The organism is Rhodococcus sp. NPDC056516 (assembly GCF_042794655.1).
GTDB lineage: Bacteria > Actinomycetota > Actinomycetes > Mycobacteriales > Mycobacteriaceae > Rhodococcus_F.
Window position 1 is genome coordinate 285,496 of sequence record NZ_JBHTTG010000001.1, and the last position, 112,564, is coordinate 398,059.

Consider the following 112,564-nt stretch of genomic DNA (forward strand, 5'->3'; position numbering starts at 1 on the left):
GTGACGTATCTGTTGGGCGGCACTCTCGATGACGGAACGGTCATTTCGCCGAAGTATGTCGGTCCCCGGCGGTTGATGGAAGTGGCCGTCGCAACTCTTGCGACCGATCGGGCTTTACTGCTGTTGGGTGTTCCGGGAACAGCCAAGACCTGGGTCTCCGAACATCTTTCGGCGGCAATCTCGGGCGCGTCGACGCTTCTGGTTCAAGGTACGTCCGGTACTCCCGAGGAAGCTATTCGCTACGGCTGGAATTACGCCCGCCTCCTAGCGGAAGGACCGACGGCAGGGGCGTTGGTGCATTCTCCGGTGATGACCGCGATGGAAACCGGGAAGATCGCTCGCGTCGAAGAGTTGACGCGTATTCCGGCTGACGTGCAGGACGCGCTCATCACCATTCTCTCCGAGAAGACGTTGCCGGTGCCGGAACTGGGCATCGAGGTGCAGGCAGCCAAGGGCTTCAACCTGATTGCAACCGCCAACGATCGTGATCGCGGTGTCAACGATCTGTCGTCGGCATTGCGTCGACGGTTCAATACCGTCGTCCTGCCGTTGCCGGCCAGTGAGGAGGACGAGGTGGCTATCGTGGCGCGCCGAGTCGAACAGCTGGGCGCAGCATTGGAATTGCCGACGACCCCCGCAGCGGCCGAGGAAATCCGCCGGGTCGTCACAGTGTTCCGGGAACTACGATCGGGAACGACCGCCGACGGCCGAACCAAGCTGAAGTCCCCGTCGGGAACCCTCTCGACGGCGGAGGCTATCTCGGTGGTCACCAATGGTTTGGCGCTGTCCGCGCATTTCGGGGACGGCGTATTGCGGGCGTCCGACGTCGCTGCCGGAATCCTGGGTTCGGTGATCAAGGATCCAGTCGCAGACAAGGTGGTATGGAACGAGTACCTCGAGGCCGTAGTGCGTGAGCGCGGAGAGTGGTCCGACTTCTACCGGGCATGCCGCGAGGTAACCGGGTGACCATCGCCATTCCGGATCTGCGTGTCCGGGTCTTCGGTATCCGTCACCACGGCCCCGGATCGGCCCGTTCGGTTCGGCAAGGCCTGGAAGAGTTTTCACCCGACGTCGTCCTGATCGAAGGGCCTTCGGATGCAGATCCGTTGGTGATGCTGGCGGCATCGGAGTCGATGGAACCGCCGATTGCGTTGCTCGCGTATGCCACTGGTGAACCGTCGAAGGCGGCTTTCTGGCCATTTGCGGTGTTCTCACCCGAATGGCAAGCGCTGCAGTGGGCTGCGAAGAACGGTGTGCAGGCACGGTTCTGCGACCTGCCCGCGTTCAACGTGTTGGCGGATCAGGGGATTCGTACTACACGCGAGGGTGATCCTCTGGCGGAGCTGGCCGCGGCCGCTGGTTTCGACGATACTGAACGCTGGTGGGATTCGGTGATCGAATCGAGTTCGGGCGCAGACTCTTTCGATGCGATCGCCGAGGCGATGGAGGCACTGCGTGAGACAGTGCCGATCGACGAGGAGACCGCGCATCGCGAAGCGTACATGCGCCAGGTGGTGCGAAAGACGTTGAAAGAAGGAGCCGAGAGGGTTGCCGTCGTCTGCGGCGCCTGGCATGCGCCGGCGTTGGTCGGAGCCTTGGGTCCTGCGGCCCCCGATGCTCGCATTCTCAAAGGAATGTCCAAGATCAAGACCTCGCTGACTTGGGTTCCCTGGACACATTCACGCCTTGCGTCGGCATCTGGTTACGGCGCCGGAATCACTTCGCCGGGTTGGTATCACCATCTGTTCACCGCGAACGACAAGACGATCACCCGGTGGCTCACCAAAGTTGCCCGGGTGCTCAGAGACGAGGACCTCCCGATCTCGAGTGCCCACGTCATCGAGGCTGTCCGGTTGGCAGACACGTTGGCGGCACTGCGTTCTCGCCCCTTGGCGGGGTTGTCGGAAGTTACCGAGGCCACGAGGTCGGTGATGTGCGACGGCAACGATGTTCTCCTGGATCTGATCACACGAAGACTTGTTGTGGGCGAAGCACTGGGCGCGGTACCCGAGGAGACGCCGACAGTCCCACTCGAAGCAGACCTGCGCGCACGTTCGAAGACGTTGCGGCTCAAACAACAAGCAGGGGCAAAGAATCTGGATCTGGACCTGCGACGCGACATCGACGTCGAACGTTCCCAGTTCCTGCACCGACTGGGAATTCTCGAGATCGATTGGGGGACTCCGGCCGACAGTGAGATCCGTTCCACCGGAACTTTCCGGGAAACCTGGGCGCTGCAATGGAAACCCGAATTCTCGGTGTCGGTGATCGAGGCGTCGCTGTGGGGTACGACGGTGGCCCAAGCGGCAGCCTCGCGGGTCGTCTCGAAGATTCACGAACCGGAAATCACGCTTGCTTCACTCGTCGAACTGCTGGAGAACTCGCTGCTGGCAAATCTTCCAACAGCGCTGTCCGCCGTGCTGGAAAGCGTGAAAACAGTTGCAGCGCTGGACCATGATGTGTCACATCTGATGGCCGCGCTGCCCACGCTGACCCGAACACTGCGGTACGGCGACGTGCGCCGAACCGACGTGTCGGCGTTGATCGACGTCGCCGACAGCTTGCTGATCCGCATCTGTACCGGCCTCGCAGTCGCCGTCACCGGGTTGGACGATCCCAGCGCCGAGGAGTTTCGCGATCACCTCGACAAGGTGCACTCGGCAGTCATGGTCCGTGACGACAGCGATGCGAGCGCACGGTGGTTGCAGGCGATGGCCGGAGTGATCGACCGTGACGACGTCAACGGACTTCTCGTCGGCCGGATGGTGCGGCTCCTTCGCGACAGCGGTTCCATCACGGAAACCGCTGCAGCTCAGCGCTTGTCTCGGGCCCTGTCTGTGGGAAGCGCGCCCACCGCCAAGGCAGGGTGGGTCGACGGGTTTCTCGGCGGAGGAGGGCTTGTGCTCATTCACGATCGAGCGTTGCTCACGCTGATCGACACGTGGGTCCGTCACCTTCGTGAGCAGGATTTCATCGACACGCTTCCGTTGCTTCGACGCACGTTCGGATCCTTCGAGGCCGGGGAACGTCGGGCGATCGGTCAGGCGGTCAGGGGTGGTCGACGCGTCGAAACGACAGTGGAGACCGATGCTCGACGCGGCAGAGCGGCAATGGCGGTCGTTGCGGACATCTTGGGGGTGGGCGCATGAGCGACGATGATCAGCGCCTTCGACGCTGGAGATTGATGCTCGGGGAATCCGCCGAAGAGTCGACGGGTGGACTGGGCCAACCGGGCGAGCGTCGAATGGATGCGGCTCTTGCAGCGCTCTACGATTCGTCCGGCCCCAGCAAGGGCCGACGTCGCTCAGCCGGATTGGGGGCGTCGGCGCCGTCCGTCGCCAGATGGCTCGGTGACATCCGGACGTACTTTCCCAGCACGGTGGTGCAGGTGATGCAGAAGGACGCGATAGATCGGCTGGGTTTGGCGCAACTGCTGCTCGAACCGGAACTGCTCGACGCGGTCGAACCGGATGTGCATCTGGTCGGGACGCTTCTGAGCCTCAATCAGGTCATGCCGGAGGCCAGCAAGGCAACTGCTCGGATGGTCGTCGGCAAGGTGGTTCGCGAAGTCGAGGAGCGAATCGCGCAGAAAACGAAGGCCGCGGTGACCGGCGCACTCAATCGCGCGGCCAGAACTTCGAATCCGAAGTTGCGTGACATCGACTGGGATCGAACCATCCGAGCAAATCTGTCGCACTATCTGCCGGAGTATCGAACCGTCGTTCCGGAGCGGCTCGTCGGATACGGCCGAAAGTCGAAATCAGTTCAGCGCGACGTGGTGCTCGCGATCGACCAATCGGGTTCGATGGCGTCCAGTGTCGTCTACGCATCAGTGTTCGGTGCGGTGTTGGCATCGATGCAGGCGCTGAAGACTTCGCTCGTCGTTTTCGACACCGCCGTCGTTGATCTGACAGAGAAACTGTCCGATCCGGTCGACGTCTTGTTCGGGACGCAACTCGGTGGGGGCACGGACATCAACCGCGCGATCGCCTACAGCCAGTCGTTGATTTCGCGTCCCGCCGAGTCGATGTTCGTTCTCATCTCCGACCTCTACGAGGGCGGTATCCGCAACGAGATGTTGCGACGCATGGCCGCCATGAAGACCTCCGGCGTTCAAGTCGTGGTTCTACTGGCGCTCTCGGACGACGGGGCACCGTCGTTCGATCACGACAATGCGGCGGCGCTGGGTGCTCTCGGCATTCCCGCGTTTGCGTGCACGCCGGACAAATTTCCGGAGCTGTTGGCGGTGGCTCTGGAACGAGGGGACGTATCGGCCTGGGCAGATCAGCTCACTCTCGAACAGCACTGACCGGTCTGCTTCGGAGACCTGAGCGCCAGGTACGACAACCTCACGACATCTGCGATTGCCGGCATCGAAGACAACCCATCGGTTCCGACCTCGGTGCAGCAGCAAGTGAGCACTGACCTGGCCTCGGGTTTGCCCTTCTTGACGACAATGCAACTCCGATCAGCTCTCGGTGATGCCGGTGTCGCCGAATCCGCGGCGGACGCGATCGTGGATGTGAAGGAAGGCGCCAAGCCTTACGTGTCGCGGTCGGCGGCAAACGCGCGTCGAGCTAAGAATCAGCAATCGTTTGCCGACCTGGAAGATCGAATGACCGACCTCTGGATATAGTGATCTGCGCACAATCGATTCGTCAGATGGCTACCGTTGTAGAGAAACAAGCAGCGAGTCTGAAACACTGACGTTTCGCCGGAAAAGGGTTCGGTGGGGAGCCAGGGGAGGTTCGGATGGGCAGGCGAGCGGTTTTGACGCCCGCTGCTGGCGCCTGCGCACATGTCAGGATGCCCCGTCGATGAACCGTCTGAGTAGACCTGGTCGGCAGGATCCCGCTTCGGAGGCCGACTGTAACAACCTGTTTCGCCGTCAGATCGACGAAGCTGCTGCCGTCGCACCGTTCGCCAATCTTGCGTACATGGCGAGCTTGGTCGTGATTCTGGCGTACACCGTTCCGCCCGGACGTCAGACGCTCAGATGGCTGGGTGGCGCGCTCATCTTTCTTGTCCTCGCGAATTCGATTCGAGTATGGATACCGCTTCGCTGGCGACCGTCGAAGCACACACCGCGCTACGACTACGCGGGTCTGCTCCTCGAAGTGATCGTCATCGCGAGCCTCGACGTCACACTTTTCGCCTTGCTTTTCCACGACATGGACGTCTTCCGTGACTTGGTGCTGATCGCGACGATGGCCGGAATCATGGGCGCCGGAACCGTCACGTTTTCGAGTCTGAGGTCGGTGAGCCTGACTTGGATCTACATTCACGGCCTCGGCGTATTCACCGTTCTCGTCGTCCACGCCGAACCCCACTTTCGCGTACTTGCGATTCAGTTGTGCATCTACATGTTTGCGCTCACGGTGGGTGCGGTGTATCTCTCGGCCTCGTTCCAGCGACGTTGTCTTGCAGAGTTTCAGGCGGAATCCGAGCGTCAAACTGTGGCACTGTTGCTCGACGGTTTCGAGGGCGGTTCCCGCGACTGGCTCTGGGAGTGTGACACCAACGGCCGGTTCTCCCACACCTCGGCCCGGCTCGCCGAGGTCGCCGGTATGACGGTGGACGAGTTGCAACAACTCACCTTCGGGCAACTCCTCACCAGACTCCAGATCGCATCGAGTCCGGAGGGGCGTGCGGCCGCGGCCGAAATGATCGACAAACTCGAATCGAGTACCTCGTTCCGGGACACCGTCGTTCCAGTGCATGTCGACGGCAAACGACGCTGGTGGTCACTTTCCGGTAATCCCCGGGTCCTCGAGTCCGGGGTGATTCTGGGCTGGCGCGGTGTCGGATCCGACATCACGGAGAGGTATGTCCACGAGCAGGAGATTCTTCGTCTTGCTGCCACCGACTCGCTGACGGGGTTGCCCAACCGTCGTGCCTTTGGTGTGGCGCTCGAGGCGGCCATCAAATCTCGGGTGCCGGAGAAGCAGGTCCTCGTCGGGATTCTCGACCTCGACAACTTCAAATCGGTGAACGACACCCTCGGCCATCCGATCGGGGACCACTTACTTCTCGAAGTCACCAAACGCCTGCGCGACGTCATCGGTTCGGACATGTGCTCGAGGATGGGCGGCGACGAATTCGGGCTCATCGTCTGTACCTCGGCCGGCAACGATCCCGGTGAGATTTTCGATCGGTACCTGGCAGTGCTCCATGAGCCCTTCTTCGTAGAAGGCAATCGAATCGAGGTGCGGGCCACGATTGGTTACTCCAGCGCACCCGAGGATTCCACCGACGCCGACGGACTGGTGATGCTGGCGGATCTGGCTCTGTACGAAGCAAAGTCGACGGGACGGAATCGAGTCGGCAAGTTCTCGCCGTTACTGCGAGCGCGGGCATCGGCACGCGCAACAGCGCTGCACGAGCTGGACAGGGGGATCGAGGAAGGTCAGTTCGATCTCCACTACCAACCTCAGGTCGACACTCAGACCGGTGAAGTGGTCGCGTTCGAGGCTCTTCTTCGGTGGAACCATCCCAGTCGCGGCCTCATCGGGCCCAGCCAGTTCATCTCGGTGGCGGAGGAAACCGGAATGATCATCCCCCTCGGCGCACAGGCAATGGCGATGGCGACCGCGGCCGCTGCGGGGTGGCCGAGCGGAATCGGCGTCTCGGTCAACGTTTCACCAGTGCAGTTGGTGTCGCGAGAGTTCGGCGCGATGGTGAAGAAGGCTCTGACGGATTCGGGTTTGCCTCCGCATCTGCTGCAACTCGAAATCACCGAGACGGGTGTTGTGGACGATCGGGCAATCCGGGATCTCTACAAGCTGCGTGAACTCGGTGTCACCGTCGCACTCGACGATTTCGGCACCGGCTATTCGTCTTTCGCCACGCTTCAGAGACTTCCGATCGACGTTCTCAAGATCGATCGCATGCTGGTCACGGACTCGGACGATCCGAAGATGTCCGTGGTGAAATCCATTGTCGAATTGGCCGCGGCTCTCGGCATGCGGTCGTTGGCCGAGGGCGTCGAGACGATTGAGCAGTTCCGCCGCGTTCAGTGGGTCGGCTGCGACCTGGTCCAGGGCTACCACATCAGCAAGGCTCTGACGGCCGAGCGCGTCGACGTGTATCTGGCGGCAACCGACACCGAATCCGGTCGGAGCGTTCACCCGTTGACGTGGCTGTGAATCAGATCTGAGCCGAGCGGATGGTATTGCCGCCTGCCGCTTTCGCTTGGTACATCATCGAATCCGCGACATTTGTCGCGGCCAGGATCGCGGAAGCACCGCCGCTCCACGCCTTCGATTCGGCGGTCATGATCACCGCTCCGACGCTTACCGTAGTGGCGATCGCATCGGAGCAGTCCGACAGCGCGGCGTTTATCCCCTCGATCGACAGAGTCGTTGATTCGGGATCCCCGGCGATGACGGCCAGATACTCTTCCCCACCGGTCCGAGCAATGACCCCGCGTTCTCCGAGATGCGTACTCAGGCGGTTCGCTGTTCTTCTGATGACATGGTCTCCCTCGGCGTGACCGTGAAGATCATTCACCGTCTTGAATTTGTCGATATCGACGACGATGAAAGCGAGACAAGAAGAATCGTCGCGAGCCCTCTCGAAGAGATCGCTGGCCGCCCCCTCGAGGCCGCGACGGTTGAACAGTCCGGTAAGCGGATCACGATCCGAATATTGGGCATCGCGGTACAGAGTGCGCCAGGTCAGGTGTGCAAAAATTGGAACAAGTGTGACAGCTCCGAAAAGAACGGTGCCGCGGGCGAGAAGCGTCGTGATATCGACTTCGCCTTGTAGGTATGCAAGAACGAATACTGTAGTCGTGACAGTCGTCGACCAGAGGACATGAGCGACAAGCCATCTTGCGCTGACAAAAAGCGTCGCAAAGGTTCCGGTGACCGCAAAGACGATGCAACCGAACGTCCCGGACGAGCGTTCCGGCACCAGAAGTACCGCGGCCGCGATCCCGAGATCTGCGAATATCCCGAATGCGAGTAGGCCGCGGCGACCTGGAAACGGTTGAGTGAACCAGCACGCCGCGATCGCCACACATGTGCAGATCATGAAAACCGACAGTGCTTTGCCGGGTGTGGTCGGCGGTGTATCCGGTCCGATCAATTTGTAGAAAGCGGAAAGCCCGAAGATGATCGTCATCATTCCGAGCAAGGTTCGGAAGATCGGAATGATTGCTCGGCCGGATCTCTGGTGTTTTATCCACTCGTAGTCGTGTGGTTCGTTGAACCATTCGTGAAGTGTTTGCCAAGAACTGTGCCCTTCGGAGGCGATGACAGGGCTCGGCATGCTGTCCATTTTGCCTTGAATTTGGACAAAGAAAAAATCTTGTGTTCGAGCGGTTTTGCCGGTCCGATTTTTTCGGGGAAGTGGTTTAATTATCGAGTCGAGCGCTTACTCGATGCTTGTTTCAAGCCTTCTTCGAACTGCTGTGTGCGTTGTTCGAGTCGGTCGCGAACGATACGACTTTTCGCGTACGAGACTTTCTCACGACGTAAGCGACGAGGATAACTCCCAGAGCGACCAGGCTTTGGACGAATTCCGCGCGCGTGGGTTCGTTGAGACCCATTCCCACCAGGATCACGAGAATCAGACCAGTGACCACTATCGGCAAGCCGGGATACAGCCAGACGCGGAATTTCAGAATCTCGGGGCTTTCGCGTTCCCATCGGCGTCGGAGGCGTAGTTCGGATACACAGATCAGGATGTAAACGAACAAGCAGATTGCGCCGGACGAATTCACGAGGAACAAGAAAATCGTGTCCGGCCAGATGTAGCCGGCCGCGATACAGAAGTACCCGGCCACGGTGCATGCGAGTACGCCCTTCACCGGCACGCCGCGGCTGTTGGTCCGTGTCATCCATGCCGGCGCGTCGTTGTAGACGGATAGGGCGAAGAGCATCCGTGACGCCGTGTACAGGCCGGAGTTGAGGCAGGACAGCACCGCGACCAGAACCACGAGATTGAGAATGTCGGCGGCGCCGGGAATTCCGAGCAGATCGAGTGCGGAGATGAACGGAGAATCGCCGACGACGAACGAATCCCACGGCAGCATCGTCACGAGGAGGAAGGTGGCGACAACGAAGAAGGCGAGAATGCGGAAGACGACGGTGTTCGTGGCTCGCCTGATCGCTCCGGCCGGTTCGGCGGATTCCGCTGCGGCGATCGTGACCAGCTCGGCTCCGGTCATGGAGAAGATCACGGCGACAACGCCCACCAGTACGGGGGTGAAGCCGTTCGGCAGAAATCCTCCGTGGCCGGTCAGATTGCTGAAATCGACTTCACTGCCGGGCCATATGCCGAAGACGAACAGACTGCCGAGCACGATGAAGCCGATGATGACGGCGACCTTGATGCCCGCAAACCAGTATTCAGCCTCGCCGAAGTTGCTGACGGAGAGAAGATTGACCCCGGTCATCACCAACAGGAGTACCGCTGACATGAGCCAGAGCGGGACACCATGGATCCACCGGGAGAGCAAGGTTGCTCCGACGACGGATTCGATGCCGACGACGATCACCCAGAAATACCAGTAGAGCCAGCCTGTGGTGAAACCCGCCCAGTCGCCCAACGCCATGCGTGCGTACTCGGTGAACGATCCCGTACACGGCTTGGCCACGGCCATTTCACCGAGCATGCGCATCACCAGGAACACGATGATGCCGCAGATCGCGCACGTGATGACTGCGCCGGGGCCGGCCTGGTTGATGATTCCGCTCAGCCCGACGAAGAAACCGGCGCCGATGACGCCGCCCATGGAAAGCATGGTCAGGTGGCGCTTCTTCAAGCCTGTTTTGAGTGTCGAATGAACGGTGGCGGCTTCGGCTGTTTCGGTGCTGCTGTCGGGCATCTGGGCTCAGCTCCTATTGCATGACGCGATCAGTTCTTTCGGAGAGACGCTAAGCTCATCGTGTGATCCAGAACATGGACTTGATGTATAAATCTGAACTGGAAACTGTCAGTTCTGTCCACTGCCTTTCGGTCCACTGTCTTCGGAGGTTGCGGTAATGCCGATGACGGTCCGGCGGCTGGCAGCCACCCCCTCGCTCGGCCTCACGATCGTTGCAGGTCACGACGACGTAGATCTGTCGATCAGTTGGGCGCACGCAATCGAATTGCAGGATCCGACCCAGTGGCTCGCTGGTGGAGAGCTTGTCATGACGACGGGGCTGCACCTTCCGCGTTCGGCGACAAAGCAATACGAGTACGTCGAACGCATTGCGCAGACCGGTGCGGTGGCACTGGCGTTCGACACCGGCACCGTGCACGAGAGGGTGCCGGACGCGATCATCAGGGCCGGCGACGAACTGGGTTTTGCCGTGCTTTCCGTCGCCAAGGAGACGCCGTTCATCGCCATCTCGCGGGCCGTGATCGACGAACTGACCGCCGACCAGATACGAACGGTGCAGGCGGTGGTCGACGCGCAGGAGAAGTTGGCGCGTGCCCTGCTCGACGGGGTGCCGGCTCTGATCACTGCCCTGGGTCGAGCGGTACATGCAGCAGTGTGTGTTCTCGATCGGGACGGAGCGGTGCTGGCTCTGACGGAAGGTGCGAGTTCGTCTCTGCCCGAACGTATCAGGGAGCGATCAGGTAAGGAGCGCAGCCGGGTCGTGGTGGACGACGACGGTCACCTGGCCATTCACCGCCTTGCCGTGAGCGGCACCCTGGCCGTGGCGTCCGACGCCGCCTTGGATCAGTCCGAGCGATTGTTGGTCGGCCACACGGTGTCGCTGCTGACCATCGAGCTTGCCAAGCCGTTGCGGGTTGTCGATGCCGAACAGCGGCTGAGGTTGGCAGTTACGACGATGGTGCGCCAGGCCGGCGGTGACGTCGACGAAAGTCTGTTGCGGTACTTCGGATTCGAATCCGAAACCACGGTGGTGGCAACTGCCTTGACCGATGTCGGACCGTTGCTGGCGGCAACCGACATCACTTCAGCGGCCTTGAAAGAAGAGTCGGTGCCGTACCTTTTGGCTCCGCTGAGTGACGGAGCCGGTGTGTGGTTCGTCGTGAAAAGTGAAGTTGCGGAAAAGGTCACGCGTAGTGTCTATGCGAGAGTGCGGGAGAGTTCGCGCCGGGGTATCAACGGTGGAATCGGTGGCGTCCGGAAGATGAGCGGTGTAGCAGCCAGTCTGCGCGAGGCCGTCTCTGCTGCCAAAGTGGGGCAGGTCGAAGGACACACGCTCGTTCCGTTCTCGGAACTCGGGACTTTCAGTCTCTTGTTGAGTGTGCAGTCGAACGATGTTCTGCAGTCGATCGCGGCCGGCGGCCTCGGTGTGCTGGAAGGCTACGACACCGAGAACGGTTCTCGTTTGGTGGACTCGATCGAAGCGTTCCTGCACCACAATGGTCAATGGGAGTCCGCTGCAGCGCAGTTGGGTGTTCACCGGCACACGCTGCGTAACCGCATGGACAAGGTTGCCGAGTTGATCGGCCGAGATCTCGATTCCGCCCACACGCGGTCCGAGTTGTGGATTGCACTCAAAGCTCGTGAACTGCTGCAGGCGGAATCGAATTCAGATCACGCTCGGCCGCCCCTGAGATAGACGGTGGTGGTGTGAGTGAAGAACTCTCGCGCTGCGTCGCCTTGTTCCTTGGGCCCGTATCCACTCCTCTTCGCGCCGCCGAAGGGCACGTGCGGATCAGCGCCCGCCGATTCCGAATTGACGTGCAGGATCCCCACGTCCAGGTCGTCGATACCGGCAAGCGCACTGGTCAGGTCTTGCGTGAACAACGCTGCGGACAAACCGAATTCGCCCTCGTTCGCCAGGCGGAATGCGTCCGCAGTTGTTGCTGCCTGCTGCACCGCCAGAACCGGGCCGAAGAGTTCCTCGAACCACAGTTCGGTGCTCGCCGGTAGTTCCAGCACTGTCGGCTGGACGTAGTAGCCCGACTGCGGCGCTTCGGCGGTGGCCACAACTCTGGCGCCGCCGCCGATGGCTCGATTGATCCCCTCGCTGATCGACTGCTGCGCGTATGCGCTGATCACGGGACCTGTCGTGACGTCGGGATCGAGTGGATCTCCGACTCTCAATTCCTTGACTTCGACGGTCAGCCTCGCCAGGAATTCCTCGGCGATGGATTCATGGAGCACCAGACGTGAAGTGGCCGTGCATTTCTGGCCGGTTGACCGGAATGCGCCCAGCATGACCTGCTCGACCGCAAGCTCCAGATCTGCGTCGGCAAGTACGACTGCTGCGTTCTTTCCACCCATTTCCGCCTGTACCGGAACTCCGCGCGCCGCAGCAGATCCCGCGATCTTTCGGCCGACGCCGGTGGAACCGGTGAAGGTGACGGCGTCGAGGTCCGGGTGATCGACCAGCGCTTCACCGGCTGCGCTGTCGCCGAGGATCATGTTCAGGACTCCGTCGGGTAGGCCAGCTTCGGTCATTGCCTGCGCGAGACGGAAGGCCAGAAGGGGCACCGCGGCAGCGGGTTTCCAGACGACGGTGTTTCCGTACACCAAGGCAGGCGCAATCTTCCATGCCGGGATCGCGATCGGGAAGTTGAACGGCGTGACGACGCCCACCACGCCGAGAGGTTTGCGAGTGACGAGAATCTGCTCGCTGCTACGTGGGGAGGAGTACACCGTTCCGCTCTCGCGGTCGGCGGCGTTGCCGTAGTAACGCAGAATCTGCGCTGCCCGGCGCACTTCTCCGATACCCTCGGCCAGCGTTTTCCCTTCTTCGCGGGTGAGTTCTTCGCCCCAGGCCTCGGCGTTGGATTCGATGATTTCCGCTGCGCGAGTGAGGTATGCGCCGCGTGCGGACATCGGCAGGCGAGCCCAGTCGTTCGCGGCGATGCGGGCGACGCGAACGCCGGTCGCCATTTCGGAGGCACCGGCGCGGCCGCCGGTGGCGACAACCTCGTCGGGACGCGCCGGGTTGGTGTCCGTCAGTGTGCCTTCGCTGCCCGTGACCCAAGCTCCGCCGATCAAGCTGCGCACGGTGACGCTCATCGGACTGCGGCCACAGCGTCGCGAAGGATACCGAGTCCTTCGGTCAGCAACTCGTCGGAGATGCTCAGCGGCGGGAGGAATCGGACGACGTTTCCGTAGGTGCCGGCGGTGAGGAGAAGGAGACCGTGCGCGTGGGCGTAGTTGACGATCTGGACGACGGCCTCGCGATTCGGAGTCTTGTCCTCGTCGTGGACGAGTTCAATTGCAACCATGGCGCCGCGTCCACGAATGTCGCCGATTATGTTTGTGTCCGAGGCGATTTCGGACAGCCCTGTGGTCAGAATGTCACCGATGTTCTTGGCGCGGTCGAGGAGCCCTTCCGTCTCGATCGTCTCGAAAACTGCCAGGGCGGCCTCGCAGGCAACAGGATTGCCGCTGTAGGTACCGCCGATACCACCGGGATGCGCGGCGTCCATGACGTCGGCTCGGCCGGTCACGGCGGCGAGTGGCATTCCGCCGGCGAGACCTTTTGCGGTTGTGATGATGTCGGGGACGAAGTCCTCACTCTCGCTGGCGAACCAGGCTCCGGTTCGTGCGATACCGGTCTGGACCTCGTCCGCGACGACGAGAATGCCGCGCTCACGGCAGAATTCCGAGATGCGCTTCAGGAATCCCGGAGCGGGAACGATGAAACCGCCCTCACCCTGAATCGGTTCCACGACCACAGCGGCTACCGCTTCGGCACCGATCTGAGTGTCGATCGCAAGACGGAACTGGGCGAATGCTTCGTCGGCCGCATTTTCGGGGCCGCTCGGCCAACGGTAGGGGTAGGCCATCGGAACCCGGTAGACCTCTGGCGCGAACGGGCCGAATGTGGCCTTGTACGGCTGGTTCTTGGCTGTCATCGTCATCGTCATCAACGTGCGACCGTGGAATGCATGGTCGAAGACGACAACTGCCGGGCGACCGGTGGCGGCACGTGCGTATTTCACGGCGTTCTCGAGCGCCTCGCTGCCGGTGTTGAACAGCGCTGTTCGCTTCTCGTGATCTCCCGGGGTCAGGCGGTTGAGCGCTTCGCAGACCTCGACATACCCCTCGTAGGGGTTTGCGAGGAAACACGTGTGGGTGAACTGACCGAGCTGGCGCGTGGTGCGTTCGACCACGCGCGGCGCGCTGTTTCCGACGGTGGTCACGGCGATGCCGCTGCCGAAGTCGATGAACGAGTTGTCGTCGACGTCGACGACAACTCCTCCGCCCGCTGCAGCAACGTAAATGCTGGATCCGCTGGTCAGTCCGGCCGGCAGTGCGGCGCTCCGGCGCTCGGCCAAAGCGCGCGAGTTGGGGCCAGGCACTTCGGTGACGAGGCGTCGTATCTGGGGAAGGGTCGGTCCACCGATGCACGTTTCCGTGCCGTGCTCGAGAATGGTCATCGCAGTGCCTCCAGTCGTTTTCCGAACTGTAGGGCGGCGATAAACAATCCGGACATGGCCGGATTGTCGAGCGGCTTCTATCTCATAGGACGCCGCGTCCAGCAGGTTACTGGGCGAAACTGCCGAGGAATCGTTGCAACAGTGGGTTGTACACCTCAGGGGCTTCCCAGAACGCTGCATGACCAACACCGGGAATCACGTGATACGTGCCCTCCCAGAGATTCGCGAAGGTCAACGACGCGACATACGACGTGTTCACGAACGGGTCCCTGGCGCCGTCGATCACCGCAAGTGGCACAGACGCCGTTGCAACCAGAGCCTTCTGATCCGATTCGCGGCCAGCTCCGAACGCGTCGAACATGATCTTGCGAGCGCGACCGTCCGTGCGTATCGCGGCGTCGAGGGCCGCCTGTTCGAAGGGAACTGCGGTCATCCGAGCGTAGAGTTCGGCTTCCCGTTCGGTGATGACCTCGGTACCGCCGATGGACAATCCGTCGCCGGCATTGAACGCGTCGCCAAGCGTCTCGGGATTGGCCGGCGGCGTACCGGTGATGACGATTCCAGCGAGCCCGGGGAACTTCGCGATCAACTCGAGGGCGATGTGTCCGCCCAGCGACCAACCGACAACCACAGCCCGTTCGACGGCGAGTTCGGTCAGAACATCGACGATGGCGTCGGCGTAGCCGTTCTGCGTGTACGCGGCTTCGGGGTCGCTCGCGTCCTCGGAATCACCGTGACCGAGTAGGTCCAGCGTGATCATGCGGTAACCGGCGGCCCAGTCGGCGTTGACCTGGTTGCGGAAGATGGAGCGGCTGGCCGAGTTTCCGTGGATGAAGACAACCGGGAAACCGTCGGTGGCACTGTCGTCGACGGCCATGACGCCATGCCGGGTTTCGATCTTGGTGGTAGTCATCGGAATCCTCGTCGTTCGAAGTGCACGGTCAGCGGGTATCCACGCTACCGGGCATATGCGGCATAGAGTTCACCCGTGGACTTCGCATTGCGCTCGTGCAGTTGGCACGGTCACGAGACCTACGCTCCGGACGAACCGGAACTGCGGGATCGACTACATGTGGATACTGCGGTGGGTCAGGCGTGGCGGTGCCTACGTTGCGGCAACTTCGTCCTGGGAGCGCCCCGAGCATCGGGACCGGCGGACGCCGCCCCCGAGGTTCCGCGGGGGAGGCTGCTTCGCGACAGGTTGATCATGCGACTTCTCGCCACCGAGAGAATGTTCCGCGCTCTGGGTTTGGTTCTTCTGGCGATCGGTGTGTTCAAACTCAGATCGTCGAAGGGACGCGTCGAGGACGCCTTCGAGAACGAGTTACCGTTGGTCAGACCATTGGCCCGTCAGCTGGGCTGGAACATCGACGATTCGAAACTGGTCCATCACATCGAGCAGGCATTTTCGTTGTCGTCGACGACGCTCACCTGGATCGCGATCGGTCTGTTGGTGTACGCGGGCCTTCAAGTCGTCGAGGCAGTCGGTCTGTGGATGGTCAAACGCTGGGGCGAGTACTTCGCGGTGGTGGCGACCAGCTTGTTCCTGCCCCTCGAAATCTACGAATTGACCGAGAAGATCACGTGGTTGAGGGCCGGGTTGCTATTGGTGAACATCGCTGCCGTCGTGTGGCTGATCTGGAGCAAGCGACTCTTCGGTGTCCGCGGCGGCGGCGCGGCGTATCACGCCGAACATTCGGAGGAGAGTTTGCTGACGGTGGAGCGGGCCGCGGTCAAGCAGGCTTCGTGAGACCAGCTTTCGACGCGGCGGCACCCGCCAGTGTTGCAGCACCGATCGTGATCATGGCGGCGAGGAGGATGGCAGCGGGTTCACCCTCGCCCATCACTCCCAGTTGGGTGCCCACCGTTACGGCGGCAACGGGTACCCCCAGTTGTGCGGCGGACAGCACTCCCAAGGGGAGAGGTAGGCCGAGGATTCGTATCGCTGCGTGAACTACGAGAGTTGCGCCGCCCAAGGCCAATCCGAGCCAGACGGCGGACGGATGGGTCACGAGGTCGCGCAGATTGATCGCCGCTCCCAGCCAGACGAAGAAGAGGGGAGCGAAGAAGCCGTCGGTGATCGCGAAGAGTTGTTTGGCGAGGCGGCGGGGTTCACCGATCGCGGCAAGAACGAGCCCGAAGGCGAAGCCCGCGAGCATGATCGACACGTGGGTACTCGACGCCAGCGCTGCAAGAGAGAAGAGGATCACGAGATTGATCCGGAGTTCGAGTGCAAACTTTCGTTTCTCTGAGAACTTGTGGAGCTTTCGCCAATGGCCGGAACGATGAAAAGCTCGCAGTACGAAGAACAAGGCAATTGCACACGCCGCCACCGCCAATGCGCCGAGGCCGGCGCGAGGGGCATTGTCGGGATCGATCACCAACGGCAGCGCGACAATGCAGACAGTATCCGCGATCGCGACCTGGGCCGTCATCTGCAGAACCGAGGTTCCTCCGAGCGCCAGCGAATCGACGATGGGGAGAATCAACGCCGCGGACGACGACGCGATCAGGACCGCGTACAGCGCGGCGTGACCGGTGCCGAATGCCGTCGCCGCACCGTAGCCGGCAACAACCGACAGGAGTCCGACGACGACCGAGCGAGCGGCACCCTTGCCTATTGCCGCCCGAACTGCAGGATCGCGGACCGGGACGTGCGAGCCGGCCACCATCATCGTGAGCGCGAACCCGATATCGGCCAGGAATGTGAACGTCCGGTCGGAGGAGTCGAGCAGCCCGAAACCGGTGACACCGAAGATGACACCGGCGGCGAGTTCGCCGACCACCACGGGGACATGCCAGCTGACGCGGGCGCCGAGCAGTGGGCCGAGAATGCCGGCCAGGGCGACGAGGGCAAGGATGCCGAAGGTCATCGACGACCTACGAGTTAACTGTCGAGGGTGCGATCTTCGCGGGGATGGCGGTGTTCTCGTCCACGTGGTAACTCGCACAGACACGGTGGTAGCCGTCGGCGATCTGCGCCGGTACTCCGGCGCGGAAGTCTCCCTGCACCAGCAGGATCGGTGACAGCGCGATCCCCTTGCGGATCTTCAACAGGTCGGCAGCCACGTGCGGGTTGTCGACCGGAAGCAGAGGGAGCCCAGCAGCCCGCAGGATGTCTTTGGCCTTCTTCGAGACCAGCGTCGCCGTCTTGAGGGCGTACACGAGAGCTTGGACCTGGACCGGTGTGGCGCCCAACTGGAGGTAATCGCGGGCCGCGGGGTAGTCGTGCTCGTCCGGTAGGTCCTTCCAGAGGACTGCGGGCGCCTTCGCCACGGGCGCTTTTGAAGCTACCGCCGCCTTCGTCTTGGCTGCCTTCGACGTTTTGATCTTGGCCATCTGTGCTGTGTCCTTCAGTTTCGGTCCGCGAGTGGAGGTGGTGCAGAAATCGTGCACTATCAGCGTCGCAGGCACCACATCGGAGCTGTTTGGCCCTCTAGGCGGCGGGTAATCAGCAGACTGCGGGGGAACGAGCAGGAGGCGAAGCAATGAAGCGGATTCTCGCGGTGCTCGCAGCGCTGATCCTGGCGGTGTTCGCACTGACCGCGTGCAGTGACAACGGTGATTCGTCGGGCAACGATTCGGCAGATCACAATGGCATGGCGATGACCAGCATGACGATGACGAGCAAGCCGACCAGCATGTCGATGCCGAGCATGCCCCTGGGTATGTCGACGCCGGGAGCGTCGTCGATGGGAATCGTGATCAGCGGCTTCGAGTATTCGACGCCGGAGTCGGTGATGCCTGGACAGGTACTGACCATTCAGAACAACGACACCGTCGAGCACTCGGTTACTTCCGATACCGCGGGGCTGTTCAACGAGGACATCGAAGCTGGCGAGACAGAAACCATCACGGTGCCGAACGAGCCCGGGACGTACACGTTCCACTGCACCTATCATCCGAGCATGCATGGCACCTTGACGGTCAAGTAGACGTCGACCCGGCATGGCGTGACTATTGCCGCGGACACTTCGGCGGCACGTACCCGATCAGGCTGGCGGAGAACAGGTCCGGGTGTACGGTTTTCAGGTGCGCCGGAGAATAGCGATCAGTGTCGTCACGCTCGTGGTTTGCGCCCTCGGCTTTTCGCCGCCGGCGCTCGCGGATTCACCGAACGGCTCGTATTCGTCACAGCTACTGTACTTCTCGGTCGATGTCGGGCCTGAACTCTCGACGCCGTGCACCGTCGTCGGTGAACTTTTTGTTCCCGACGGCGTCGACGCGGACAATCCGGCTCCCGCGATCCTGACCACCAACGGGTTCGGCGGTTCGTACAAGGATCAGATTCCCGCTCTGCAGAACTTCGCCGAGAACGGGTATGTCGGACTGACGTATTCGGGGTTGGGCTTCGGCGGCGCGAGTTGCAAGATCACACTCGACTCTCCCGCATACGACGGCGTCGCCGCTTCGCAGTTGGTCAGTTTCCTCGGCGGCAAAGAGGGGATTGCGTACACGGACCAGGCTCTGACACAGCCCTATCCGGCGCTCAATGCGGTGGTGCAGGACTCCGTCGACCACAACGGTGCACCGTCGACGAACGACCCGCGGGTCGGCATGACGGGTGGCTCTTACGGCGGTGGCATTCAATTCGCCGCCGCGAGTGTGGATCCCCGTATCGACACGATCATCCCCATGATCACCTGGAACGACCTCTCCTATTCCTTGGCGCCCAACAGCACCGGCATCATCTCCGGTGTGTCGACTGCTGAACCGGGAGCCGCGAAAGTGCTCTTTGCGTCACTGCTCTTCGGTGCCGGCATTGCAAACCCCGGTGTGGACGGTTACATCGCCGACCCCGCACGACTTCCCGGCTGCCCGAACTACGTGCCGTACATGTGCAACGCGATCGCCGAGGCAGTGGTGACTGGTGACATCGGACCCCAAGTAGTAAGTGAGCTCCGAGCGTCGTCGGTATCGTCGTTTGTCGACCGGATCAATATCCCGGTACTGCTTGCACAGGGACAACAAGACACCCTGTTCGATCTGAACGAGGCAACCGCGACCTACGACGCATTGAAAGCCCGTGGCGTGGACGCCAAGATGATCTGGCATTCGTGGGGACACAGTCACTTGGCTGCTGCGCCGGGCGAATTCAGCTTCTCCGCACCCGACGAAGACGCCCAGTACGAAACCGGTCGCTTCATGGACTGGTTCGATCACTACCTCAAGGACGAGAACACGGAGACCGGACCGGAATTCGCATACTTCCGTAACTGGATCGACTACGAGGGGAACGCGGCGCCGGCCTACGCGACGTCCGACACCATAGACGTCGGGACCGCCCGCTCCTTCCATCTGTCCGCTGACGGGGGGCTGCTGCCGGACGGCGCGCCGGCGGTACCTGGTTCGAAGACGATTGTCACTGCACCGGGTGGGCTCCCGACAGGCGTCGAGCCGCTCAATATCAATCCGGCCGGAAACATTCCGAGTGCACAGATTCCGGGGACCGAGGCGCTGTGGACCACTGCGCCGATGTCCGAGGCGATGGACGTGGTGGGCGCTCCCACCGTGACGTTGCGTGTCGCGGCACCTGGGCAGCCGGTGGTGTTCGCGAAGCTCTACGACGTGGCGCCGGACGGAACGTCGTCCCTGATCAACGGGCTCATCGCACCTGTTCGCATCAGTGACCCGTCGCAGCCCGTACCGGTGACGATGCCGGCGATAGTGCACAGATTCGAGCCGGGGCATTCCGTTCGCCTGGCAATCACCGGTGGCGACATCAGTTTCCGTGGGGGACTGCAAGGTATGCCGGTGACGATCTTTGCCGACGGGTCCGGCCCCCTCCAACTTCCCGTCGTGGGCCGATACACCGTGGGCTGATACACCGTGGGCTGAATTTCAGCGGGTGATGGTGCGACTGTCGCCGCGGAACTCGGCCACGACGGTGTCGCCGTTGCGAACGGTCACGTCGTAGATCCCACTTCGGCCGCCTCGAGCCTTCTCGGTGGCGATCGCGGTCAAGGTGTCGCCCAGACGGGTCGGACGCAGAAATCTGATGTCCGCGCGCGCTGCAACGGCTGAATCCTCGTAGCCGTTGCAGGCGAGCGCGAACGCGGTGTCCGCGAGCAGGAAAACGTAGCCGCCGTGTGTGATTCCGTGACCGTTCACCATGGTCTCACCCACAGTTACGGTCACGGTTGCGCTACCTGGCGCCAGTTCGGCAATCTCGATACCGAGCGCCCGAGACGCCTGGTCCGCGTCGAACATCTCTCGGGCGGTGATGCTTCCTGTGCTCACGAGACAACTCCTGTGGGATCGGAGAACTGCAGGGGTCTAGAGGACCGAGACAACTTCCTGGACGTACATGTCGACCGTGCCGGTGGCAAAGTTCGCAACGTCCTTACCGGCAGCGCCCATTTCCGGGGACTTCAGACCGCTCTGCATCGTCTCGAGATCGGGAAACACGAGGTTGGCGACGGCGTAGAAAACGGGGTCGGAGCCATCGAGTGTCGAGCACTTGCTGAAGGTGAAGTCCGACAACCCTGGAACCGCGCGGGCGAGCGGAATGTGGATGTCGTTGTAGTACTTGTCGAAAGCCTCCGGATCGGTGGGGCGTCCGTAACACACTGCTACGCGATAGGTCATGTGCTTTCAATTCCCTTCGGGGAGAGTCTTGGCTACCAGCGTCAGGACGTCGTACGTTGCGACTGGATCGCTGTCCTGGTTCGTCACGACGGCATCCCAACGAACTTCACCGTAGTCGGCGCTGCTGCGGGGTGTGATGGTCTTGGCTGTGAGGGTGACGGTCAGGCTGTCTTCGGCTTTGACCGGGGTCAGGAACCTGAGGTTGTCCACGCCGAAGTTCGCGAGAACCGGGCCGGGAGCGGGGTCGACGAACAGGCCGGCAGCGAGCGAGACAACCAGGTATCCGTGCGCGACGATGCCACCGAAAAGTGGATTCGCGGCGGCGGCAACCGGATCGGTGTGCGCGTAGAAGGTGTCACCGGTGAACTCTGCAAAATGATCGATGTCCGCGAGGGTGACCTGGCGCGGACCTCCGACAATCGTGTCGCCGATCTTCAACTCGGCAAGACTCTTTCGGAAAGGATGCTCGGATCCGACGGTGCGCTGTGAACCGGTGAACCAGCGCTCGCCGACCGCGGTGAGTACGTCGGGCGTGCCTTGAACTGCGGTGCGCTGCATGTGGTGTAGAACTCCGCGGATGCCACCCAACTCCTCACCTCCACCGGCGCGGCCGGGCCCGCCGTGTACGAGCACCGGGAGGGGAGAGCCGTGACCGGTTGATTCCTTGGCGTCGTCGCGGTTCAGGACGAGAACTCGGCCGTGAAAAGCTGCCAGGCCCAGTACCAGTCGACGTGCGACGTCCGTGTCGGCAGTTACCACCGAGGCGACGAGGCTGCCCTCACCGCGGGCTGCGAGCTCGATCGCATGATCGATGCCGCTGTAACCGATGACGGTGCTGACAGGCCCGAATGCCTCCACTTCGTGCACCTCGAGTGCATTGTCCTCGGCACGCAGGAGGATCGGTGAAAGGAAGGCTCCGGATCGGGCGTCGGCACCGACCACGTCGAGGTTCTCCGGGTCTCCGAACACGATGGTCGCCGACTTCGTCAGGCCGCGAATCGATTTCAGGACTTCGTCGCGCTGTTCGATGCTGGCGAGCGCACCCATCGTGACACCGTCGGTATCGGGGTGCCCGACGACCACCTTGCTCAGTCGCTCGGATGCGGCATCGACGACGGCGTCGACCAGGGAGTCCGGGACCAGTGCGCGCCTGATCGCTGTGCACTTCTGGCCCGCCTTGACCGTCATCTCGGTGACGAGTTGCTTGACGTACAAATCGAATTCGGGAGTTCCGGGTACGGCGTCCTCGCCGAGGATGGACGCGTTGAGTGAATCGGCCTCGGCATTGAAGTGGACACCCTTGCCGACGACGTTCGGGTGAGCGCGCAGTGTTGCTGCGGTATCGGCGGATCCGGTGAAGGCAACCGAATCCTGCCCGCCGAGGTGATCGAGGAGTCCGCGTGCGCTACCGGAGAGCAGTTGGACGGAACCCTCGGGGAGCAAGCCTGATTCGATGATGCGCCGGAAGACGAGTTCGGTGAGATACGCCGTGGAACTGGCAGGCTTGACGATGGACGGCACACCCGCGATGAATGCCGGCGCCAGCTTCTCCAGGAATCCCCACACGGGGAAATTGAAGGCGTTGATCTGCACGGCGACACCGCGACGTGATGTGTAGATGTGTTGCCCGAGGAAAGTTCCGCCCTTGCCCAGAGTTTCGACGTTGCCGTCCAGAAACACTGTGCTGTCGGGCAATTCGCGCCTAGCCTTGCTCGCGTAGCTCAGCAATGTTCCGAACCCGCCGTCGATGTCCACCCCGGAGTCTCGCGTCGTCGCCCCGGTGGCGGTGGAGAGTGTGTAGAACTCGGCCTTCCCTGCCATCAACGTGAGAGCCAGAGCCTTGAGTGCGCCGGCTCGTTCGTGGAAGGTCATCGCTGACAGTGCAGGCCCGCCGACGTCGCGTGCGTACGCAACCATCTCGGCGAGGTCGACGCCGGTGGCGGAGATCCGGGCCACCTCGGATCCGTCCACTGCACTCGGCAACGCGGTACCTGCGTCCGGTGCGGCGTACCAGCGACCGGCTACATAGCTTTCCAACAGTCTGCTCACGACAACTCCATCTCACCGTACGTTCGGTCGGTAATTACGATCGCCCGGCAACGCCGCGTTGTCAAGGATTCGGCAGAACTGCCTGGAGTCAGGCCTTGCGAAGTCCGTCGAAAGTGACAGCGACGACCGCGTCGGCGATGTCGGAGACGGACTCACCTGCTCGGGGTTTGTACCACTCGATCAGTGAGTTGACGGTGCCGAACATCAGCTTGCTGGCGAGGGCGGGTTCGATGTCCGGACGCAGGTCGCCCTCCGCTGCGGCGGACGCGACGAGGCCTCCGACGAAGTTGTCGAATTCGCGTCGACGAGCGAGTGCGGCGCGCTCGACCGTCGTGTTGCCACGGACGCGTAGGAGCAGGGTGACGTACGGAAGCTCTGCGACCAGCACCTCTACGCTGCGCCGGACCAGGTACTCGAGCCGGTCGATGTACGGACCGGTGGTGGCGCCCTCTTCGGTCGTGACCGCAAACAGGGCGTTGAGTGCACGCGAAAGGGCGAGTTCGAGAAGTTCTGACTTTCCAGACACGTGGTGGTAGATCGAGGACTTCGTGATGCCGAGTTTCTTGGCGAGCACCTCCATGCTGGCGCCGTCGTAGCCCTTGTCGTTGAACACCTTCACGGCCACGGCGAGGAGTGAATCGAGGTCGTAGCCGGGACGTCCAGGGAGGCCGGTGCGTCGAGTGGGGCGTGCCGTAGTCATGTCCCCATCTTCTCAGTTCGGGCAAAGCTGTGCACCATCCTCGTTCCCACCCTTGCCAAACGACCGAATGTTCGGTTACTAATGTAGAAGAGCGAGAAGGAGTGAATGTGAACACCCTGCACGTGGACGAGCGCGAGGATCGCGTCGTGGTCACCCTCGACAGACCCGCGCAACGCAATGCGATCAACGCGGAAATGATCGACGAACTGCATCAGGTTTGTGGACGCCTCGAACGGGATCCGAAGCTGCTCCTGCTTGCTGGGCGCGGGGACCACTTCGCGGGCGGCGCTGACATCGCGGAGCTCCGCGAGCGCGGACGAGAGGAAGCGTTCGCGGGTATCAACCGCACGCTGTTCGACCGCATCGGAAAGCTCCCGCTTCCCACCGTGGCCGCCGTGAGCGGCTTCGCGCTCGGCGGTGGGGCAGAGTTGACCTACGCCTGCGACATTCGCATCGCTACGACGACGGCGGTCTTCGGTAATCCCGAGCCCAATCTCGGGATAATGGCGGCCGCCGGCGCCAGCTATCGGCTGCCGAAGCTCGTCGGCGTCTCGATCGCGAAGCAGGTGCTCCTCGGTGCCAGGAACCTCGACGCCGAGCAGGCGCTGCGAGCGGGGCTTGTTGTCGAGGTGACCGAACCGAAGTGTCATGTCGACGCTGCACATAAGCTGCTCGACCGCATTTCCCGACTGTCCCCGCTGGCGCTGCGATTGACCAAGATCATCGTCGATGCGCCGGGATCGCATCCGTTTGCCGACGACATCGCCCAAGCCGTTCTGTTCGAGAGTTCGGACAAGCGCGATCGCATGAAGGCCTTTCTGGAGAAGAAATCATGACTGAAGCAGTTGCACCGAAGGCCGTCGGCGTCATCGGCGGTGGACGCATGGGTGCAGGTATCGCCCAGGTGTTCGCCGCGCTCGGCGGGGTGGTCACCATCGCGGAGAGTGGAGACGCCGAGGCCGCGTTGCAGCGTGTGTCCACCGGCCTCGATCGAGCCCAGGAGCGAGGGAAGCTCGGCGGCCAGGACACCGCGACGGTGCTGGCGCGCGTGAGCGTCGTGAACGCAGTGACCTCCTTGCCGGCGTCGCTCGACCTGATCGTCGAGGCGGTCCCGGAAATCGCGGCGCTCAAGGTCGAGGTTCTCGCCGCTGCCGAAACCGTTGCCGGAGAACACACCGTGATCGCCAGCAACACCAGTTCCATGTCGATCGCCGAACTCGGCGCAGCACTGACGGACTCGGGACGGTTCATCGGTATGCACTTCTTCAATCCAGTCCCGGCGTCGCAGTTGGTCGAGATCGTTCGGGCACCGCACACCCGCCCCGAGGTGGTCGACTCGGTAAGAGCATGGGTGTCGATGCTCGGCAAAGCCGAGGTGCTCGTCAACGACTCACCTGGCTTTGCGACCAGCCGGCTTGGTGTCGGCCTTGGGCTCGAAGCCATTCGGATGCTCGAAGAGGGTGTAGCGGACGCGGAATCCATCGACCGCGCAATGGAACTGGGGTACCGGCATCCGATGGGGCCGCTGCGTTCGACGGATCTTGTCGGGCTGGATGTTCGCCTGGCGATCGCCGAGCACCTCGCGAGCACGCTCGGTGATCGATTTGCTCCACCGGCACTGCTGCGGGAGAAAGTCGCTCGCGGCGAGTTGGGGCGCAAGAGCGGACAGGGTTTTCACACGTGGAACTGAACCGAACCGCCTGCGAAGGGAACATCTATGACTGACGTGATCCGCACGGAGATCGAGCAAGGTCTGGCGACAATCACTCTCGACCGGCCGAAGGCCGCCAATGCCGTCAACGGCGAGATGAAGGCTCAGCTACTCGAAGCGCTGCTGAAGGTCCACGCGGACGCGGACGTGCGAGCCTTGTTGATTCTCGCCGAAGGTAAGAACTTCTGCGTCGGCCAGGATCTCGGCGAGCACGCGGCAGCTCTGAACGCTGATCCCGCGCACGCGATGGACACCGTCGAGGCGCACTACAACCCGATGGTCACGGCGCTGTCGACGCTCTCTGTCCCGGTGGTGGTGGGCGTCGGCGGCGCTTGCGTCGGGGCCGGGTTGGGAATTGCTTTGGCCGGAGACATCCGGGTGGTCGGGGCTCATGCGAGCTTTGCGACGGCATTCACCGGCATCGGTTTGGCGAGTGACTCCGGGCTCAGTCATGCGCTCGTGCACGCGCTCGGACCGAGCCGTGCCAGTGGCCTGATGTTGCTCGGCGACAAGTTCGACGCGCAGAGTGCGTTGGAGTGGGGATTGGTCCATCGGGTGGTGGCCGACGAGGACGTTGCCGCCGAGGCTCGCTCGGTTGCCCGTCGACTTGCCGACGGACCCACCGCCGCCTTCGCGCACGTGAAATCACTGATCAGGGCTGGCGCTCCCGGGCTTCCCCAGGCGCTGGAGGCCGAGGCGAGTGCGCAGGTGGAGTTGGGTGCCACGGCAGATCATCAAGGCGCTGTCGCGGCGTTCCTGTCGAAGCAGAAGCCGGTTTTCGCGGGCCGCTGATTCGATTGCGCTGAAAGATTCTCTTGTGTGCTGGGACACCTCGGTGCATACTAGTTACCAACCGATCATTCGGTAATAAAAGGTAGGTACGATGACCAACGTGGAAGCTCCACAAGACCTGCAGAACTTGTTCGACGAGACGATCGCGGCAGACCAGCGCATCGAGCCTCGCGACTGGATGCCGGACGGCTACCGCAAGACTCTGATCCGTCAGGTTGCCCAGCACGCGCACTCCGAGATCATCGGGATGCAGCCCGAAGGAAACTGGCTCACCCGGGCGCCGTCGCTGCGACGCAAGGCGATCCTGATGGCGAAGGTGCAGGACGAAGCCGGGCACGGTCTGTATCTCTACTCCGCGGCCGAGACGCTCGGTGCCGATCGCGGCGATCTGACCACCAAACTGATCGAGGGAAAGCAGAAGTACTCCTCGATCTTCAACTACCCGACACTGACCTACGCCGACGTGGGAGTGATCGGCTGGCTGGTCGACGGAGCCGCCATCTGCAATCAGGTTCCGCTGTGCCGCAGCTCCTTCGGGCCGTATGCACGCGCGATGATCCGTGTGTGCAAGGAGGAATCGTTCCATCAGCGGCAAGGCTTCGAGTTGTTGGCGACGATGATGCGAGGCACGGACGCTCAACGCGCGATGGTGCAGGAAGCCGTCGACCGCTGGTGGTGGCCCGCCCTGATGATGTTCGGACCCCCGGACGACGAGTCGCCGAACACCGAACAGTCGATGAAGTGGCGCATCAAGCGACACACGAACGACGAACTGCGACAGCGATTTGTCGACATGTCGATACCGCAGGCCGAAGTACTCGGTGTGAGCTTCCCCGATCCCGATCTGCGCTGGAACCCCGAACGTGGTGCACACGATTTCGGTGAGCCGGACTGGAATGAATTCATGGACGTGGTCCGCGGTAACGGTGCGGCCAGCGTCGAGCGGATCGCCAATCGGAAAGCTGCCCACGACAACGGGGCCTGGGTCCGTGACGCCGCCTACGCCTTTGCACAGCGCGAGAGAGTCGCGCACGATCTCACGACTGGGGAAACATCATGAGCGAAAACGATCAGGTACGGGGCGAATGGCCTTTGTACGAGGTGTTTCTGCGGGGGAAGCGCGGACTGAACCACGTGCATGTCGGGTCCCTGCGTGCGGCAGACGATCAGATGGCCATACGCCACGCGCGCGACGTCTACACCAGACGTAACGAAGGCGTGAGCATCTGGGTCGTGCCTTCCTCGAACATCGTTGCTTCGAGTCCGGCGGAGAAGGATCCGTTCTTCGCACCGAGCGGGGACAAGGTCTACCGGCACCCGACCTTCTACGACATCCCGGACTCCGTTCCCCACATGTGAGACTCCACTTCGACTTCGAGGACCAACAGATGAACGATCACGACAGTGCCTACGACGGCCTGGTCGACGGCGACGGCCACGGTCAGTGGGCGTTCGGAACCAGCTTCGACGACCCCCTCGCCGGAGTCGACACCACGGTGCCGGATGACGTCGATCTCGGTGCTCTGGCGCGCTACTGCCTCATGCTCGGCGACGACGCGCTCGTCAGTTCGCAGCGCCTCGCCGAATGGTCTACGCGGGCACCGGAACTCGAAGAAGAGGTAGCTCTCGCCAACGTCGGCCTGGATCTGATCGGACAGGCCAGGCTGCTGCTGGCTCGCGCAGCAGCAGCCGATTCCACTGTGGTTCCGTTCATCTCGGCCACGTCGCCCGTGCCGGCTGAAGATGCGCTTGCGTTCTTTCGTGATCAGTTCGGCTTCCGAAACGTGAGACTGGTGGAGCTCGCCAACGGTGACTTCGCGCACACGGTCGTTCGGCTCCTCGTGTTCTCGACCTGGCGGCTGGCGCTGTTCGATCGGCTCCGCACGTCGCGGGACCCGGTCCTCGCGGCCGTGGCGAACAAGGGCGTGAAAGAACTGACCTACCACCGCGACTACGCGGCAAGATGGGTCGTCACCTTGGGTGCCGGCACAGCAGAATCCAAGCGTCGGTCCACCGCCGCCCTGCTCGAGATCTTCCCTTTCGTGGACGAGCTCTTTGTTCCCACACCGGACGAACTCGTCTTGGCCGAAGTTGGTGTCGGAGTGGATCCGCGCACTGTTCGGCCGGAGTTCGACGCCGTACTTGCCCAGGTCCTGCACGCTGCCGGAATGGAAGAGCCCCCTGCACGTTTCTCCGGTTTCGTCGGCGGCCGCGGCGGGCGTGCCGGACTGCACACCGGGGCGCTGGGGCTGCTTCTCGCCGAAATGCAGAGCGTTGCTCGGGAGCATCCGGAAGGGGTGTGGTGACCGTGACTGCCACTACCGTCTCTTCCACTACTGTCTCTTCCGCGCAGGAGATCGTCGCCTCGGTGATGGATCCGGAGATGCCACTGTTGACCTTGGCCGATCTCGGCGTCATCCGATCGGTCGACGTCGACGCGAACTTCGTCTGTGTGACAATCACTCCCACCTATTCCGGGTGCCCCGCCATGGCAACGATGCGAGACGACATCGAGCACAAACTGACCGACGCGGGGTACGGCAGCGTCCAGATCAAGACTCAACTGTCGCCGCCCTGGAGTTCGGATTGGATCAGCGAAGAGGGACTGGCGAAACTGCGGACGGCCGGGTACTCGGTGCCGGGGGCCGCGCCGCGTCGCACCTCCGGCCCGATCGCCTTGACCTTGACGGCCAAGCCGCGCGACATCCTGTGCCCCCAGTGCGGTTCGGCAAACACCAGACTGAGTTCGGAATTCGGTGCGACCCTGTGCAAAGCGCTCTATCGCTGCCTCGACTGCCTCGAGCCGTTCGATCACGTGAAGGAGATCTGAACAGATGAGTACCGCAACGACGAACCGGAACAAACCCTTTCACCCGTTGACGGTGGCAGATGTCGAATCACTGTGCGACGACGCAGTTGCCGTCACCTTCGACGTACCCACCGACATCGCCGATCAGTTCGACTTCGGCGCCGGGCAGTCGCTGACACTGCGGCGGATGATCGACGGCGTCGAGCACCGTCGTTCGTACTCGATCTGTGCACCGGTAGGGGCGTCTCCCCGGGTGGGGGTCCGCGAAGTAGCGGACGGACTCTTCTCCACCTGGCTGGTGCACGACGTGAAGGCCGGGGATCAAATCGACGTGCAGGGCCCCTCGGGCAATTTTGTCGCCGATCCCGCATTGGGAGGACGACACGTTCTTATCGCAGCAGGTTCCGGCATCACGCCCATGCTGTCCATCGCTGCAACACTTTTGGCGAACCCCGAGGCCGATGTCACCCTGCTGTACGGAAACAGACGTACGCGCTCGGTGATGTTCGCCGAAGAGATCGCCGACCTGAAGGACCGGTACGGTGCGCGTCTGGACGTCATTCACGTTCTCTCGCGCGAGCCGCGGGAGGTCGAGTTGTTCTCGGGCCGTCTCGACGCCGACCGGTTGCGTGAGATCTTCACCTCTCTGGTTCCCTGCGACCAGGTCGACGGCTTCTGGTTGTGTGGCCCGTTCGGGATGGTCAACGACGCCCAGGAAGTGCTGGCCGGCTTGGGAATTGCAAAGGACCGCATTCATCACGAGCTGTTCTATGTCGACGATGTCGCGCCGCCGGTCGCCGTGCATCGGGAGCCCGGAATAGCCGGGCCAGGCAGTGAAGTCACCATCACGCTCGACGGTCGATCGACCACCGCGACACTGCCGCGAGATCAGTCGATTCTCGATGCAGCGGAACAGTACCGATCGGATCTGCCCTTCGCGTGCAAGGGCGGAGTCTGTGGCACCTGCCGTGCCAAGGTCACCTGCGGTGACGTCGAGATGCGAAGGAACTACGCACTCGAAGACTACGAAGTCGACGCGGGTTTCGTGCTGACCTGCCAGACCTTTCCTGTCGGTGAACAGATAACAGTCGATTTCGACGCCTGACCGCCCGCACAGCGCCCTCACTGAGCCCACCGGAGACAATCATGACCGAACTCGTCACTGCTACATCGCAAGACATCGAATTTGCCAGTCGGGACCGCATTTCGACGCTCCAACTCGAGCGGATGCAGTGGTCCCTGATGCACGCGTACACAAATGTTCCGCACTACCGCAAGGCGTTCGACGACGCCGGCGTTCACCCGAGTGACTTGAAGGACCTGAGCGATCTCGCGAAATTCCCCTTCACCACGAAAGCGGATCTGCGCGAGAACTATCCGTTCAAGATGTTTGCGGTGCCCCAGGACCAGGTTTCGCGGATTCATGCGTCGTCGGGAACCACCGGACGCCCGACGGTGGTGGGATACACGAGCAACGACCTGAACAACTGGGCTGATCTCATCGCACGGAGCCTCTCGGCCGGCGGCGTCCGATCTTCGGACAAGGTACACGTGGCTTACGGATACGGCCTGTTCACCGGCGGGCTGGGAGCCCACTACGGCGCGGAGCGATTGGGCTGCACGGTCATTCCCATGTCCGGTGGCATGACCGAGCGGCAGATCCAGCTGATCGAGGATTTCGAACCCGACGCCATCATGGTGACTCCGTCGTACATGCTGACCATCGTGGATGCGATGATCAAGAAGGGTGTCGATCCCTCCAAAACCTCGCTGCGCGTTGGAGTTTTCGGAGCGGAACCGTGGACCGAACAGATGCGGACCGAGCTGGAACAGCAACTCGACATGCATGCCGTCGACATCTACGGTCTCTCCGAGATCATGGGCCCGGGTGTGGCGATGGAATGTGTGGAAACCAAAGACGGGCTTCATATCTGGGAGGATCACTTCTACCCGGAGATCATCGATCCGATCACGGGCGAGGTGCTGCCGGACGGCGAGGAAGGTGAGCTGGTTTTCACCTCGCTCTCCAAAGAGGCGCTGCCGATCATTCGTTACCGCACCAGGGATCTGACCCGACTGTTGCCCGGCACGGCGCGCTCGATGCGAAGGATGCAGAAAGTCACCGGCAGGACCGACGACATGATCATCCTGCGCGGAGTCAATCTGTTCCCCACGCAGATCGAAGAACTGATCCTGACCGTCCCTGCCCTGGCGCCCCAATTCCAGTGTGTACTGGACCGTCCGGGCCGAATGGACACCCTGACGGTTCGCGTCGAGGCCCGCCCTGATGCAGCGGTCTCGGATCACGCGGCAGCGTCTTCCGCGTTGCAGAAGCTGGTGAAGAACAAGATAGGAGTCACGGTCGAGGTGAACGTCCTCGAACCCGGCGGACTCGAACGTTCGATCGGCAAAGCGCGTCGCCTGATCGACCAGCGTCCGAAGGGCTGAAGACTACTCGAGCGCCATGCGGGTGGCGAAGATTCCGAGAATGCCACCCGCAAGCCACTTCTGAGCGCGCATCCACACCGGACGTGCCATGAGGAAGGTCGACACGGCTGCCGCACTGCAGACGATCAACGCGTTGACGGTGACTGCCACCAGGATCTGTACTCCGCCGAGTATCAGCGCTTGCTGCCAGACGGGGCCCGCAGAGGGATCGACGAACTGGGGGATGAGCGCCGCGTACATCAGCGCGATCTTGGGATTGAGCAGGTTGGTGGTCAACCCCATCCCGAACAGACGACCGCTGCCGTGGCGATCGACTTCGCCCACCTCGAAAGCGGACTTGCCACCCGGTCGTAGCGTCGACCAGGCGAGATAGGCGAGATACAGGGCGCCGCCGATCTTCACGGCGGTGAACACCGTGGGTACGGCGAAGAGAACCGCCGTCAACCCGGCACACGTCGCGGCGAGGTAGACCAGAAACCCGGTCGCGACGCCGCCGAGTGAGATCAATCCTGCTCGTCGGCCCTGACTGATGCTGCGGGACACCAGGTAGATCATGTTGGGGCCCGGTGTCAAAACCATCGCGAGGGCGATCAGCGCGACTCCCGTCATCGACCCTGACGTGATCATGTCGGTCTCCCACTACTCGGTCTGGTTGCTTTCTCGGCAGTTGCCCAGACGAGTACACAAGGGGTTGCGGTCGCGCGCCAAGGTCCAGTTCGCAGACAGTGGTCCGGTGTAGGGGCTCTGTGCAGAACCCCTACCTTTCTCCCGAACCCGACCATCGCGAAAGAATCTCTACTGCATTCTGTTCGGGAGTGTCTTCGGGATTGACGTCAGACATCTCGACTCAGTCTCGGTCATCCATGAGATCAAGGTCGTTCCATACCTTTTGGACCAGGCCGGCAGCGTGATTACTGTCGGCGTCGCGGAGCTCGCCAAGCACGGCCTGCACCGCAGCCACCATTGCGGTGACCGAGACCGAACCGTCGATGCCCTCGATGGGAGAGACGATCAGGTGTGTGGCGTCATCGGCCAGGCGAGATGAGCGCAGGTCGGTGAGGACGCAGACGGTGGCGCCGCGTTCGCGGCCCATGCGCGTCAGTCCGCGCAAGGTCCGGGTCAGTCTCCAGACGTTGATGACGACCAGACAGTCGGTCTCACCGAGGCTGTTGACTTCGATCGCCTGGGTCGTCGGGTGGCCGAATGAGAGCTGGATGTCGTGGCCGTAGATCGTGCCGAGCGTGCCGAGAACTTGTGCGGGTGCGGCGCCGACTCCGGAAGTGATGACGAGTGTCCGGCGGGATCGTTTTATGGCCCCCGCGATGGCCCGGATAGCTGCTAGGTTCGACTCGGTGGCGAGTGCGGCGATGTTCGCGCTGTCCTGGCGGAACAGCTGTGTGGCCTCGGTCGGCTCGGTGGTGGTGGTGCCGTTTCCCGCGGCGACTTTGCCGAGGTAAACGGCGCGCAACTCCTCACGCAACTCTTGCCATCCAGCAAAGCCGAGTTGTTGTGCGGTGCGTACCACGGTGGATACGTTGACGTCGGCGCGTTCGGCGACCTCGCGGGCAGAAGAGTACGTGGCGAATTGGGGCGCTCGAACCAGGACGTTGACGACTTTCTTCCCACCGAGGCTGAGCGTATCGCGCCCGTCCCTGTCCGCCAGCCATTCCTCGATTGCCACGTCGTCTCTTCCCGTTGGAGTGGCCAACCGAGTGGAGTCATGATTCCCGGTCGGTGTGGTGCACGACGTGGAACCGGTGTGAGCGTGTGCTGTCTCCGGAGTCGAAGAACGACGCCATGCTGCGACCGAATTCCAGGCGTACCGGCGAATTCTGCCACACCGTGTAAGCCGAATCGTCGGGCCACAGTGCAGTGACAACCAAAGCGGTCGGGTTGTCCTCGGCGACCATGACTTGCGTCGACAGAGCGCCCGAGGCTTCGAGGACACCTGCCTCTCGGTAGAACGTGATCAAGTCCTCGATCCGGCCTGCGGTGGGTTGCAAGGTCAGCACTGAAAGAATCATGCATCAATTGTTGCATATCATTCGATTTGCATCTAGTGTTTGGAATCACTTCATTGGGATGGTGTCGTGGCACCTCGGGGTGTTGGTTGTCCGCGCAGTCCGACCCAACTGATTTCGGCCGCGTCGTCCGGCTGAACCTGCTCGCGCACAATGCAAATCGATGCTCGGTGGTTGCGGAGTTCACCTTGGGCTCTTGCTGTGGAGTGCGTGTGGGTCGCAACAGACTTCAACACACGCGGAGCTGCCGCCCAGCGTTCTTCTTCCGCATATCTCGAGAGAGGCAACACATGTCGAACACGTCCTCCCCGATCATCGCGTCCGGAACCGAAGGGAGTCTCGGCCGCGGGCCGTACAAGCGACTGGTGCTCCAGAACGTCACTGTCATCGACGGATCCGGAGCACCGCCCTACGGACCTGCCGACGTCGTAATCGAGAAGGACCAGATCCGCTCGATCAACTCCGCCGGCCGAAACACCGACATGACCCAGCACGGGCGAATTACCGACTCCTACGCCGAGGTGCTGGACCTCAGTGGTCACTACGTCCTTCCGGGTCTCATCGACTCACACGCCCACATAGGCTTCTCGCATCAGGGGCCGGGAGCCGACTACATCTATCAACTCTGGCTCGGGCACGGAATTACCACGGTCCGTGAGCCCGGCGCGATAGTCAATGGCGTTCCGTTCACACTCGACGAAGCTGCCCGCAGCGATGCCAACGAGATCACCGCACCTCGCATCGTCACCTACGCCGCCTTCGGGGCTGGGCGCGGCGAACCGTTTCGCACCCCGAAAGACGCCGAGGAGTGGGTCTCTGCGCAAGCCGATGCCGGCGCGGCCGGAATCAAGTTCTTCGGCGCTCCACCGGAAATCTTCAAGGCAGCCATCGAGGAGGCAACGCGTCTGGGCCTGGCCACCGCGTGTCACCACGCCGTCAGTGACGTCGCCCGCGTCAATGCTCTGACCACTGCACGCTGGGGTCTCACCAGCATCGAACACGGCTACGGGCTACCGGAATCAATGTTCGCAGACCGTCGGGTTCAGCGCTTCCCCGCCTCCTACAACTACAACAACGAGCACGATCGTTTCGAACAACTCGGACGGCTCTGGCACGAAGCAGCCGAACCGGGCAGCCGCGTCTGGGATGAAACCATCGACGAGCTTGTCGCTCTCGGAACCGCGATGGATCCCACTCTGGTCGTCTACGTCGCCTCCCGCGATGCTGCGCGGGCCCGCGGTCGTGAGTACCACCGCGACTACACCGCCCCACAAGCCTGGCAATTCTTCCAGCCGCATCCTGAGACTCACGGCTCGTACTTCACCGACTGGGGCACCGAGGAGGAAGTCGCTTGGAAAGAGAACTACCGCCTGTGGATGACTTTTGTCCGAGACTTCTACCACCGTGGTGGTCTACTCACCGCCGGTTCTGACGCAGGCTTCATCTACAACCTGTACGGGTTCGGTCTCATCGAGGAACTGGAGCTACTGCGAGAGGCGGGACTGACGGCCCTCGAAGTGCTCCAGTGCGTCAGCTCCAACGCCGCAACCCTTTTGGGACGAAATGATCTCGGGATCGTCGAGCCGGGGAAGCGCGCCGACCTGCTCGTCACCGCCGAAAATCCTCTTGCCAACCTCAAGACTCTCTACGGTCACGGTCACCTGCGCCGTCAACCCGACGGCACCATGGCTCGCGTCGGTGGGGTTCGCTACACGATCAAGGACGGCATTGTCTTCGACGCTGCGAGCTTGCGTGCCAACGTCCGCGACATGGTGGCCACTGAGCGTGAACGCCTGGGAGTCGATGCGCCCTACACTCCCTGACGCAAGTCTCGAGTGCAGGGAATCGCCGCTCAGGTGTTTGCCCAACTGTCCGGCCCGAAGACCTCGTAGTGGATATTCTGTGCCGGCACATCCCGTTCGAGCAACGATGCGCGCATTGCCAACATGAACTGCATCGGCCCGCACAGGAAGGCTTGGGTATCCGGCTCCACTGCGATGTCTTCCAGATTCGCTCGTCCTTCGTGAACCGATCCGAACGCAACGTGCGTGCCGAGATCTTCGTACCAGCGGTGCAAGGTTGCGGCGGGAATCTTCTCGACGAGCGTGCTGAGTTCTGCTCGGTGAGCATGATCGGCGATGGATCGGTCAGCATGAATGACGGAGACGGAACGCTGTGCACCGGTGTCCGCAAGATGATTGAGCATGCCGATCATCGGTGTGCAACCGATTCCGGCCGACGCGAGGAGCAGTGGTGAGTCGTCGTCGGGCATGGTGAGATCACCGAACGGTGTGGTGACGGAGAGCTCTTGTCCTTCGAATACATTGTTGTAGAGGAAGTTCGACACCTCGCCGTCGGGAGTTCCCGAGATTCGCTTCACACTGATCCGCCAGTCAGCGCTGCTCGGCACCGAGCACAAGCTGTACTGACGAATCTGGCGAGCGCCGTCTGGAAGCACCACGCCGACCGAAAGGTACTGTCCGGGAGCGAAGGTGGGCAGTGCGCTGTCGTCGAGCGAGGTGAGTGTCAGTGAGACGGTGTCGGCGGATTGCAGGACGCGCTCACTGATTCTGACAGTTCGCCACACGTCACCGGCCTCGACGCCGGCGAGCTGATAGAGGCCCCGTTCCATCGCGATGAGGGTTTCGGCCATTAGCCAGTAGACCTCGTCCCATGCTGCGGCGACCTCGGGAGTGACTGCATCGCCGAGTATTTCGACGATTGCGGCGAAGAGGTGTTCGTGGACGATCGCATACTGGTCAGGGGTGATGCCCAACGACGCGTGCTTGTGAGCGATACGAGAAAGGATGAGATCAACCTTGGCACTGTCGGGTTCGAGCTGCAGTGTTGCGAATGCCGCGATAGCGCCGGCAAGTGCTTTCTGCTGTTCACCCTGCTTCTGATTGCCTCGATTGAAGAGATCGCGTTCGAGTTCGGGATGTGCGTCGAACATCTTGCGGTAGAACAGGGTTGTGATATCGCCGATGGCAGCGCCGACCACGGGAAGGGTGGCGCGAATGACCTCGGTTGACTGTGGGGAAAGCATGAGCTGCTCCGTTCGGTCGAAATTAGGTTGATCAGCCTGCTTCGTCGCTCCGAGTGGTGAGGCGAAGCAGGACAGTTTTGGACGGCTGACGGATGACGTCTTCGATCGTGACCGCGTCGAGCGAAACGAAGAACGCTTCCTGAGCGTCGCGCAACGCACTTCGAAGGAGGCAACCGCCGCGCAGTGGGCACGGCTTGTCGCCCTCGCAGTCGACGACCTCGCCGGGCCCTTCGAGGCGTCGGGCCAGCCAGCCGATGGTGGCGGTGCGGCCGAGTTCGGTGATGGAAAGTCCACCGCCGCGGCCGCGCCTGGTTGTGACGATGCCCAACTCGCCGAGCCGTGTAACCACCTTGGTGGCATGGGAGTACGACACGTTGAGCTGCTGCGCAACATCCCGGGTACTGGGGGAGGCGTCCGCGTCGAGTACGGCCAACCGCATGACGACGCGCAATCCCAGATCGGTGAACTGCGTCAGTTGCATGACTTGAACCTACATAATTCGCATCTGAGATGACTATTTATGTGAGGGGGATCTCGAGGTGCCCCAACCGGAGCGAACGGTACGTTTGGCGCCGTCAGTGCGCTGAAGGTGCCGTTCGCTCACAACCGGGTGGCCGAACCCCCGGCGACGGCGGTGAGAAAGTGGGGCGCTCGCCAGCCTCGCACTGCAAATTCGCGGCCCACCGACGCAGTGACCTCCGCTCCCCTTCCTGCCGGAACCAATGCGATGGCCGAACCTCCGAAGCCGCCACCGGTCATCCGCGCACCGATCGCGCCGCCGCGTCGTGCCGCAGCAACGGCGACGTCGAGTTCTTCACACGAGACCTCGAAGTCGTCACGCAACGACGCGTGGGAATTGTCGAACACCGTTCCGACATCACTGAATCTGCTGTTGCGTAGGAGTTCTGCTGCTTGCCGTGTTCGGGCGATCTCGGCCACGACGTGCCGCGCCCGTGCCCGGAGAATCGGATCTGACAACGATTCGGCCTGATCTGCAGTTGCTTCTCGCAAACTGTCGACTCCGAGAGCCTTTGCGGCGTCGGCACATTGGGATCGGCGCAACCCGTACTGTCCGTCCGCGAGTGAGTGTTTGACCCGGGTGTCGATGACGATCAGTTCGAAGCCGGCATTGTGGAGATCGAATGGAATGGGTTCGGTTGATCCGTCCTGGCAGTCCAGCAGCAACGCAGTCGAGGGTCTGGCGAAGAGGGCAATCGTTTGGTCCATCCCGCCGGTCGGTGCGCCGACGCCCTCGTTCTCCGCTCGGATGCACATCTTCACCAGCTGACCTCGGCTGAACGGTGAACCGTGAAGATCGTTGACGGCCAACGCAACAGAGCAGGTGAGGGCAGCGGAACTCGACAGCCCGGCCCCGACCGGTACCGACGAGTCGACCGCCAGATCGATTCCCTCGAGGGGAAGACCCTCGTGCGCCAGCGACCACATCACGGCCGTGGGGTAGGCGGCCCATCCTGCTGCGATTTCGCCGACGGACCCGGAGTATGTCTCGTCGGATTGCCGACTGTGAACGCGCACAGTCCTGTCGCTGCGCAGCGCGGCGGCTACCAGTGTTCGCTGCTCGAGAGCGACGGGCAAGCACAAGCCGTTGTTGTAGTCGGTGTGCTCGCCGATGAGATTGACTCGACCGGGCGCCGCCCAGACCCCGGTTGCCGGATATCCGTAGGTGTCGTGGAACTGTTGGAGTACAGATTCTTTCGAGACAGGATCCACTATTTCAACTCCCGCAGGCGGGCCGCGACTGCCTCGGGAAGTGTGTCGTTCACCCAGGCACCCATCGCCGACTCGGACCCGGCGAGGTATTTGAGTTTGCCGGGAGCACGCAAGATCGAGAACAGTTGAAGATGCAGGCGACCCAGCGCGCGGTCCATGCGCACCGGGGCTTGGTGCCAGGCCGCGATGTACGGCACTCGGTCGACGCCCGGATAGAAGCGGTCGACACGACGTAGGAGATCTTGGTAGACCACCGCAAGCTCCTCGCGCTCTTCGTCGTTCAGCGACGGAAGGTCCGGGACGTCTCGGTGCGGTGCCAGGTGAACCTCGATGGGCCATCGTGCAGCAGTCGGAACGTAGGCGGTCCAGTGATCGCCGTCGTAGATCAACCGGGTCCCGTCCTCGCGCTCGAACGCCAGAACATCGGCGAGCAGTGAGCGACCGGTGCGCTCGAAGTGCTTGCCCGCCTGCGTCAGCATCGATCGGGTGCGTGACGTGACATACGGGTATGCGTAGATCTGTCCGTGCGGATGGGTGAGTGTCACCCCGATCTCTTCGCCACGGTTCTCGAAGCAGAACATCTGTTCCACATCTGGATCCGCCGACAACTCTTCGGTCCGAGAAATCCAGGCACCGACAATCGTGCGCATGCGTTCGAGCGGAAGTTCGGCGACGGACGCCGTGTGATCGCTCGAGAAACACATCACCTCGCAGTGGCCGACAGCTGGGCGATCGCTCGGGTCGTCGTCTCCGGGACTGTGGGCGGCATCGCCGGGCGCCGACGCAAAACTCGGAAACCGATTCTCGAACACCGCGACGTCGTAGTCCGATTCGGGTATCTCTGTGGGCGTGCGTGTTTCGTTGGTCGGGCACAGCGGGCAATCGGCGGCCGAGGGGAGGTGGGTCCGCGTCATACGATGTGAGGCCATGGTGATCCACTCGCCGGTGAGGACGTCGAACCTCATCCGAGAAGAGTGGTCGAGCGCCGGCAATTCGCGTGAATCTCGCGCAGTGCGGGCGCGGAAACGGCCGGCGTCGTCGAAGTAGAAGATCTGGCGACCGTCGGCGAGGATGCGGCGGGTCGGGTTGCGCTCTGACGTCATGCGTCGACTTCCCATTCCAGAACACCCTTGCTGACAACGGGTTTCCACACTCCTATCGTGGAACCTGTTTCCAGCGCAGTGGCGTGGGCGGCCAACATGACCGAGATGGATGCCCAGATCGGGCCGCCGTTGTCGGTGGCATCCGACGCATACTCGGTCACACAATGATGAAGCGCACCGCTGCGTGTGTCCACGAAGTAGTGGTACTCATCCAGTCCGGCAAAGGGAACGAACGAAGGGATGAACATGGTTGCGGCAGTGCCTGCGTCGCGTTGATCGTGTCTATCCATCTCGTCCTCGGCATAGAGGTCCGGATTCTCGTAGATCGTCTCGTCCCACGTTTCGAGGAGGGTGAGGCGAACTTCGGTGGTGACATCGATAGGGTAGAAGAACTTGTCGGGAAGCACGCTGCCGAGAAAGAGCCCCGTCCGGTCGTCGTGAGTCAGGCTGCCGTTGTGGACCCGATACAGGTCGCGAAGTTCCTCGGGCCACGTGATGCCGGTCGACGCCTCGAATGCCTCGATGACGGTGTCACCGAGTCCTGGTTGAAACGCTGCAGCCGTCACCGGCGCGTGTGTACGGCACCACGCTTCGATTCGGCTCCATTCGTTTGCAACGCTCATGGGCCTTACGATACGTCCGAGTCAGGACCCGTGAATCAGGTACTGCAGCGTGTTCACCAGCTTTCGGTCCGAAGCCTGCGACTTTCGGCCGGCAATGCCTGAGCGGAGAACGGCGGAACCCTCGAGCAGGCTCACGATGGTCTGCGCCGTTGCACCAAGGCCCGCAGCATCCAGATCCGGTTGTGCACACGCAACAGCGCGCTCGACGTGTGCGATGTACTGCGCGTAGAAGTCTCGAACCACCACCGCCACTTCCTCGTCTGCCGCAGCAATCGCCCACACTTCGACGTACAGACGCACGGTGGCCTGGTCATCCTGTTCTCCGAGCAGGACTGCGATGAAGTGCTCGGACTCTTCGCGGGAAAGGCTCTGATCCGTGTCTGTGATGGCAGCGAGGCGATCCAGTGAACGAGTCAATGCACGTGACATCACCGCGCGGATCAGGTCTGCACGGGTGGGGTAGTAGTGCTGCAGATGCCCCACCCGCACTCCGGCAGCGGCCGCGAAATCGCGCATTGCCGAGTTGGCATTGCCCTGCGTGGTGAGGACCTGTTCTGCTGCGTCGAGAAGTGCTGCCGCGCGGGCGGCACCCTTGGAAGGGGTCATGCCCGCAATACTGCCACCCCGAAGTTCTCCAACTCGGAGACGGTGCTGCACGGATTCGGAAGCGACTCGGGGAAAGCAACTCCCGGCTGAGCATCGTCGGCCAAAGCATGTCTGACGGCCATCGCGCCGCCCACCGCAGTGAGGTGGGCTTGACCTCGAGGATCGACGATCGTTGCGCTTGCCGCGGCGTCCGGGCCGGTGACATCGATGCGTACTTGCGCGCTCCCGCCCTTGCCGGGCGAGTACAGGAGTCCGCGTCGTAGCGGCGTGAAGCGGTCACCGCGACCCCAACGGAACAGGCCCACCTTCTTGGCGGCGAGCAGGGCAGTTGTGGATGCATTCGAACTGAAACCGATTCGAGTACTGGCAGTTTCGGCGCCGAGGGTCATGGGAAACGTGAATTGTTCCGGAGTGTCGATTCTTCCGACCTTGGTGCGCGATCCGGGAAAGTCGATCCAGCGTGTATCCGTCAACGGGCTGACGGTGATCGGGTTGCCTTGCTGCATCACCTCGAAATCCTGGCCGAGACGATCGATGAAGTCGACGGAGTCGAGCCCGGCAATGTCGTTGACGTCGTAGCGAATCGAGACGTCGATCGCGGTTGCGCCGCCCAGTTCCTCGGCCAACGCTGCGGCGACGACGTTGGTGACTCCGCCCATCCAGCCGGACGAGAGGTACACCGGTGCGCTCGGCGACATCTGACCCGCCAGAGTTGCGGCGCGGGCGACGCGGGTTGTCCAGCGAGTGATGTCGACGTAGGGGATCCCGGCCTCGACGGCAGCGGACAGCACACGATCGTGGGGATCGTTGACCGTCGACACGACCGCGCGTACCGACGCGTCGAAAGGCGTCGGGTCGAGGAGGTCCCAGCGGCGGACGGTGGCACCGTGACGGCGCGCCAGTTCGTTGCCGCGCTCGGGGGTACGCCCGGTGAGGAGCAGTGGGAAGTCGGGGGCGAGCAGGGCGGTCAGGGCGCTGCCCACGGTTCCGTATCCGCCGGCCACGAGGATCGGGCCGTCGGCTGAATACTGCAAGGAATCTTTCATGCTCTCAACTCTAGGTCAAATGACCTAAAACGTCGAGCGACGTCTTTCAAGTGCTCAGTCCCGGTGTTCGCTCAGTCCCGGTGTTCGTTCAGTCCCGGTGTTGCACGATGTTGACGACGTTGCCGTCCGGCGCCCTGACGAGGAATCGGCGAACACCCCACTCTTCGGTCGTAATGGGGTGCACGATTTCGTAGCCGAGTCTGCGGGCCTCTTCGTAGGCGCCGTCGACGTCGTCAGCGTGGACGGAGATGACCGAGTCCTCGGCCGCCGTCGCGTCGTGCGTGACGAGCTGTACGTGCGCACCGGTGTCGGGTGAGGTGTAGCGAGCGACCCACCCCATGTTGAACTCTTCGGTACTCAGACCGAGATAGTCGGAGTAGAAACTCCTGGCGGTTCCGACATCGGCGACCTTGAGATTGGCGGTGATGCGTCGTGCACGCATGCGGTTCTCCTACCTTCGGCAACAGATGTGCTCGATGATCGTCCGAATGCGGAGTTGTGTCGACCGTGTAGTCCGAAGATGCTTTCCTACTGGCTGATTCGGTTGGTCACTGCGGATCGAACGAACTCACAGTTCCCCACCGTGAGAAGGGAAGGACGATCAGTTGAACCTTGCCGATCACATTGTCGATCGGCACTGTTCCACTGTGTTCGTCTTCGAGATGGAATCGTGAATCCTTCGAATGGGCGCGGTTGTCGCCCATCACCCACAGGTTCCCGTCGGGAACGGTGACCGGACCGAAATACTTTCCTTGGCAGGGGATGCCGTTGCCGGGAATGCGATCGTCGATGTACGGCTCCGTCAGCGGTTTGCCGTTCACTCTGAGCCCCTCGTCCTCGGACAGGCACTGTACGGTTTGGCCTCCAACCGCGACTACCCGCTTGACGAGGTCGTTTTCGTCCGGTGGGACCAATCCGACGATGGACCCAAGTCCCTGAAGCGCGCGAATCACCGAGTTGTCGGAGCGAATGGATCGATACTCGTCGTTCCAGGATTCGGGTCCCTTGAACACGACCACGTCCCCAGGTTGTGGATCCCCGAATCGATAACTGATCCGGTCGACGAGGATCTTGTCTCCGGTGCAGGCGGTACATCCGTGAAGCGTCGGTTCCATGGACTCCGACGGGATCAGAAAAATACGTCCGACGAAGTTCTGAATGACAACACTCAGCACGAGTGCGACCACAACGAGGATCAGAATCTCACGCCACAGTGGGCGTTTTCTCGGGTGATCGGCCACAGTCGATTCAGTTGATTCAGTCGAGTTTTCGTGGGCGTCGGATTCCGTCACACTCCCGACAATAGATGGCGCAACCGGTCGTCGGCCCGATACGAATGTTCTCGATTCGTGGGTCTACCTCTCGGCGGTCTTGCTTCAGAATTGGATCACATCACCCGCGAAGATCAGGTGGGGATCGGCGATGCAGCTATTCCTGGCCCAAACATCCTGCCAACGAATCCCTTTCGCAGAAGCAAGGTTGAACAACGTATCGCCCGCGGAAACTGTCACCGTGTCGCCCGCTGAACCTGCCGACGAGGGAGCCGAGGTGGTCGAATCAGGGGTGGTGCCGCCCCAGCCGAGGTAGGCGCCGCAGACCGGCCACGCACCGATGCCCTGAGCTGAGAGGGTTGCCTCCGCAGCCGCGACTTGATCGAATTTCGACGCCAGGTCGGCCCGGTCCGGCGCGCCTGCCGGTTTGTATGCGTCCCACGTCGACTGTGTGAACTGGAGCCCTCCGTAGAAGCCGTTGCCGGTGTTGATGTTCCAGTCTCCGGAACTCTCGCACATGGCAACTTGCGACCAATCGTGCGCACTGGCAACGCCCGTGGTAACGATGGTGCAGGCAAGTGCGAGAGCGCCTGCTCCTGCGGCTGTCGTGACGGATCGTTTGGCGCGAGAACGATTGTTCTTCCGGTGAATTCCCATGATTCTTTCCTTTGATCGGTCTGAAGGGACAGCGATCTCGGCTCGGCGTGGCGCTGCAGTGGTTTGCGGCATATCGCGGCACTCGAAATCGTCAGTGCTGAAATGTGATTGAGGTGGGCCGGGCGCTCGTCGCCAGATCGTGGTTCCGAGGTATGACCAGATTGGCGGCGCGGCACGCTTGCCGACAACGGCTCAATTACCCGGCGGCATACCTGTTTGTAGGCCGAGGAAAAACGTCGGTGTACTCGGTGCTGAGCGGAAAACAGGTAGACGAACAGGCCATTCGACCCGTGTGCTGACGAGCACCGACCGGCATGCTGAAGCAACACCGAAACAGGATCTCTTCGAGATTCAAGCTTGCGGCACGCCGGCGCCTCCTGTTGATCGATCGGCGCACCCTTTTGAGGGAGATGTGTCGCACCCCAGGGCCGCAGTCTGCGCCCGGGGATGAGCCCTCCTGTGGAATCCAGAGCAGTGGATACCGCAGGAGGGCATTCTCTCGAACTTCGATTGACCGCACGAAAACCGGACGTTTGGGGGACAATCATCTGGGGCGATCACCTGGGGCGAGAAGTCGAGGAGATATACATGTCCGAGGCCAAATCCGAAAGCACCGAGTCTCTCGCTGGAACGACACCGCCGGCAAAGACACCGCCGGCAAAGACACCGCCGACGGAGCCGTCGAAACAATCGGTGCTCAGGCGGTACTATCCGGCTGCTGTGCCCGTCATCCTCGGCTTGATCATCTATTTCATGCCTGTTCCGGACGGTGTGGATCCCAAGGGCATGCACATGCTCGGAATCTTCGTCGGCACCATCGTGGCGTTGATCTTGCAGCCCCTGCCGACGGGTTCCGTGGCGCTGGTCGGTCTGTCGATCGCCATGATCACCCAGACCGAGACGCCGAGCGAAGCGCTGTCCGGGTTCAGCAACACGACGATCTGGCTGATCGTCGCGTCGTTCTTCATCGCCGAAGGCTTTCTGGTCACCGGACTCGGCAAACGTGTCGCGCTCATGTTCGTGACCAAGCTCGGCAAGTCGAGCCTCGGTTTGTCGTACGGAATGGCGTTGACGGACTTGATACTTGCTCCGGCGACGCCGTCGAACACCGCCCGTGCGGGTGGCGTCGTCTATCCGATCATCGTCTCGCTGAGCAAGTTGGAGGACTCCAATCCCGAGCCCGAGGACTCTCGCAAGAAACTCGGAGCGTATCTGCTGCTCACCTCGTTGCAAGTCAACGTTGTCACCTCGGCGATGTTCATCACCGCCATGGCGGGTAATCCCGTGGCCGTCGATGCGGCGGCCAAGATCGGCATCGACATCTCGTGGGGCAAATGGGCGCTGGCAGCCTCGGTTCCGGGGATTGCGAGTCTCATCGCGATTCCGTGGGTGATGTCGAAGATCTTCCCGCCCACGATGTTGAAGACACCGAAGGCGCCCGAGCAAGCGCGGGAGGAACTCCGCAAGGCGGGCCCGATCAGTCGCAACGAGAAGATCATGGCTGCCACCTTCGTTCTGCTGCTGGTGCTCTGGTGCCTCGGATCGCAACTCAACGTCAATGCCACTACAACAGCCTTCGTCGGGATCGGCATCCTGTTGGTGACCAAGGTGCTGACGTGGAACAACCTCGTCCACGACACCGGGGCGTGGCAGACGCTCGTGTTCTTCGCCGTTCTGGTCGGCATGGCGAGCCATCTCGAAGAACTCGGCGTGATCTCGTGGATCGGAACGCAGGTCTCTTCGAGCGTCGACGGATTGCCGTGGATCTGGGCCTTTGCGATCCTGACGCTGGTCTACTTCTACGCGCACTATCTGTTCGCATCGAATACCGCGCAGATCGTTGCGATGTACGCGGTATTCCTGGGCGCAGCAGTGGCAACCGGTGCACCGCCACTGTTCTCGGCCTTGGTGTTCGGCTTCATCGGCAGCTTGTTCGGCGGAATCTCGCACTACGCTTCCGGCCCGGCCGGAGTGATCTACGGATCCGGATACATCAAGACTTCGGAATGGTTCCGAATCGGGTTCGTGATGAGCGTCGTGATCATCCTGATCTGGACGATCATCGGCGGGGCGTGGATGAAGCTGATCGGCGCGTGGTGATTGTCAGTTGTCCTTGCGCCGCAATCCGAATCGCATCGATTCCTTGTTGACAGCGGCAATCGCGGTCAAAGGTATCTCCGCGGGACATACATCGGCACACTCACCGTAGGTCGAGCACGGCCCGAAATCGGCCTCCATCTGGTGCGACATCGCTCGGGCCCGCTTGCCACGTTCGTTGCGTCCCTGCGTGACGAGGGACAGATGGGTCAGTTTGGAACCGGTGAAGAGGTGCGCGGCACCGTTGGGGCAGGCTGCCACGCAGGCGCCGCAGCCGATGCACGCGGCGAAGTCCAGCGCCGCTTCGGCACTTTGATGCGAGAGCGGCTGACTGTCCGCGTCCGGCGCGGTTCCTGCATTGACCGAAACGTATCCACCGGCTTCGAGCACCCGGTCGAGCGCCGAACGATCGACGACGAGGTCTCGGACCACCGGAAAGGCTGTGGAGCGGAACGGCTCCAGTTTGATTCGGTCACCGTCGGAGAAGCTTCGGAGGTGCTGACGGCACGTGGGAGTGTTCGCAACCGGCCCGTGGGGAACGTCGTCGACCGTGATGCCGCAGGACCCGCAGATCCCTTCACGGCAGTCGGAATCGAAGGCGATGGGTTCGTTGCCGCTCTCCACGAGTTGGTCGTTGAGTCGGTCGAGGAGCTCGAGTAGTGACATCTCCACTGTCGCGTCGTCCACCTGGTAGGTGTCGAACGTTCCGGACGATTCGGGTCCGGACTGGCGCCATACGTCCACGGTGATTTTCATACGTAGTTCCTCGTCTGCAGTGGAACAGCGGTGAAGGACAACGGCTCGTCGTGTCGAATGTGTCCGCCGTCCTTGGCGGTTTCCCACGCCGAAACGAAGCACCAGTCCTGATCGTTGCGTTGTGCTTCGCCGTCGGGAGTCTGATGTTCGGCACGAAAATGCGCTCCACAGGACTCGTCACGATCGAGTGCGTCGACGCACATCAGTTCGGCGAGCTCGAGGAAATCGGCTACCCTGCCGGCCCTTTCCAACTCCTGGTTGAACTGGTTTCCGCTGCCGGCAACTCGCAGGTTCGACCAGAAATCGGCTCGTAGCGCTCGGATTTCGGCGATCGCCTTCGTCAAGCCCTCGGCCGTTCGGGTGACGCCGCAACCCGCGTAGAGGATCTCGCCCAGTTGACGATGGAACCTGTCGGGGCCGTGTGTTCCGCCGACCGAGAGCAGCAGGTCTACCCGACCGCTCACGTCACTGAGCGTCGACGTCACTGCGGGATCGGAAAGTTCGAGAGGTGCTGATCCGAGCAGCGGCGCAAGATAATTCGGAATCGCGTACGGAAGGGTGAACCATCCGTCGACGCAGGCCGAGAGCAGCGAATTGGCGCCGAGGCGGTTGGCACCGTGATATCCCCACCCGGCCTCGCCGCCGACGAACAGGCCAGGGATGGAGGTCATCTGGTCGTAGTCGTTCCAGAGTCCGCCCATGGTGAAGTGGGCTCCAGGGGCGATACGCATCGGCACGGTGTACGGGTCCTCGCTGGTGGCGTCGCGATACATCGAGAACAGATTTCCGTACCGCTCCTCGATGGTCTTGCGGCCGAGCCGTGCCAACGCGTCGCGAAAATCCAGGTACACACTGTTTTTCAGCGGGCCGACGCCGTGACCGGAGTCGATTTGCTCGCGGGCGGCCCGTGAAGAGACGTCGCGGGGAGAGAGGTTCCCGAATGCCGGATACTTGCGCTCGAGGTAGTAGTCGCGTTCATTTTCGGGAATGTCGCCGGGCTCACGATCGTCTCCGGGCTTGGCCGGTACCCAGATCCGACCGTCGTTGCGTAGGGATTCGCTCATCAGAATGGTTTTCGACTGCCACTCGGAGTTGACGGGAAGTGCCGTCGGATGGAATTGGATGAACGAGGGCGAAGCCATCAGGGCACCGCGTCGGTGCGCCCGCCACGCGGCCGTGGCGTTGGAGTTCTTGGCAAGAGTGGACTTGTGGAACACGGTGCCGTAGCCACCGGAGGCCAGTACGACGGCATGGCCTGTGGTGGCACCGATCTCGCCGGTCACGAGATCGCGTGTGACTATCCCTTGTGCTCGGCCGTCCGAAACGATGAGATCGAGCATCTCGGTTCGGGTGTGGAGGTTGACCGTTCCGGCTGCGATCTGACGCTGCAGTGCCTGCGACGACGCTATCTGCAACTGCTGGCCCGTTTGCCCGCGCGTGTAGTACGTGCGCGAAACCTGAACGCCGCCGAAGGATCGGGTGGCCAGAGTGCCGCCGTACTCGCGAGCAAACGGTGCCCCGATGGCATTCATGTGATCGATGACGCGTACGGATTCTTCGGCGAGACGGAAACAGTCGGCCTCGCGACCCCGGAAATCGCCGCCCTTCACCGTGTCCTTCACGAAGCGGGCAAGGCTGTCATTGTCCACCTTTCGAGCGCGAGCGGCGTTGATGCCGCCCTGCGCGGCGACGCTGTGTGCACGGCGTGGCGCATCGTGGAAGGTGAAGGACTCGACGTGATAACCCAGTTCGCCGAGGGAGGCGGCGCAGGCCGCGCCCGCGAGTCCGGTACCGACGACGATGACCGTGAACTTGCGCCGGTTGAGTGGGCTGACGAGCTTGTAGTCGAGCTTGCGAGTGGGCCAGGCGGTCTGTGGATCGCCGGCCGGGACCTTACCGTCCACCGGCGCCCCGATGGTGCGCAGATCGTCGAGTTCGAAGCTGTTCACTTATGACGCTCCTGTCTTCGAGATGACACCGGTCATCACTGCGATGGGGATCGACATGTTTCCGACCATCACGACGAGCGCAAAGATTCCGGAGAGTGCAACGGCAATCTGTCGCAGCCGTTGACCGGTCACGCCGAGATCGTTGACCGCACTCCAAAGTCCGTGCGCGAGGTGCATTGCCAGCAGGGCCATCGCGACGATGTAGAACACCGCCACCAGTGGACGCTCGAAGCTGGCGATCAGATTGTCGTATGCGTAACTCTGTGTGCGCGTGGCCGCTTCGTACTCGCTGCTGCCGATGGGTCGGGTTCCGGTCGTGAGGTCGAGTATGTGGAAGATGACGAAAAGCAGCAGCACTGCTCCGGTGACGGGCATCGTGCGCGCTGTAAAAGACTTGATTCCCATGCCTTTACGTCGAAATTTCCCTCGCGCTCGGCGTCCGCGGACGGTCAGCAGCCAGGCGCACCAGACGTGTGCGACCAATGACGCTAGCAAGACGATACGAAGAATCCACAGAAGTCCCTCGTAGGGCAGGAAGGGTTCGAACACCGTTCGAAGCCAGTGTGCGTAGTCGTCGAAGTGATCGGCACCGGTGTAGACCTTCAGGTTTCCGATCATGTGGACGAGCACGAAAGCGGAGAAGATCAGTCCCGTCACGGCCATCAGAATTTTGCACGTGATGTTGGACGGCCGCGGTCGAGCTCGGAGTGAATCGCCGGTAGCTCGCGATACACGGGTCGGTGCACTCACAGACAAACCTCCCACGCCAGACTTGCCGGACAGGTGCCGTCAGCCTAAGCCCGATCGAGGTTTTCGGCCAACGGATCGGTGCCCGACTTGTCTGTTATTGCAGGTGGATGGGAGTGTAGGGGTGCTCATTACCCGAAAGTAAGGAACTCGTGAACGATGTTTGACTCGACGTGGCGACGGTGGTCATGGCGCGCCGGAACGGCATCGGCCCTGGCAGTGGCCTTGTTTGCGGTGGGGTCGCCGGCTGGTGCGCAGGAGACCGTCGACCTGGCCGACGTGTTCAACCCGTTGGTCGTGAAGGCACTCCAAGGCGCTGATATTTCCACCGAATTGACTCCACTCGGGCTCGCGTCCGACGATCCGTGGTTCGACGAGCCCGAAATCGAGCCGGGTACCGCCCCTGGCACTCTTCTCAAAGCGCGTCCGGTCAGTGTGCAGGTCTACCAGGTCCGTCCGGACGTGGTCTCGGCTCACCAGCTCATGTACACAACCACCGATCACTTCGGTCGGCAGGTGATCAGCACCGGAATTCTGATGATTCCCGAGGACGGAACCGCGCCAGGTGATCGCAAGGTCATCGGATACGCCGAGGCGAACGACAGCCTGGGCGCGAACTGCGCGCCCAGTCATCAGTGGACCGGTGGCAACCAGAGCGACCCTGCGATGTTCTCGGCGCTCGGCCCGGTGGCAGAGATGTTCGGTCACGGCTGGGCAGTGATGATGAGCGACGTCGGCAACGACGGAGACACTTCACCTCATCCGTTCTCGATCGGACAGTTCTCGGGCAAGGCAACGCTCGACGGTGTGCGGGCAGCACTTGCGCTTCCTGAAGCCGGCCTCGAATCAAATACACCTGTGGGTATCTACGGGGTCGCCGGAGGCGGTGTCGCGGCGGGGTTTGCCGCGGAACAGGCGCATGACTACGCGCCGGAATTGAACGTCCAGGCCAGCGCCATCCAAGCGATGATGATCGACCCGGCAACGTTCGAGGAGACGGCCGCCGGTGGGATCGGTTCGGGATTCGTCTTCTCGAGCATTCTCGGATTCGACGCGGGCTACCCCGACATCCGGCTCGACGATCACCTCACTCCGATCGGTCACAACGTGGCCGCAGCCTTCCGCGCGTCGTGTCAGGCGCTGTACCTCGGACTTCCGTTTGTTCCCTTCGACGTCCTGCTCACCAACCCGGCGCCCCGAACGATCCCGGCACTGGCCGAGGCGTACGCGGACAACACGTTGGGAAAGCAAGCGCCGTCCTCCAAGCTTCTGATTTCTTCCTGTGAGGACGATTTCCTCGTCCCCTTCAGTGAGGCAGAACAGTTGGCACAGACGTATCGAGAAGACGGCGGTGACGTGGACCTGATCCCGTCGCAGTGCGGACCGCTCGACTACGTGACGAATCTGTACAAGACCGTGACCGATCAGTTGGGCATGCAGGACATCGCCTGGCTGGCAAAGACGTTCGACGAAGCTGAGGGACGATGAGCATGCGGAAGTCTCTGACGCGCAGGGATTTTGCGCGCACGGTTCTCGTCGCTTCGGCAGGTGTCGGTGGAGCCGTCGTACTCGGCGGCCGGGCGTCCGCGAACAACGGTGTCCTCGACAGCTACCTCGACCTGGAAGCGGTGAACGCAAACGCCGAAGCCGCGGGCGGTCTGCATCCGTCACTCCCGTCGGATTCCGCAACTCTTCGGTCTTTGGTGGATACCGCCCGAGCCTCGGGACTGGATCCGCGTCGCTATCAAACACTGCTCGAGCAGTACTGGCTCGCGGTCGGGACCGAATCCGCAGGAATCGATCTCGCTTCGTGGACACCGTTCGACGGAGTGCACGCGAATCTCGGAAACCTCACCAACACCTTCCAGTTCTACGAGCGACTCCAACTCGAGCATCAAGAACTGCAGTGGGCAGGTATGGGCGGAATGGTGGGGCCCGCCTTCGCCGGTGGGCTCCTCGACTTGGACTACGGGCGGGTTGTGCTGGAAGTCCAGGCGATCAGCGAAGCGATGGCGCTGGTGTGGCGAGAGATCGACCGCGTCGGATCGCCGGTCACAACGTCGATGGGGGCTCCCGAGGACATTGCGGCGCTGCTCCAGGTCGGTCACGAAATTCGCCCCGAGGACGTGATGTGGTTCCAGGGCAAGGTGATTGCGATGAGCAAACACATCTTCTCGGATCTGATTCCCATGCACATGGCGTGGGTTCACAACGGTGTCGACGGCATCGCCGAACTCGATCGCGCGGGGCTGCTCGACGAGAACGCGCGCATCGCGTGGAACAACATTGCTTCGGGGACACCGGAATCGGTCTTCGACGGCAATGTGCGTCTGCTGCGACGCGAGCAGTACCAGTCGGTGGGTGATCAGTGGGACGAGGCGAAGGCGTACCGCGGCAGCGTCGGTCGCTCGTTGACCTACCTGACCACCTTCGCCGCATCACCGTCCATGCCGGGCGTTGTGCCGCCACGCGAGTCGAACCCGCTTTCGTTCGCGGTGGGCAATGCCGTTGTGAAAACACCGCTTCCGGACTTCAACTGGGCAGACCGTGACGGTCGGTGGACCTATATCAACGATCAGCTGCTCCCGGTCTACAACAACCTGATGAAGAATCAGCCGGAGCTGTGGCGAGCGACGCTGGCGGCGCCAGTCTCCGTTCGGATAACCGAGCAGCGAATGATCGCTCGCTTGCCGGACATGTTGCGGTCCATGCTGTCGACTCTGGCGATCACGGTGAACTGACCTCGATGGCGGGGCTCTGGGGAGCCCCGCCATCGTCCGTGAACTTGTCGGTCAGGCCTGGCTCAGTTCCGCTTGCATACGCGCGGAGTCCTTGCCGACAGTGCGGGTAGCCAGGTAAATGAATACCGCGGTGAGTGCCAACATGATCGGCACGAGATACATGGCCGAATTCAACCCGTCGCCGGCGTACTGAGCCAACTTCCCGGTACCGGCGTCGGCAAGAGCGCGATTGGCAAACCAGTCCGAGATCGCACCCACGGCAACCGGTCCCGAGAATCCGCCGAGAAGGTACATGGCAGCGAAGAACAACGCCGTCGCAGTGCCGCGGAGCCTGGGAACCACGACGTCGTGAATAGCGGGGTAAACGCTGATGTAGAAGCCGTAGGCCAACAACCAGCCGGCGGAGAACAAGAGAGTGAACATCACGACGCTCCCGCCGTGCTGCAGCAGCGCCAGCGCCGTCAAAGGCGCTGCCAATGCCGAGGTTCCGACGCCGATCATCAGACGTGCCCGCGGCGAGTGTGCGCTGGCCTTGTCGGCGTAGCGCGCACCGAGAAGCAATCCGATCAGGCCCGTGATTCCGACGATGATTCCGGTGACCGAAGCCGCAGCAGTCAGTTTCAGGTGGTACTGACGCATCAGAAGCGGGACGACAAACGAATTGACCGCGTAGGCAGCGAAGTTGAATGTCAGTCCGGCAAGGATGAGCCAGCGAAGCGTCGGAATTGCGAGCAGACGACGAATCGGCCGGGTGATCGGGGCCTGTGAAACAGCGGCTGCGCGAGCCTCCGGACTTTCGGAACCACCGCGAACCGGATCGGCCATGCGGTAGAGGACAACTGCCAGAAGGACACCGGGAATCGCGGCGAGGAAGAACGGTGCGCGCCAGCTGTCGAAGGCCTCGGCGATCTTGCCGACCGTGAAGTAGGCGAGCATGAGGCCGATCGGCAAGCCGAGCATGAAGACACCCAGAGCACGTGAGCGTCGTTCCGCTGGGTAGATATCACCGATCATCGAGTTGGCGGCGGGTGTGAAGGTCGCTTCGCCCACACCGACACCCAAGCGCGCGAGGATGAACAGCACGTAGCTGCCGGCAGCACCGGTTGCCGCTGTCAACCCGCTCCACACCAGCAGGCCGATGCCGATGATCTTGGGGCGATTCTTCGTGTCGGCCAACCGGCCGAGCGGCAGCCCGGCGATTGCGTAGACGAGGGTGAAGGCAGAGGTGATCAGCCCCAATTGCAAGTCGCTGAGCGAAAACTCGTTCTTGATCGGCTCGGCGACGACCGAGGGGATTGCCCGGTCGAAGAAGTTGAGCATGTTCGCGAGAAACAGTGCGACGAGTGTGCCGCCGAGAAGTTTGTCACGCGTTCCGACCGGGGCGCCGTCGACGGACGGTAGCGGCGGAGCGTCTCGTTGAATTGACATGGTTGTTCCACCCTTTTCGCGAGTGCTGAATGAATTGTGCTGGGGGAGAAGCTCAGGACAGAGCGTCGGCGACGGCGTTGCCGATCGCCTGCATGCCGGCCGCAGTGGGATGCAGGGGAACCGCCGGCTGGGTGGGGACGATACCGGTGTAGTACGCAGTGGCAGGGTCTGTGCAGATGTCATGTCCGGCAGTGGCTTCGGTGATGTCGATGTACTCGATACCGTGACGCGCCGCGGTGGCTGCCATAACCGTGTTGCCGTAGTCGATGACACTCTGGAGATAGTCCGCGTCGCGTGGCCAGAACGGCTGGGTGCCGGGGCATCCACCGTTGGCGATGTACGTCCCGTATCCGATCACGACGATGCGTGCCGAGGGTGCCCGGTCGCGAACTACGTCGATCATGGAACTCCAACCTGCGGAGGCATTTTCGATCATCTGTCGCTGCTGATCGACGCCACCGGTGGTGAACTTGTCACGGCAGGACGTTCCGGTGGGTTCGGGGAGTGGATTGACGCAGCTCAGAACTGTCGGAAACAACGAGATGTCGTTGGCACCGATGGTGATGGTGACGAGGTCGGTATCAGGCCCCAATGCTGTTGCCTGCGGTGATACTTGACCGGAGAACGTCGATTGTGCGGTGTCCGTGACGTTGGCGGATCGCGCCGACGAGCAGGTCATATCCGTGAGTTGAGCGCCGAGTTCTCGCGCCACCACGGACGGGTAGTTGTCGAGTGATCGTAGACAGCCCGGTGACGACGAGTCCTGCGCGGTGACCAGTGGGCCGGCCGCCGCGGAATCGCCGAGTGCGACGTACTGGATAGCGCTGACAGGTGTCTCGGCGCTTGACACACCGGTCCCGAGAGCCGCGATCGAACCGGCAGTCACGACGCCTGCCAGAATGGCTGCGCTGCGCGTCTTCCACGTCACTCGGGGCTCCTATTGGTCGAAGGTGAGACTTCCAGTCATGCCACTGATTGTGAATTCGTGAGTGGCGTGGGTTACATAGTGATAGGAAAAAGGCAGGTCGGCCTTGTGGTGGCAATTCAATTCTGTGGAGGGTTTTGTGTCTGGAAACAAAGATCTGCCGTTCGAGCCGATAATGGTTGGTGGCAGATCTCTGGCCGACCGATTGGCGCAGCGCACCCATCCGCTGGTCATTGCGACGGTTGATCTGGTGCACCGCGACGTCACCTTCTATCGTTTGCTCCCCGACGAGGCATTGCGGAACGACGTCACGACCATCGTCAGACGCAATCTGGAACTGTTCATCTCGATGCTGCGGACGGGTGCTGATCTGGCGCCCGAGACGCTCGCGGACATCAGTGAATCCGCCCGTCAGCGAGCTCAGGAATTGGTTCCGCTCGGCGAGGTGTTGCGGGCTTATCACCTGGGTGCGGGGCTTTGGTGGGAGACGATATCCGAATGGGCGCTCGCACAAGACGGTGTGGCTCTCGCGCGCACCGGACGACTCTTGAACGCATATGCTGCGGCGTCGACGTCGGCGGTTCTTGCCGGCTACGGTTCCGACCACGCCACCCAGACGGACGAGGATTCTGCGCGAAGGTCATTGTTCGTAGCACTTTCGACGGGTGTCGATGTTGATCGGGTCTCCGACGACGTGGGCATCAGGTTGGCGCGCCTGTACTGGGTGGTGGCGCTGCACGTCGAGCGCAACGACGACGAGTCCTCGACCGAGGTGGACACTGCCGTTGCCGAGCGGAGAAAGGTGCGCCACCTGCAACGAGAGCTGGATCAGGTGGGGCGGGACAAAGCCCTCGGGGTGCTCGGCAGCAGCGGCGGAGCCGTCTTGATTCCCATTGTGGAATCGGAACCCGCAGAGGGAAGCTGGGCATCGAGTCCGCAGTACCTCGCCCTGTGTCGCCGGTTGGGTGATCTCGAGAAGGTCATCGGTGCATCGACGGTTGCCGCCGTCGACGTCGCGGCACCAGCAGCAGTTCCCGCAGCGGTGAAGCAGGTGCGCGAGGTGCTGAACGTTGCCCGAAAGTACGGACGTACCAGTGGGGTCGTTCGTCTCAAGGATCTTGCAGTCGAGTATCAACTGACCCGGCCAAGCGCCGCGCTGCCGATCCTCGCAGATGTGTTGTCGCCGTTGGAGTCCGATCTTGCCGTGCTCGAGACGCTCGAATCTTTCATCGACTCCGGATTCGATCGAGCTGCCACCGCCCAGCAGTTGCACGTGCATCCGAATACTGTGGTGTACCGCCTGCGTAAAGCGAGTTCCCTGACAGGACTTGACCTGTCGGCGCCGAAAGATCTTGTGCAGGTCACCATGGCGCTGGGAGCGCGTCGCGCAATCGGAATGGAGGCGGACACTTCCCAAACGTGATGCGGCTGTGGTTCTCTGTGAACGTGTCTGATTCTCGCGGTTTTCGCCGCGCTCTTTTGATTCCCCTGTTCGGTGCGTTGATTGCCGGTTCAGTCGCGGCACCTGTGGGAGCTTCCCCGCCCTCTTGCGAGAACCCCGGTACGGCTGGGGAATTCACACAGCGTCCCGCATCGGAACTGGGGTTCGACGCTGCGGCGCTGCAACAAGCAGTCGACTTCGGCACAGCCAAAGCGTCGACGTCCATACGTGTGTTGCGGCATGGATGTCTCGCGGCGTCCAACGTCGACGGCGTCGCCGATGCGATTCCGTTCCCGTTGGCTTCTTCGTCGAAAGGCGTAGTTGCGCTCGCCGTCGGCAGGGCGAACACACTCGGATTGTTGGGACTCGACGATCGAGTCGGTCAGTACATCGGGGGACTTGACCAGGAACACGCTGACATCACAGTTCGGCAGTTGCTGACTCAGTCGTCCGGGCTCGACTTCTCGTGGGGTGCTGACATTGCGGGCTACTACACAGACGCGGTGCAACAGACGCTGCACCTTCCGTTCGTGGCCGAACCAGGAACCAAGTTCGCGTACGGACAGACCACTGTCACGGTGCTGACTCGGATCGTCCAGAATGCGGCGGGACGGGACTTTCAGGATTTCGTACAACAAGAGTTGTTCGGCCCCTTGGGGATTCCGCGTGACCACTGGGTATGGGTGCGGGATCGTTCCGGTGACACCATCGGAGCCGGTGGGTTGGCGATCCGGCCGGGAGACATGGCCAGACTGGGTCAGCTTATGGTGCAACGAGGCGCGTGGCGCGATCAGACGTTGATCGACTCCGCCTACATCGACGAGTTGTCCGCGCCCTCTCCGTCCAATGGCGGGTACGGCTTCTTGACCTGGGTGAATGCGGGCGAGAACTTCTATTCCGTGAATGCGCCGGTGAGCAAGTATGTTTCGCATCCGGTGTGGCAGAACGCGCCTCGGGACCTCTACGGTTTCGTCGGAATGCTCGGGCAGTTGATCGTCGTGGTTCCCAGCCGTGACCTGGTCATCGTAAGGGACGGATTGACGAGCTACTTCGACCCTGCAGACCCGTCGGCGGGATTGACCGGTGAATCGAATCCTGATCTTCAGGAGTTCTTGGGGCTTGTCGTCGCTTCGATCGTCGACGTTCCGCCGCCTCCGTACGTCGGGCCTTCTCCACACGGTTCAGGCGGTCCCCTGATCGACGATCCGTCACAGCTTGTCGGCTTCGCGAATCCCGAACTGATCTTCGACACCATTGTCGGGACGGGGCGAGCCGGAACACCTGGATGCAACATTGTGATCTGCAACAACGAATTGTTGCCGTCCAGTGTCGCCCACCTGCTCGGGGATGCTGCAGCTCAGATCGGAAATGCGGCGGGCGCGTCGAATCGAGACGCTGGTAGATGACGGTTTCGAAACCAAATCGTTGTGAAACCTTCATGTTTAGTCTGTGTGACGGTCGGTGAACAGTAAATTTAGGTCAAATGATGCAATCGCGACAAAACGTTCGTTACCGTGTGCTGGACAACCGACAATTTTTGGGGGTTCGGCTACATGGCAAATGTTCGTAGGTCTCTGACGAAGGGATTGATTGCTGCTTCGGTAATCGCCGCAGCCGGTGTGGGATTGTCGCCGGCGACAGCGAGCGCCGACATCACTCCGACGACGGTCGTCAACGGCATCCTGTCGACGGTGGGTGGGTGCCAGACGCCGGTGCGATCCCTCATCCTTGCGTGCACGAGTGCTGAGACGCTGACGCGTCAGTCGCCGGTGTTGCTGGACCTCAATCCGGTGGGCACCAACATCGTCGTTCTCGGTGCAGGACTCTTCGATGACGGCACGATGCGTCCGATGCTGGTCGACCGACTTCAGGCGGCACTGCAGCTAGCTCGTCAGTACCCGCAGTCTCCGATCATTACGAGCGGTGGGGCACCGAAGTCGGGTGTCACTGAAGCCAGAGCCATGCGCGAATGGCTCGTCGCCAACGGCGTTGACCCGGGCCGGATCACCGAAGAAGGCACGTCGTGGTCCACGGTGGAGAACGCGCTGAACTCTGCGCGGATTCTCGCCGATCGAGGCGCGACCGGCGTGGTTGTGGTCTCGAGCGCCAATCACGTGGAGCGCGCGATGGTGGACTTCCGGGTTGCAGTTCTGGGCCGGATCCCGGTCGCCGGTGTGATCGCGGCGACCTGACGTCAGCGATTGTGGGAGTTGGATTTCCGCCAGTTCAACGGTGAGGCGTCGAATCGTCGACGGAAGGCGCGGCTGAACGCGGCATCGGATTCGTAGCCGACAGTTATTGCAATGGTTCCGACCGACTCGGTGGTTTGCACGAGTAGTTCGGCGGCGCGGTCGAGTCGGCGCTCGGTAATGTAAGCGCCGGGTGTCTGGCCGACCAGTCGCGAGAAGCGCTCTGCAAAAGACGATCTCGACAGCGTGGAGAGCGTGGCCAGTTCGTCGATGGTCCAGTTGCGTGACGGGTCGTTGTGTACGGCCTCGAGAGCCTGCCCGATTCGTGGATCCATGGCTGCGGTCAGCCATCCGCCGTTCGATCCGTCGACTCGTGCCCACGCTCTGAGAATCTGGACGAAGAGAAGGTCGAGAATCCGGGAAACCATCACGGAGGAACCAGGTTTCGGATCGTCCACCTCAGCACCCAACAGTCGGCTGCTCACCTCGAGCCACTCGACCGGGGTCCCCGGCGTCGCACGCAACTCGACGAAGTCCGGCAGAACTGAGAGCAGTCGCTGCGCTGCGACGTCGTCGAGTGTGAAAGTCCCGAACAGCCAACGAGTCTCGGTGATCGGAACCATCGGAATCGCATTCTCGATCGTGTGGGCAAGTCCGTGAGGCAACAGTACGAGTTCCCCGGGGCTGAGTTCGATCGGGGCCTTGCCCTGCGTTCTGATCACGATGTCACCGTGCTCGGCAATGTGAAGTGCACGCACCCCAGCGGGGACCTCCACGGTGAAGTTCTCGTCATGGACGCAGCGATGAATCTGGTCACCGCGTAGGTGAACGACTTCGAGAACGTGCGAGAGGGTATCCCGGGTTCGAGTCTCGTCGGTGGTGGGTACGTACCGCTGTGATGATGGGCTCGTCATGGATCGATCACTCCGGTGGTCTCGGGTATTCGGCGTTTCTGCACAAAAACTTGGCAATCTGGTCATGGTTATTGATCCAGGATCCCCTTAACGTGGGTAACAGGCAAGGCCCTGATTTCGAAGGCTTGCCGATCGTCGGAGTATTCGTCGCACTGCGTATCTGGAGGAGTTGGTCATGGCAGAGAAGGTAAACATCGTTTTGGTGCATGGAGCCTGGGGGGACGGTTCTCATTGGCGTCACGTCATACCCACCCTGCACAACGCCGGGCATCGAGTGGTTGCGGTTCAGAATCCACTTACTTCGCTCGCCGACGACGTGGACCGCACCAGGAAGCTGGCCGAATCGATGGACGGCCCGACCCTGCTGGTCGGACACTCGTACGGCGGCGCGGTGATCACCGGCGCGGGCCATGCGGAAAACGTTGTGGGACTGGTGTATATCGCTGCCTTCGCGCCGGACGAGGGTGACAGCCTGGGAAGTATCTTCGCCCGCACGGATCAGCCGGCGGGAGCGGCGAACATCGCGCCGGATGCCGAGGGCTTCTTGTGGATCGCCCCGGACAAGTTTCAGGAGAGCTTCAGCCAGGATCTCGACGACACCGAAGCATTGGTCATGGCATTGACGCAGAAACCCATTGCGGGTCAGTGCTTCTCGGACCCGTCAGGACCGCCGGCATGGCGCGGGAAGCCCAGTTGGTACCAGGTCTCAGGGCAGGATCGAATGATTCCGCCGGAGACCGAGCGATGGATGGCAGAGCGTATCGGTGCCCGCGAGATCGAGGAACTCGACGCAGGCCATGCATCGTTGGCGTCTCACCCACACGAGGTCACCCAGTTGATTCTGCGTGCTGCAGCCGAAGTGTCGTGACCCGGTAAGTTCGTCCGACTGTTCGAGTTGGCCCTAACCCACAAATGTTCTCGTGTCAGTCCTTGGCCTGAGCGAGCCGACGTAAGAGGGCTGTCAAAGTGGTGATGTCATCGGTGTCCCACTGCGCTAGACGAGCACGCCAGCGTTCGAGCTGCTGGGTGCGGTAAGTCGTGAGCTTCGTTCGGGCTTCGGGCGTCAGCGCGACCAACTTTGCGCGGGCATCGTCCGGATCGGGAATGCGTTCGACCAGACCAAGCCTGGCCGCTGCATCGATCTGCCGGGTCAGTGTCGACTTCTCGATGTTGAGTATCGAGATCAGGTCTGCCATCCGAACGGCGTCGGACCGGCTCAGGATCACGAGAACGTGGTACAGAGCGGGGTCGAGTTTGGGATGAATCGCGCGTGCGTCGTCGCGCGAGCGTGCCCGTCCCTTCTGCCACATGTCGGTAAGTTCCATCTCCAGGCCGGTGATCGGATCTGAAACCACAGGTTTTCCTCCCCTTGGTGCAATTTGTTCCGATGTTCATCAAACCAGAACGGGGAGGTGTGTGAATTCGGTGAACCGCTGCTGAGTGAAAGGTGCGGCTGTGTGAAGGTACGGCTGTGCGAAAGGCACGTTCGGCGTGCTGAAGGCGCTGAACGTACCTTTCGCTCGGGAAGGGGTGGCGAGGACGGGGGTGGTCAAGCCACCGCATACGCCCGCACGCACGTGTTCAGATCGCGGGTGAGATCGGCCGCGGTACTGGTCGGTGAACCGAATTTCACGACGGACCCGTCACTCCCGTGGAACAGCAGCGTCGGAAACGAAGTGGCGCCGAGCCTGCGTGCTCGCACGAAATCGGCGCGGGCGGCATCCTTCGAAGCGGCGGCGAACAGGGAAGACACCGCGGCAGAGGGGTCGAGTCCGAGCGATGTTGCAACAGTTCGGTACGTCTCGGGATCGGAGAGGCTGCGACCGTCTCGGTAGAACGCGATCTGCATGGCCTCCGCGATGTCGAGCGCGCGTGTCGGGTCTTGCGCGCGCAGCGCGGCGAGGCCGATCGCGGCATCCGTCGAATCCATGACGAACCGTCCGTCAGCCACCAGTTGTGAATATCCGTCACCGAAGACGGCTCCGGTCTGAGCTGCGATGGTGGCGTTGGCTGATTTGAGGTACGGAGCCGAAGACATAGGTGCGACGCGCTCGCCGGTGAACAGTCCGCCGCTGACTACGGACAAGTCGATGGAATCGGCATTTCGACGGACGAACTCCGTCAATGCAGGGCCGAAGCCGAAACACCATCCGCAATAGGCGTCGAAGACGTAGGTGAGTTGTGTCTTGCCTGCTGTTGTCGGGCCTGCTGATTTCACTGTGGATTCCTATCCGAGCGCGAACTGATTGATACTGTGACGGTATGTCGCATTCGGGTATTCGGTCACGGTGAAGATGAGTCCCGAACTAGTGAAAAACAGACAAGTACCCGTCCGGGACGTCGGGTACGCATCTTCGGTTGCTGATGCGACCGAGATCGAGGTTCTCAGCCTGGACACCATTCGCATCAACGGGGGGAGCGCCGAGTTCGTCGGCCCTCAACGTCCGCAGTTTCACCTACTCGCGCTGGTGACCGAGGGCTCGGCTCTACACACCATCGACTTCGTGAACTACGCGGTCAGCCCGGGGACTGTGTTCTGGGTCAGACCGGGGCAAGTGCAACAGTGGGGTCGAATCCAGGATTTCGAGGCGACGGTTGTTCTCTTCACGCCCTCGTCGCTCGATGCCGTCAGCCAGCAACTGTTGGACGGGAACGCTCACAGTCGGCAGGCCGCGTGGCAGTTGTCCGGCGAGAACCTCGAGACCATCAGCACGGGTATGAAACACCTGAATCTCAACTACGGCTGCCCGGATACTTCTGCGCCGGTCGTTCGCGCGGCCATTCTGCGGCACACGCTGACCGCAATTCTGTTGAAGCTGACCCATCTCGGTGGGCAGGAACAGAGCTCGGTGCTGGCGCACAATGACGTATTCGAAAGGTTCCATTCCGTTGTCGAACGTGACTTCGCCACGGTCCGTTCGGTTTCGGAGTACGCCAACAAGATCGGGTACTCCGAGAAGACTGTATTGCGGGCTACCCGAGCCGCGGCCGGAATGACGGCAAAGCAGTACATCGATCAGCGCGTGGTGCTCGAAGCGAAACGTCTACTGTCGTTCGGTACGGACACGGTCACCCAGGTGGCGTCGAAGTTGGGGTTCGACGATTCTGCGAACTTCACGAAGTTCTTCGCCACCCGGGTGGGTGTTTCTCCGCTGACTTTCCGTCAGGACGTCAGAGCGCGCTGAATGCCGCCCATCGCGCGTCGGCACTGTCGAGGGTTCCGATGCTGCTCTGCCCCTTGCCATGTGCGATGCCGTCCAGGTCTTGGATGATCCAGTAGATCGCAAACGGATGGCTGCCGAACCAGAGATCGCCGCTGACGTCCAGTGCGTGCGCCGGATCGGGCGCCAGGTTGTCGAACAGCGGAGTGTTTCGCACGATGGATGCGTCGTACTGCTGGCCGGACAGCACGGCGACGGTTTGCGCAGCATGCTCGGGCAGGAGCTCCGGGGAGACGGGTGAAATCGTGCCGGTGTCTTGATTGTTGGTCGCGTTGACTTCCGACACCGGCCTGGTGAAACCCGCCTCGGTGACCAATGTGGAGATGGGAGTGGTCGGTGGCACGGTGAACAGGTTTCCGCTGTAGCCGAGAAGTATTGCAAGGCTCTGGCCGGCCGCCGCGATCTTGACGTCTTCGAGACCGGATTCCAGCTTTTCGATCATCGCGGTTGCTTCGCTGTCTCGATCAAGCTGTGCCCCAGCCTGTTCCAGCACATCACGCCACGGTGCCGAGTAGGGGAGGACCAAGGTCGGCGCCACGGCGTTGATCTGAGCGAACAGACTCGGTAGTGGGCCGGCATTACTCATCAAGATCTCGTCGGGTTCGACCGACGCGATCTCCTCGACGGCGGGGTTGGCAAAGAAGGTCGGTTTGTCGAGAACTTCGACGCCCTGCTCGCGCAGAATTGTTTTGGCGACGTCCGATCGCAGGGTGCTGTAGACGACGGTGGGCTTCACACCGAGCGCGAGTGCACTCAGGCCCGCATACTCGTCGAGCGCGAGAATGCGCTGCGGTGATGCCGGAACTTCGACGGTGCCGAGTTCGTGTGTGACGGAGCGAGTTGCAGAAGCGGTGTCGGACTCGGCGGAGCTGCTGCACGCGCTTGCACCGGCAACGGTGAGGAGAAGCGCCGAGACGATGCCGAATGCGGTTCGGGTGGTGAACATCTGAGGTCAACGATCCATTCGTGGGAAGAAGAAGGACAGGAGGGTTCCGGCCAGTAGCAGGCCGGAGCAGACGAAGAGGGCTTGGGAGTATCCGGAAACCAGTGCTTCGGTCGGTGCGCTGTCCGAGCGCGCCGTCGAGGAAGCGGCGACGCTCACGAGAACGGCCAGTCCGAGTGAACCGCCGATCTGACGCGACGTGCTGAGCAGCCCGGATGCCATGCCGACTTCCTCGGGAGGAGCGTCGGCCGTGGCGACGTTGCTGAGCGGCATGAACGACAGACCGATGCCGATGCTCGCCAGAAGCGAAGGCACCAGGATGACGGCCCAAAAGGGGCTGTCGACGTTCATGGTCGAGAAGATGAAAGTTCCGATCGCTGCGACTGCTGTTCCGACTACGAGCAGCGGCCGAACTCCGTAGCGCGGAAGGAGTTTGGTGGACGCAAGGATGCCGATGACCAAGCCGAAGCAGAAGGGCAAGAAAGCCAGACCGGTGATGGTCGGCGAATAGCCCAGCCCACGTTGCAGGAAGAGTGAGACGAAGAAGAACGCGCTGAACTGTGCCGCGCACACCAGGCACATGATGGCGTTGGCCAGCCCGATTCGGGGTCGAAGCAGGGTGGACAGTCGTACCAGTGGGGTGGCACAGCGGCTTTCGACCACAACGAAGGCGGTCAGCAGGGCGATCGTGAGCGCGAATCCACCCAGCACGTAACCTGAAGTCCAGGAATGTGATTCGGTGGCGATGACGGTGCCGACCAGGGCGGTGATGCCCGTCGTCGCCAAGATGGCCCCAGGGAGATCGAGGGAGCCGCCTCTGGCGGCTTGGCCGGCCGGCAGTCCACGGGCGCCGGCAACTGCGGCGAGCAGGGCCACCGGTGCGCCGGCGAACATCACCCATCGCCAACTGAGCCCTTCGGTCAAGATGCCACTCAGTACGACACCGAGTGCGCCGCCGAGCGCTGATGACATTGCCCCGATGCCGAATGCCTTCGCCCTGGCCCGTCCGGTGGGAAAGGCTTGGCTGAGGGCGGCGAGCCCGGCCGGCGCGATCATCGCAGCGCCGACGCCTTGAAGCGCCCGAGCTCCGACAAGCATCTCGGCGGACACGGAGAAGGTGCCGACGATGCTGACGAAGGCGAACAGCAGAAGCCCGGAAACCAGAACCCGACGAGTGCCCATTACGTCGCACAGACGGCCGCCGAGAAGCAGCAGTCCGCCGAAGGCGAGGGCGTACGCGTTGACGACCCAGGACAATCCGGCGTCGGAGAAGTTCAGTGATTTCTGGATGTCGGGCAGTGCGACGTTGATGACCGACATGTCGAAGGCCACCAGGAACTGTGCTGCCGCGGCGGCTGTGAGGATCAGAGCAGGCGCCGCTACCGCCCGGGTTGTTGTTGTCATTGCAGGTAACCAATTTGTATACGCGTTCTCATAAGTAGTTAGGTTTACCTTGCTGAGGGCTGAGATGCAAGGGGTTCCCCGGGCGAGAGCGTCGTAGCCGGGGCGCGCACAATCGACGGATGGCCGAAAAGATGGAACCGCGATCACCGCGGCTCGGACGTCCCCCGACGATCACGTCGGAGCAGATCGTCGACGAAGCGAAACGGCAACTTCAGTCCGGTGGCGCCGACGCATTGAGCATGCGAGCGTTGGCGAAGTCGCTCGGCACCACACCGATGGCGCTGTACCGGCACGTGGGCGACAAGGAACAGCTGATCAGTGCGGTTCTCGATGTGTACTCACAAGACCTCGGTTCACTGGTTCTGCCACAGGATCAGGTCGAGCGCCTTCGCATGATCTTTTCCGCGATCTTCGAAAAGCTGGCGTCGGAGCGCTGGATCATCGAGTTGCTTCAGCGCGGAGGGCGCGGCGGGAGCGGCGCTGTGGTCTTGGTGGACCGGGCCATGGCCGCGTGTGTCGAACTCGGTATGTCGCCGCGTCGCGCACTGTTGGTCTATCGAGCACTGTGGAACTACACGCTCGGTGCGCTGCTCAACATCTACGACACCACGACGCGGCCGGAAGGCAGTGTGTCACCTCTCGCGGTCAAGATCCGGGAAATCGGGCCCGAGAAACTGCCGGTACTCAGTGAGGTGCTCGAAGACTGGCCTGCAGGGACGACGACTGAGAGTTACTTGGAAGGTCTCGACGTCTTGATCAGCGGTTACGTGAATTCCGGCTAGTCGGCGATTACAGCAGGCCGTGCCTCGGTGGGATTGTCCCGGACAGCGTCCAGCGCCCGATGTGTTGGACCTTCCATCGGGTCGGATCGTGGAGGGTGTGGGTGCGTGCGTCACGCCAGAACCGCGAGAGGTTCGCAGACTCGCCTGCGCTTCGGGTACCGCCGATTTCGAACAACGTGCTCGTAGCCGCCAATGATGCCCTGGCGCCGACCACCTTGGCAGTTGCGGCGTCGATGGACGCTCGGGCTGTGGAGTCCTCGGTGGGATCACGACGCGCCACGTCGATCGATCGCGCTGCCTCCGCCAAGAGGGATCGGGCAGCGCGAACCTCGATAGCCGCTTCGCCTGCGAGTTGAACGAGCAGTGGATCCTCCACCGCCGTATCGACTTTCGCCTCGAAGAAGGGACGTGCTTTCGCGGCGAGTTCCACGGATTCGCGCAGTGCGGCTGACGCGATGCCGGTGTCGATCGCGGCGTGCAGTATCTGTGCCTGTGCCCCGTAGGTGGTCGGATGCGCGAACAGCGATGTGAAGGGTACGACGTTGAACCGCGGCACCGACACGGATTCCAGGGTCACGGTTCCGCTTGCAGTTGTCTTCTGCCCCATACCGTCCCAGTCGTCGACGATCGACAGTCCGGGTGTATTCCGAGGTAGGTAGACCACGGATTTCACTTGCGCACCGGTCTCGGTGAACTGATCCGCATTGGCCGCCCGCACCACGATCCAGTCTGCGAAGAGCGCTCCCGTGCAATAGAACTTGCGACCTTCGAGCAGAAAGTCTTCGCCGTCGGGAGTGAGAGTGGTGCCGTCGATGTCGATGGTCTTGTTGCCGCGCTCGCTCTGGGCGTTGGCGAACTGCTTACCCGACAATGCCTCGGCGTAGAAGAACTGCTTCTGCTCGTTCGACCCCTGATACCGAAGCGCTTCCAGGAAGGTGAAGTGGCTGTGGGGAATCTGCGCGATGCTGGGATCACCTTCGGCGAGTAGACGGAAGACCTCGGTCAACGTCTCGGTGCTCGCGTCGATTCCACCGAACTCCCTCGGCACCGAGAGTCCGAGCAGGCCGGACTTCGCCAGGGCGCGGACCTCGTCGTGGGGAAGAAGGCGCTGCGCATCGCGGACGCCGGCACCTGCCGCGAACTCGGCGGACAGCTGCGACGCCACCGAGAGAGCCTCGTCTTCGCTGGTGATGCGGTGCGCGATCTCCTGAATGTCCACAGCAGTCATGCTGCCACCGTTTCACGGTCGTAGCACCCACCCAACACTTACAACCTGTGTGATCGCTACCCTGGAAATAGCCGGGAACTGCATGTTTGCTGGACATTATGTCTACTGAACGTATCGCCGACGAGATCAAGTTCGCCTACTGGGTGCCCAATGTCAGTGGTGGTCTGGTCACCTCCGACATCGAGCAGCGGACCAGCTGGGACTACGAGTACAACAAGAAGCTGGCGCAAACTGCCGAGAACAACGGCTTCGAGTACGCCCTGAGTCAGGTTCGCTACGAGGCGAGTTACGGGGCCGAGTTCCAGCACGAATCCACGAGCTTCAGCCTCGCGCTACTCCTGGCAACGGAGAAGCTCAAGGTGATCGCCGCGGTACACCCCGGACTCTGGCAGCCGGCAGTGTTGGCGAAACTGGGTGCTACCGCTGACCATCTGTCGAACGGTCGATTTGCCGTCAACGTCGTCAGCGGTTGGTTCAAGGACGAGTTCACTCACCTCGGTGAGCCATGGCTCGAGCACGACGAGCGCTATCGGCGTAGCGCCGAATTCCTTCAGGTTCTTCGCAAGATCTGGACCGAGGACGACGTCGATTTCCGCGGAGACTTCTACCGCATTCACGACTTCACGTTGAAGCCGAAGCCGCTCAACACTCCGGAGCGTCCCAATCCCGAACTGTTCCAAGGTGGTAACTCGGCGGCAGCCCGCGAGAACGCCGGCCGCTATTCGGATTGGTACTTCAGCAACGGCAAGGACTACGACGGAGTCACCGAACAGTTGGTCGACGTTCGCCGGGTTGCTCGCGAGAACGATCGGGAGGTGAAGTTCGGGCTCAACGGGTTCATCATCGCCCGCGACACCGAGGCCGAAGCAAAAGACACGCTGCGGGAAATCATCGCCAAGGCCAACCGCCCTGCGGTCGAGGGGTTCAAGAATGCAGTTCAGCAGGCAGGCGCGTCGACCGCGGCCAAGGACGGCATGTGGGCGGATTCCAAGTTCGAGGACCTGGTTCAGTACAACGACGGCTTCCGCTCGCAACTGATCGGCACGCCGGAGCAGATCGCTCATCGGATCGTCGAATATCGCCGTCGCGGTGTCGATCTGATTCTCGGTGGGTTCCTCCACTTCCAGGAAGAGATCGAGTACTTCGGGGCCAAGGTGCTTCCGCTGGTTCGTGAACTCGAAGCAGCCGACAGTGCCGAACAGGTGCTCGTCACTGCCGGCTGATCGGCTGACCTCTCAGGACTTTGCGTGGCGCTTCGCCAGCATCCAACGGGAGATCTTCATGTCTCGAGCTTTTCTCTCGATGGTCAGCAGGTCCAGCGGAGCGTTGAACTTCTGAACGGCAAGTGATTTCACGCTGCTGAACTCACGCAGACCGTCAGCTCCGTGGATACGGCCGAATCCGGAATCGCCGACCCCGCCGAACGGCAGGGCGGCGATTCCGGCGAATCCGAGAACCGAATTGACCGTGACGACACCGCATTCGAGCCTCTCGGCAATCGCTCGGCCCTTCGACGAACTCTTGGTGAACACCGAGGCGCCCAAGCCGTACTTCGACGCGTTGGCGCGCTCGATCCCCTCGTTCATGTCGGCCACCTTGTTCACCACCACGCTCGGGCCGAACGTTTCCTCGGTGATCGCAGTGGAATCCTCCGGAACATCCGTCAGGATGATCGGATCGATGAACGGACCGTTGAACGAATCAAGTCCGCCGAGTACAGCTTTCGCACCGCGTCCGAGAGCGTCTTCGATCTGACCCCGGACTATCGCAGTCTGCTTTCCCAACGTCATCGGCCCGTAGGTCGAGCTGTCGGTGGCGCCGGCGTGGGCGTCCCGTAGTGCGGCCGTGAGTTTGGACAGGAAAGCGTCGTACACGGGTGCTATGACGTAGATTCGCTCGACGCCGGCGCAGGTCTGTCCGCCGTTGCCCACTGCCCCGAACGCGGCGAAGCTGACGGCTGCATCGAGGTTGGCGTCGGAGTCCACCAGCATGGCGTCCTTGCCGCCACATTCGGCGACCAGAGGAGTGAGGGTGTCCGCGCAGGCGGCCATCACACGCTTCGCCGTAGCGGTCGAACCGGTGAATGCGATCTTGTCGACACCGGACGAACACAGAAGTGCGCCGGTTTTGCCGTCACCGGTAATGGTCTGCAGGACAGGGTGTCCGGGTGCAGCGATGTTCCACAAGCGGGCCAATTCGACGCCGACGCCCGGTGAGAGTTCGCTCGGTTTGAACACGACGGCGTTACCGGCGGCCAGTGCGTAGCCGATCGACCCCATCGGTGTGTACAGCGGATAGTTCCAGGGACCGATCACGCCGACGACGCCCATCGGCCGGTAGCCGACTGAGGCAGACTGGTTGGCGCTGATCAGTCCTGCGCCGACGCGTCTGCGGCGCAACACTTTCTGTGCGTTGCGTGCCGCCCAGTCGAGATGTTCGACGGCCAGCATGACTTCGAGTAGTGCGTCGTCGCTGGGCTTTCCCGTCTCGGCGGAAATGATCGCCGCCATCGATTCGGCGTGAGTGGCGATTGCGGCGCGGAAATTACCGAGCACTTTCCGGCGGCCTTGGAATCCGAGTTGATCCCACCACTTCGATGCGGTGCGAGCTGCGGCGACTGCCTTTTCGATCGCCTGCTGGTCGGCGATGGGGTGCTGCGCGACCACGGAGTCGTTGCGAGGGTCGAGGCTCGCGAAGGTGTGGTCGTCCGATTTCGGATCTGTAGACGTGCTCTGGCGGCCGAGCTGTTCTGTCATGTTCTTCAGATCCTCCACATGTCGGTGCATCACATATATGTGATGTGATTTACTGTGCTGGTAGTCACAGTATGCGTCGGACGGTGCTCCGACAAGCCTCCAGCCTCATCTCACTCGGGAGTTTTCGATGTACATGGATTTCACGCAGGAGCAGTCTGATTTCGCCAAGTCGGTAGCGGCGTTCTGCAAGAAGGAAAGTGGGACCCGTGAGCAGCGAGATCTGCTGACCGATCATGGCGCCCACAATCACAACCAGGCGTTCTACGAGAAGATGGCCGAATTGGGATGGCTCGGACTGACCGTGCCGGAGGAGTACGGCGGATCGGCCGGAAGCACGGTTGACCTGTGCATCTTCCTGGAGGAAGCCGCCAAAGGGATGGCGCCGATCGGTGGACTCGGCCCGACCGTCATCACCGGGGCCGCGTACGAGAAGTTCGGAAGTCCGGAGCAGAAGGAGGCAGTGCTCGGCGGGATCGTCCGCGGCGCGTCCCAGTCGATCTCGATGTCCGAACCCGAAGCAGGTTCCGACGTGGGCAATTTGAGTTGCCGCGCCGAGAAGGTCGACGGTGGGTGGCTGATCAACGGACAGAAGACGTGGTGTTCCAACGCGCACTTCGCCGAGAACATCCTCCTGGTGGCTCGTACGTCCAGAGGCGAAGGCAAGCATGAGGGCCTGACGATGTTCCATGTCCCGGCGGACATCTCCGGACTGAAGATCAGCGGAATCGACACCATGGGCGGCAAGGAGGTCAACGATCTGTACTTCACCGACACGTTGCTGCCCGAGGACGCGGTGGTCGGGGAAGTCGGCAACGGCTGGCGTCAACTCATGGCCGGACTCAACATCGAACGCCTCATCCTCGCTGCGATGATGCTCGGGACCGCACAGCGCGCTTTCGACGACACCCTCGAATTCGTCACCACGCGTAAGCAGTTCGGCCGTCCGGTCGGATCGTTCCAGGCGCTTCGCCACCGGATCGCGGATCTCGCCACCGAGATCGAATGTGGCCGTCTGCTGGTCTACAGCGTGGCCCGGATGGTCGACGCAAACCCGACCAAGATGTTCCCGCGGGAAGCGTCGATGGCCAAGCTCAAGCTGACCGAGACCGCCAAGAAGGTCGCGCTCGAGGGGATGCAGATGATGGGTGGGTACGGTTACGCGACTGAGTTCGACATGGAGCATCATGTGCGAAAGACTCTTGTGTCCTCCATTTATGGTGGTACCAACGAGATTCAGCGAGACATCATCGGCAAAACGTACGGACTGTGAGGATCGGTTGTGGCAACGTCTGCACGCACTCGGAGAGCGACATCTGAGCTGAGGAGACGGCCACAGTTGTCGGAGGACGTGGCCAACCACGTTCGCAACCTGATCATGTCCGGCTCGGTTCGTCCGGGCGAGTTCGTCAGGCTGGACGAAACCGCAGCCGACCTCGGGGTCAGCGTCACGCCGGTGCGAGAAGCCCTCGTCGCATTACGCGGCGAGGGGATGGTCGAGTTGGTTCCGCATCGCGGCTATCTCGTTTCACCCCTCAGCCGCCAGGACATCGAAGATATCTTCTGGTTGCAGGGGCAGATCGCGGTCAAGCTGGCATTGCGGGCGATGGACAGCATCACCGCTGATCAACTGGTGGAACTCACGGAGCTCAATGCCGATTTGCGAGCGGCGGTCGACGCCTCGGATGCAGCTGCGATCGAGCAGTGCGAATTCGAGTTCCATCGCCTGATCAATCGCGCTGCAGGCGGAGCGAAACTGGCGTGGTTCCTGTTCGGCGCGATTCGGTACACCCCTGCTCGTCTCTACGCGACCGATCCCGGATGGGGTGAGCTTGCGGTATCGAGTCACGACAGCCTGATCGAGGCGTTCGAAAAAGGTGACCGTGAGCAGGTCGACGCGCAGATGGGTCTGCAGTTCTCCGACGGCGCTGCCCGACTGCTGGCGCACCTCGACAACATCGGTATCTGGGACTGAATCAGGAACTCACGACGGAGCAGGAACTCAAGACGGAGGTAGGGCGGGAGCGAGCAGGATCGCCGCACACTCGGCGACCAGTTCTTCTTCCGTCACGTCGATGTACCCGTCGAGCCATGCACTGAGGGTTTGCGCCAGACCGCCGACCAGGAACGTTGCCGTCAGGGTCAGATGACCGCTGTCGTTCAATCGGTAGAAGGTCTTGGCGTTGGCAGCGAGGAGACCGACGAATATCGTCGTCGAGGCTTGGCGTTTCTCGGCCAGGACAGGGCTCGTCAGGGCGCTGGAGAACAGAAGACGTCCGCGGCGGGGATCGTTCGCGATAGTGCGGACGATGTTCGCGATTCCGGCGAGCGCCTTGCCGCGTTCGGTCTCGGCGGCGTCCACCGCAGCCTGGGTTGAAACGGCGATATCCGTGATGACTGTGTCGTAGACGGCCGACATCAATGCATCACGATCGGTGAAGCTCTCGTAGAAGTACCTCGCCGCGACACCGGCCTGCTTGCACACTCCTCGGACCGTCAGTTCGGGTTCGGTCGACCCCATGAGTTCCAGGCCGGCCTCGATCAGCGTCTCCCGTCGTTGGGCTACGCGCAGCGCGCCATCGACGCCACCGTACGAACGCGGTTGGTCATTCATGAAGACCATCTTGGCATCTCGGTGTTGATTGAAATCTCGGCGTTGCTTGACATCTCGACATTTCAGCGTTTCACTCATCTGAGAACGTGCGTTCGCAGATGCGACTTTGAAGGGGTTCTGCCATGACGGTGAGTAGGGATTCGATCGACGGGTGCGGGAAAACGTCGACAAGTGTTGACGCCAAAGCGATCGACATCGACGCGGAAGTCGAAAAGGCGATGTCCGGACTCGGGTTGTTGGCCGCCGGCGCGAACGTCATCATGCAGTTGGCGCGTCCGGCGGTGGGGTACGGCGTATACGAGAGTAAGGTCGAGACAGGCCGGTTGGACCGACACCCGGCCAAGCGAACCCGGACGACGCTGACGTATCTCGCGGTCGCGAGCCTGGCGACGGACGAAGAAAAGAAGCTGTACCGACGCGCAGTCAACGGCTCGCACAAGCACGTTCGCTCCGACGAGAACAGCGCAGTCGAGTACAACGCGTTCGATCCCCAACTGCAATTGTGGGTTGCCGCCTGCCTGTATCGAGGCTTCGAGGACGTGTACAAAATTCTGTACGGCGATCTCGATCCCGTGACCCAGGACGCGTTCTATCAGCGCAGCGCGACCTTCGGTACGACTCTTCAAATGCGCCGCGACATGTGGCCGGCGGACCGGGATGCGTTCGAGGTCTACTGGAACGAGAACCTCGGCAAGGTGGCCATCGACGAGACGATTCGTGAGCATCTGTACGGGATCGCGTCGGCGACATTCACGCCGAAGTTGTTGCATCCCGTGGTCGGCCCGTTCAATCGATTCGTCACCACCGGGTTCCTTCCCCAGGTCTTTCGTGACGAGATGCGGCTCCCGTGGTCAGTGCGTCGGCAGCGTAATTTCGACCGATCCATGCGCGTCGCCGCGCTGGTCAATCGGTTCAGTCCGAAGATTCTGCGGATGTTCCCCTACAACTTCTATCTCTGGGATCTGCGTCGGCGCATCGCCAAGGGAATTCCGTTGGTCTGAACAAACTCTCGGACCTGAAGTGATTGACACCACAGGCAAATTGGACACATACTCAAGATAGTTGAAGTTGACGTCAAGTTTCATCATTCCTGTGGAGGCTGTCAGTGGCGAACATCGAAGGCGTATGTGACCAGCGATTCTCTGGTTTGAAGGAGGCACTGGCACGCAATCTCGATACCGGCGAGGATGTCGGGGCAGCGATAGCACTGACGATCGACGGCGAATCCGTCGTCGACATGTGGGGCGGTTGGGTCGACGTCGAGCACACCGCTCCTTGGGCCCGCGACACCGTCACCAACGTCTGGTCCTGCAGCAAGACCGTGACCGCACTGGCCGCGCTCATGCTCGTCGACCGCGGCCTGCTGGATCTCGACGCCCCGGTCGCGCAGTACTGGCCCGAGTTCGCCGCAGCAGGCAAGGATCGTATTCAGGTACGGCAACTGCTGTCGCACACCTCGGGTGTGTCGGGGTGGGATCAACCCTTCACCCTCGAGAACATCTGCGACGACGAGTACGCCACCGCCCGGTTGGCGACTCAGGCCCCCTGGTGGGAACCGGGTACGGCATCCGGATATCACGCCCTCAACTACGGTCACCTGATCGGTGAGGTCGTCAGGCGCATCGACGGACGAACCCTCGGCCGCTTCATCGACGAGGAAATTGCCGGTCCGCTCGATGCTGATTTCCGCCTGGGCTTGCCGAAGTCCGAGTACGGGCGAGTCTCGAATGTCATTGCACCACCGCCGTTGCCGATCGACATCGCGGCACTCGGGATGGACAGCATCATGGTGAAGACCTTCACCGCACCGCCGGCCGACGCTACAGGTTCGTGGACCGACGGGTGGCGCGCCGCCGAGATCGGCGCGGCCAACGGTCATTCGAATGCGAGGGCGCTCGCACGCATCCAGTCGGTGATCGCGTGCGGAGGCAAGGTCGGTGACGTCCGTCTGCTGTCGGAGGAGACCATCGACAAGATCTTCGAGGAGCAGTCGTACGGGGTCGACCTCGTCCTCGGTGTGCCGGTTCGATTCGGCGTCGGATTCGGCTTGCCGACGCCCGAGTCCGTCCCGTTCATTCCGGAGGGGCGAATTTGTTTCTGGGGTGGTTGGGGAGGCTCGCAGATCATCATCGACACCGACAAGCGCATGACGTTTTCGTACGTGATGAACAAGATGGGGCCGGGTCTGCTCGGTTCGGAGCGATCGGCGCAGTACGTATCGGCCGCCTACGACGCGCTGACCTGATCGGCCATTCCCGAATCCGGCAGAACGGTTTGTTTGTCCATCGCTGACTATGCTGCCGGATATGCCAGTGTGCTCCGGGGGGAAATCAGCATGTCCGCTACGTCGAAGTGTGCCCGAAAGTTCCAGACCTGCGCCGGTTGAACTGTGATGAACGGTCTCGTCGAAGTTGTCATGCGCTGGTGGCGGTTGCCGGACCAGTTTCACAGTTTCAGTCGTTACCTCGAGGACCGTGGGTTCTTGACTTCCTGCCGGGCACTGGTCGGCGGAACCGCGTTCTGGATGGGCTTGGTATTGCTGTCGGCACGCTTCAGCGGCGTCGGTCCGCAAGGTACGTTCTGGCGAGCAGTAAATCTGGCTGTCATTGCGATGTGCGTCGGTGCGGCCCTGATCTGGTGGTTGTTTCCGCCGACGCCGTTGTGGTCGTACACCTTTGTCGTGGGGTCCGACGTGGCGATTGCGGCAGCATCGGCAACCGACTCGGAACCGCTGGGGCGGCTCATCGCGTGTGTCGTTTTTGCGTCGATCGGTGGCTACATTGCGTTCTTCCACAACCCGAAACTGCAAGTCGGTCACCTGATCTTCGCCTCGATCGTCACGGTGCTTTCCGGGTGGACCCTGCTGTTCGGCCCAACAGCCGACGTCGGGTTGGGACTGGCGAAGATCTCGGTTGTGCTGGCTACGATCATCGTGATTCCCGTTGTGTCACAAATTGTTCTGGCGGTCCTGGGTTCGGACGCCACTACCTCCGACATCGACCCGTTGACAGGACTGCTCAACCGTCGCGGACTGGCGCGTCGGGTGAACGACTTGATGGGCGCCCCGGTCACCGAAGCGGACGCACTGCTCGTAGTGGTGATCGACCTCGACCGCTTCAAGACGATCAACGACGTTCACGGCCATGACGTAGGAGACAGCACAATCATGCGAACTGCACTGCGCATCCGTTTGTGGACAACCCAGTCCGCCTTGACAGCTCGTATGGGCGGTGACGAGTTCGTCGTGGTGGAGCGGGTACCGGTCAGCATGATTTCCAGGCTGGAAGGACAGATCCGCTCGGCGATGGACGGGGCGGCCGATGATCCGCCGACGAGTGCCAGCGTCGGAATGGCGGTCCGCACCGCGCCACGGAATTCGGACGAGTCGGTCGACGAAGCCTTCGCCGAACTGTTCCGCGTTGCAGATTCGGCAATGTACGAAGCGAAGCGGGAAGGTGGCAACCAGGTTCGCGCGAGCCTGGTCTGATGTGAGAGTTCAGTCGGCGAAGCTCAGTCGGTGAAACTCAGACCACGTTCGGCGAGTGCTTCGCGCAGAATCCTCAGGGCCTTCGGTCCCATCCCGTGCAAGGCGCCGAGTTCTTTCTCGGACACGGACGTCAGTTGTGCGAGGTGGGTGTAACCCGCTCCGATCAGCGCCCGCTGGGCGGGAGCGCTCGTTTTCGGGAAGTCGGTTTCCACTGTGTCCGGATCCGGTTCTGTCACTGGCCAACTCCTCCGCCTGGGTTTTCCACAGTTTAGCGAGCGTCGTGAACGATTTCGGGTTGGTCGACTGTGACGAGCGTTCGCGGAAGTGCGCGAACGGCCACGGCAATGCCGATGATCGCGACAGCGGCGAAGGCGAAGAGGAGCAATTGTGCAGAACGAAGCGTCGACGGTTCGCCGATGTTCACCAGCACTCCGGCCAAAGCTGCGCCGAAAGCATTGGCGATCAACTGCACGGTGTTGATGGCAGCCGAGGCCCGCGCACCTTCCCCGGGATCGGCGACCGACGTCATCGCGCCGACTGCAAGATGAGGCCAGGCGATGCCGATTCCGACGCCGGCGACCAGCAGTCCGATCACCCACGCGACCATCGCACCGGCGCCGGCGTGCTCGGTGAGAAATGCTGCCATGATGCCCAACCCGATCGCGACGAGGATCGGACCGCTGACAACGATTCGTCGCACGATACGAGGGGTCGTGGCCGAGGCGCTCGGGATTTCGCCGAGAGTCCAGCCCAGAGCGAGTGCGGCGCCGAGGAATCCGGCGGCGAGCGGTGCCAGTCCGGCAAGTCGTTGGCCGAAGAGTGGAATGAATGTCTCGACGGTCGACGCGACGGCGAGGACGACGATGGTCAGGTACACCCATTTGAGAGACGACGCGTTGAACGTCGACGGTGGCAGTACGCCGTGGCTCGAGCGGCGGCCTGCGGCGACAAAAGCGATCAGTAGCAGCACAGCGGCGAGGACCATCCCGGCGGTCACTGCGAGGTTGGACAGAATTCCGGCGACGCTGACCAACAATGCTGCCGCGGTCAGCAGCGCCAGTGAGAGGACCGGCACCGGGCTACTGGTGGTGCTGCCCGGTTCATGCGCTGGTAAGGCGCCGGGAACGAGAGCGGCAACTGCAATCGTCGCGACGACCAGAACGCCGAAAGCCCATCGCCAAGCACCGAATTGAGCAAAGACACCGCCGATCGCGGGCCCGGCGAAGGTGCCGACTCCCCACATCGCCGAAACCAGCGCAGCCCCGCGCGTCCACAGATGTTTGGGAAGCGCGGAATTGATGACGGCGTAACCGAGACCGGCCAGCAGGCCACCTCCCGACCCCTGGATTGTGCGGCCGACCAACAGCAATTCCATGGTCGGGCTGACCGCACATACGACGGTGCCGAGCGCGAAGATCGCGAGGCCGATCAGGTAGGCCCCGCGCGGTCCCCTGGCTGCGAGGACGTTGGTGACCAGCATCGAGGAGATGACGGAAGCGATGAGAAAGACCGTTGCGGTCCAGGCGTAGTACTGCTGACCACCGATGTCGTCGATGGCAGTCGGAAGCAGGCTGGTCGTCAGGTAGACGTTGGTCGCATACAGCGCGACGCCGCCTGCGAGGACGGTAGCGGTGCCGAGGTATCGACCGCTCAGGAGCTGCCGCCAGGTTCCGGCGGGAGCATCGGTAGGGGAGTGCATGTTGTCGAAGGTAGAATCTCAAGTGCGCTTCAGGTCAATGTTGCGCAGCCATTGGGAGGCAAAATGATCCGCAAGAGTGACGAACTTCTCTCGATCGGTGAGGTATCGGCGCGAACCGGCGTCGCCGTCTCGGCGGTGCGCTACTACGAAACACTCGGTCTGGTTCCAGCGGAGCGGACGGCGGGAAACATGAGGAAGTTCCCGCGTCACTCGATCCGGCGGGTGTCACTGATCCAGTTGGCAGTCAGGTTCGGGATACCGCTTGCCGAAGTTGCCGAAGTATTCGGGTCGTTGCCGCAGGGGCGAACTCCGACGAAGAAGGACTGGCGCAAGATCTCGACGGAGTGGAATCAACGCCTCGAGGATCGCAAGCAGGCCATCAATCGGATGCAGGACGAGCTGACGGGCTGTATCGGCTGCGGATGTCTCTCACTCAAGACCTGCAACCTGCTCAACCCGGGAGACGAACTGGGCCGGGAGGGTCCCGGCGCCAGACGTCTCTGAAATGCCTGTCGGTCAGACTCTTTCGCGTGGCCGAGACTGTGCATTCCACCGACCACCGCGACGCTCGATCTCGATGGGATGCGAGAAGCACTCGCTGATGTTCTGGGTGGTGATCACATTCTCGGCGAGACCGCCGGCGGTCACGACGCCGTCCTTGATCAGGAGAGCGTGCGTCGTGGTGCTCGGAATCTCTTCGATGTGATGCGTTACGAGGATGCTGGCAAGTGACGGATTCTGATTGCGGAGGTCGTCCAGCGCCGTCAAGAGTTGTTCGCGTGCAGCCAGATCCAGCCCGGTGGCCGGCTCGTCGAGCAGTAGCAGGCGTGGTTCGACCATGAGTGCTCGGGCGATCAGGGCTCGTCCCCGTTCACCTTGGGACAGGTTAGGCCACAGTGCGTCCGAACGCGGGCGCATGCCGAGGAGATCGATCAGCGCATCGGCATGAGCTTCTTGCTCCGGAGTCGGTGACCATCGCGGCATCACCTCGGTGGTGTTGGTGAGGCCGGTGATCACGACGTTGCGGACCGTGATCGGAATTCCGATCGTGTGACGCGGGTTCACGTGCCCGATGTCCATCCGCAGTTCCCTCATATCGACGCGGCCCAGCTTGTGTCCGAGGACGTAGACGGAACCGCGAGTCGGGTGGGCGGTTGCTCCGAGCAGGCTCAGAAGCGTGCTCTTGCCCGCGCCGTTCGCGCCGAGGAGGACCCAGTGTTGTCCGGGTTCGATCGAAATGTTGATGTCTTTCAACAAGTATCGGCCGTCGCGGACGAGATCCACGTGTTCGGTCGACAGGACCGTGCCGGTGGGGTGTTGCACGAGAACTAACCTCTCTCAGGCGTCGAGCACACGTAGGCGTCGTAGGACGGTGTCGATGTTCGCTCGGGTTGCCGCTACCGCGGCTTCGGGGTCGGCATCTTGAAGGGCCTCGACCAATTGATCATGGGCATGTGAGGTGTCGGGGACGCCGGCCTCGTGGGCCATCATCTCGACGAGGGATTCACGAAGGAGTGGACGCACCGACGTGAACAGTGAGAGCAGGACCGCATTTCCGGAGAGGCGGACAACTTCCGTGTGAAAGTCGAGGTCGACGTCGACGAACTTCTCGACATCACCTTCGAAATGGCTGTGTCGCATGGTCAGTCGTCGCCTCAGGCCGTCGAGGTCCTCGGGTTGTACCCGCTCCGCAGCCAGCCTGGCGGCCTCGATTTCGAGTGCGCGACGCACTTCGAAGACCTCCAAGATGCGGGACCGTCGAAGAAGTTTGGTGAATTCGTCGACGTGCTCGAGTTCGGACGCGGCCGCCACGAAGGTACCGACGCCGTGCCGAACCTCGAGAAGTCCGTCGCGAGCGAGGAGACGGATGGCCTCGCGAATCGAGGAGCGTCCGACGCCGAGTTCGACGGCGAGGGCCGCCTCGCTCGGTATGCGCTCGGACGGCGCCCACGTTCCATGCATGATTCGCCCGCGCAGCAACTGTTCGAGTTGCGGTACCAGCGGACCACTGCGAAGTGTGAATCCTGTGTGGTCGTCGGACACGGCTTGCCTCTCGGGTGGGTACCGAAAGAGTAGCAACTCATCAGACGTCTGAGGACTCGGGTCGGCGGGTGTGTCGCAGCAGCGATCACTCGGTCGGTCCCGTCAGATGCGGGTGACGCCGAGGAGTAGCGCGATCAGGTCGAGAGCCGTCTCGATTTCGGCCTTTTCTCGTCCGAGTAGGGGTGCATAGAGGTGCACGTCGCAGATACGAACGAGGGCTTCGCCCAGCACTTGTGGCGAAAGTGTGATGGTCAACTGGCCCGCGTCGACCTGGGACTGCAGTATCTCGGCGGTGATGGAGGCGGAGATCGACTCGATCGAACCGGGCATCATCGCGAGCTTGATGAACACCATGGGTTCACGTTTGGTCAGCGCGCGCAGTTCGGTCGATGATTCCACCGAGCGCATGACGCGGCCGAAGACGTCGAGGATGTACTCCGGACCTTGCCCCGACGCCTGTGACATCGCTTTGCGGTATGTCCGTTCGGTCGCTTCGGCCAGCACTGTTCCGAGCAGTTCGTCGCGGTTGCCGACCCAGCGGTAGAGCGTCGCGCGGCCTACCCCGAGACGGTCGGCGAGCAGTGACATGTCGAGTGGTTCCTCCGCGAGGTACATGCTCGCGGCGGTGTCGATCGCGCGTCGGCGTTCGAGGTCGGTAGGCATCGGGACATTCTCTCCGGTTGTCCGGTACTGCACAATTTCGGCGGTCGAACAGAGGTGGGTTTCGGGTGGATCGAGCCTATTGACGAACCAGGCGACGTGAGACACACTAGCTCATTGTCTCATGTTAGTGATGGCGATCACAGTCAGGGGTTCGATCGATGAGTTCAGTACAAACCGTTCGTGGGCCGGTGGACACAGCCGATCTGGGAAAGGTGTTGATGCACGAGCATGTCTTCGTTCTGGGTGAGGAGATGCGTCAGAACTATCCCGACTACCCCGAACCCTGGGACGAGGAAGTACGGGTAGCGGACGCAGTAGCAAAGCTGACCGAGGTGAAGTCCCGCGGAATCAGCACGATCGTCGATCCCACAGTGATCGGCCTCGGCCGGTACATCCCGCGTATCGCCCGGATCAACGAGCAGGTCGATCTCAACATCATCGTCGCTACCGGCATCTACACCTACAACGACATTCCCTTCCAATTCCATTACACCGGACCGGGATTGCTGTTCGACGGACCCGAGCCGATGGTCGAACTGTTCGTCAAGGACATCAGGGAAGGAATCGCCGGAACCGGTGTCCGAGCCTCCTTCCTGAAGTGCGCCATCGAAGAGCCGGGCCTCACCCCCGGCGTCGAGCGGGTCATGCGCGCGGTCGGACAGTCGCAGGTAGAAACGGGAGTGCCGATCACCGTGCACACCAATCCGCACACTGAATCCGGGTTGGTCGCGCAGAAGGTTCTGGCCGAAGAGGGCGCGGATCTGACCAAGGTGGTCATCGGTCACTCCGGCGACACCACCGATCTCGACTACCTGTGCGCTCTCGCCGATGCCGGTTCGCTACTGGGGATGGACCGTTTCGGGCTCGAACCGTTCCTGTCGTTCGAGGATCGTGTCAACACCGTGGTGGAGATGGCCCGTCGCGGTTACGCGGAGAAGATGGTTCTGGCACATGACGCGTCGTGTTTCATCGACTACTTCCCCAGCGCTGCAAGAGAAGTGGCACTCCCGAACTGGAACTATACCCACATCAGTGATGACGTCATTCCCGCACTGCTCGAACGCGGTGTCACTGAAGACCAGGTCAAGGCGATGCTGGTCGACAACCCGCGTCGGTACTTCGAGAGCTGAGCTATGACCAACGTGTACGAGAGCAAGCCCTGGCTCGCCAACTACGACGCTGACACTCCGCCGAACGTAGACATCAAGCACGTCAACGCCCTCGAGATGTTTCGTGCAGCGCTGGAACGCGATCGCAACGCCCCGATCATCCGATACTTCGACAGGTCTGTCAGCTTTGCCGAACTCGACGAGATGTCGGACGCACTTGCAGTAGCCCTAGCTGAGGACGGAATCGGGTTCGCAGACAGAGTTTCCTTTGTCCTGCAGAATGTTCCGCAGTTCGTGATCGCCACGGTCGCGGTGTGGAAACTCGGCGCCGTCGTCGTTCCGGTCAATCCGATGTACCGGGACCGTGAACTGTCCACCGTTCTCATCGACAGCGGCGCGGTAGCGGTCATCTGCCTGGAGTCTTCGGCCCAGACGGTTGCGACTGCGTCTGCGGGCACCGAAGTACGACGGGTCATCACTACGTCCGAACTGGATTTTCAGTCGCGCGACGACGAGCGGATCTTCAGTTCGGCATCCAGGATTCGCCACGAGGGATTTCCGGACCTACTGGAATTGATCGAGGCTCATCGAGGACAGACGCCCGGGCGGGTCGAGCTCGGCCCGGAAGACCTCGCCTACCTTCCCTATACGTCGGGAACAACCGGCCCGCCGAAAGGTTCGATGAACACGCACGCGAATGTCGTGTTCGCGGCACAGATCTATCGGGACTGGTTGGGACTGCGGCCAGGCGGCGCGATGTTCGCGGTGGCGCCACTGTTCCATATCACCGGATTGATCGGGCACGTCGCGGCTCCACTCCTGGCCGGCGCGCCCACGATTCTGACCTGCCGATTCCATCCCATCGTTGCAGCGGAATCGATTTCGGAGCATCGGGCCACCGCGATCATCGGTGCAATCACCGTGTTCATCGCGTGGACGGACAGCGCCGCAGTCTCGAAGGAATCGCTGAGCACTCTCGAGTCGGTGTACTCGGGTGGCGCGCCGATTCCGCACGCGGCGTTGGAAGCGTTCCGATCGAAGTTCGGTCACTACATTCACAACGGTTACGGGCTGACCGAGACGAACAGCCCGGCAATCGTGGTACCGAATTCTCGTGAAGCGCCGGTGGATCCGGCGTCGGGAGCGGTCGCCGTCGGTGTGCCGGTATCGAATACGTACGCGGAGGTCGTGGACGAGAACGACAAGCCGGTACAGATCGGTGAGTACGGCGAGATCGTGGTCTCCGGTCCACAGGTCGCACTCGGTTACTGGAACAAGCCGGAGGAAACCGCACATGCCATGCCGGGCGGGCGTTTTCACACCGGCGACATCGGATTCATGGACGGCGACGGCTGGTTCTACATCGTCGACCGGATGAAAGATCAGATCAATGCCTCGGGCTTCAAAGTGTGGCCGCGCGAAGTGGAAGATGTTCTCTACGAACACCCTGCCGTGCGGGAAGCAGCCGTCGTCGGTGTCATGGACCCGTATCGCGGCGAAACTGTGAAGGCCTTCGTGTCATTCAAAGACGGGGCCGAGGCGACCACCGAGGATCTGGTCGAGTTCTGCAAGGAAAAGCTTGCAGCATACAAGTATCCGCGCATCGTCGAGATCATGGATGACTTACCGAAAACGGTGAGCGGCAAGATTCTTCGTCGCGAGCTGAGGGTTCCGAACTAGATCTACCTGACAAACGAATTGCCGGCCGCCGTCAAGGTGAGTCGGCCATTCGTCGTGTTGGCTGTCGGAAATCAATAGGGGATTAAGTCCCCTATGCGGCAATGTATTTCAGTGATTGACATCACTCTTTTTGTATCGCAGACTGATCGCAACGCCACAGAGTTGAAGTTGGTGTCAGTTTCTACTTCTGGCTCCGATTCGACTTCTCAACTCCCGGCGCGACGAGCGTCCGACCCATCGAGGAGTAACCCATGACGAGATCGGCAGTGGATTCGAGCACGCAGGCAGGGGGCCTGTCCGATCAGGACCGAAAGAAGAAGCGAGCGCACCGCAAACTTCTAGGTGCGGGACTGCTCGGCAGTTCCATCGAGTGGTACGACTTCTTCTTGTACGGAACGGCTGCAGCACTGGTCTTTCCGCATGTGTTCTTTCCCGATTCATCCGCGCTGATGGGCACACTGCTCTCGTTCAGTACGTTCTGGGCCGGGTTCGTAGCTCGTCCCATCGGCGGGTTGGTCGCTGGGCATTACGGTGACAAGTACGGACGCAAGCCCGCAGTGGTCACCTGCCTGCTGCTGATGGCTGTCGCAACCTTCCTGATCGGCGCGATTCCGAGTGCATCGGCGATCGGCGTCGTCGCTCCGATCCTTCTTGTGACGCTGCGATTCATCCAGGGTCTTGCCTGCGGTGGGCAGTGGGGTGGAATCGTCCTTCTTCTCACCGAATCCGCGAGTCCCAAGAAGCGTGGTTTCTCAGGCACTTTCGGTCAGATGGGTGTCTCCTTCGGTGTTGTCCTGGGCAACCTGGTCTTCCTCGTCGCGACCGCGACCATTTCCAACGACGCGTTCCTGAGTTGGGGTTGGCGGGTTCCGTTCTTCGCCAGCGCGCTGCTCTTCCCCGTTGTTCTGTACATCCAGACGAAGGTCGAGGACACGCCGGAATTCCTCGAGCTGCAGGAAGACGCAAAGAAGAATCAAAAGGACGTCGTCGTTCAGGCTCCGTTGGCTCAGGCGCTCAAGGATCACTGGCGCAAGATCCTGCTCGGCTGCGGACTGCTCGCTGCCACCAATGCGCTGTTCTACATCAGCATCGCCGGCGTGCTCAGCTACGGCACAACCGAACTGGGGTTGAAGCGGAACTCGCTGCTCATCATCTCGCTTCTGAGTGCGTTGCTGACCGTCGGAGTGGTGCTGTGGTCCGGGAAGATGTCCGACAAGATCGGGCGTCGTCCGATGATCTTGATCGGCGCTGCGGCGATCGTGGTGTGGGCCTTCCCGTACTTCTGGTTGATCAACACCAAGTCCCTGCCGCTGTTCTTCATCGCAGTCACGGTCGGCAGTGTGTTCCAGTCGATGACCTACGGGCCGATCGCGGCGTACATGGGTGAGCTGTTCGCGCCCAACGTGCGTTACTCGGCCGCATCGCTGGCGTACCAGTTGGCTGCGATCACGGTCAGCGGCGGCACTCCGTTCATCATGACAGCACTTATCGCGAAGACCGGAACCACGACGTGGGTTGCCGTGTTCGTAGCACTCATGGGCTTGGTGACCTTCTTCAGTGCCTGGGTGCTGAAAGAGACCAACCCGAAGGAAGTTCGGGACGATCCGAACGCAATTCCCGGCGCGCACCTCTACGCCAAGTAACACCTTCGGTCTCGAACAGACGCCCGTTACCGGTCACCGGTAGCGGGCGTCTGACGTATAACTGGAGCATGGCTGCAGCGCGCACAGGCTCCGAAGTTGCTTCGTCGACAGTGTCACGGGAACTTCCCTCCACTCAGCGTGGTTTGCGTACGCGTCGAGCGTTGATCGATGCGGCTCGCACGGTCTTCGAACGGACCGGTTATCTGGACTCGCGTCTGATCGACATCACGGTGGAAGCGCAGTGCTCGGCCGGCACCTTCTACACCTACTTCGCAAGCAAGGAAGAGATCTTTGCGGCACTGATGGAGTTGGCGCGCGAAGACATGATGCATCCGGGCATGCCGCACACACCGGAAGGCGCGGATCCGGCTGAGGTCATCGCAGCGAGTAACCGCGCGTACCTCGAGGCGTATCGACGGAACGCGAAGCTGATGGGGCTGCTCGAGCAAGTCGCAAGTATCGATCCGGAGTTCCGGGTTCTCCGCCTCGAGCGCGCTGACGCGTTTGTACGTCGCAACGCCCGCAGCATCGAGAAGCTGCAGAAAGCCGGTCTGGCGGACGCGAACCTGGATCCGCTGCTGACCTCTCGCGCGCTCTCCGGAATGATCAGTCGACTTGCGTTCGGTTACTTCGTGTCCCGCGGTGGCGCGGACGGCGCCGCCGGAGTGACCTTCGACGGTCTGCTCGATACGGTCAACCGGTTGTGGATCAACACTTTACAGTTCTCGCTGCATCAAAATTGATGTTGACGCCGAGTTCATATTTGGTGTCTGATGGAGTAATGACACTCACGCGTACGGCAGTGCTCGTCGATTTCGGTGGAGTTCTCACCTCCAGTGTTCTGCAGGCCTTCGCGGACTTCGGAGCCTCGCTTGGCGGTGACCCGCGACTTCCGTTGACCCTGCTCTCCCGCGACGACGTCTCGAAGAGGCTGCTCGCCGATCATGAATCAGGAAAGATCGACCAGGAAGCATTCGAGTCCGGATTCGGGGAACGTCTACGTGCGCACGGCGCCGTCGTCGACAGCGTGGGGTTGGTCGACCGGATGCAGGCCGGGCTGATTCGGGATGAGGAGATGGTGCGTCTGCTCGCAGACGTGCGGGAGGCGGGCCACCCTGTTGCGCTCGTGTCCAACGCTTTCGGGCGTGATTGTTATGCGGGATTTATCCTCGAAGACCTGGCTGACGAGGTGGTGATCTCGTCGGAAGTCGGGATTCGCAAGCCCTCTCGTCAGATCTACACCATCGCGTGCGAGCGCCTAGGTGTCGCGCCCGAAGACGCCGTGATGATCGACGATCTGCAACAAAACCTCGACGGAGCGGCCCGTTTGGGGATTGCGGGCATTCTCCACACCGACGCGGAAAGTACTCGCAGGCAATTGGAATCGACGTTCGGACTACTGCCCACGCAGTGAAACTGTAGGTTGCTCGGTAATACTCGAATACTGCTGGAACAACTTTGGAGGAATGAATGATTGCTGTCATCGCGGATATCACCGTCAAGGACGGAAGCGGCGAGCAGTTCGAAGCCGTAGTCGCCGAACTCGCCGAAAAGGTGCGCACGGAAGAGCCCGGAACGGTTCTGTATCAACTGATCCGCTCGAAGACGGACACGAACTCCTACAAGTTCATGGAGCTGTATCAGGACGGCGCTGCCATCAAGGCGCACGGAACGTCCGAGCATTTCCAGGCTGCCGGAAAGGCGATGGCACCCTTCCTGGCTGGTGCCCCGCAGATCGAGTACTTCGACGCTCTCTGAGCGCATGGACAGGGCTCTCTGAGCGCATGGACAGGTGAGCCCCGGCGAATCTCGCCGGGGCTCACCTGTGTTTTCAGTTCTGCTTCTGGGCGAGGAGTTCGGACCGGTCGATCGATCGCTTGAGGATCTTTCCCGTGGAACCCTTGGGGAGTGCGTCGATGAACTGGACGACCCTGGGAATCTTGTAGGCGGACAGACGTTCCCGAGCCCACGAGGTGACGGAATCGGCTTCGAGGTCGGAGCCTGGGCGCACGGCCACCACTGCCGCAACCTCCTCGCCGTAGTAGTCGTCAGGGATGCCGATCACCGCGGCTTCGATGATGTCGGGATGCTGGTAGAGCACCTCTTCGACCTCGCCCGGATAGACGTTGTATCCACCACGGATGATGAGGTCCTTGACGCGGTCGACGATGCGAAGGTCACCGTCGGTATCGGTCTCACCGAGGTCTCCGGTGCGGAACCATCCGTCGGCGGACAGAACGGCGGCAGTGTCGTCGGGACGCTTCCAGTATCCCTTCATGACCGTCGGTCCCTTGATGAACACCTCGCCCACTGTGCCTGCCTCGCAGACATTTCCGTCGTGATCACGGACCTCGACCTCGGTGCGCGGAACGGCGCGGCCGGTGTAACCGATCTTTGCAACGCGGTCGATACTGTTGAAAGTTCCGAACGCGCTCGTCTCGGTCAGGCCGTAGCCCTCGAGGATCGTGCAGTTGAAACGTGCTTCGAAGGCGCGTGCCACTTCACCGGGAAGTGATGCGCCGCCGGAGATCGCGATCCGCAGTTGTTCGAAGTCGGAGCTGTCCACGTCCGCGGCGGCGTGCAGCATGGCATTCCACATGGTGGGGACGCCGGCCATGATGGTGAGCTTGTCTCGACGCACCAGATCGAGCATGGCGGCGGGATCGAACCGGGCGAGCAGGGACAGTGATCCGCCGCCGGTGAAGGTTGCCATCATGACCGAACCCTGGCCGAAGATGTGGAAGAGTGGCAGTCCGGTTCCGGTGCGGTCCGCGGGGTTTCCGCGGCTGCTCTCGGCGCCGATCTCACCGGCGGACAACAAATTCCCGACCGTCAGCTGAGCACCCTTCGGGCGTCCGGTGGTGCCGGAGGTGTAGAGAATGGCCGTGGTGTCTGCTGCGTCGCGGTCGACCACGGTTGCCGGTGCATGGTCGGCCTTCGCCGATTCTTCGGTGAGCGTCCACACCGGGACGCCGCGCGCACTTCCTGCGTCCTGGACTGCGGGGCCGAGCTGATGCCAGGCGATGGCCAGGGAAATCTCCGCGTCGTCCAGAACGTACTCGACTTCGGGTTGCGCCGACATCGTGTTGATCGGTACCACGACACAACCTGCGGCCTGAATCCCCATGTACGCCACGATGAATTCCGGCACCGACGGCGCCGCGAGCAGAACACGGTCGCCGACGCTCAACCCTTCGTCGCGAATGCGGCCGGCGAACGCCACAGACGCGTCGTGGAGCTGTCGGTAAGTCCAGTGATTGTCCGTGCCGCGAATCGCAATATTGTCCGGAGTGGCTTCCGCGTGACGGGTCACCGGGTCGAGAACGCTAACCATGGTTCTGCCTTTCGGGAGGAATCGACCGATTGTGTGTCCTGGGTCTCACCAGAGCGTACACTTGAATCCGGCGTCAACATCGAGTCTGGTGGGATTGTCCCGAAAATGTGGGGTTGTCCCGGAAATGATGCCGGCCCCGAACGATGACTCGGAAAGATGAGGAGCGCACTGTGCTCGACGACGAATCGCGAATTGCCGCCTTACCGGTGGCTCCGCCCGCGCTGCTCCGAGATCGCCCCACTACCGAGCGGGGAACTCGCACACGCGCAGCATTAGTGGCCGCTGCCCGTACGGTTTTCGAGCGCAGTGGCTATCTCGACGCCCGCCTCATCGACATCGCCAAAGAAGCCGGTTGTGCGACGGGATCGTTTTACACGTACTTCGCGAACAAGGAAGAGGTGTTCGCCGCCGTCCTCGAGGTCGCGCGAGACGACATGATGCACCCGGGCATGGGGCGAGTTGCCGGCGCAGACGATCCCTACGCCGTGCTCGAGGCGAGCAATCGGGCGTATCTGGCCGCATATCAACGCAATGCAAAATTGATGGGTCTCATGGAGCAGGTTGCCCACATCGACCCGGAGTTCCGGAAGTTCCGCAGCGAGCGCGCCAATGCGTTCATTCGCCGTAACGCCCGCGGAATCGCCGATCTGCAGTCCCGCGGCATCGCGGACACGACGCTGGATCCGATGACGTCGTCAATTGCTCTGTCCGGCATGGTGAGTCGGCTCGCCTACAGTCTGTTCACTCTCCGTGAGGGTGAGGTGGACGGGCGTTCGCCGGAGTTCGATCAGATTGTCGCCACGGTGACCGACCTGTGGGCGAACGCTCTCAAGTTCCCTGACCGATCCTGACATGACAGGTCGTCCCGGCCGCATCGATGTTCGAGCGGCCGGGGCGTACCGGGTCTCGGTTCAGCTCTTTCGGTTCAGCTCTTTTCGACGACGCGGGCGACGGATTCTGCGACGACGACGGGCTTGTCGGAACCTTCGCGCTCGACCACCTGGCTCATCTTCACCTGGATTCCGCCGGGCAACTGCTCCGCGGACACGACGGTTGCGCGCATGCGGACCCGCGATCCCACCGGGACCGGAGCGGGGAAGCGCACCTTGTCGTAGCCGTAATTGAGGCTGTGGGCGAAGCCGTCGAAGTGGATGAGTTGGTAGGAGAACTGTGGGCCGAGCGAGAGACTGAAGAGTCCGTGCGCGATGGTGCTGCCGAGCGGGCTCGATGCGGCGCGTTCCGGGTCGACGTGGATCCACTGATGATCGTTCGTGGCTTCGGCGAACGCGTTGATGCGCTCCTGAGTGATGTCGTACCACTCCGTCGGGCCCAGCTCCTGGCCGATGAGCTTCTCGAGCTCGGCGAAGGTGGACGGGCGGACGGGCAATTGATTTTCAGTCATCGTTGATCCCTTTACTCGCAGTTCAGGAGGACGGAACGGGCCGTTCGGGTAGCCGTCGCGATCCGACGGTTGAAACTGACGCCGGATTCAACTATACATGAGGGGAGACGTGGATCACTGTCAGCGCGTAGGTATGACGCAAGCGAGAGGAATCGCTCATGAAGGTTGCCCAGAAGGTAGCAATTGTCACCGGTGGCGGCGGGGGAATCGGCGGTGCACTGGCCGAGCGACTGGCTGCCGAGGGCGCTCGCGTCGTAGTAGCCGACCTCGACGGAGCGGCAGCGTCAGCGGTGGCCGAGGCGATCAACGCGGAGCATCCCGGAGCAGCCGTGTCTGCTGGTGGCGACGTCTCCGACGAGGCGGTCATTGCGGGCCTGATCGCGCAGGCGGAAAAGGAATTCGGCCCGGTCGACCTCTACTTTGCCAATGCCGGCGTCACCGGAGGCATGGGTCTCGACATCAGCGAGGACGTCTGGGACACGACGATCGACGTCAACGTCCGCGCCCACATTCGCGCTGCCAGGCTCCTCGTCCCCGGGTGGACCGAGCGAGGAGAGGGCTACTTCATCAGCACGGCCTCTGCAGCCGGCTTGCTCAGTCAGGTCGGATCCGCCGCGTACTCGGTGACCAAGCATGCTGCGGTCGCCTTTGCCGAGTGGCTCTCGATCACCTACGGAGATCAGGGCGTTCGTGTCAGTTGCCTGTGTCCGATGGGCGTCAATACCAAGCTTCTCTACGAGGGCGAGAACTCCGGAGATCCGGTCGGAAAGGCCGCAACCGGAGCCGTGCTGGCGGCAGGCAACGTCCTCGAGCCTGCTGAGTGCGCCGAAATCGTGCTGGCTGCAGTAGATGCCGAGGAATTCCTCATCCTTCCGCACAAGAACGTGCTGGACATGTACCGGCAGAAGGGCGCCGACTACGTCCGTTGGCTGCGCGGGATGCGCCGGTACCAGGCTTCGCTGCTCGCGGGAACGCGATGACCGAGGAACTTGTCCTCTCCGAGCAGAGAGGAGCGGTGCTGATCCTGACATTCAATCGGCCCCGTGTCCTCAACGCGTGGACCAACGAACTCGAAGACCAGTACTACGGACTGTTGGCCGCAGCAGACGAAGATCCCGGTGTCCGAGCAATTGTCGTCACCGGCTCCGGCCGCGGATTCTGCTCGGGGGCCGACCTCGGCAATCTGAAGAACGTCGGCAAAGTCTCCGAAAGTGATCTGGTCCGACCGCGAGACCGCGATTTCCCGACCACCATCCGTAAGCCGCTGATCGCTGCCGTCAACGGCGTGGCTGCCGGCCTCGGTATGGTCGAGGCCCTGTACTGCGACGTTCGTTTCGGCTCGAGCGCAACACGATTCACTACCGCGTTCGCGCGTCGAGGCCTGATTGCGGAGTATGGCATCTCGTGGATGTTGCCCCGCTTGGTCGGTCACAGCCGCGCAGTCGATCTTCTGCTTTCCAGCCGAATGGTCGATGCCGACGAGGCGTACCGCATCGGTTTGATCGACCACCTGGTCAGCGGCGGTGACGTTCTGGATGCAGCGATTGCTTATGCCGAGGACATCGCGGCCAACTGCTCACCGACATCTCTCTCCGTCATCAAATCTCAGATGAGTGCCGACGCGCACTCGACCTTCACCGATTCCGCCAGGCGTGCGGAATCGCTGATGCTGAACGCATTTCACGGCCCGGATGTCGTCGAGGGCGTCAACAGCCATCTCGAACATCGAGCCCCCAATTTTCCTTCCCTCTCTGTCAGGAGTTCACATGTCAGTGTTTGAGTTCTCGGATCGCACCAAGAAGTACCAGGCCGAACTGCTCGATTTCATGGACAAGCACGTTTACCCGGCCGAAGCGGTCTACGAAGAGCAGATGCGTGAGTCCGGTAACCCGCACTTCCAGCCGCCGATCATCGACGACTTGAAGAAGGAAGCCAAGGCCCGCGGGCTGTGGAACCTCTTCCATCCCCATCCCGAATGGGGCCCCGGCCTGACCAACCTGGAATACGCACCGCTCGCAGAGATCATGGGCCGCAGCCACCTGGCCTCCGAGGCCACCAACTGCGCCGCTCCGGACACGGGAAACATGGAGGTGCTCACGCTCTTCGGCACCGACGAGCACAAGGAGAAGTACCTCAAGCCGCTTCTCGAAGGCGAAATCCGTTCCGCCTTCGCGATGACCGAGCCCGAGGTTGCCAGCTCCGACGCCACCAACATCCAACTCCGTATGGACCGTGACGGCGACGAGTACGTGCTGAACGGCCGTAAGTGGTTCGCTTCCAACGCCTTGCACCAGAACTGCAAGGTTCTGATCGTCATGGGCAAGACCGACTTCAATGCCGCCACCCACCGTCAGCAGTCGATGATGGTCGTGCCGATCGATGCTCCCGGCGTCACGATCCTGCGCAACCTGCCGGTTTTCGGCTACCAGGACCGCGAAGGACACGGCGAGATCACTTTCGAGGACGTGCGCGTCCCGGCCAAGGACATTCTCGCCGGTGAGGGTGAAGGATTCGCGATCAGCCAGGCCCGCCTCGGCCCCGGCCGCATCCACCACTGCATGCGTGCAATCGGAATGGCCGAGCGCGCACTGGAACTGATGTGCAAGCGCGCATCCACCCGCATCACCTTCGGAAAGCCCGTCAGTGACAACGCCAACATCCAGGACTGGATCGCCGAGGCTCGTATCGACATCGAGATGGTTCGACTCCTCACGCTCAAGGCCGCACACATGATGGACACGGTGGGCAACAAGGAAGCGCGCACCGAGATTGCGGCCATCAAGGTCGCGGCGCCGAACATCGCGCTCAAGATCATCGACCGCGCAATCCAGGTTCACGGCGGCGGCGGTGTCACGGACGACTTCCCGCTCGCGATGGCTTACGCCCACATGCGCACCCTTCGCCTGGCTGACGGCCCGGACGAGGTGCACAAGCGCGCCATCGCCAAGCAGGAACTGCGCAAGTACCGCGAAGTCAAGGCGAACTGACATGGCAGGACTGGATCTCACCGGTAAGACGGCAATCGTCACCGGCGCATCGCGGGGCATCGGCCTCGCCACCGCGCAGGCGATTGCGGCGGCGGGCGGAAACGTCGTACTGACTTCGCGCTCACAGGAATCCGCAGATGCGGCTGCCGCACAGGTGAAAGGCAACGCGATCGGCGTCGGCGCTCACGCGACGGACGAGGATGCTGCCCGCAAGTGCGTCGAGCAGACCATCGAGCGTTTCGGCAGCCTCGACATCTTGGTGAACAACGCGGGCACCAACCCGTCGTTCGGGCCGATCATCAACCAGGATCACTCGCGCTTCGCCAAGACCTTCGACGTCAACGTGTGGGCTCCAGTCCTGTGGACCGGCCTGGCAGCGCGGGCCTGGATGGGCGAGCACGGTGGTTCCGTGGTCAACACCGCCTCGATCGGCGGCATGGCGTTCGAGGCGGGAATCGGTACGTACAACGCGTCGAAGGCTGCTCTGATCCACATCACCAAGCAGTTGGCACTCGAGTTGTCGCCGAAGATTCGTGTCAACGCCGTTGCGCCGGGAGTGGTGAGAACCAAACTCGCCGAAGCTCTGTGGAAAGAACACGAAGAAGCGGTGTCCGCGTCGACTGCTCTCGGGCGCATCGGTGAACCCGAGGACGTGGCCGCTGCCATTGCCTTCCTGGTTTCGGATGCAGCCCAGTGGATCACCGGCGAGATCATGACCATCGACGGCGGACAGTTGTTGGGTGACGCACTCCCGTTCCGGCAAGGAGCGTCGGTAGGTGGCTAGCGTCGGAGTAGTGGGACTCGACACCGAAGCGGTCACGGGGTGGATCGCAGGCCTGGGGATCGACTTTTCCGGGCCGTTGTCCTTCGATCGAATCGGCTTGGGGCAGTCCAACCTCACATACCTGGTTCGCGATCAGGTCGGCCATCGCTGGGTGCTACGACGTCCGCCGCTGGGCCACCTTCTGGCCTCGGCACACGACGTGGCGCGCGAAGCTCGAATCCTGAGCGCTCTCGAATCCACCGACGTGCCTTCGCCGCGAGTATTCGGGTTGACCGAGGATCCTGCCGTCACCGAAGTTCCGCTGCTACTCATGGAATTCGTGGACGGCGAAGTGGTCGACCGGATGCCTCTCGCGGAGGCGTTGTCGGAAGATCGTCGTCGGGCAATCGGAATCTCGCTGGCTCAGACGCTGGCGAAGATTCACGCCGTGGATCTGAAGCAGGCGGGCCTCGACGACTTGGCAAGCCACAAGCCCTACGCTGCACGGCAGCTGAAGCGATGGGGTGGGCAGTGGGAACAGTCGAAGACGCGGGAATGCCCCGATCTGGACGATCTCACGCGACGTTTGATTTCAGCTCAGCCGGCTCATACCGAAACCACGTTGGTGCACGGCGACTTTCATTTGCGCAATGTGATCACCTCCGCTCAGAACGGCGAAGTTGTCGCGGCCCTCGACTGGGAACTCTGCACTCTCGGTGATCCGTTGGCAGATGTCGGAAGCTTGTTGGCGTACTGGCCGGCAGCGGGGGAGAACACGGGCGGCGACTTCCCGGCGTCGGCACTCCCCGGATTCCCCTCGCGAGAGGAGATCTCCCGGATCTATCTCGAGGCCACCGGGCGGGATCCAGCTGCGCTGAAGTTCTGGCACACCCTGGGACTGTGGAAGATTGCGGTGATCGCCGAAGGCGTGATGCGTCGTGCCCGCGACGAACCGCAGAATGCCGCCGAGAGCGGAACTCCCACCGTGGAACGTATTGACGCCTTGGTCGCCAAAGCCAGGGAAATTGCAGATCAGGCCGGGATCTGACGAGATCGTCCGGTGTCCGTCGAATCACGAAAGTATGGAGGGCCAGTGAGCCAGGAACGTAGAACCGCAATTGTCACGGGTGCAGCACGCGGAATCGGCGCGGCAGTGGCGAAGCGACTGTCGGAAGACGGCTTTGCCGTCGCCGTGCTCGACCTCGACGAAGAGGCGTGTGCCGGAACCGTCGACGCAATCAAGGCTGCAGGCGGCCAGGCGCTGGCCGTCGGCGCTGACGTCTCCGACGAGGCTTCGGTCGCCGCAGCGGTGGATCGTGTTGCAGCAGAACTGGGTGCACCCACCGTACTGATCAACAACGCCGGCATCACTCGCGACAACCTTCTGTTCAAGATGAGTGTTGCCGAGTGGGATTCGGTGATGAACGTCCACCTGCGCGGAGCGTTCCTCATGTCGCGTGCGGTGCAGAAGTACATGGTGGAAGCGAAGTTCGGCCGCATCGTCAACCTCTCGAGCACGTCGGCTCTCGGCAACCGCGGACAGGTCAACTACTCCGCAGCCAAGGCCGGCATGCAGGGCTTCACCAAGACATTGGCCTTCGAGCTGGGCAAGTTCGGCGTCACCGCGAACGCTATCGCCCCCGGATTCATCGAAACCGAGATGACCGCCGCAACGGCCGAACGCATGGGAGTCGGCTTCGAGGACTTCAAGACCGCTGCCGCTTCGCAGATTCCGGTCAACCGCGTCGGACAGCCCGAGGACATCGCGCACACCGCGTCGTTCTTCGTCAGCGAAGGCGCAGGCTTTGTTTCCGGTCAGGTCGTCTACGTTGCCGGTGGACCCAAGGACTGACCGTCCGCTCACCGCTCGAAACGAAGGAATGGGCATGGCTTTCGACGAAGAGGCAGTATCGCGTGACCTCACCGACAAGGTGAACACGCTTCTCGCGGAGAACGATCCGAGCAGTGTGTCGGTATCGGATTTTCTCGGCGCACGATTCGACGCCGGGCTGGCGTGGGTTCACTTCCCCGAAGGTCATGGGGGACTCGGTGTACCGCAGAGCTTTCAGCGTCAGGTGAACGCCCAGCTGGAGGCCGCCGGTGCACCCGGCCCGGCCACCGGCAAGAACGGAATCGGCCTGGGCATGGCGGCACCGACCATCGCCGCCTTCGGTACCGAGGAGCAGAAACAGAAGTTCCTGCGCCCGTTGTGGACTGCGGAGACGGTCTACTGCCAGCTGTTCAGTGAACCCGGCGCAGGTTCGGACCTCGCGGCCGTCGCTACCCGCGCTGTCCGCGACGGCGACGACTGGATAGTCAACGGACAGAAGGTATGGACGTCGGGTGCGCAGAACGCGCAGCTGGCGATTCTGGTGGCCAGGACTGATCCGTCGCGCTCCAAGCATGCGGGTCTGAGCTACTTCATCTGCGACATGACCGACCCGGGCGTCGACGTCCGTCCGCTGCGCCAGATCACCGGCGAGGCCGAATTCAACGAGGTGTTCCTCACGGACGTCAGGATTCCGGACGCCAATCGCCTCGGAGCCGAAGGTCAGGGATGGAAGGTTGCGACCACCACCCTGAACAACGAGCGTGTTGCCATCGGTTCGGGCGCACCGCGTGAGGGCGGCATGATCGGAAAGGTTGCGCAGGCCTGGCGCGACGAGCCCGAGCTGCGAAACCCGGCGATGCACGACGAGTTGATGCGGCTCTGGACCGAATCGGAGGTCGCGCGTTTGACCGGGGAGCGACTTCGCCAGCAGCTCGCTGCCGGACAGCCCGGCCCCGAAGGCTCGGGAATGAAGCTCGCGTTTGCCGGTTTGGCCCAGCAGATTTCGGGTTTCGACCTCGAACTGCACGGCGAAGCCGGTCTGCGCTACGACGACTGGACGCTGCGTCGACCGGATTCCGTCGACTTCACCGGCCGTGAACCCGGATACCGATACCTACGAGCCAAGGGCAATTCGATCGAGGGCGGAACGTCGGAGATCCTGCGCAACGTCATCGCAGAACGCGTCCTCGGGTTGCCGCCCGAGCATCGCGTCGACAAGGACATCGCCTGGAAGGACCTACCCCGATGAGCGCCGATCTGCTGTACTCCGAGACCGAACAAGATCTGCGTGCCAGCGTCAGGCGACTGCTGAGTGAGCGGGCGGGCGCCGAGACCGTGGTCACGGCCTACGACGACGTGTCCGCCGACTTCACCGGACTGTGGAAGTCACTGGCGTCGGAACTCGGTTTGGCGGGACTGCTGGTACCCGAGGAGTTGGGCGGGGCAGGTGCGTCCACGCGTGAGGCGGCAGTCGTGATGGAGGAGATCGGGCGTGCGGTCGCCCCCGTTCCGTTCTTCACCAGCGCTGTGCTGGCGACGACGGCGTTGTTGAAAGCCGGCGAGACCGAGGTGCTCGGTCAATTGGCCGCGGGGGATTCGACAGCTGCTCTGGTCGTCCCGTTGTCCACTGCACCAGGAACTTTCACCCCCACTGTCAAGGCAACGGCTGGCGGACTCGTCGGCAGCGTCACGACGGTTGCCGGCGTCGCCGAGTCCGATGTTCTGGTTGTTCCGGTTGCCGGTGACAGCGGTGTGGAACTGCACACCGTTCGGATCGCCGACGCCACCGTCACGCCGGTTCTGTCCCTGGACATGACGCGCCGCTTGGCGGACGTCGAGTTCTCGGGGGCGCCGTCGGTGCGGGCCGACAACGGCAATGCGGCTCAGGCGATTGAGGAATCGTTGCTCTGCGGAAGCGCACTGCTGGCATCCGAACAGTTCGCCGTGGCTCAGTGGTGCCTCGAAACAACGCTCGCATATGTGAAGGAGCGCAAGCAGTTCGGCCGCGCGATCGGTTCCTACCAGGCGATCAAGCACCGCCTCGCCGATCTCTGGCTCGAAGTCAGTTCTTCGGGAGCGGCAGCACGATATGCGGCGGACACCTATGCACGCGGCGACGAAGATGCGGCGATCGCAGCGACGGTGGCCCAGGCATTCTGCAGCGGCGTCGCGGTTCATGCTGCCGAGGAATGCGTCCAACTCCACGGTGGAATCGGAATGACGTGGGAGTATCCGGCGCACCTGTACCTCAAACGGGCGAAGAGCGATCAGTTGTCGCTGGGAACCGCGTATCAGCATCGGGCGCGTCTCGCCGAGTTGGTCGACCTCCCGATCTCGTCCTGAATCTCACCCACTATCTGTCTGGAGAATTGCTGTGAAGGCTTGGCGCGTACACGAACTCGGTGAACCCCGCGATGTGCTCGCGTTGGAGGAGACCGCGGATCCCACCCCGAATGCGACGGAGATGTTGGTCAAGGTGCTGGCGGCTCCGGCCAACTTCCCCGACGTCCTCATGTGCCGGGGTGAGTACCAGATCAAGCCGCCGCTGCCCTTCACCCCCGGCGTCGAACTGTGCGGTGAAGTGGTCTCGGTCGGTGAATCGGTGACCAAGTTCGCAGTGGGTGACCGTGTGATCGGTAACCCGAGTCTGCCGTCTGGCGGATTCGCCGAGTACTCGGTGCTGGATCAGAACAACACGTTCCCGGCGCCGTCGGCTCTCGACGACGCAGAAGCCTCCGCTCTGAGTATCGGCTATCAGACAGCGTGGTTCGCTCTGCATCGTCGTACTCAACTGCTCGAGGGCGAAACCTTGTTGGTGCACGCCGCAGCGGGTGGAGTGGGTAGCGCTGCAGTGCAACTCGGCAAGGCGGCAGGCGCCAAGGTGATCGGTGTTGTCGGCGGCCCGGACAAGGCGGAGTACGCACGCAAGCTAGGTGCTGACCTCGTCGTCGACCGTCACAGCGAGGACTTCGTGGCAGCGGTCAAGGAGTTCACCGGCGGCAAGGGCGCCGACGTGGTCTTCGATCCGGTCGGCGGCGATGCCTACGCGAAGTCCACCAAGTGCATCGCCTTCGAGGGACGGATCGTCATCATCGGCTTCGCCGGTGGCACGATCCCGCAGCCGGCTCTCAATCATGCTCTCATCAAGAACTATTCGATCATCGGTCTGCACTGGGGGCTGTACAAGGCCTACAACCAGCAGGCCATCGACGATTGCCACGTCGAGCTCACCAGGCTCGCCGACGCCGGCTTGGTCAAACCACTGATCAGCGAGCGGTTGTCGTTGACGGACGTTGCCGACGGTATCGGTCGCCTCGGCGACGGCACCACTGTCGGTCGCGTCGTGTTCCAGCCCTGACTCTTTGCTGTGCGCCTTTATTAACCCCCGGCGGTTAATAAAGGCGCACAGCACTTCGTGTTCGACGAAAGGTTTCCCCGATGAGGCAAGCTGTCATCGTTTCCACCGCCCGTACCCCGATCGGTAAGGCTTACCGCGGCGCGTTCAACAACACTCAGGCTCAAGAGCTTGCTGCACATGCCATTTCGAATGCAGTTCAGCGCGCGGGCCTCGAGGGCGGCGAGGTCGAGGACGTCATCCTCGGCGCTGCGCTGCAGCAGGGATCTTCCGGCGGCAACGTCGCACGGCAAGCGGTGCTGCGGGCCGGGCTTCCGGATTCGGTTTCCGGAATGACGATCGACCGTCAGTGCTCGTCCGGTCTCATGGCCATCGCGACCGCAGCAAAGCAGATCGTGGACGACGGAATGCAGATCGCGGTCGGCGGCGGAGTCGAATCGATCTCGTTGGTCCAGAACGATCACATGAACAACTTCCGCGCGGCTGATCCGTGGCTGAAGGAAAACAAGCCGTCGATCTACATGCCGATGCTGCACACGGCCGAGATCGTCGCCGAGCGCTACGGAGTGAGCCGCGAGCAGCAGGACGAGTTCGCGCTCGTCTCGCAGCAGCGGACCGCAGCAGCTCAGAACGCAGGTCGGTTCGATCTCGAAATCGTCCCGCTGCCCTCGATCAAGCAGGTGCAGGACAAGGAGACGGGTGAGATTCGCAGCGAGTCCGTGACGCTGACCCTGGACGAAGGCAACCGCGCTTCCACCACGTTGGAAGGGCTGTCGAGTCTGCGACCGGTTCTGGCCGACGGGACTGTCAGTGCGCATTCCTCCATCACTGCGGGTAACTCGTCTCAGCTCTCGGACGGTGCCTCCGCTTCGGTGCTGATGGAGGCGGGCGAGGCGGAACGCCGCGGGTTGGCTCCTCTCGGTATCTACCGTGGGATGGCTGTCGCGGGTTGTGCTCCCGACGAGATGGGCATCGGACCGGTGTTCGCGATTCCGCGTCTGCTGGATCTTCACGGACTGAAGGTCGACGACATCGATCTCTGGGAACTCAACGAGGCCTTCGCCTCTCAGGCCCTGTACTGCCGCGACAAGCTCGGGATCGATCCCGAGAAGTACAACGTCGACGGCGGCGGTATCTCCGTCGGCCATCCGTACGGAATGACGGGTGCTCGTCTGGTCGGCCATGCTCTTCTTGAAGGAAAACGGCGCGGAGCCAAGCTCGTGGTGGTGACCATGTGCATCGGCGGCGGCATGGGTGCTGCCGGGCTTTTCGAGGTCGCATGAGCTTGATCGAGGGACTGTTCGAGGTCAGTGGCAAGACCGTTGTGGTCACCGGTGGATCACGCGGCATCGGATACATGATCGCTCGCGGATTTGTCGAAGGCGGAGCGACGGTCGTCATTTCGGCCCGAAAAGCCGAAGCCTGTGACGAAGCCGCGCGAGAGCTTTCGGAGTTCGGCACCTGCATTTCGCATCCGGCCGATCTGTCCACGGACGAGGGGATCGAGAGCCTCGCTGCGAAGGTCGCCGAGATTTCGCCGACGCTCGACGTACTGGTCAACAACGCCGGTGCCACGTGGGGAGCTCCCGTCGACGATTTTCCGGCCGCCGGCTTCGACAAGATTTTCGACATCAACGTCAAAGCGATCTTCCTCTTGACTCAGAAGCTGTTGCCACAGTTGCGTTCTGCGGCCACTGCGGAAGATCCAGCACGCGTGATCAATATCGGATCGATCGACGGGCTCGTGGTTTCGGGTTCGGAGAACTTCTCGTACGGAGCCAGCAAGGCTGCGGTGCACATGTTGACGCGCAAGTTGGCGGCAACGCTTGCGGGGGAGCAGATCACGGTCAACGCCATTGCGCCGGGTCCGTTTCCGTCGAAAATGATGGCCTTCCTTCTCGAAGACGAGCAGAGTGCAAAGGCTGTGGCGGACTCGGTCCCGTTGGGCCGGGTCGGAACTCCGCAGGATGCCGCAGGTCTTGCTATCTTCCTGTCTTCGCGTGCCGGGGCTTATGTGACCGGGACGGTGATCCCACTCGACGGCGGCGCGAGCGGAACGCGCTGACCCACTGACTGATCTCCGCTGTCCGAAAAGGCCTGAAAGTCTGAACTGCTATGACTTTCAGGCCTTTTCACATTTTTGTCTGATTGGGTTATCTGTGACTGCAGTTGCTAGATTGTCCGAGGTTCGGGGGGAACTACGACAACAACACCAACAATCCCGGCCTTGGGGGAGTCATGTTTCGCGCGGGGAGATCGTTGGGGGTGTTCGGGGTGGTCGCTGCGCTTGCAGCTGCTGCCGTCACGGCGGTGGCATCGCCGGCCGCTGCGGCGCCGGGATGCGTCGGTGTGAGTGGTGTCGGTAGTACCGGAGGGCCGGCCAATGCGGCGCCGTGGCTCAACGGCAACACCGGAGGGTTGCCCGGACTGTCCGGTCGTACTGCCGCCATCGAAAAGGTCACCGGGACATATAGTCCCAACAAGACGGTTGATCGCTTCAACGTCCTGGGCACCGACCTCGGCATCATGTGGGACAACGGTGCCGGTCAGATTCTGACCGCTTTCGGTGACACCACCGGGCTCAGCCGCAACCCCGCCTGTGACGGTTTGGTGGGCGAGTGGCGTAGCAATGTGCTTTTCCGCAGTTCGGACCGGGTACTGGCTGACGGGATGCGCATCGACAGTGCGCCGATGGACGGCACCGGTCAGGCTCGCGAGATAATCTCCGGTCTGAAGATTCCGGGCGTCGAGGCTTCCAGTATCCCCACCAGCGGCATCGCCGTGAACGGTGTGCAGTATCTGAGCTACATGTCGGTGCGAAACTGGGGCGAAGCTGGGCAGTGGAGCACCAATTACTCACAGATGGCCACGTCGTCCGACAACGGCGAAACCTGGACCACGCGTCCGGAAACGCTGCGCCCCAACATCGGTGGAGTTCTTCCCGCTGGTGTCGGTCCTGTTGCCGGTAGTGAGAACTTCCAGATGAGCTCGATGGTGAAGGACGGCGGGTTCGTCTACAACTACGGAACGCCCGCGGGACGATCCGGTGAGGTTCGACTTTCTCGCGTCTCCGAGGGATCGATCCTCGATCTTTCCGCCTACGAATACTGGAACGGAAGTGGCTGGATCCGCGCCGATCCCGCTGCGGCCGTACCCGTCATGGACGGCCGCATCGGTGAGGTCTCCGTTCAGTACAACGAGTTTCTCGGCAAGTTCGTCGCGATGTACGCCGACGCGTTCAGTTCGATCGTGATGCGAACCGCTCCCAGTCCGGTTGGTCCGTGGACGGCACCGGAAACATTGGTCAATCTGGTCGAGGTTCCCGGTATCTACGCCGCATACATCCACCCGTGGTCCAGCGGCTCGGATCTGTACTTCCTTGCCACCACGTGGGCCGACTACAACGTCATGTTGATGCGTACGACGCTCGTTCGCTGATCCGACTTACGTTTGCGCCGTCTCACGATTTCGTCGGCTGGAGGTACACGATCTCCTCGGTGATTGGCGCGTCGTCGTCGGCGTCGGTGGGCGGTTCTTGTCGGCGGCGCCACCAGATGGTGAACAGCACGGCTCCGATCACCAAGGCGGCCAGAGCGAGTGCTGCCAGCCAGAATTTCGGGCCGTAGTATCCGACAAGGACCATGCGCATGGCGTTGCGCGCCCACGTCAGTGGCATCAGAGCGTGCAGCCACTGCAGGACCGTCGGCATCTGTTCGATGGGGTATACCGCGCCGAAGGCGAAGATCTGAATCATCAAGGCACCCAAAGCGATGAAGGTTCCGTTGACGGCTCCGAACACAACGGTGAAGAGCCTGCCCGAGCTGACCGCGGCGGCACCTACCAGGATCATCACCGCGATCATCGCGAGGACACTCGGTGGTTCGACGTTTGCCACGGTCAATGACACCACCGACAACACGAGCGCCGCGACCAAGGTGACGAGGGCGGGAATGCGGTAGCGGCGCAGCCCCTCACGCACCACGCTCGTATGCGAGTTCAGCGAACGTCCGCGTCGGGGGCGGACGACGAACCAGGTGAGAATTCCGCACAGGAACAATGCCACCGAAATCACGGCTGGGACCGCTCCCGGTCCGAATCCAGCTGCGGGATAGTTGTTTCGCGCGTCGACGGCAACGGGGGAAGAGAGCAGATTGGCCGTGGTGGCGCGCTCGTCGTCCGTGAATTGCGGTACCTGGGCGGCACCGTCGGACAAACCGGTGGCCAGTTCCGCGCTACCCGCGTCGAGCTCGCCGACGCCGGCCGCGAGCTGACCGAGACCGTCGCGGAGCGCAATACTTCCGGTGTCCAGCTGGCCGAGGCCTGTGGAGAGTTCCTGCGCGCCGGTAGCGAGTTGGCCTGCGCCGTCGGACAGTTGGCCCAGGCCGGTGTTGAGTTCACCTGCGCCTGCCGCCGCTGCGAGCAGGCCACCGCGGTAGTCACTGCTCGGATCAGTGAGTTGCCGCGAGATTTCCCGCGCACCGTCGCGAAGCTGACCGAGCTGACCGATCACGTCGTCGTCCGACGGTTGCGCGGTCAGGGAGGCTCGCAGTCCGCCGAGCGCTTCGACGAGTCCGGCGGCGACCGGATCGGTCGAGTTCCGAAGCATCGACGTGAGGGCGTCGATCTGACCGACGACGGCGTCGGAGGACCCGGCAAGGTCGAGTACCGGGGTGGTGACCATGTCGACCACTTCGCTGATCTGACGAGCTCCAGCGCCGAGTTCGTCTGTTCCCCCGACCAACTGGTTGAGTCCGGCGCTCAGCTCGCCCGAGCCCGCAGCAGCTTCGTTTGCCCCAGCGGCCAGCTCGCCGGCTCCGGCGGCCAACTCCTTGCCGCCCTGATTTGCTTCACCCATACCGGTGGCGAGTTCCTTGCTTCCGGCGTAGAGCTCGTTGGTTCCGGCAAGCGCTTCGGAGGACCCGTCGGAAAGCTGTTGCGCGCCTGCGGCGGCTTCGCCGAATCCTGTTCCGAGTTCACCCAACCCGACCAGCACCTGGTCGATGGACTGCTCACCGATCGACTCGGAGACCGCCGAGCGCACCTGAGCGATGATGCTTTCACCGACCGGGCCGGCGACCAGACTGTTGTAGTCGTTGTACAAGACGTCGAGCTCGGCTTTCCGGCCCGAACCCGATGCGGCACTGGCCACATCCGCGCTGAAAGTCTTCGGAATGACCACGGAGAAGTAGTAGGTGCCGTCGTTGACGCCGTCGGCGGCTTCCTGTTCCGAGACGACCTTCCATGCAACGTCACCGCTCTTGACGAGCGCGGCAACAACCTCGTCTCCGGCTTGGAGACTGGTGCCGTCGAGTTCTGTGCCCGCATCCGCGTTGACGATGGCGACGGGCAAGCGGTTGACCGTGTCGCCCGGATCCCACAGTGCCCACATGTAGAACGCCGCAATCGACAGTGGTGCGATCACGAGGACAGCGAGAACTGTCCGGATGATGTGCGTGCGTCGCGTCGTGGTCGGGTTGTCGACTACGGGTTGTGGCACCATGTGGAGCTCTCTTCTCGTGGACCGAAGCAGTTGTGGCACGAAAGAAAGCCACCAAAACTGCTGGACATACGTCCAGCTCGGTCACGATACAAAGCAAACGGCCATCCTGTGACCGTTTTCGAAGAATTGGGCGTTACCGGCCGCCGTGCTCTTCCTCGATCTTTGCCCACTCCCACCCGCGGAAGTTGGCCAGACGAAGCTCCTCTGCTTCGTCGAAGGTGTACCACTCGGTGCTCGGCGCATCAGGGAGAGTGCCGCGCAGGTATTCGCCCAGGTAGTGAAGCGGGCCTTCCCATCCGGTTCCGACGCCGTAGCAGCCGGTGTCCGGGTCGTTGCGGAACACATCGGCGACGGAGGCGTGCTCCAACTCGAGCCAGGTGGCGTCGGGTCCGTCTGCCGTCAAACGGATCTCGACCTGGTCGCTGTATCCGCGATCGCCGGGTGGGGTCCACTGCAGTCGCAGCAGGTGTGGAGCGTCGCAGGCCAGGATCTCGCCACTCGCCTGGCCTTCGAAAGCGTAAGAGCCGCCCACCTGGAAGTCTCCGCTCACCGGGAGGAAGAAGCGGTTGATGCGGTCAGGGGTTGTGATGGCGTCCCAGACGTCGTCGACCGACGCGTTGTAGCGGCGCTTGAGTACGGCTGTTCGAGCCGAACCTTCGGCGATCTCGCGGTTGCCCATGCTCCGCTCTACCGCGGTGAGGCTGGTGTCCTGGCTCGCGATCTCGGTCATTGTGAGTCCCCTTCTTCGGAAGAATTCGATGGTGAAGATTTGCTCCGTCCGGAGCCGTGTCGTTTCCCGCGTGCGACTTCTGTGGCCAATGCGTCGAGAGGTCCGCTCCAGAACTGCCGGAATCCGTCGAGCCAGTGGTCCACTTCTTGCAGTGGCGCGGGCTCGACGGCATAGAGACGCCTGGTGCCTTCGCTGCGTACGGTGGCGAATCCGTTTTCTCGGAGCACTCGCAAGTGTCCGGACGCGGTCGGTTGGGAGATCCCGAACTCCGCTGCCACGGCTTCTGCGATCTGACCCGCCGAGCGTTCTCCGTTGGACAGGAGTTCCAGGATTCGCCGCCGAACGGGGTCTCCGAGAACGTCGAACGCATGCATCAGTCATTTATATCGGTGATGGCCAATATAGGCAAGCGCCGAACTTACTTTGGAGCGTCGGTCAGTCCGCGAGAGTGAACTCGTCGGCGTCGAAGAGTTCACCGATCAGTCCGCCGAGGTGGCGTCGATGTTCGGCCGACAATGTCGCTGCCGCCTCGGCGTCGTGGTCTGCGCACAGGTCGATCAGCTTGTTGTGATGGTCGACGGAGTCCTGGCTGCCGAGAAGGCTCGAGAACTTGCGGTAGTAGATGCGGTGAATTTGTGGGTGAACTTGGTGGATCAGCTTCTTCAACAGCGGATTTGCCGCAGCATCAATGATGACGCTGTGTAGGCGATCGTCTGCGGTCAGGGCTCGGCCTATGTCGTTTCGCTTGACGGCGGCAGCGAAGTCCTTGTTGGCGGAACGCATTGCCCCGATCATCTCGTCGGTGAGGTTCGGTACTGCGGTGACGACGGCCAGTTGGTCGAGAGCTTCGATGACTGCGAGTGTTGCTTCGACGTCGCCGCGGTCGAGGCTTGTGATGCGTGTGTACGCACCGGGTTTCGCTTCCACGAGTCCGGTGTCGACAAGCCTTGCCAGTGCTTCGCGGACCGGAGTTCTGCTCAAGCCCAGATACTCGGCGAGCTCGCTGTCCTTGATCTTCGATCCCGGGGCCAGTTCACCGGTGACGATCGCTTCGCGAATGCGTTCGAGAGCGATGTCGCTCATTCGTGTTCGCTCAACCGGTTTACCGTCACGCAACATACTGGATATCGTACTCTGCAGGCCGCCCGCCACTGGTCAGCCCGATTGCGCCGTTGAAGCGTCTTTCCGAGCGTTCGCAACGCGCAGGAGCAGAGCGCGGGCGAGAATTGTTGCCGGATCGATGATCTGACAGGTTGTGGCACCGGCAGGGAGTCCGAGTGGAATCTCGGTGCAGCCGGCCACGACTACCTGCGCGCCCGATTCGGCGAGAAGATCGGCGGCCCTGACGAGTTTGTCGGTGGTCTCGAGTCCGACGTTGCCGCTCTTGATGGCCCGGATTGCCGGCATCACCAATTCATCCTGGATCGCTGATCCGGGCACCAGGACGTCGATCGAGTATTCGGACAGCCATTGTTGATACAACCCGGTGCGGACCGTTCCTGTGGTGGCCAAGAGTCCGACGGACGTCACGGCGGGTGAGAGCGTCCGGATGTGCCGAGCGACTTCGTCGATCATGTGGACTACGGGAAGTCCCAGTTGGGACGAGATGGCGGGCAGGAAGGCGTGGGCGGTATTGCATGGGATGGCGAGCGTCGTTGCGCCCGACTCTCGGAGAACGCGCGCACCGCGGATCAGCCACGGAGTGGGGTCCGGGCCGTTCTCGGTGAGTGCCAATGTCCGGTCGGGAACGGTGGGATCGGCCCAGATGACAACTTTGGGGTGCTCCTGATCCGTCGAACCTGGTGTCAGCGCAACGAGTTTGGAGTAGAAGTCGGCAGTAGCGGCGGGCCCCATGCCTCCGAGTATTCCGATGACGGGGTCGCTCATGGCCGGCGGAGAGTGGGCGCTCTGCCGTCTTCGTTGCACCTTCATGTTGCAATCCAACCTTTCGCATCCAATATATTGGATACTCGTAATGTTGACTACAGTGAAGGAGGTCGGAGGTAGTTGTCAAGTAGGGCGCAGTGTTCCCGGAATTGCGAAGTTCGAGAACTCAGCCGATCAGCAGGGGTTCGGTTCGCCGATTTTCACGGCCGAGAGCACGGCTTCTATTTCCCCGAAAGGGCTTCCGGCAGAGGGTGTCTGATCGACGACAATCCAGTTGGAATCGACCAGCTGGCGTCGACCCGCTCCAGTTGCGTCAGCGCTTCTCGAGAAGAAGACTCCGGCCGACTGAATGGTGTCCTGCGCATCTTGAAGATTCATGCACACGACGTTGGGCATGATCGCGGGAGCTGCAGCGGGCGTCACTTCCGCGGCGGCTGGGGTCGTGACCAGTGGAGAATTCGTCGTAACGGCCGCCGAGGTGGTCGATGTTGCCTGAGTCGTCGTGGGTTGAGTTGTCGAGGTCGCGGTGGTGGTCGCGGTGGATCTTGATTCAGCCTTGCTGTCGGTGCTTGTTCCCGAGCATGCGGCAAGTGACGCCAAGGCGAATGCGCTGAGTGCGATGCGAACGGCAACTGGGGACGGGCGAATCGATGTCGAAAAGAGGTGTGGTGCGCGCACAGACGTTCCTTGTCGGTAAATGGTTGAGGAAATGGGGAGATTCGAGCGCAGAGCACATCACACGCCGCCGATGTGCCTTATGTCGAATAGAACCATAGGCTTTCGGCACCGGATTCGAGAGGAATTGCCTACATGCATTTTCTGGAACTACGACACGCGCAGTGCGAGCCCCCAGCGGCGTATTCGCCTGTCCTGGAGAGCTACGGAGACGTGGAGACCGTGCTTCTGGGCACCGACCCGCTTCCGGCACATCGACGGTTCGACGCCGTGATCGTGATGGGTGGGCCGATGGGCGTCGGCGATCAGGGCGAGGTCGAGTGGTTGGCATCCGAGATCGAATACATTCGCGATCTGGTCGAGAACGACGTCCCGGTGTGGGGAGTGTGCCTGGGTTCGCAGTTGCTCGCCGCGGCGCTGGGTGCTCGCGTCTACACGGGAGCGGTACCCGAAGTCGGAGTTGAGGACATCACCTTGACTGCCGAGGGGTACGAAGATCCGGTCTGGGGTGGCCTGCCTTCCACATTCCCTGCGATGCAATGGCATTCGGATACCTTCGACATTCCGGACGGTGCGGTACGGCTCGCTGGTTCAGCCAAGTATCCGAATCAACTCTTCCGATACAAGCAGAGTTACGCCGTTCAGTTTCACCTCGAAGCGTCCTCCGCGGTGGCGCGCGAATGGATGGAACTGGCCGAGTACCGCGATTCGCTGCATGCTTCGTTGGGAGTGGACGGTCCGCGCATCTTTATGGAGCAGTTGGGTGGTGCCGAGTCGCAGGGGCTCGAGATTGCCGCAGCCGTGATGGAGAAATGGTTGAAATCCATCTCCACGAAATAGGCCCGTTTTGTCTAGATTGACCGATTTACCTGTTACCTTGTGTTCTCGTGGGTGGATAAACCGATCCGGTCGAGCAACACACCTCGTAGAGTCCGGAGCTCCCCCCGCGAAAGGGGAGCGATGCGCCGGATTCGGAAGATATCGACAGCAGCAGTGACGTGTGTACTCGCGTCGACCGCGGTCTTGGGGGCGACCCAAGCGCATGCATCCCCGTGGGATTGCAACGTCACCGGCAGCTTGGATCAAACAGGCGGGCCGACCAATCCGATTCCCTGGCTCAATGGAACGGACGGGAAACTTCCGGAACTGCAGGGGCGCACCTCGGCGGTCGAGTACATCACGGGAGCGCTCAGCCCCAACCAAACCGTCGAGCGGTTCAACGTCCTCGGTACGGATCTCGGCATCATGTGGGACAACGGTGCAGGTCAGGTCCTGACAGCTTTCGGTGACACCGTCGGTATCGGATCTGATCCTCTGTGCTCCGGGGTGGTCGGCGACTGGCGCAGCAACGTCCTGTTCCGTAGCTCGGACGGAAATTTGTCCGACGGCATGAACATCGACTCCTCACCGACCGACCGGCCGAATCACTCACGCGAGATCATCGGAAGTCTGAAAGTCACCGGCGTCGAAACCAGCAGCATTCCGACGACGGGTATCTCCGTGGGCGGCGTTCAATACGTCAACTACATGTCGATTCGGTCGTGGGGTGGGTCGGGCGAGTGGGTCACCAACTTCTCGCAGATCGCGTCCTCGCACGACAACGGTGAGACCTGGCAGATCGAACCGGCCTCGTCCCGGCCGAATCTGCCGTTGACGGGTAACGACAACTTCCAGATGGGCTCCTTTGTCAAAGACGATGGTTACGTCTACAACTTCGGTACCCCAGCTGGACGTTTCGGCGAGGGACGACTCTCGCGGGTGAAGGAAGCCTCCATCGCGGACGTCGCGGCGTACGAATACTGGGACGGAAAGGCGTGGGTCCCCAACAATCCCGCTGCCGCGGCGGTAGTTCTCGACGGGGATGTCAGCGAACTGTCGGTGCAGTACAACAACTATCTCGGCAAGTTCGTCGCGATGTACTCCAACGAGTGGGGAGCGCTGGTGCTGCGGACGGCCTCGGACCTGACCGGACCGTGGAGCGCACCGGACGTCGTGATCGGCACCGACGAGGTTCCGGGCCTCTACGGCGCGTACATGCACCCCTGGTCGCAGGGGCAGGACCTCTACTTTCTCGCTACCACGTGGTCCGACTACAACGTGATGCTCATGAAGACCACGCTGCACCAGTGAACCGGATGGTTATCGTTGAACGGTGAGCACCACCGACAATGCGCTACTGATCACCGCCCTTCGAGACGTGTTGGTGGGACCGCTACCCGAAATCGGCCGACGATTTTCGACGCTGATCGCGGATATGGCGCCGCACACCTCCCTGGTGATCTTCACCCGAGAGTGCACCGGTAGGCCGCGCAAGGTGGCCGGGGATCCGGCCGTCGTCGATCGTGTGACCATCGCCGAACTCGACCGTATCCGTACGGATCTCACTGTCGGACAGATCTTTCGGGGGAAGTCTGCCATTGCCGGCCGCGAGCGTGAAGTGCTCGCGATGCTCGATCGAACAGACACCCTCCTCGTGCTGACGCCGCACCCCGGACCGGTGAAGGCGGCATCCCTCGAATTGATCCAGGCACTGTTCGCGGTGACTGCAACCGGAATTCAGCTCCAGGTGCGGAACGCGAGCCCGGCATACCTGGCCGAGTCGCGGGCAGCGTCGTCCGAGCGAGCACGCACCGTCGCAGAGATGACCGAGGTGCATGCGGCCACTCTCGAGACGATGCTGGCAACGCTACGCTCGGCGGATCTCGACGACACGCGTGCTCGAACCTCGGCCAGGGAAACTGCGGCCTCGGCCCTGATCGGCCTGCGTTCAGCCGTCGACGTGCACCGCGAGTTGGCCGAAGAGTCGACCACCACGGCTTTTGCGCGGATGCGTGGGGAATTGCGTTCGCTGCTCAAGCATCGGGAAATCGCGTTGGAGTTGGTGGAGCCACCCGTCGACGGTCGCGGTCTGCCCGGCGAAGTGGCGCACGGCGCCCGAGCAGTGGTTCGCGGCGCGGTCTTGGCTTTGTCGGATCAGCGGACGCTCTCGCGTATCCGGGTGGCCTGGACGCTCGACGCGGCCTCACTCTCGATCGACATTCGCGACGACGGCGGCGGTGAAGCCGACGTGATCGATGTGGAACGTCAATTACGTTCTCGGGTAGAGACTTTGGGTGGAACCGTCGAGTCCGAGTCGACGCCTGGGTGGGGGAACCGGATCAGCGCAACCATCCCGCTCGACGCCCCCGTCGCCCTACCGAATCGCGACGTCCTCGCAGAACTGGCACCGCGGGAGTTCGAGGTACTCGAGCATCTGGTGGCCGGACGGCGCAACAAGGCGATCTCGGAGCGACTCGGTGTCAGTGAGAGCACAGTCAAGTTTCATGTTGCCGGGGTCCTGCGGAAATTGGGCGTCGAGAGTCGGGGCGCGGCCGCCGCCGCGGGCGCCGAGGCCGGCGTGAAGCCCGCGCCCTAGTCCTTTCGGCCAGGTCGGTCAGTCAGTTCGGCCAGGGTTGCGGGCACCTGCTTCGGGCTAACCTTTCAACGAGTGCACATATCGCAATGTGAAAACACGGCGTCATGTGACGACACGTCCTCAAATCGCACGAAGCCAGGAGCAAAGCCATGCCACAGCAGGTACGCGGCGTCATCGCCCGATCCAAGGGTGCCCCCGTCGAAATCGTCGCCATCACGATTCCCGATCCCGGGGCCAACGAGGTAGTGATCGCCATTGCAGCGTGCGGTGTGTGCCACACCGATCTGACCTACCGCGACGGCGGAATCAACGACGAGTACCCGTTCCTGCTCGGGCACGAGGCGTCGGGCATCGTCGAGAGTGTCGGACCCGGTGTCACTCATGTCGAGGTGGGCGACTTCGTCGTGCTCAACTGGCGTGCCGTGTGCGGGCAGTGTCGCGCGTGTAAGCGTGGCCGCCCGCAGTACTGCTTCGACACGTTCAACGCCGAGCAGAAGATGACGCTCGAAGACGGCACGGAACTGACGCCGGCACTCGGCATCGGCGCATTCGCAGACAAGACGCTGGTTCACGAAGGCCAGTGCACCAAGGTCGACGCCTCGGCCGATCCGGCTGTCGTCGGACTGCTCGGTTGCGGCGTCATGGCCGGCATGGGCGCCGCGATGAACACCGGCAACGTCGGACGCGGTGATTCGGTTGCCGTGATCGGTTGCGGCGGCGTCGGCGACGCAGCGATCATGGGTTCACGCCTGGCCGGTGCCAACACCATCATCGCGATCGACCGCGATCCCCGAAAGCTGGAGTGGGCCACAGAACTTGGTGCCACGCACACGATCAATGCCACCGAGGTCGACGACGTCGTCGAGGCGGTCCAGGAGCTGACCGGAGGTTTCGGTGCCGACGTGGTTGTCGACGCAGTCGGCCGTCCCGAGACGTGGAAGCAGGCGTTCTACGCCCGCGACCTCGCGGGAACCGTAGTGCTGGTGGGAGTTCCGACGCCGGACATGAAGCTGGAAATGCCTCTGGTGGACTTCTTCTCGCGCGGCGGAGCCCTCAAGTCGTCGTGGTACGGCGATTGCCTGCCCGAGCGTGACTTCCCCGTTCTGGTCGACCTGTACCAGCAGGGGCGTCTGCCGCTCGAGAAGTTCGTCAGCGAGCGCATCAAGCTCGACGAGGTGGAGAAGGCCTTCGAGACGATGCACCGCGGCGAGGTCCTTCGTTCGGTGGTGGTCCTGTGACATTGCGTGTGGATCGTGTAGCCACCTCGGGCACGTTCAGTCTCGACGGCGGAACGTGGGACGTCGACAACAACATCTGGCTGATCGGTGACGACAACGAAGTGGTAATTGTCGACGCAGCCCACACCGCGCAGCCGATCATCGACGCTGTCGGTGGACGCAAGGTGATCGGAATCGTCTGCACCCACGGTCACAACGATCACGTCACGGTTGCGCCGGAGCTGGCCGAGAAGCTCGACGCTCCGATCTACCTGAACCCGGCCGACGATGTGCTCTGGGAGATGACTCACCCCGGGGTGAAGCATCTGAGCTTGGAAGATGATCAGCGTATTGCTTTGGCGGGCACGGACATTCTGGCCATCCACACGCCCGGCCATTCGCCGGGGTCGACGTGCCTCTACCTGCCGGAGGCCGGCGAACTGTTCAGCGGCGACACCTTGTTCTCCGGTGGTCCCGGGGCAACCGGGCGGTCGTACTCCGATTTCCCGACCATCATCGGGTCCATTCGCGACAAGCTGTTCGCGCTCCCCGCCGAGACCAAGGTTCACACCGGTCACGGCGACGGCACGACGATCGGTACCGAGGCGCCGCATCTCGAAGAATGGATTCGCGCCGGATCCTGATGTGATCAGAAGCGAAGTGGGGACGCCGGTATCGGTGTCCCCACTTTCGTTACAACGCGGAGGCCCAACCGGCGGTGTCGTTCTCACCCGGGATTGCCATCAGGCCGTGCCACAGCTCGAGGATCTCGAACCATTCCGACTCGGATCGGCTGAGAGGTCGGACGGATTCGTAGCCGGCACGCAGGCTCTGCCGTACCGCGACCGGTGTCGGTCGCCAATCGGTGAACAGGGTGCCCAGATAGACGCTTGCCTTGGCCAGGTCGCTCACCCGATGGTCGATCACCACGTCGTCGAAGTCGAGTACTCCGGTGGTCTGAGAGTTTCGAGTCAAGATGTTGGCTGCGCGGAAGTCGTTGTGTACCAGTTGAGTTCGGTCATCGAGTTCGGACGCCCGCTCCAGGAGGTTCGTGAGCTTACGTGACGCCTCAGGCGCAAACCCGCGGTTGAAATTCTCCAGCCAGCCACCGATGCGCTCCTTCAACCCGGTAGTGCGCGACGAGAACACCGACCCGTCGACGTGGGTGGCACCGAGCGCTCGGTGTATCTCTGCCAGACAGGCCCCGGCCGACCGGACCGCCGAGTGGTCCTGCACGTCCAACCAATCTCCCGCCAACTCCGGCAGTACGGTGAATGACACTGCGCACGATGGGCCTTCCAGTTTTTCCCGGACCAGCAGTTTTTCCCGGACCAGCAGTGTTTCCCTGTCCAATCCGTTCAGGGACGTGATCGGCGACGGAACGGGTATACCCACCTCAGCGAGTGCGCTCAGCAGGCGCGTCGATGCCTCCAGGTTCGCGAAGCGCTCTGTGGCTCGCGACCACTTCACCACCAGCCCACCTCGGTCGCTCGCAACCCAC

General features: G+C 62.1%; 110 protein-coding genes (2 of these 110 running past the window's edge). 59 read left to right on the top strand and 51 right to left on the bottom strand.

Annotated elements, in window-relative coordinates:
- From ACFQ6Y_RS01270 to ACFQ6Y_RS01290, 5 genes are all read left to right on the top strand, one after another.
- Positions 1–966, top strand: the 3' portion of a protein-coding gene (locus ACFQ6Y_RS01270; RefSeq protein WP_378532711.1) for an AAA family ATPase. Its footprint begins 105 nt before the window's first position; only the last 966 of its 1,071 coding nucleotides appear in the window; its start codon lies beyond the left edge, outside the window; its stop codon occupies positions 964–966.
- Entirely contained in the window at positions 945–3,149 is a 2,205-nt protein-coding gene (locus ACFQ6Y_RS01275; protein WP_378628040.1) for a DUF5682 family protein, read from the top strand. Before ACFQ6Y_RS01270 ends, ACFQ6Y_RS01275 begins: the two co-directional genes overlap by 22 nt.
- Positions 3,146–4,309, top strand: coding sequence for a VWA domain-containing protein (locus tag ACFQ6Y_RS01280; protein WP_378628043.1), 1,164 nt, complete (start codon positions 3,146–3,148; stop codon positions 4,307–4,309). The genes ACFQ6Y_RS01275 and ACFQ6Y_RS01280 overlap by 4 nt, the downstream gene beginning before the upstream one ends.
- Before the next feature lie 105 nt (positions 4,310–4,414).
- Positions 4,415–4,636, top strand: a complete 222-nt coding sequence (locus tag ACFQ6Y_RS01285) for a hypothetical protein (RefSeq protein WP_378628046.1) — start codon at positions 4,415–4,417, stop codon at positions 4,634–4,636.
- Positions 4,637–4,817: 181 nt separating this feature from the next.
- Positions 4,818–7,145 (top strand): putative bifunctional diguanylate cyclase/phosphodiesterase, encoded by a 2,328-nt coding sequence (locus ACFQ6Y_RS01290; RefSeq protein ID WP_378628050.1) that lies wholly within the window; start codon positions 4,818–4,820, stop codon positions 7,143–7,145.
- A 1-nt stretch (position 7,146) separates the two neighbouring features.
- On the opposite strand, the gene ACFQ6Y_RS01295 is transcribed toward ACFQ6Y_RS01290, so the two are convergent.
- Complete coding sequence (locus ACFQ6Y_RS01295) at positions 7,147–8,271, bottom strand: GGDEF domain-containing protein (RefSeq protein ID WP_378628053.1); 1,125 nt, start codon at positions 8,269–8,271, stop codon at positions 7,147–7,149.
- 121 nt (positions 8,272–8,392) lie between these two features.
- A complete protein-coding gene (locus ACFQ6Y_RS01300; protein ID WP_378628056.1) occupies positions 8,393–9,832 on the bottom strand; it encodes an amino acid permease in 1,440 nt (479 codons plus the stop codon).
- 157 nt (positions 9,833–9,989) lie between these two features.
- On the opposite strand from ACFQ6Y_RS01300, the gene ACFQ6Y_RS01305 reads away from it, so the two are divergent.
- Positions 9,990–11,528 carry a PucR family transcriptional regulator gene (locus tag ACFQ6Y_RS01305; RefSeq protein ID WP_378628061.1) on the top strand — a complete coding sequence of 513 codons (1,539 nt, stop codon included), beginning with the start codon at positions 9,990–9,992 and terminating at the stop codon, positions 11,526–11,528.
- Here the strand turns inward: ACFQ6Y_RS01305 and ACFQ6Y_RS01310 are convergent.
- The 3 genes from ACFQ6Y_RS01310 to ACFQ6Y_RS01320 all read right to left on the bottom strand — a co-directional run bounded on the left by ACFQ6Y_RS01310 (position 11,504) and on the right by ACFQ6Y_RS01320 (position 15,223).
- Positions 11,504–12,940 (bottom strand): aldehyde dehydrogenase family protein, encoded by a 1,437-nt coding sequence (locus tag ACFQ6Y_RS01310; protein ID WP_378628065.1) that lies wholly within the window; start codon positions 12,938–12,940, stop codon positions 11,504–11,506. The genes ACFQ6Y_RS01305 and ACFQ6Y_RS01310 overlap by 25 nt on opposite strands.
- The gene (gabT, locus tag ACFQ6Y_RS01315) at positions 12,937–14,310 is read right to left on the bottom strand and encodes a 4-aminobutyrate--2-oxoglutarate transaminase (protein ID WP_378530738.1); all 1,374 of its coding nucleotides are present in this window, start codon (positions 14,308–14,310) and stop codon (positions 12,937–12,939) included. Before gabT ends, ACFQ6Y_RS01310 begins: the two co-directional genes overlap by 4 nt.
- A gap of 106 nt (positions 14,311–14,416) precedes the next feature.
- A complete protein-coding gene (locus ACFQ6Y_RS01320; protein ID WP_378628079.1) occupies positions 14,417–15,223 on the bottom strand; it encodes an alpha/beta fold hydrolase in 807 nt (268 codons plus the stop codon).
- A gap of 75 nt (positions 15,224–15,298) precedes the next feature.
- On the opposite strand from ACFQ6Y_RS01320, the gene ACFQ6Y_RS01325 reads away from it, so the two are divergent.
- The gene (locus ACFQ6Y_RS01325; protein WP_378628082.1) at positions 15,299–16,060 is read left to right on the top strand and encodes a DUF2127 domain-containing protein; all 762 of its coding nucleotides are present in this window, start codon (positions 15,299–15,301) and stop codon (positions 16,058–16,060) included.
- Here the strand turns inward: ACFQ6Y_RS01325 and ACFQ6Y_RS01330 are convergent.
- Both ACFQ6Y_RS01330 and ACFQ6Y_RS01335 read right to left on the bottom strand, forming a co-directional pair.
- Positions 16,044–17,183 (bottom strand): cation:proton antiporter, encoded by a 1,140-nt coding sequence (locus tag ACFQ6Y_RS01330; protein ID WP_378530744.1) that lies wholly within the window; start codon positions 17,181–17,183, stop codon positions 16,044–16,046. The genes ACFQ6Y_RS01325 and ACFQ6Y_RS01330 overlap by 17 nt on opposite strands.
- 7 nt (positions 17,184–17,190) lie before the next feature.
- Positions 17,191–17,649, bottom strand: a complete 459-nt coding sequence (locus tag ACFQ6Y_RS01335) for a hypothetical protein (RefSeq protein WP_378628085.1) — start codon at positions 17,647–17,649, stop codon at positions 17,191–17,193.
- A gap of 149 nt (positions 17,650–17,798) precedes the next feature.
- Between ACFQ6Y_RS01335 and ACFQ6Y_RS01340 the strand changes: the two genes are divergently transcribed.
- Together ACFQ6Y_RS01340 and ACFQ6Y_RS01345 are read left to right on the top strand one after the other, a co-directional pair.
- On the top strand, positions 17,799–18,245 hold the full coding sequence (locus tag ACFQ6Y_RS01340) for a cupredoxin domain-containing protein (protein WP_378541880.1): 447 nt from the start codon (positions 17,799–17,801) through the stop codon (positions 18,243–18,245).
- Positions 18,246–18,327: 82 nt separating this feature from the next.
- Positions 18,328–20,133 (top strand): CocE/NonD family hydrolase, encoded by a 1,806-nt coding sequence (locus tag ACFQ6Y_RS01345; protein ID WP_378628089.1) that lies wholly within the window; start codon positions 18,328–18,330, stop codon positions 20,131–20,133.
- A gap of 18 nt (positions 20,134–20,151) precedes the next feature.
- On the opposite strand, the gene paaI is transcribed toward ACFQ6Y_RS01345, so the two are convergent.
- The 4 genes from paaI to ACFQ6Y_RS01365 form a co-directional block, all read right to left on the bottom strand.
- The gene (paaI, locus tag ACFQ6Y_RS01350; protein WP_378629777.1) at positions 20,152–20,520 is read right to left on the bottom strand and encodes a hydroxyphenylacetyl-CoA thioesterase PaaI; all 369 of its coding nucleotides are present in this window, start codon (positions 20,518–20,520) and stop codon (positions 20,152–20,154) included.
- A gap of 66 nt (positions 20,521–20,586) precedes the next feature.
- Complete coding sequence (locus ACFQ6Y_RS01355; protein WP_378628093.1) at positions 20,587–20,898, bottom strand: EthD family reductase; 312 nt, start codon at positions 20,896–20,898, stop codon at positions 20,587–20,589.
- Positions 20,899–20,904: 6 nt separating this feature from the next.
- Positions 20,905–22,947, bottom strand: a complete 2,043-nt coding sequence (paaZ, locus tag ACFQ6Y_RS01360; RefSeq protein WP_378628096.1) for a phenylacetic acid degradation bifunctional protein PaaZ — start codon at positions 22,945–22,947, stop codon at positions 20,905–20,907.
- Between the two features lie 88 nt (positions 22,948–23,035).
- Positions 23,036–23,647 (bottom strand): TetR/AcrR family transcriptional regulator, encoded by a 612-nt coding sequence (locus tag ACFQ6Y_RS01365; protein ID WP_007730612.1) that lies wholly within the window; start codon positions 23,645–23,647, stop codon positions 23,036–23,038.
- A 107-nt stretch (positions 23,648–23,754) separates the two neighbouring features.
- On the opposite strand from ACFQ6Y_RS01365, the gene ACFQ6Y_RS01370 reads away from it, so the two are divergent.
- From ACFQ6Y_RS01370 to paaK, 9 genes are all read left to right on the top strand, one after another.
- Entirely contained in the window at positions 23,755–24,483 is a 729-nt protein-coding gene (locus ACFQ6Y_RS01370) for an enoyl-CoA hydratase/isomerase family protein (RefSeq protein WP_378628100.1), read from the top strand.
- The gene (locus tag ACFQ6Y_RS01375) at positions 24,480–25,337 is read left to right on the top strand and encodes a 3-hydroxyacyl-CoA dehydrogenase family protein (protein ID WP_378628103.1); all 858 of its coding nucleotides are present in this window, start codon (positions 24,480–24,482) and stop codon (positions 25,335–25,337) included. The genes ACFQ6Y_RS01370 and ACFQ6Y_RS01375 overlap by 4 nt, the downstream gene beginning before the upstream one ends.
- Before the next feature lie 27 nt (positions 25,338–25,364).
- Complete coding sequence (locus ACFQ6Y_RS01380) at positions 25,365–26,150, top strand: enoyl-CoA hydratase-related protein (RefSeq protein WP_378628105.1); 786 nt, start codon at positions 25,365–25,367, stop codon at positions 26,148–26,150.
- 91 nt (positions 26,151–26,241) lie between these two features.
- On the top strand, positions 26,242–27,210 hold the full coding sequence (gene paaA / locus ACFQ6Y_RS01385; protein WP_378530763.1) for a 1,2-phenylacetyl-CoA epoxidase subunit PaaA: 969 nt from the start codon (positions 26,242–26,244) through the stop codon (positions 27,208–27,210).
- Complete coding sequence (paaB, locus tag ACFQ6Y_RS01390) at positions 27,207–27,509, top strand: 1,2-phenylacetyl-CoA epoxidase subunit PaaB (protein ID WP_378541892.1); 303 nt, start codon at positions 27,207–27,209, stop codon at positions 27,507–27,509. Before paaA ends, paaB begins: the two co-directional genes overlap by 4 nt.
- Before the next feature lie 29 nt (positions 27,510–27,538).
- Entirely contained in the window at positions 27,539–28,456 is a 918-nt protein-coding gene (paaC, locus tag ACFQ6Y_RS01395; protein ID WP_378628108.1) for a 1,2-phenylacetyl-CoA epoxidase subunit PaaC, read from the top strand.
- Between the two features lie 65 nt (positions 28,457–28,521).
- Positions 28,522–28,980: a 1,2-phenylacetyl-CoA epoxidase subunit PaaD gene (paaD, locus tag ACFQ6Y_RS01400; protein ID WP_378532715.1), complete on the top strand. Its 459-nt coding sequence runs from the start codon at positions 28,522–28,524 to the stop codon at positions 28,978–28,980.
- A 4-nt stretch (positions 28,981–28,984) separates the two neighbouring features.
- Positions 28,985–30,064, top strand: coding sequence for a 1,2-phenylacetyl-CoA epoxidase subunit PaaE (gene paaE / locus ACFQ6Y_RS01405; RefSeq protein ID WP_378628111.1), 1,080 nt, complete (start codon positions 28,985–28,987; stop codon positions 30,062–30,064).
- Positions 30,065–30,105: 41 nt separating this feature from the next.
- Entirely contained in the window at positions 30,106–31,407 is a 1,302-nt protein-coding gene (gene paaK / locus ACFQ6Y_RS01410) for a phenylacetate--CoA ligase PaaK (protein ID WP_378628115.1), read from the top strand.
- A 3-nt stretch (positions 31,408–31,410) separates the two neighbouring features.
- Here paaK and ACFQ6Y_RS01415 read toward each other — a convergent pair whose 3' ends face one another.
- The 3 genes from ACFQ6Y_RS01415 to ACFQ6Y_RS01425 all read right to left on the bottom strand — a co-directional run bounded on the left by ACFQ6Y_RS01415 (position 31,411) and on the right by ACFQ6Y_RS01425 (position 33,431).
- The gene (locus ACFQ6Y_RS01415; RefSeq protein ID WP_378628118.1) at positions 31,411–32,034 is read right to left on the bottom strand and encodes a LysE family translocator; all 624 of its coding nucleotides are present in this window, start codon (positions 32,032–32,034) and stop codon (positions 31,411–31,413) included.
- Positions 32,035–32,254: 220 nt separating this feature from the next.
- Positions 32,255–33,088, bottom strand: coding sequence for a MurR/RpiR family transcriptional regulator (locus ACFQ6Y_RS01420; protein ID WP_378628120.1), 834 nt, complete (start codon positions 33,086–33,088; stop codon positions 32,255–32,257).
- Between the two features lie 37 nt (positions 33,089–33,125).
- On the bottom strand, positions 33,126–33,431 hold the full coding sequence (locus ACFQ6Y_RS01425) for a putative quinol monooxygenase (protein ID WP_378628124.1): 306 nt from the start codon (positions 33,429–33,431) through the stop codon (positions 33,126–33,128).
- Between the two features lie 287 nt (positions 33,432–33,718).
- Between ACFQ6Y_RS01425 and ACFQ6Y_RS01430 the strand changes: the two genes are divergently transcribed.
- Complete coding sequence (locus ACFQ6Y_RS01430; protein ID WP_378628129.1) at positions 33,719–35,251, top strand: amidohydrolase family protein; 1,533 nt, start codon at positions 33,719–33,721, stop codon at positions 35,249–35,251.
- Between the two features lie 29 nt (positions 35,252–35,280).
- Here the strand turns inward: ACFQ6Y_RS01430 and ACFQ6Y_RS01435 are convergent, their stop codons facing one another.
- From ACFQ6Y_RS01435 to ACFQ6Y_RS01480, 10 genes are all read right to left on the bottom strand, one after another.
- Entirely contained in the window at positions 35,281–36,474 is a 1,194-nt protein-coding gene (locus ACFQ6Y_RS01435; RefSeq protein ID WP_378628132.1) for a globin domain-containing protein, read from the bottom strand.
- Positions 36,475–36,505: 31 nt separating this feature from the next.
- Positions 36,506–36,955 carry an Rrf2 family transcriptional regulator gene (locus ACFQ6Y_RS01440; protein WP_042446409.1) on the bottom strand — a complete coding sequence of 150 codons (450 nt, stop codon included), beginning with the start codon at positions 36,953–36,955 and terminating at the stop codon, positions 36,506–36,508.
- Between the two features lie 119 nt (positions 36,956–37,074).
- Positions 37,075–38,205: a galactokinase gene (galK, locus tag ACFQ6Y_RS01445; RefSeq protein WP_378628135.1), complete on the bottom strand. Its 1,131-nt coding sequence runs from the start codon at positions 38,203–38,205 to the stop codon at positions 37,075–37,077.
- Positions 38,205–39,308: a galactose-1-phosphate uridylyltransferase gene (galT, locus tag ACFQ6Y_RS01450; protein ID WP_378628137.1), complete on the bottom strand. Its 1,104-nt coding sequence runs from the start codon at positions 39,306–39,308 to the stop codon at positions 38,205–38,207. Before galT ends, galK begins: the two co-directional genes overlap by 1 nt.
- On the bottom strand, positions 39,305–39,931 hold the full coding sequence (locus ACFQ6Y_RS01455; RefSeq protein ID WP_378628140.1) for an SMI1/KNR4 family protein: 627 nt from the start codon (positions 39,929–39,931) through the stop codon (positions 39,305–39,307). Before ACFQ6Y_RS01455 ends, galT begins: the two co-directional genes overlap by 4 nt.
- A 21-nt stretch (positions 39,932–39,952) precedes the next feature.
- A complete protein-coding gene (locus ACFQ6Y_RS01460; protein ID WP_378628142.1) occupies positions 39,953–40,537 on the bottom strand; it encodes a TetR family transcriptional regulator in 585 nt (194 codons plus the stop codon).
- Entirely contained in the window at positions 40,534–41,583 is a 1,050-nt protein-coding gene (locus tag ACFQ6Y_RS01465) for a saccharopine dehydrogenase family protein (RefSeq protein ID WP_378628145.1), read from the bottom strand. The genes ACFQ6Y_RS01460 and ACFQ6Y_RS01465 overlap by 4 nt, the downstream gene beginning before the upstream one ends.
- Positions 41,584–41,671: 88 nt before the next feature.
- Complete coding sequence (locus ACFQ6Y_RS01470) at positions 41,672–42,025, bottom strand: VOC family protein (RefSeq protein WP_378541914.1); 354 nt, start codon at positions 42,023–42,025, stop codon at positions 41,672–41,674.
- 106 nt (positions 42,026–42,131) lie between these two features.
- Entirely contained in the window at positions 42,132–42,875 is a 744-nt protein-coding gene (lepB, locus tag ACFQ6Y_RS01475) for a signal peptidase I (protein WP_378628149.1), read from the bottom strand.
- A gap of 84 nt (positions 42,876–42,959) precedes the next feature.
- Positions 42,960–43,511, bottom strand: coding sequence for a transglycosylase family protein (locus ACFQ6Y_RS01480; protein ID WP_378628153.1), 552 nt, complete (start codon positions 43,509–43,511; stop codon positions 42,960–42,962).
- A gap of 588 nt (positions 43,512–44,099) precedes the next feature.
- On the opposite strand from ACFQ6Y_RS01480, the gene ACFQ6Y_RS01485 reads away from it, so the two are divergent.
- Positions 44,100–45,611 (top strand): anion permease, encoded by a 1,512-nt coding sequence (locus tag ACFQ6Y_RS01485; RefSeq protein ID WP_378628156.1) that lies wholly within the window; start codon positions 44,100–44,102, stop codon positions 45,609–45,611.
- 3 nt (positions 45,612–45,614) lie between these two features.
- Here the strand turns inward: ACFQ6Y_RS01485 and ACFQ6Y_RS01490 are convergent, their stop codons facing one another.
- Genes ACFQ6Y_RS01490 through ACFQ6Y_RS01500 form a run of 3 tightly spaced genes read right to left on the bottom strand, consistent with a single transcriptional unit; the run spans position 45,615 to position 49,063 of the window.
- Positions 45,615–46,364 carry a succinate dehydrogenase/fumarate reductase iron-sulfur subunit gene (locus ACFQ6Y_RS01490; RefSeq protein WP_378628159.1) on the bottom strand — a complete coding sequence of 250 codons (750 nt, stop codon included), beginning with the start codon at positions 46,362–46,364 and terminating at the stop codon, positions 45,615–45,617.
- On the bottom strand, positions 46,361–48,313 hold the full coding sequence (locus ACFQ6Y_RS01495) for a fumarate reductase/succinate dehydrogenase flavoprotein subunit (RefSeq protein ID WP_378628162.1): 1,953 nt from the start codon (positions 48,311–48,313) through the stop codon (positions 46,361–46,363). Before ACFQ6Y_RS01495 ends, ACFQ6Y_RS01490 begins: the two co-directional genes overlap by 4 nt.
- Complete coding sequence (locus tag ACFQ6Y_RS01500) at positions 48,314–49,063, bottom strand: succinate dehydrogenase cytochrome b subunit (protein WP_378628165.1); 750 nt, start codon at positions 49,061–49,063, stop codon at positions 48,314–48,316.
- Positions 49,064–49,219: 156 nt separating this feature from the next.
- Between ACFQ6Y_RS01500 and ACFQ6Y_RS01505 the strand changes: the two genes are divergently transcribed.
- Positions 49,220–50,548, top strand: coding sequence for a lipase family protein (locus tag ACFQ6Y_RS01505; RefSeq protein WP_378530809.1), 1,329 nt, complete (start codon positions 49,220–49,222; stop codon positions 50,546–50,548).
- Positions 50,549–50,550: 2 nt separating this feature from the next.
- Complete coding sequence (locus tag ACFQ6Y_RS01510) at positions 50,551–51,801, top strand: Tat pathway signal protein (RefSeq protein ID WP_378628167.1); 1,251 nt, start codon at positions 50,551–50,553, stop codon at positions 51,799–51,801.
- 51 nt (positions 51,802–51,852) lie between these two features.
- Here ACFQ6Y_RS01510 and ACFQ6Y_RS01515 read toward each other — a convergent pair whose 3' ends face one another.
- Entirely contained in the window at positions 51,853–53,229 is a 1,377-nt protein-coding gene (locus tag ACFQ6Y_RS01515) for a spinster family MFS transporter (RefSeq protein WP_378628171.1), read from the bottom strand.
- A 52-nt stretch (positions 53,230–53,281) separates the two neighbouring features.
- Positions 53,282–54,157, bottom strand: a complete 876-nt coding sequence (locus ACFQ6Y_RS01520; RefSeq protein WP_378628173.1) for an SGNH/GDSL hydrolase family protein — start codon at positions 54,155–54,157, stop codon at positions 53,282–53,284.
- A 136-nt stretch (positions 54,158–54,293) separates the two neighbouring features.
- On the opposite strand from ACFQ6Y_RS01520, the gene ACFQ6Y_RS01525 reads away from it, so the two are divergent.
- The 3 genes from ACFQ6Y_RS01525 (at position 54,294) to ACFQ6Y_RS01535 (ending at position 57,787) form a co-directional block, all read left to right on the top strand.
- Positions 54,294–55,577, top strand: a complete 1,284-nt coding sequence (locus ACFQ6Y_RS01525; RefSeq protein ID WP_378628176.1) for a PucR family transcriptional regulator — start codon at positions 54,294–54,296, stop codon at positions 55,575–55,577.
- Between the two features lie 23 nt (positions 55,578–55,600).
- Positions 55,601–57,001 carry a serine hydrolase domain-containing protein gene (locus ACFQ6Y_RS01530; RefSeq protein WP_378628180.1) on the top strand — a complete coding sequence of 467 codons (1,401 nt, stop codon included), beginning with the start codon at positions 55,601–55,603 and terminating at the stop codon, positions 56,999–57,001.
- 147 nt (positions 57,002–57,148) lie between these two features.
- Positions 57,149–57,787 carry a YdcF family protein gene (locus ACFQ6Y_RS01535; protein WP_378541944.1) on the top strand — a complete coding sequence of 213 codons (639 nt, stop codon included), beginning with the start codon at positions 57,149–57,151 and terminating at the stop codon, positions 57,785–57,787.
- 2 nt (positions 57,788–57,789) lie between these two features.
- On the opposite strand, the gene ACFQ6Y_RS01540 is transcribed toward ACFQ6Y_RS01535, so the two are convergent.
- Positions 57,790–58,698 carry an AraC family transcriptional regulator gene (locus ACFQ6Y_RS01540; protein WP_378628184.1) on the bottom strand — a complete coding sequence of 303 codons (909 nt, stop codon included), beginning with the start codon at positions 58,696–58,698 and terminating at the stop codon, positions 57,790–57,792.
- A 175-nt stretch (positions 58,699–58,873) separates the two neighbouring features.
- Between ACFQ6Y_RS01540 and ACFQ6Y_RS01545 the strand changes: the two genes are divergently transcribed.
- Complete coding sequence (locus tag ACFQ6Y_RS01545; protein WP_378530827.1) at positions 58,874–59,566, top strand: alpha/beta hydrolase; 693 nt, start codon at positions 58,874–58,876, stop codon at positions 59,564–59,566.
- 55 nt (positions 59,567–59,621) lie between these two features.
- Here the strand turns inward: ACFQ6Y_RS01545 and ACFQ6Y_RS01550 are convergent, their stop codons facing one another.
- A complete protein-coding gene (locus ACFQ6Y_RS01550; protein WP_378541948.1) occupies positions 59,622–60,053 on the bottom strand; it encodes a MarR family winged helix-turn-helix transcriptional regulator in 432 nt (143 codons plus the stop codon).
- Positions 60,054–60,247: 194 nt separating this feature from the next.
- Positions 60,248–60,916, bottom strand: coding sequence for a DsbA family protein (locus ACFQ6Y_RS01555; protein WP_378628188.1), 669 nt, complete (start codon positions 60,914–60,916; stop codon positions 60,248–60,250).
- Between the two features lie 91 nt (positions 60,917–61,007).
- On the opposite strand from ACFQ6Y_RS01555, the gene ACFQ6Y_RS01560 reads away from it, so the two are divergent.
- Positions 61,008–61,883, top strand: coding sequence for a helix-turn-helix domain-containing protein (locus tag ACFQ6Y_RS01560; RefSeq protein ID WP_378541952.1), 876 nt, complete (start codon positions 61,008–61,010; stop codon positions 61,881–61,883).
- On the opposite strand, the gene ACFQ6Y_RS01565 is transcribed toward ACFQ6Y_RS01560, so the two are convergent.
- Entirely contained in the window at positions 61,870–62,865 is a 996-nt protein-coding gene (locus ACFQ6Y_RS01565; RefSeq protein ID WP_378541954.1) for an ABC transporter substrate-binding protein, read from the bottom strand. The two genes, ACFQ6Y_RS01560 and ACFQ6Y_RS01565, sit on opposite strands and share 14 nt — an antisense overlap.
- A 6-nt stretch (positions 62,866–62,871) precedes the next feature.
- Positions 62,872–64,266, bottom strand: coding sequence for an MFS transporter (locus tag ACFQ6Y_RS01570; protein WP_378541956.1), 1,395 nt, complete (start codon positions 64,264–64,266; stop codon positions 62,872–62,874).
- Positions 64,267–64,385: 119 nt separating this feature from the next.
- Between ACFQ6Y_RS01570 and ACFQ6Y_RS01575 the strand changes: the two genes are divergently transcribed.
- Positions 64,386–65,048 (top strand): TetR/AcrR family transcriptional regulator, encoded by a 663-nt coding sequence (locus ACFQ6Y_RS01575; RefSeq protein ID WP_378530839.1) that lies wholly within the window; start codon positions 64,386–64,388, stop codon positions 65,046–65,048.
- A gap of 7 nt (positions 65,049–65,055) precedes the next feature.
- On the opposite strand, the gene ACFQ6Y_RS01580 is transcribed toward ACFQ6Y_RS01575, so the two are convergent.
- Positions 65,056–66,276 carry an SfnB family sulfur acquisition oxidoreductase gene (locus tag ACFQ6Y_RS01580; protein WP_378541960.1) on the bottom strand — a complete coding sequence of 407 codons (1,221 nt, stop codon included), beginning with the start codon at positions 66,274–66,276 and terminating at the stop codon, positions 65,056–65,058.
- Between the two features lie 98 nt (positions 66,277–66,374).
- Here ACFQ6Y_RS01580 and sfnG point away from each other — a divergent pair, with 98 nt between their 5' ends.
- Positions 66,375–67,499 carry a dimethylsulfone monooxygenase SfnG gene (gene sfnG / locus ACFQ6Y_RS01585; RefSeq protein WP_378628191.1) on the top strand — a complete coding sequence of 375 codons (1,125 nt, stop codon included), beginning with the start codon at positions 66,375–66,377 and terminating at the stop codon, positions 67,497–67,499.
- A 12-nt stretch (positions 67,500–67,511) separates the two neighbouring features.
- Here sfnG and ACFQ6Y_RS01590 read toward each other — a convergent pair whose 3' ends face one another.
- On the bottom strand, positions 67,512–69,032 hold the full coding sequence (locus tag ACFQ6Y_RS01590) for an aldehyde dehydrogenase family protein (RefSeq protein ID WP_378628194.1): 1,521 nt from the start codon (positions 69,030–69,032) through the stop codon (positions 67,512–67,514).
- A gap of 127 nt (positions 69,033–69,159) precedes the next feature.
- On the opposite strand from ACFQ6Y_RS01590, the gene ACFQ6Y_RS01595 reads away from it, so the two are divergent.
- Together ACFQ6Y_RS01595 and ACFQ6Y_RS01600 are read left to right on the top strand one after the other, a co-directional pair.
- Positions 69,160–70,302 (top strand): acyl-CoA dehydrogenase family protein, encoded by a 1,143-nt coding sequence (locus ACFQ6Y_RS01595; protein ID WP_283305417.1) that lies wholly within the window; start codon positions 69,160–69,162, stop codon positions 70,300–70,302.
- Between the two features lie 9 nt (positions 70,303–70,311).
- Positions 70,312–71,004 carry a GntR family transcriptional regulator gene (locus ACFQ6Y_RS01600; RefSeq protein ID WP_378447447.1) on the top strand — a complete coding sequence of 231 codons (693 nt, stop codon included), beginning with the start codon at positions 70,312–70,314 and terminating at the stop codon, positions 71,002–71,004.
- Between the two features lie 27 nt (positions 71,005–71,031).
- Here ACFQ6Y_RS01600 and ACFQ6Y_RS01605 read toward each other — a convergent pair whose 3' ends face one another.
- Positions 71,032–71,721, bottom strand: coding sequence for a TetR/AcrR family transcriptional regulator (locus ACFQ6Y_RS01605; protein ID WP_378628196.1), 690 nt, complete (start codon positions 71,719–71,721; stop codon positions 71,032–71,034).
- Positions 71,722–71,765: 44 nt separating this feature from the next.
- Here ACFQ6Y_RS01605 and ACFQ6Y_RS01610 point away from each other — a divergent pair, with 44 nt between their 5' ends.
- From ACFQ6Y_RS01610 to ACFQ6Y_RS01620, 3 genes are all read left to right on the top strand, one after another.
- Positions 71,766–72,644 (top strand): oxygenase MpaB family protein, encoded by an 879-nt coding sequence (locus ACFQ6Y_RS01610; protein ID WP_378628198.1) that lies wholly within the window; start codon positions 71,766–71,768, stop codon positions 72,642–72,644.
- A gap of 104 nt (positions 72,645–72,748) precedes the next feature.
- Entirely contained in the window at positions 72,749–73,888 is a 1,140-nt protein-coding gene (locus ACFQ6Y_RS01615; protein ID WP_378628200.1) for a serine hydrolase domain-containing protein, read from the top strand.
- Positions 73,889–74,035: 147 nt separating this feature from the next.
- Positions 74,036–75,130, top strand: coding sequence for a GGDEF domain-containing protein (locus ACFQ6Y_RS01620; RefSeq protein ID WP_378628202.1), 1,095 nt, complete (start codon positions 74,036–74,038; stop codon positions 75,128–75,130).
- Positions 75,131–75,153: 23 nt separating this feature from the next.
- Here ACFQ6Y_RS01620 and ACFQ6Y_RS01625 read toward each other — a convergent pair whose 3' ends face one another.
- Both ACFQ6Y_RS01625 and ACFQ6Y_RS01630 read right to left on the bottom strand, forming a co-directional pair.
- On the bottom strand, positions 75,154–75,366 hold the full coding sequence (locus tag ACFQ6Y_RS01625; protein ID WP_378628204.1) for a DNA-binding protein: 213 nt from the start codon (positions 75,364–75,366) through the stop codon (positions 75,154–75,156).
- 32 nt (positions 75,367–75,398) lie between these two features.
- Entirely contained in the window at positions 75,399–76,829 is a 1,431-nt protein-coding gene (locus ACFQ6Y_RS01630; protein ID WP_378628206.1) for an MFS transporter, read from the bottom strand.
- Between the two features lie 63 nt (positions 76,830–76,892).
- Here ACFQ6Y_RS01630 and soxR point away from each other — a divergent pair, with 63 nt between their 5' ends.
- Positions 76,893–77,333, top strand: a complete 441-nt coding sequence (gene soxR / locus ACFQ6Y_RS01635) for a redox-sensitive transcriptional activator SoxR (RefSeq protein ID WP_283305409.1) — start codon at positions 76,893–76,895, stop codon at positions 77,331–77,333.
- 12 nt (positions 77,334–77,345) lie between these two features.
- Here the strand turns inward: soxR and ACFQ6Y_RS01640 are convergent, their stop codons facing one another.
- From ACFQ6Y_RS01640 to ACFQ6Y_RS01650, 3 genes are all read right to left on the bottom strand, one after another.
- Positions 77,346–78,152: an ABC transporter ATP-binding protein gene (locus ACFQ6Y_RS01640; protein ID WP_378628208.1), complete on the bottom strand. Its 807-nt coding sequence runs from the start codon at positions 78,150–78,152 to the stop codon at positions 77,346–77,348.
- A 15-nt stretch (positions 78,153–78,167) separates the two neighbouring features.
- Positions 78,168–78,872, bottom strand: a complete 705-nt coding sequence (locus tag ACFQ6Y_RS01645; protein ID WP_003943086.1) for a FadR/GntR family transcriptional regulator — start codon at positions 78,870–78,872, stop codon at positions 78,168–78,170.
- Positions 78,873–78,974: 102 nt separating this feature from the next.
- On the bottom strand, positions 78,975–79,535 hold the full coding sequence (locus tag ACFQ6Y_RS01650; protein ID WP_378447440.1) for a QsdR family transcriptional regulator: 561 nt from the start codon (positions 79,533–79,535) through the stop codon (positions 78,975–78,977).
- A gap of 158 nt (positions 79,536–79,693) precedes the next feature.
- Here ACFQ6Y_RS01650 and ACFQ6Y_RS01655 point away from each other — a divergent pair, with 158 nt between their 5' ends.
- The 6 genes from ACFQ6Y_RS01655 to ACFQ6Y_RS01680 all read left to right on the top strand — a co-directional run bounded on the left by ACFQ6Y_RS01655 (position 79,694) and on the right by ACFQ6Y_RS01680 (position 85,725).
- The gene (locus tag ACFQ6Y_RS01655) at positions 79,694–80,665 is read left to right on the top strand and encodes a phosphotriesterase (protein WP_378628212.1); all 972 of its coding nucleotides are present in this window, start codon (positions 79,694–79,696) and stop codon (positions 80,663–80,665) included.
- A gap of 3 nt (positions 80,666–80,668) precedes the next feature.
- A complete protein-coding gene (locus tag ACFQ6Y_RS01660; RefSeq protein ID WP_378628216.1) occupies positions 80,669–82,324 on the top strand; it encodes an AMP-binding protein in 1,656 nt (551 codons plus the stop codon).
- A 251-nt stretch (positions 82,325–82,575) separates the two neighbouring features.
- Positions 82,576–83,967 carry an MFS transporter gene (locus tag ACFQ6Y_RS01665; RefSeq protein ID WP_378447437.1) on the top strand — a complete coding sequence of 464 codons (1,392 nt, stop codon included), beginning with the start codon at positions 82,576–82,578 and terminating at the stop codon, positions 83,965–83,967.
- Positions 83,968–84,035: 68 nt separating this feature from the next.
- Positions 84,036–84,710: a TetR/AcrR family transcriptional regulator gene (locus ACFQ6Y_RS01670; RefSeq protein ID WP_378628219.1), complete on the top strand. Its 675-nt coding sequence runs from the start codon at positions 84,036–84,038 to the stop codon at positions 84,708–84,710.
- A gap of 38 nt (positions 84,711–84,748) precedes the next feature.
- Entirely contained in the window at positions 84,749–85,381 is a 633-nt protein-coding gene (locus ACFQ6Y_RS01675) for an HAD family hydrolase (RefSeq protein ID WP_378628222.1), read from the top strand.
- A 56-nt stretch (positions 85,382–85,437) separates the two neighbouring features.
- Entirely contained in the window at positions 85,438–85,725 is a 288-nt protein-coding gene (locus ACFQ6Y_RS01680) for a putative quinol monooxygenase (RefSeq protein WP_230817338.1), read from the top strand.
- A gap of 73 nt (positions 85,726–85,798) precedes the next feature.
- Here the strand turns inward: ACFQ6Y_RS01680 and ACFQ6Y_RS01685 are convergent, their stop codons facing one another.
- Positions 85,799–87,301, bottom strand: coding sequence for an AMP-binding protein (locus tag ACFQ6Y_RS01685; protein ID WP_378628226.1), 1,503 nt, complete (start codon positions 87,299–87,301; stop codon positions 85,799–85,801).
- A 143-nt stretch (positions 87,302–87,444) separates the two neighbouring features.
- On the opposite strand from ACFQ6Y_RS01685, the gene ACFQ6Y_RS01690 reads away from it, so the two are divergent.
- Complete coding sequence (locus ACFQ6Y_RS01690; RefSeq protein ID WP_378530871.1) at positions 87,445–88,152, top strand: TetR/AcrR family transcriptional regulator; 708 nt, start codon at positions 87,445–87,447, stop codon at positions 88,150–88,152.
- 74 nt (positions 88,153–88,226) lie between these two features.
- On the opposite strand, the gene ACFQ6Y_RS01695 is transcribed toward ACFQ6Y_RS01690, so the two are convergent.
- On the bottom strand, positions 88,227–88,703 hold the full coding sequence (locus tag ACFQ6Y_RS01695) for a MaoC family dehydratase (RefSeq protein ID WP_003942878.1): 477 nt from the start codon (positions 88,701–88,703) through the stop codon (positions 88,227–88,229).
- Between the two features lie 158 nt (positions 88,704–88,861).
- Here ACFQ6Y_RS01695 and ACFQ6Y_RS01700 point away from each other — a divergent pair, with 158 nt between their 5' ends.
- From ACFQ6Y_RS01700 to ACFQ6Y_RS01755, 12 genes are all read left to right on the top strand, one after another.
- Positions 88,862–89,683 carry an SDR family oxidoreductase gene (locus ACFQ6Y_RS01700; RefSeq protein WP_378628229.1) on the top strand — a complete coding sequence of 274 codons (822 nt, stop codon included), beginning with the start codon at positions 88,862–88,864 and terminating at the stop codon, positions 89,681–89,683.
- Positions 89,680–90,483, top strand: coding sequence for an enoyl-CoA hydratase-related protein (locus ACFQ6Y_RS01705; protein WP_378628233.1), 804 nt, complete (start codon positions 89,680–89,682; stop codon positions 90,481–90,483). Before ACFQ6Y_RS01700 ends, ACFQ6Y_RS01705 begins: the two co-directional genes overlap by 4 nt.
- The gene (locus tag ACFQ6Y_RS01710; protein ID WP_019745701.1) at positions 90,470–91,690 is read left to right on the top strand and encodes an acyl-CoA dehydrogenase family protein; all 1,221 of its coding nucleotides are present in this window, start codon (positions 90,470–90,472) and stop codon (positions 91,688–91,690) included. Before ACFQ6Y_RS01705 ends, ACFQ6Y_RS01710 begins: the two co-directional genes overlap by 14 nt.
- A 1-nt stretch (position 91,691) precedes the next feature.
- Positions 91,692–92,474, top strand: coding sequence for an SDR family oxidoreductase (locus tag ACFQ6Y_RS01715; protein WP_378628244.1), 783 nt, complete (start codon positions 91,692–91,694; stop codon positions 92,472–92,474).
- Positions 92,467–93,501 (top strand): phosphotransferase family protein, encoded by a 1,035-nt coding sequence (locus tag ACFQ6Y_RS01720; protein WP_378628246.1) that lies wholly within the window; start codon positions 92,467–92,469, stop codon positions 93,499–93,501. The genes ACFQ6Y_RS01715 and ACFQ6Y_RS01720 overlap by 8 nt, the downstream gene beginning before the upstream one ends.
- A gap of 45 nt (positions 93,502–93,546) precedes the next feature.
- On the top strand, positions 93,547–94,305 hold the full coding sequence (gene fabG, locus ACFQ6Y_RS01725; protein WP_378530880.1) for a 3-oxoacyl-ACP reductase FabG: 759 nt from the start codon (positions 93,547–93,549) through the stop codon (positions 94,303–94,305).
- Positions 94,306–94,339: 34 nt separating this feature from the next.
- On the top strand, positions 94,340–95,533 hold the full coding sequence (locus ACFQ6Y_RS01730; protein ID WP_378541994.1) for an acyl-CoA dehydrogenase family protein: 1,194 nt from the start codon (positions 94,340–94,342) through the stop codon (positions 95,531–95,533).
- Complete coding sequence (locus tag ACFQ6Y_RS01735; protein ID WP_378628255.1) at positions 95,530–96,627, top strand: acyl-CoA dehydrogenase family protein; 1,098 nt, start codon at positions 95,530–95,532, stop codon at positions 96,625–96,627. The genes ACFQ6Y_RS01730 and ACFQ6Y_RS01735 overlap by 4 nt, the downstream gene beginning before the upstream one ends.
- A 31-nt stretch (positions 96,628–96,658) precedes the next feature.
- Complete coding sequence (locus ACFQ6Y_RS01740; RefSeq protein WP_378628260.1) at positions 96,659–97,642, top strand: NADPH:quinone oxidoreductase family protein; 984 nt, start codon at positions 96,659–96,661, stop codon at positions 97,640–97,642.
- Between the two features lie 80 nt (positions 97,643–97,722).
- Positions 97,723–98,922 carry an acetyl-CoA C-acyltransferase gene (locus ACFQ6Y_RS01745; protein WP_378628263.1) on the top strand — a complete coding sequence of 400 codons (1,200 nt, stop codon included), beginning with the start codon at positions 97,723–97,725 and terminating at the stop codon, positions 98,920–98,922.
- Positions 98,919–99,704 carry a RhlG family 3-oxoacyl-ACP reductase gene (locus ACFQ6Y_RS01750; RefSeq protein WP_378628266.1) on the top strand — a complete coding sequence of 262 codons (786 nt, stop codon included), beginning with the start codon at positions 98,919–98,921 and terminating at the stop codon, positions 99,702–99,704. The genes ACFQ6Y_RS01745 and ACFQ6Y_RS01750 overlap by 4 nt, the downstream gene beginning before the upstream one ends.
- Before the next feature lie 173 nt (positions 99,705–99,877).
- A complete protein-coding gene (locus ACFQ6Y_RS01755; protein WP_378628268.1) occupies positions 99,878–101,077 on the top strand; it encodes a DUF4185 domain-containing protein in 1,200 nt (399 codons plus the stop codon).
- Between the two features lie 22 nt (positions 101,078–101,099).
- On the opposite strand, the gene ACFQ6Y_RS01760 is transcribed toward ACFQ6Y_RS01755, so the two are convergent.
- The 6 genes from ACFQ6Y_RS01760 to ACFQ6Y_RS01785 form a co-directional block, all read right to left on the bottom strand.
- Positions 101,100–103,139, bottom strand: a complete 2,040-nt coding sequence (locus ACFQ6Y_RS01760; RefSeq protein ID WP_378628271.1) for a YhgE/Pip family protein — start codon at positions 103,137–103,139, stop codon at positions 101,100–101,102.
- A 133-nt stretch (positions 103,140–103,272) separates the two neighbouring features.
- Complete coding sequence (locus ACFQ6Y_RS01765) at positions 103,273–103,869, bottom strand: SRPBCC family protein (RefSeq protein WP_260646616.1); 597 nt, start codon at positions 103,867–103,869, stop codon at positions 103,273–103,275.
- Positions 103,866–104,243: an ArsR/SmtB family transcription factor gene (locus ACFQ6Y_RS01770; protein ID WP_378628274.1), complete on the bottom strand. Its 378-nt coding sequence runs from the start codon at positions 104,241–104,243 to the stop codon at positions 103,866–103,868. The genes ACFQ6Y_RS01765 and ACFQ6Y_RS01770 overlap by 4 nt, the downstream gene beginning before the upstream one ends.
- 61 nt (positions 104,244–104,304) lie before the next feature.
- A complete protein-coding gene (locus tag ACFQ6Y_RS01775) occupies positions 104,305–104,988 on the bottom strand; it encodes a GntR family transcriptional regulator (RefSeq protein WP_378530899.1) in 684 nt (227 codons plus the stop codon).
- Between the two features lie 36 nt (positions 104,989–105,024).
- Complete coding sequence (locus tag ACFQ6Y_RS01780; protein WP_378628277.1) at positions 105,025–105,756, bottom strand: aspartate/glutamate racemase family protein; 732 nt, start codon at positions 105,754–105,756, stop codon at positions 105,025–105,027.
- A 174-nt stretch (positions 105,757–105,930) separates the two neighbouring features.
- Complete coding sequence (locus ACFQ6Y_RS01785; protein WP_378628279.1) at positions 105,931–106,434, bottom strand: PASTA domain-containing protein; 504 nt, start codon at positions 106,432–106,434, stop codon at positions 105,931–105,933.
- A 132-nt stretch (positions 106,435–106,566) separates the two neighbouring features.
- Here ACFQ6Y_RS01785 and ACFQ6Y_RS01790 point away from each other — a divergent pair, with 132 nt between their 5' ends.
- The 5 genes from ACFQ6Y_RS01790 (at position 106,567) to ACFQ6Y_RS01810 (ending at position 111,707) form a co-directional block, all read left to right on the top strand.
- Complete coding sequence (locus ACFQ6Y_RS01790; RefSeq protein WP_378628282.1) at positions 106,567–107,271, top strand: type 1 glutamine amidotransferase; 705 nt, start codon at positions 106,567–106,569, stop codon at positions 107,269–107,271.
- Between the two features lie 120 nt (positions 107,272–107,391).
- The gene (locus tag ACFQ6Y_RS01795) at positions 107,392–108,561 is read left to right on the top strand and encodes a DUF4185 domain-containing protein (RefSeq protein ID WP_378628287.1); all 1,170 of its coding nucleotides are present in this window, start codon (positions 107,392–107,394) and stop codon (positions 108,559–108,561) included.
- A gap of 22 nt (positions 108,562–108,583) precedes the next feature.
- Positions 108,584–109,846, top strand: a complete 1,263-nt coding sequence (locus ACFQ6Y_RS01800; RefSeq protein ID WP_378628290.1) for a LuxR C-terminal-related transcriptional regulator — start codon at positions 108,584–108,586, stop codon at positions 109,844–109,846.
- 149 nt (positions 109,847–109,995) lie between these two features.
- Positions 109,996–111,084 carry an S-(hydroxymethyl)mycothiol dehydrogenase gene (locus ACFQ6Y_RS01805; RefSeq protein ID WP_378628292.1) on the top strand — a complete coding sequence of 363 codons (1,089 nt, stop codon included), beginning with the start codon at positions 109,996–109,998 and terminating at the stop codon, positions 111,082–111,084.
- Entirely contained in the window at positions 111,081–111,707 is a 627-nt protein-coding gene (locus tag ACFQ6Y_RS01810) for an MBL fold metallo-hydrolase (protein ID WP_378628295.1), read from the top strand. Before ACFQ6Y_RS01805 ends, ACFQ6Y_RS01810 begins: the two co-directional genes overlap by 4 nt.
- A 49-nt stretch (positions 111,708–111,756) precedes the next feature.
- Here the strand turns inward: ACFQ6Y_RS01810 and ACFQ6Y_RS01815 are convergent, their stop codons facing one another.
- Positions 111,757–112,564 carry the 3' portion of a phosphotransferase enzyme family protein gene (locus ACFQ6Y_RS01815; protein WP_378628297.1) on the bottom strand. 185 nt of this gene lie beyond the right edge of the window, so the window shows 808 of its 993 coding nt (coding positions 186–993); the start codon falls outside the window, past its right edge; it ends in the stop codon at positions 111,757–111,759.

Excerpts from the sequence above, each read along its gene's own strand:
- ACFQ6Y_RS01275 (WP_378628040.1), top strand. The coding sequence starts at position 945 with ATGCCGCGAGGTAACCGGGTGACCATCGCCATTCCGGATCTGCGTGTC.
- paaA (WP_378530763.1), top strand. The coding sequence starts at position 26,242 with ATGACCAACGTGGAAGCTCCACAAGACCTGCAGAACTTGTTCGACGAG.
- ACFQ6Y_RS01715 (WP_378628244.1), top strand. The coding sequence starts at position 91,692 with ATGGCAGGACTGGATCTCACCGGTAAGACGGCAATCGTCACCGGCGCA.
- ACFQ6Y_RS01660 (WP_378628216.1), top strand. The coding sequence starts at position 80,669 with ATGACCAACGTGTACGAGAGCAAGCCCTGGCTCGCCAACTACGACGCT.
- ACFQ6Y_RS01320 (WP_378628079.1), bottom strand. The coding sequence starts at position 15,223 with ATGACTACCACCAAGATCGAAACCCGGCATGGCGTCATGGCCGTCGAC.
- ACFQ6Y_RS01295 (WP_378628053.1), bottom strand. The coding sequence starts at position 8,271 with ATGCCGAGCCCTGTCATCGCCTCCGAAGGGCACAGTTCTTGGCAAACA.
- ACFQ6Y_RS01685 (WP_378628226.1), bottom strand. The coding sequence starts at position 87,301 with ATGGTTAGCGTTCTCGACCCGGTGACCCGTCACGCGGAAGCCACTCCG.
- paaB (WP_378541892.1), top strand. The coding sequence starts at position 27,207 with ATGAGCGAAAACGATCAGGTACGGGGCGAATGGCCTTTGTACGAGGTG.
- ACFQ6Y_RS01570 (WP_378541956.1), bottom strand. The coding sequence starts at position 64,266 with ATGACAACAACAACCCGGGCGGTAGCGGCGCCTGCTCTGATCCTCACA.
- paaC (WP_378628108.1), top strand. The coding sequence starts at position 27,539 with ATGAACGATCACGACAGTGCCTACGACGGCCTGGTCGACGGCGACGGC.
- ACFQ6Y_RS01700 (WP_378628229.1), top strand. The coding sequence starts at position 88,862 with ATGAAGGTTGCCCAGAAGGTAGCAATTGTCACCGGTGGCGGCGGGGGA.
- sfnG (WP_378628191.1), top strand. The coding sequence starts at position 66,375 with ATGTCTACTGAACGTATCGCCGACGAGATCAAGTTCGCCTACTGGGTG.
- paaI (WP_378629777.1), bottom strand. The coding sequence starts at position 20,520 with ATGTTCGACGCGGACCAGGCGTCTCGGGCGCTCGGTATCGAGATTGCC.
- ACFQ6Y_RS01710 (WP_019745701.1), top strand. The coding sequence starts at position 90,470 with ATGTCAGTGTTTGAGTTCTCGGATCGCACCAAGAAGTACCAGGCCGAA.
- paaD (WP_378532715.1), top strand. The coding sequence starts at position 28,522 with ATGGATCCGGAGATGCCACTGTTGACCTTGGCCGATCTCGGCGTCATC.
- ACFQ6Y_RS01490 (WP_378628159.1), bottom strand. The coding sequence starts at position 46,364 with ATGAAAATCACCGTGGACGTATGGCGCCAGTCCGGACCCGAATCGTCC.
- ACFQ6Y_RS01465 (WP_378628145.1), bottom strand. The coding sequence starts at position 41,583 with ATGAAAGATTCCTTGCAGTATTCAGCCGACGGCCCGATCCTCGTGGCC.
- ACFQ6Y_RS01340 (WP_378541880.1), top strand. The coding sequence starts at position 17,799 with ATGAAGCGGATTCTCGCGGTGCTCGCAGCGCTGATCCTGGCGGTGTTC.
- ACFQ6Y_RS01755 (WP_378628268.1), top strand. The coding sequence starts at position 99,878 with ATGTTTCGCGCGGGGAGATCGTTGGGGGTGTTCGGGGTGGTCGCTGCG.
- ACFQ6Y_RS01565 (WP_378541954.1), bottom strand. The coding sequence starts at position 62,865 with ATGTTCACCACCCGAACCGCATTCGGCATCGTCTCGGCGCTTCTCCTC.
- ACFQ6Y_RS01460 (WP_378628142.1), bottom strand. The coding sequence starts at position 40,537 with ATGACCCCTTCCAAGGGTGCCGCCCGCGCGGCAGCACTTCTCGACGCA.
- ACFQ6Y_RS01435 (WP_378628132.1), bottom strand. The coding sequence starts at position 36,474 with ATGCTTTCCCCACAGTCAACCGAGGTCATTCGCGCCACCCTTCCCGTG.
- ACFQ6Y_RS01605 (WP_378628196.1), bottom strand. The coding sequence starts at position 71,721 with ATGAGTGAAACGCTGAAATGTCGAGATGTCAAGCAACGCCGAGATTTC.
- ACFQ6Y_RS01805 (WP_378628292.1), top strand. The coding sequence starts at position 109,996 with ATGCCACAGCAGGTACGCGGCGTCATCGCCCGATCCAAGGGTGCCCCC.
- ACFQ6Y_RS01455 (WP_378628140.1), bottom strand. The coding sequence starts at position 39,931 with ATGAGCGTTGCAAACGAATGGAGCCGAATCGAAGCGTGGTGCCGTACA.
- paaK (WP_378628115.1), top strand. The coding sequence starts at position 30,106 with ATGACCGAACTCGTCACTGCTACATCGCAAGACATCGAATTTGCCAGT.
- ACFQ6Y_RS01305 (WP_378628061.1), top strand. The coding sequence starts at position 9,990 with ATGCCGATGACGGTCCGGCGGCTGGCAGCCACCCCCTCGCTCGGCCTC.
- ACFQ6Y_RS01750 (WP_378628266.1), top strand. The coding sequence starts at position 98,919 with ATGAGCTTGATCGAGGGACTGTTCGAGGTCAGTGGCAAGACCGTTGTG.
- ACFQ6Y_RS01280 (WP_378628043.1), top strand. The coding sequence starts at position 3,146 with ATGAGCGACGATGATCAGCGCCTTCGACGCTGGAGATTGATGCTCGGG.
- ACFQ6Y_RS01610 (WP_378628198.1), top strand. The coding sequence starts at position 71,766 with ATGACGGTGAGTAGGGATTCGATCGACGGGTGCGGGAAAACGTCGACA.
- ACFQ6Y_RS01580 (WP_378541960.1), bottom strand. The coding sequence starts at position 66,276 with ATGACTGCTGTGGACATTCAGGAGATCGCGCACCGCATCACCAGCGAA.
- ACFQ6Y_RS01650 (WP_378447440.1), bottom strand. The coding sequence starts at position 79,535 with ATGCCTACCGACCTCGAACGCCGACGCGCGATCGACACCGCCGCGAGC.
- ACFQ6Y_RS01470 (WP_378541914.1), bottom strand. The coding sequence starts at position 42,025 with ATGCGTGCACGACGCATCACCGCCAATCTCAAGGTCGCCGATGTCGGA.
- ACFQ6Y_RS01705 (WP_378628233.1), top strand. The coding sequence starts at position 89,680 with ATGACCGAGGAACTTGTCCTCTCCGAGCAGAGAGGAGCGGTGCTGATC.
- ACFQ6Y_RS01655 (WP_378628212.1), top strand. The coding sequence starts at position 79,694 with ATGAGTTCAGTACAAACCGTTCGTGGGCCGGTGGACACAGCCGATCTG.
- ACFQ6Y_RS01425 (WP_378628124.1), bottom strand. The coding sequence starts at position 33,431 with ATGATTCTTTCAGTGCTGACCTTGCAACCCACCGCAGGCCGGATCGAG.
- ACFQ6Y_RS01735 (WP_378628255.1), top strand. The coding sequence starts at position 95,530 with ATGAGCGCCGATCTGCTGTACTCCGAGACCGAACAAGATCTGCGTGCC.
- ACFQ6Y_RS01535 (WP_378541944.1), top strand. The coding sequence starts at position 57,149 with ATGGCAAATGTTCGTAGGTCTCTGACGAAGGGATTGATTGCTGCTTCG.
- ACFQ6Y_RS01795 (WP_378628287.1), top strand. The coding sequence starts at position 107,392 with ATGCGCCGGATTCGGAAGATATCGACAGCAGCAGTGACGTGTGTACTC.
- ACFQ6Y_RS01590 (WP_378628194.1), bottom strand. The coding sequence starts at position 69,032 with ATGACAGAACAGCTCGGCCGCCAGAGCACGTCTACAGATCCGAAATCG.
- ACFQ6Y_RS01775 (WP_378530899.1), bottom strand. The coding sequence starts at position 104,988 with ATGTTGCGTGACGGTAAACCGGTTGAGCGAACACGAATGAGCGACATC.
- soxR (WP_283305409.1), top strand. The coding sequence starts at position 76,893 with ATGATCCGCAAGAGTGACGAACTTCTCTCGATCGGTGAGGTATCGGCG.
- ACFQ6Y_RS01695 (WP_003942878.1), bottom strand. The coding sequence starts at position 88,703 with ATGACTGAAAATCAATTGCCCGTCCGCCCGTCCACCTTCGCCGAGCTC.
- ACFQ6Y_RS01355 (WP_378628093.1), bottom strand. The coding sequence starts at position 20,898 with ATGACCTATCGCGTAGCAGTGTGTTACGGACGCCCCACCGATCCGGAG.
- ACFQ6Y_RS01380 (WP_378628105.1), top strand. The coding sequence starts at position 25,365 with ATGACTGACGTGATCCGCACGGAGATCGAGCAAGGTCTGGCGACAATC.
- ACFQ6Y_RS01730 (WP_378541994.1), top strand. The coding sequence starts at position 94,340 with ATGGCTTTCGACGAAGAGGCAGTATCGCGTGACCTCACCGACAAGGTG.
- ACFQ6Y_RS01680 (WP_230817338.1), top strand. The coding sequence starts at position 85,438 with ATGATTGCTGTCATCGCGGATATCACCGTCAAGGACGGAAGCGGCGAG.
- ACFQ6Y_RS01485 (WP_378628156.1), top strand. The coding sequence starts at position 44,100 with ATGTCCGAGGCCAAATCCGAAAGCACCGAGTCTCTCGCTGGAACGACA.
- ACFQ6Y_RS01440 (WP_042446409.1), bottom strand. The coding sequence starts at position 36,955 with ATGCAACTGACGCAGTTCACCGATCTGGGATTGCGCGTCGTCATGCGG.
- ACFQ6Y_RS01505 (WP_378530809.1), top strand. The coding sequence starts at position 49,220 with ATGTTTGACTCGACGTGGCGACGGTGGTCATGGCGCGCCGGAACGGCA.
- ACFQ6Y_RS01540 (WP_378628184.1), bottom strand. The coding sequence starts at position 58,698 with ATGACGAGCCCATCATCACAGCGGTACGTACCCACCACCGACGAGACT.
- ACFQ6Y_RS01430 (WP_378628129.1), top strand. The coding sequence starts at position 33,719 with ATGTCGAACACGTCCTCCCCGATCATCGCGTCCGGAACCGAAGGGAGT.
- ACFQ6Y_RS01575 (WP_378530839.1), top strand. The coding sequence starts at position 64,386 with ATGGCCGAAAAGATGGAACCGCGATCACCGCGGCTCGGACGTCCCCCG.
- ACFQ6Y_RS01290 (WP_378628050.1), top strand. The coding sequence starts at position 4,818 with ATGAACCGTCTGAGTAGACCTGGTCGGCAGGATCCCGCTTCGGAGGCC.
- ACFQ6Y_RS01415 (WP_378628118.1), bottom strand. The coding sequence starts at position 32,034 with ATGATCACGTCAGGGTCGATGACGGGAGTCGCGCTGATCGCCCTCGCG.
- ACFQ6Y_RS01690 (WP_378530871.1), top strand. The coding sequence starts at position 87,445 with ATGACTCGGAAAGATGAGGAGCGCACTGTGCTCGACGACGAATCGCGA.
- paaE (WP_378628111.1), top strand. The coding sequence starts at position 28,985 with ATGAGTACCGCAACGACGAACCGGAACAAACCCTTTCACCCGTTGACG.
- ACFQ6Y_RS01310 (WP_378628065.1), bottom strand. The coding sequence starts at position 12,940 with ATGAGCGTCACCGTGCGCAGCTTGATCGGCGGAGCTTGGGTCACGGGC.
- ACFQ6Y_RS01670 (WP_378628219.1), top strand. The coding sequence starts at position 84,036 with ATGGCTGCAGCGCGCACAGGCTCCGAAGTTGCTTCGTCGACAGTGTCA.
- galT (WP_378628137.1), bottom strand. The coding sequence starts at position 39,308 with ATGACGTCAGAGCGCAACCCGACCCGCCGCATCCTCGCCGACGGTCGC.
- ACFQ6Y_RS01760 (WP_378628271.1), bottom strand. The coding sequence starts at position 103,139 with ATGGTGCCACAACCCGTAGTCGACAACCCGACCACGACGCGACGCACG.
- ACFQ6Y_RS01510 (WP_378628167.1), top strand. The coding sequence starts at position 50,551 with ATGCGGAAGTCTCTGACGCGCAGGGATTTTGCGCGCACGGTTCTCGTC.
- ACFQ6Y_RS01595 (WP_283305417.1), top strand. The coding sequence starts at position 69,160 with ATGTACATGGATTTCACGCAGGAGCAGTCTGATTTCGCCAAGTCGGTA.
- ACFQ6Y_RS01765 (WP_260646616.1), bottom strand. The coding sequence starts at position 103,869 with ATGACCGAGATCGCGAGCCAGGACACCAGCCTCACCGCGGTAGAGCGG.
- ACFQ6Y_RS01675 (WP_378628222.1), top strand. The coding sequence starts at position 84,749 with ATGACACTCACGCGTACGGCAGTGCTCGTCGATTTCGGTGGAGTTCTC.
- ACFQ6Y_RS01480 (WP_378628153.1), bottom strand. The coding sequence starts at position 43,511 with ATGGGAATTCACCGGAAGAACAATCGTTCTCGCGCCAAACGATCCGTC.
- ACFQ6Y_RS01790 (WP_378628282.1), top strand. The coding sequence starts at position 106,567 with ATGCATTTTCTGGAACTACGACACGCGCAGTGCGAGCCCCCAGCGGCG.
- ACFQ6Y_RS01745 (WP_378628263.1), top strand. The coding sequence starts at position 97,723 with ATGAGGCAAGCTGTCATCGTTTCCACCGCCCGTACCCCGATCGGTAAG.
- ACFQ6Y_RS01630 (WP_378628206.1), bottom strand. The coding sequence starts at position 76,829 with ATGCACTCCCCTACCGATGCTCCCGCCGGAACCTGGCGGCAGCTCCTG.
- ACFQ6Y_RS01780 (WP_378628277.1), bottom strand. The coding sequence starts at position 105,756 with ATGAGCGACCCCGTCATCGGAATACTCGGAGGCATGGGGCCCGCCGCT.
- ACFQ6Y_RS01665 (WP_378447437.1), top strand. The coding sequence starts at position 82,576 with ATGACGAGATCGGCAGTGGATTCGAGCACGCAGGCAGGGGGCCTGTCC.
- ACFQ6Y_RS01620 (WP_378628202.1), top strand. The coding sequence starts at position 74,036 with ATGAACGGTCTCGTCGAAGTTGTCATGCGCTGGTGGCGGTTGCCGGAC.
- ACFQ6Y_RS01770 (WP_378628274.1), bottom strand. The coding sequence starts at position 104,243 with ATGCATGCGTTCGACGTTCTCGGAGACCCCGTTCGGCGGCGAATCCTG.
- ACFQ6Y_RS01330 (WP_378530744.1), bottom strand. The coding sequence starts at position 17,183 with ATGACCTTCGGCATCCTTGCCCTCGTCGCCCTGGCCGGCATTCTCGGC.
- ACFQ6Y_RS01365 (WP_007730612.1), bottom strand. The coding sequence starts at position 23,647 with ATGACTACGGCACGCCCCACTCGACGCACCGGCCTCCCTGGACGTCCC.
- ACFQ6Y_RS01545 (WP_378530827.1), top strand. The coding sequence starts at position 58,874 with ATGGCAGAGAAGGTAAACATCGTTTTGGTGCATGGAGCCTGGGGGGAC.
- ACFQ6Y_RS01335 (WP_378628085.1), bottom strand. The coding sequence starts at position 17,649 with ATGGCCAAGATCAAAACGTCGAAGGCAGCCAAGACGAAGGCGGCGGTA.
- gabT (WP_378530738.1), bottom strand. The coding sequence starts at position 14,310 with ATGACCATTCTCGAGCACGGCACGGAAACGTGCATCGGTGGACCGACC.
- ACFQ6Y_RS01515 (WP_378628171.1), bottom strand. The coding sequence starts at position 53,229 with ATGTCAATTCAACGAGACGCTCCGCCGCTACCGTCCGTCGACGGCGCC.
- ACFQ6Y_RS01300 (WP_378628056.1), bottom strand. The coding sequence starts at position 9,832 with ATGCCCGACAGCAGCACCGAAACAGCCGAAGCCGCCACCGTTCATTCG.
- ACFQ6Y_RS01375 (WP_378628103.1), top strand. The coding sequence starts at position 24,480 with ATGACTGAAGCAGTTGCACCGAAGGCCGTCGGCGTCATCGGCGGTGGA.